This is a genomic window from Pseudomonas moraviensis subsp. stanleyae, assembly GCF_036283065.1.
GTDB lineage: Bacteria > Pseudomonadota > Gammaproteobacteria > Pseudomonadales > Pseudomonadaceae > Aquipseudomonas > Aquipseudomonas stanleyae.
In genome coordinates, this window is record NZ_JAADJI010000010.1 from 1 (window position 1) to 114,676 (window position 114,676).

Genomic DNA, 114,676 nt, shown 5'->3' on the forward strand with positions numbered 1-114,676 from the left:
TTCAAGGAGTTTTCCGTTTCGACTGCGCCGGAAGTGGGGCGAATTATAGACCTCTGGAATCTGCCGTCAACCGTTAATTTCGCTTTTCTTGCAGATTCTGCTTTTTGCCCAATAAACGCGGGATTCGTCTCGTCACCGGCGGCAGACGAAACAGCAAAAGCACCGCGCCTATCAAGGCATAAATCGTCCACTCCTCCAGATCAGCCCGCACGATCCACAGCATATGCAGCAATCCCAGCCCGAGAATCACGTAAACCAGCCGATGCAGCTTCTTCCAGCGAGTACCCAAACGACGCTGACTGTAACGGTTCGATGTCACCGCCAATATCAGCAACCCCAGAAAGCCCAGCGCACCGACAATAATGTACGGCCGCTTGCGCAGCTCAACGCCCAACTGCGACCAGTCGAACCCGAGGATAAATGCCATATAGCTGAACAGATGCAGCGTCACATAAGCAAAACACCAAAGTCCCAACTGCCGGCGCACCGCAATCCACCCCGCCCAGCCGCTCAGTTTTTGCAACGGCGTCATGCTCAGCGTGATCAACAGCAACACCAGCGTGCCGAGTCCGAGACGATCAACCAGCACCTTCCCCGGATCAGGCCCGAGCAGATCGGCGAACGCCTGATAGAACCACAGTAATGGCCAGATCGCTGCAGCAATGAAAACGCCCACTCGCCAGAACGGATAGCGCATCAGTAGTTCTTCCGCAGATCGAGCCCTGTATATAAAGAAGCGACCTCATCCGAGTAGCCATTGAACATCTGGGTATCGCGCACATTCGGTTTGAACAGACTGTTCGGCAAGCGCCGCTCGCGCGCTTGAGTCCAACGCGGATGGTCGACCGTAGGGTTCACATTCGCGTAGAAACCATACTCGTCGGCTGCGATGCTTTGCCAAGTGGTCTTGGGCTGCTCGCTGACCAGACTGATGCGCACAATGGATTTCACGCTTTTGAAGCCGTACTTCCAAGGCACCACCAGACGCAAAGGTGCGCCGTTCTGGTTCGGCAGTTCGCGCCCATACATGCCCACCGCGAGGATCGCCAAAGGATTCATCGCCTCGTCCAGACGCAACCCTTCGACATACGGCCAGTCGATCAAGGCAAAACCGGAACGCTGGCCTGGCATGCTCTTGGGATCCTGCAGGGTTTCGAAGCGGATGTACTTGGCTTTGGAAGTCGGCTCGACCTGTTTGAGCAAGGCCGAGATGGGAAAACCGATCCAGGGAATGACCATCGACCACGCCTCGACGCAGCGCAAACGATAGATACGCTCCTCCAGCTGATACGGTTTCATGAAGTCTTCCAGCGCATAGCGCCCTGGCTTGCCCACCTCCCCGTCTATCACCACGCTCCAGGGTTCGGTTTTCAGGTCGCCTGCATTCGAAGCCGGATCGCCCTTGCCAGTACCGAACTCATAGAAGTTGTTGTAGTGCGTGGCGTCCTTATAAGGTGTGATTGCCTCGTCCTTGACGCTGACCGCCCCCCACTGAGTAGAAGAAAGCTTCTCAGCAAACCAGGCCGGGGCCTTGCCGGATTCGACATCAGAGTAGCGAGGGGCATCAGCGGCACTCGCCCAGCGCGGCAGGCTGCTCACGGCAATACCGGCAGCGGTAGCACCGAGCAATTGGCGACGGGAAAGATAAATGGCTTCAGGCGTGACTTCCGACTCATGGCAGTCGGATGCTTTGGGGATCTTGATCAACATGACAACTCCGCAGCTTTGGAGGACAGGTGCACCCATAGACTGCGGAGTATGCGGGAAATTACATCACTCGGCGTTTTTGTGCCGACGAAGACGCAACAGGTACTGCACTGGGCCGGACGCCGCGTAAGCGAGGAACACCAGCAGCAGAATGCGTGGTGGATCGCTGAACACAACAGCGAATACCAGCACCACCGCCAGGATCGCCACGAACGGCACGCGACCTTTCAGATCCAGCTCCTTGAAGCTGTTGTACTTGATGTTGCTGACCATCAGCATGCCGGCGGCCGCAACCATCAGCGCGACCAGGAACGACATCTTCGAACCCTGGATGCCGTAATCGCTGAACGCCCAGACAATGCCCGCCACCACGCCTGCCGCCGCTGGGCTGGCCAGACCGATGAAGTAGCGTTTATCCGCCGTGCCGACCTGAGTGTTGAACCGCGCCAGACGCAACGCCGCACCCGCTACATATATGAAGGCGACCATCCAGCCGACCTTGCCCATATCGCCCAATGCCCAACCGAAGGCCAGCAATGCCGGCGCGACACCGAACGCGACCATGTCCGACAATGAATCGTACTCGGCGCCGAAGGCACTTTGCGTATTGGTCATGCGCGCCACGCGACCATCGAGGCCGTCGAGGACCATTGCGACGAAGATCGCGATCGCGGCGAAGGCAAAATACTTGCTCGCATTCACCGAGTCGCCGGCGCTCAACGCGGCCTGAGCGCTCATCGAGTTGATGATGGAATAGAAGCCTGCGAACAGGTTGGCAGTGGTGAACAGGTTCGGCAGCAGATAGATACCACGATGCCGGACTTTGCGACCTTCAGCGTCGTGCCCTTCTTCGATGTGTTCATCGATGGGCAGCAGGCTTTCGGCGTCGGAAGCCTTGTTCGGCTCTTCGGGACGTTCGCTCATGGACATTACCTTGCAACGGTTTGGAAAAATTCGACAGAAGCTTGAGGACGACAGTTCGGCCACAAACGATGCAGCTTTATACCAGAAGCACCGCACCAAACGAAAAAACGCGGCCGAGGCCGCGTTTTTTCGCACAATGGACGCTGACTTAGTTTTTGGCTTTGTCGACGATCTTGTTGGCACCGATCCACGGCATCATGGAGCGCAGTTGCTCGCCGATGATTTCGATACCGTGAGCGGCGTTGTTACGACGCTTGGCGGTCATCGAAGGGTAGCCGGTTGCGCCTTCGCTGATGAACATTTTGGCGTATTCGCCGTCCTGAATACGTTTCAGGGCGTTGCGCATGGCCTGGCGGGACTCGGCGTTGATCACTTCCGGGCCAGTCACGTACTCGCCGTACTCGGCATTGTTGGAGATCGAGTAGTTCATGTTGGCGATACCGCCTTCGTACATGAGGTCTACGATCAGCTTCAGCTCGTGCAGGCACTCGAAGTAGGCCATTTCCGGCGCGTAGCCAGCTTCAACCAGGGTTTCGAAACCGGCTTTGACCAGTTCAACGGTACCGCCGCACAGAACGGCTTGTTCGCCGAACAGGTCGGTTTCGGTCTCGTCCTTGAAGGTGGTTTCGATGATGCCGGTACGACCACCACCAACGCCAGCGGCGTAGGACAGTGCAACGTTCTTGGCGTTGCCCGAGGCGTCCTGGTAGATCGCGATCAGGTCAGGGATACCGCCGCCTTTGACGAACTCGGAACGTACGGTGTGGCCTGGTGCTTTCGGCGCGATCATGATCACGTCGAGGTCGGCACGCGGAACAACCTGGTTGTAGTGAATCGCGAAGCCATGGGAGAAGGCCAGAGTGGCGCCTTTCTTGATGTTCGGCTCGATTTCGTTCTTGTACAGCGAGGACTGGAATTCGTCCGGGGTCAGGATCATGACCAGGTCGGCAGCGGCAACAGCGGAAGCCACGTCGGTCACCTTCAGGCCATGAGCTTCAGCTTTGGCGACGGTGGCCGAACCTTTACGCAGACCGACGGTAACGTCGACACCGGAGTCTTTCAGGTTGCACGCTTGAGCGTGACCCTGGGAGCCGTAACCGATGATGGCAACTTTCTTGCCCTGGATGATCGACAGGTCGCAGTCTTTATCGTAGAAAACTTTCATGAATTTCCCCTTATATCCGGCCGTTCAGGCCATGCGCTAATTTGGTTTAGATGCTGAGTACTTTGTCGCCGCGAGCAATGCCGGTCACGCCGCTGCGGACGGTTTCCAGAATCGATGCGGTGCCGATGGACTGAATGAAGCTGTCGAGCTTGTCGCTGGTACCGGTCAACTGAACGGTATACACGCTGGCGCTGACATCGACGATCTGTCCACGGTAGATATCGGTGGTGCGTTTGATCTCGGCGCGCTGGGCGCCAGTGGCCTTGACCTTGACCAGCATCAGTTCGCGCTCGATGTGAGCGCTTTCCGACAGGTCCACCAGCTTGACCACTTCGATCAGCTTGTTCAGGTTTTTGGTGATCTGCTCGATCACTTCATCGTGGCCCACGGTGGTCAGCGTCAGACGCGACAGGGTCGGGTCTTCGGTCGGGGCTACGGTCAGGCTTTCGATGTTGTAGTTGCGCTGCGAGAACAGGCCGACTACGCGAGACAGAGCGCCGGGTTCGTTTTCCAGAAGCAGGGAAATAATGTGCCGCATGATTAAGTACGCTCCGTCTTGCTCAGCCACATATCGCGCATGGAGCCGTCTTTGATCTGCATCGGGTAGACGTGCTCGCTGGTGTCGACCGCAACATCGATGATCACCAGGCGATCCTTCATGGCGAACGCTTCAGCCATCTTCGACTTCAAATCTTTCGATTCGGTGATGCGTACGCCAACGTGGCCATAGGCTTCAGCCAGCTTGATGAAGTCGGGCAGCGATTCCATGTAGGAGTGCGAGTGACGGCTGCCGTAGCTCATGTCCTGCCACTGGCGAACCATGCCCAGCACACCGTTGTTGAGGATGACGATCTTCACCGGCAAGCCGTACTGCAGGCAGGTCGACAGCTCCTGGATGTTCATCTGGATACTGCCTTCGCCGGTGACGCAGGCAACGTCGTCATCCGGGAAGCTCAGTTTGATGCCCATCGCCGCCGGCAGACCGAAGCCCATCGTGCCCAGACCCCCGGAGTTGATCCAGCGGTTAGGCTTGTTGAACGTGTAGTACTGCGCAGCGAACATCTGGTGCTGACCCACGTCGGAGGTCACAAAGGCGTCGCCCTTGGTCACTTCGCAGAGGGTTTCGATCACGGTCTGCGGCTTGATCTGGCTGCCGTCGCCCTTTTCATAAGGGAACAGACCGCGATCGCCGCGCCATTCATCAACCTGCTTCCACCAGCTGGCCACGGACTCCTTGTTCGGGGTCTCGCCGATTTCCTTGAGGATCGCGACCATTTCGGTCAGGACGCTCTCGACCGGGCCAACGATCGGCACATCGGCCTTGATGGTCTTGGAGATCGAAGCCGGGTCGATGTCGATGTGGATGATCTTGGCGTTCGGGCAGAACTTGGCCGGGCCGTTGATCACCCGATCGTCGAAGCGTGCGCCGACCGCGAGGATCACGTCGGCATGGTGCATTGCCAGGTTAGCGGTGTAGCTGCCGTGCATACCCAGCATGCCGATGAACTGGCGATCGGTGCCTGGGAACGCGCCCAGCCCCATCAAGGTGTTGGTCACCGGCAGGTTGAGCATTTTCGCCAGTTCGGTCAGCGGTGCAGAACCGTTGCCGAGGATTACGCCGCCACCGGAGTACAACACTGGGCGCTTGGCCGCCAACAACATTTCTGCTGCTTTGCGAATCTGCCCGGAGTGACCGCGAACGGCCGGGCTGTAGGAACGCAGCTTGGCTTTTTTCGGGAAAACGTATTCGAACTTCTCGGCCGGGTTGGTCATGTCTTTCGGGATGTCGACCACGACCGGACCCGGACGACCGGATTGCGCCAGGTAGAAGGCCTTCTTCATGACTTCCGGGATTTCCGAAGCGTGCTTGATCATGAAGCTGTGCTTCACGATCGGCCGGGAGATACCGATCATGTCGGTTTCCTGGAACGCGTCGGTGCCGACCATGGTGCTCGGCACCTGACCGGAAATGATCACCATCGGAATCGAGTCCATATAGGCGGTGGCGATACCGGTGATGGCGTTTGTGGCGCCTGGACCGGAAGTCACCAATACCACGCCGGCTTTACCGGTGGCACGGGCATAGCCGTCAGCCATATGGGTCGCCGCTTGTTCGTGGCGAACCAGGATGTGAGTCACTTCCGGTTCTTTGAACAGGGCATCGTAAACATGCAGGAGAGCACCACCCGGGTACCCGTAGATATATTTGACGCCTTCGTCACGCAAAAAGCGGACGAGCATCTCACCGCCAGATAAAAGCTCCACGTTGTTCACCTCTAAAACGCCAGAATACCGTCCACAAAAAGGGGCGGGTCTTAATAGGTTTACTTCTCGGCAGAGCATGAGCGACGGTGGTCGCCGACTACGTCAGCACTGACTGAGCAAGTATTGGGATCGTCCCAAGTGTTGCGGGCCTTTCCCACCCAGCGCGAGGTAACGCGTTGCGGGTGTAACAGGTCGGCGCGGATGTGCGCCTCATGATCTACCGAGTGGGTCTGCTTCTGGCAGTCCCTCTACAGCGGACTTTGGATTCTTCTGTTTCGCCCTCTGCAAGTCAAGCCGTCTGTGCGGTTAATTGTGGGTAAGCACATGAGAACGCAAGAAAAAACCTGAAAAGCGCTACTCTGTTAGCGTCAATTGCGCATTTTTACCAAGGAATCAGCATGCGAACGCTCCTCCTCACTCTGCTGATCGGCCTCAGCCCATGGTGCTCGGCCGCTCAGATCTACAAATGGGTCGATGCCCAGGGTGTCACGCATTTCGATGCGCAGCCGCCACAGGGCCAACCGTCGACGACCGTACAGACACCCTCCTCGCCTGCGCCGAAAGCCGCGCCGATGCCGGGCGGCGGCGTACTCGGCGATCAGCAGGCCATTGATGCCAAGGTGAAGAAACAGGTCGCCGAGCAACAGGCGCAACTCAAGGCGTTTTGCGAGCAGGCACGCACGAACCTGGCACAGCTGCAGAACAATCCGCGCTTGCGTGAGGAGGTCGAGGGGGATTTGCGGCGGCTCGACGATGGGCAGCGTCAGGAGCGCATCGTTGAAGCGCAGAAGCAGATTGCCGAGAATTGCTCGTAGGCACGCTGCCGGATCTGTGTGAGAGCTGTGTAGGAGCTGACGAGTGCAACGAGGCTGCGATCTTTTGATCTTGCTCTTCAACAGCAAAATCAAAAGATCGCAGCCTTCGGCAGCTCCTACACAACCGGGTTCAGCGGGATGCGGTAATCAACAGGTCAAACTCTTTGAGCAGCACCTGCAGCTGCCGATCCTTGCCGTCAAGATTGCGCTGGGCAAAGACCATTTCCGCCATTTCCTGAATGCCGGAAGCATTCGGCAAAGGCAGGTCCTGCTCGAGGATCATCTTCATGCGCGGCAGGAAGATCCATTGCAGCCACTGCTCGAAGTCCAGCGTGTCGACCGAAAACGGCTCGACACTGCTCAGGGCATAGTCCGACGGCTGAACCTCATCCCACCAGCCCAGAGCGCGCAGTTCTCGCTCGATCAGCAATAGATGATCGGCGATTTTCGGGAAGCGCGCGTCCATCACAGGGAAACCTTGGCCTTCTGACGGGCCAGCGCGGCGCCGGCGGAGTCGCCCTGTTTCTCACGTGCCTGAGCGATGATTTCCCACAGGCTGGCTTGCAGATCCGGACGCCCGTTGGCCATGGTCAGCGCACGACGGGCAAATTGCTCGGCTTGCGGCGCATCGCCCTGGGCCATGCGCACTTGCGCCAGACGGTAGAGCACTTGTGGCTCACGGGGGGCAACACGTTGCGCACGTTCCAGACTCGAAGATGCACCGTTCAAGTCACCACCGGCCTGTTGCTGTTGCGCGGTGGTCAGCAAGGCGAGTACCGGGCCGTCCAGTTGCTCATCCGCCGACAGGCCGCCGCCACTGCTGGCCGAAGGAATGCCACTCGGCGTCGATGGCATGCTGTAGCTGCCGGAGTTGACCGGCGCCGATTCAACCGCCGATGGGTTGTATGGCCCCGATGTGATACCGCCAGATGCCGGGCCCGGAACGATCGGCGAGGAGCTGATCGGTGTCGACACCGCCGCACCGCCGCCCGGCACCATCACCACCACGCCGGTATCGCCCTGCGGAATCGCCTGGGTCTGGCCCTGCGCCGGGCGCTTGACCGTGGTCTGGCGGAAGCCGCCATTGGCGCCGATGCGTTCGCTGTTGGACACGGCCGTGCCCGAGTCCACCACGGGAATCGAACCACGCTGTACGGTGGAGCAGCCGCTGAGCAAAGCCACGGCGGTCACCGCTGGAATCAACCACTTGTTCACTTGAAACCCTCTTTGCTTAATTCATCCAGCCCTTGACCCAGTCCATCACCGACTCCGGCGAGGCAGGTGTTTCGCTTGCACACGCGGCGCCGGGTGGCGGCTCGCTGCCGCGAATATACGGCATCTGCACCGCGCCGGGGCAGTTGGCATCGGAACCTTGCCCGGTGCGCGAATCGACCCAGGCCTGCACGACGTTGTCCGGCTGCGGCATGTCCAGCGGCAGCGGATCGGCCTTGCGCATGAAACTGGTCCAGACCTGCAACGCACCGGTCGCCCCGGTGAACGGAGTTTTGCCGTTATCGTCGCGACCGAGCCAGACCACCGCCAGCAGATCCTGGCTGAAACCGGCGAACCAGCTGTCGCGCGAATCATTACTGGTACCGGTCTTGCCCGCCAGTGTCAGGGCCTTGGGCAGCACGTTATAAACCGAACTGCCGGTACCTTCACGCATCACCCGCTGCATGGCGTTCTGGATCAGGTAAATCGAGGCCGGATCGAAACGCTGCTCGATCTGGAACGGATAACGCTTGAGCGGCTCGCCCTCGGCGGTCAGCACGCTGCGAATGCCGCGCATCGGCGTATTGAAGCCACCGTTGGCCAGCGTCTGGTACATGGTCGCCACTTCGATCGGCGTCATGCCACCGGCACCGAGCAGCATCGACGGGAACGCTGGGAATTCACGGGTCACGCCGAGGCGACCGAGGGTCTTGAGCACATTCGGCACGCCGACTTCCAGGCCCAGACGCGAGGTCGAGAGGTTGTAGGAATGCGCCAGCCCCTGATAGAGGAACACCGTGCCGTGGGAGCGGCGATCGTAGTTTTGCGGCTTCCACACCTGGCCGTTGGCGCCTTTGACCGACAGCGGATCGTCCGACAGCCAACTGGTCAGCGTGTACTGGCTCGGTTTCTCCAGCGCGGTCAGGTACACCGCCGGTTTGATCAGCGAGCCGATCGGACGCACCGCATCGAGTGCGCGGTTGAAACCGGCATAACTGGCCTGACGGCTACCGATCATCGCCTGGACTTCGCCGGTTTCCGGGTTGGTCACGACCATCGCCGCCTCGACGTCATCGGAGCCCTTGCGCCCGGCCAGGCGTTTAAACGTGTCGTTGACCGAGGCTTCGGCTTTCATCTGCAGGATCGGATCGAAACTGGTGAAGATGCGCAGGCCTTCTTCGGTCAAGTCTTCGTCGCGGTAGTCTTCGCGCAACTGACGTTTGACCAGGTCGATAAAGCCCGGGAACGAACTGTCGGCGAGCTTGCCGCGAGTCGTCACACCCAGCGGCATCTTCTTCGCCGCTTCGACCTGTTCGGCGGTGGCCACGCCTTGCTGCGCCAGCACATCGAGCACCAGGTTACGCCGCTCCAGCGCGCGCTCCGGGTTGCGACGCGGGTTGTAGTAGGACGGCCCCTTGACCATGCCGACCAGCAGCGCCACCTGATGCAGTTTCAGCTCGGACAATGGCTGGCCGAAGAAGAACTGGCTGGCCAGACCGAAACCGTGCACCGCGCGCTGACCGTCCTGGCCGACGAAGACTTCGTTGAGGTAGGCCTCAAGGATTTCCTTCTTGTCGTAATGCAGTTCGAGCAGCAACGCCATCATCGCTTCGGTGAGCTTGCGGGTCAGGCTGCGTTCGCTGGTCAGGTAGAAGTTCTTCACCAACTGCTGGGTCAGCGTACTGCCGCCCTGGGTCATCTTGCCGCCAGAGGTGTTGATCCACACCGCACGGGCGATCGATTTCGGCGAAACGCCCCAGTGGCTATAGAAGTCGCGGTCTTCCACGGCGATCAGGGTTTCGAGCAGGTACGGCGGCACCTGATCGAGTTTGATCAGGATGCGGTCTTCAAGATTTTTCGGGTAAATGCCGCCGATCATCAACGGCTCGAGGCGCACCACCGACAGCTTCGAACCGTTGGTCGCGGAGAGCTCGGCGACGTAATCGCCGGAGAAGCGCACGCGCACCGGCTGCGGTTTTTCCAGACCTTCATAAAACTGGAAGCCACGGGTATTCAGGTCAACCGTATTGCCGCTGACGGCGGCGGCACCGGGGCCATTGCTCACGGCTTCGCGGCGATAACCGAGGGCATCGAGCTCGGTGAGGAAATCGTCCTTGCTGAGCTTCTGTCCGACGAACAGCTCGAGCGGGCGCGCGTACACCTTGGCCGGGATGGTCCAGCGCTTGCCGGAGAATTTCTCCTGCACCACGGCATCGAGGTAAACGGCGAAGCCGGCCAACACTACAAGGCCGACCAGGCTGAGTTTAATGGCCCAGCTCAACCACGGACTAAGGCCCTTGGCTGGTGGTTTTTTCTTGGTACGGGGGGATCGGGATCGAGTCATGGCGGCGGATTATACGCACTTTATCGATCCTCAACAGGCACGCGCAGAGGTTTGCGTCAGGCGGGCAAGCAGCCATAATGGCCGCCTCGAATTCCCCCGCCTCTGAAGGATCGCCCGTGAGCCAGTCCCTGATCGCTGCCCTGCAAAACCCGGCCCTCTACCCGCATCCCGTCGAAGGATTTCAGGTCATCGAAACCCATATCTCGTGGGTGATTCTCACCGGACCGTTTGCTTATAAAGTGAAGAAGCCAGTGAATTTCGGCTTTCTCGACTTCACCAGCCTCGATGCACGCGCGCATTTCTGCGCCGAAGAGCTGCGCCTGAACCAGCGTCTGACCGCCGATTTGTATCTGGACGTGTTGCCAGTCACCGGCAGCGTCGAAGCACCGCAACTGGGCGGCGATGGCCCGGCTATCGAATATGTGCTGAAAATGCGCCAGTTCCCGCAGAGCGGCTTGCTCAGCACGCTGCAAGCCAATGGCGAACTGACCACCCAACACATCGATGCGTTGGCCGAGCAGATCGCCCATTTCCATCTCAACGCGCCGAAAGTCCCCGCCGAACACGACGCTGGTACTCCGGACAGCGTGATGGCGCCAGTTTCGCAAAACTTCGAGCAGATCCTGCCATTCCTCAGCGACAAGAACGACTTGCTGCAACTGGAAGCGCTGAAAGCCTGGGCCGAAAGCAGCTTCGAACGCCTCAAGCCGTTGTTCGCCGAGCGCAAGGCGCAAGGCTTCACCCGTGAATGCCACGGTGATATTCACCTGGGCAACGCCACAGTCATCGACGGCAACGTGGTGATCTTCGACTGCATCGAGTTCAACGAGCCATTCCGTTTCACTGATGTCTGGGCCGACACCGGTTTCCTCGCCATGGACCTGGAAGACCGCGGCTTGAAGTCGCTGGCGCGTCGCCTGATCAGCCAGTATCTGGAACTGACCGGCGACTATCAGGGCCTGGAGGTGCTGAACTTCTATAAAGCCTACCGCGCCCTGGTCCGGGCCAAGGTGGCACTGTTCAGCATGCCGGCAGACGCGACTGCAGTGCAGCGCGCCACTACCCTGCGCCAGTACCGCAACTACGCCAACCTGGCGGAAAGCTACAGCACCATTCCTTCACGCTTCATGGCCATCACCCACGGCGTTTCCGCAGTCGGCAAAAGCCACGTAGCCATGCGTCTGGTCGAAGCGCTGGGCGCGATTCGCCTGCGTTCGGACGTCGAGCGCAAGCGCCTGTTCGGCGAGCAGAGCGTTGCCAACGATGTGCAGGCCGGCATTTACAGCGCCGACGCCAGCGCCGCGACTTACGCGCGCCTGCATGAAATCGCCGAGGTGATTTTGCACGCCGGTTTCCCGGTAGTGATCGATGCGACCTATCTCAAGCGTGAGCAACGCGATAACGCGGCGAAGATTGCCGAAGCCACCGGCACGCCATTCCTGATCCTCGACTGCAACGCCCCGCAAGCCGTGATCGAGAGTTGGCTGGCGATGCGTCAGGCCGACCAGAAGGATCCGTCCGATGCCACCCTCGCGGTCATCGAGGCGCAGCAGGCAAATCGCGAAGCGCTGACGCCGGAAGAAATCCTGCGCAGCAAACGCGTGCAGACCAATGAATCCGGCACATTGGATACAGTGGTTGCGCAGATCCGCCAGCGCCTGCCAGGTCTGTAAAAAACTATTTCGGCCGTGAAGCCCTCGCTCGCTTCACGGCCGCTAAATAGTGGCACTATACTGGCGTCATAAAACCAACAGGTGATCTGACATGAGCCAGCCGAAACTGCTCGACACTCCGCTTTACGCCCTGCTGCACAAAGATGACGTTGCCGGTTTTAACAAGGAACGTCCACAGGATGGTTCGATCGACATGGTCGGCGGCGATTTCCGTGGTCTCGACTTGCGTGAACTGAACGCCGACAACGTGGATTTCCGCGATGCGTACTTCCGCTCCGCCGATCTGCGCGGCATCGATTTCCGCAAGGCCTCGCTCGAAGGCGCCAGCCTGGCCCATGCGCAGATTTCCGGGGCGTACTTCCCGCCGGAGCTGAGTGCTGACGAGATCCTGATGTCGATGAATTTCGGCACGCGGTTGCGGTATCGCACCCGCTGAAGTCTGGAAATCTTCCTGACACCACGCCTTTCCCCTGTGGGAGCGAGCCTGCTCGCGAAGGCGTAGTGTCAGTCGACATCGTTATTGCCTGACACACCGTCTTCGCGAGCAGGCTCGCTCCCACATTGGTAACCGTCTACCCCCTTCCCTCTGCGTCCGCAGGTCTTTCACTCGCCTTTCTTAGAAGCTTTTGCGTCGAATCCGACCAAACAACCACGCTTTTCCTACTGATGGCTACACTCCTGAGAAGCTCGCCCACGCACCATTCGGCCGTCGCAAGGAGGCTTGATGAATGATGAACTGCAACACCTGAAAAATCTTGGCAAGACGTCGGCGCAATGGCTGCATGCCGTGGGCATCCACAGCGCCTCGGACTTGCGTCGCCTCGGTGCGGTGGATGCCTACCGGGCCGTGCGTACTCGGGGGTTTCGCGCATCGAAGGTGTTGTTGTATGCGATCGAGGGCGCGTTGATGGACGTGCACTGGAACGACATCCCCGCCGAGCGCAAGGACGCCCTGAACAAACAGCTCGAAGCGATCTCCGCGCGCCATAAAAACTGAGCAGGCGCTGACGCCATGTATTTACTGGGGGAACAATCGACCAACGCCGTGTGTTTTTGAGCATGACCCACAGCAATCCGAAGATCGCCGACATCCTGTGTTTGCGGGGGCCTTGCAGCCGCTTGCAAAACTAAATTACAGATTTGCAAAATCAGCGGTTGACGCGGTAATGAGAATCGCTATGATTATCACAACTGGTCGCGAGATCAGTCGATATTCTGAAAAGCCCTTGGTTCGGACTCTCAGATTATCTCCTCATCAGGCTAATCACGGTTATTTGACCCGGTTTTTTACCGGGTCTTTTTTTGCCTGCGGAAAAGTCATTTGGCGAATTGCTGGCGCATCTGCTCGCAGTAATCGGGCTTCGGCGTGGCCGGCGTGTACCAGACGTAATCGGCCATCTCCGCCGTTACCCCATCGCCCTGCCCGGCCAGCATCAACACGGTCGGTGCTTCGCCGGCGCCGAGATCGAGCAGATGCTGCGGCACGCCAACATCCTTGCGCGCATGCCAGGCGCCGGCCAACAGAATCGCAGGTGTCGGCGCCGCCAGCATGCGTTCGGCCATACGCCGATCGCGTTGTTGCTGAATCGCCAGCATCGCCGGCATCTGTGATTCGGGCAACAAGCCGCAGTGAGAATCCCTGACTTGTTCAAGCAAAGTGTTTCTCACCGCCGGCGCATTACTGCGCGGGCCGTCCAGGGCAGGTGCATTGCGGTAGAACGCGCGGATTTCGTGGTCATCAAGATTGGCCGCCAGCAGTGGATACGACTGCGTCAGGGCGAAGCGTACGATCGGCCCGTAGAGATTCCAGTCCCAGCCCTCCTGCCAGGCCAAGGCAGCCGGTAGATCAGCCGCAACGATTTTCGACTGGCGCAGCGCATCGACTTTCGCTTGTTGATTCGGCGTGAGCATTTCCAGCAGCAGACTGCCTTGCGCTCGTTGCTCGCCGAGCGACTGCAACAGCCACAACTGTGCGGCATGGTGTTCGGCGTTGTCGTGCTGTTCACCGATGATCAAGCGCTCGGATTCAGCCAGACGCGTCAGCAATTGCTGCGCGGTAAGTAGCTCGCCGCTGCGCAGATCGCGGATTTCCCCGCTCACCGGCGGAGCCACCACGTGCTGACAGCCCGCCAGCAACACCAGCGCCCACAACCACAATCCACGCATGCGACACCTCGATGATTGATCAGCGGGCGATGATCAGCGGATGCCCACGCTCCGGGTGCGGCTGCACCAAAACCTCCAGGCCGAACACAGCTTTTAGCGTATCCGGACGCAGCACCTGCTGCGGAGTGTCCAGCGCGACCGGACGCCCCTCTTCCAGCAACAACACCCGGTCACAATAGCGCGCTGCCAGATTCAGATCATGCAGGATCACCAGCACCGCCGCGCCGCGATTGGCGAACTCGCGCACCGCCTGCAAGGTGGTGTGCTGATGCAGCGGATCGAGCATTGAGGTCGGTTCGTCGAGCAGCAGGGTTTGCCCGGCCTGCCCCGGCCAGAGTTGTGCCAGCACCCGCGCCAGGTGTACCCGCTGACGCTCGCCACCGGACAACGCCAGATAACTGCGCCCGCTCAAGTGCCCGGCATCGGCGGCAGCCAGCGCTGCCGCGACAATTTCGTCATCGCGCACGCGCCCGGTCTGGTACGGCAAACGGCCCATGCCCACGACCTCCTCAACGGCGAAGGCAAAATCCAGTGTCGAAACCTGCGGCAGCACCGCCAGTCGTTGTGCCCGCTGCGTGCCGCTCCAGTGACTCAACGCCTGCTCGTCGAGCGAAACATTGCCGTCACTGGCGAGCAATTCTCCGCACAAGGCGCCGAGTAATGTGCTTTTGCCGGCGCCGTTCGGCCCCAGCACGCCAAGCACTTCACCGGGTTCGAGTTGCAGCGTAACTCCGCTGAGCACAGCCTTGCGGCCACGGCGAACATGCAGATTGTGCGCAGACAACATCAGGCACGCCCTCGCAGCAGCAGGTAAAGGAAGAACGGCGCGCCGATAAACGCGGTGACAATGCCGATCGGCAACTCCGCCGGCGCCAGCGCCAGGCGCGCCACCAGATCGGCAAGCAACAACAGGCTCGCACCCGCCAGGACCGAGGCTGGCAGCAGCACCTTATGATCGGGACCGGCCAGCAGGCGCACCAGATGCGGCACGACCAGCCCGACGAAGCCGATCATGCCTGCCGCCGCCACCGCCGCGCCGACACCCAGCGCGGTGCAGAACACCAGTTCGCGCTTGAGCCGTTCGACATCGATGCCCAGATGCCCGGCCTCGGATTCACCCAGCAACAAGGCATTCAATGCCTTGGACCGACGCGGCAGCCATACCGCCACGCCGATGGTAATGATCAGCAAAGGCCATAGCCGCGCATAGCTGGCGCCGTTGAGGCTGCCCAGGTTCCAGAATGTCAGGGTGCGCAGCGTGGCGTCATCGGCCAGATAAGTGAACAGACCCACCGCCGAACCGGCCAGCGCCGTCAGCGCGATACCCGCCAGTAACATTGTTGCAACGTGAGTCTGACCGTTGCGCCGGCCCAGCCGATAGACCAGCGCCGTCACCCCGAGCCCGCCGAGAAACGCACACACCGACAACAGATACGGCCCGAACCACTCCGGCAAGCCGCCGAAGAACGAGCCGCCGACAATCGCAATCGCTGCGCCAAGTGCCGCGCCACTGGACACCCCGACCAGCCCCGGATCCGCCAGCGGATTACGAAACAGACCCTGCATCGCAACGCCGGACAGCGCCAGCACGCCGCCGACCGCCAAGCCGAGCAAGGTTCGCGGCAGGCGGATCTGGCCGAGAATCAGCTCGGCCTGCTCCAGCCCTTCCGGCGCCAACGGCACACCGATCAGCCGCAGCGCCGCACGCAAGGTATCGAACAGCGGCAGGCTCACCGGGCCCAGCGCCAGCGACAGCCAGATCGCCAGCAGACACAGCAATGTCAGGCCGATAAACAAGCCACGGGGTTTGACCAGTGTGGTCATTGGCCGCCCTTGGCCGGATAGAAACCGTCAGTCAGGGTTTTCAAAGCGGCCGGCAGACGCGGCCCAAGCCCACCCACCAGCAGCGTCGGATCCAGCTCCATCACGCGTCCGGCCTTGGCCGCACGGCTGGAACTGAGAATCGGGTTTTCCTTGAATAAAGCGGCTTTTGCCGCCTCGCCGCTCAGCGCGCGGTCGGCGAACACCAGCACTTCGGGATCCAGACTGGCGAGAGATTCAACAGAAAACGGTTTGTAGCCGGTATGCGTCGCAAGGTTGTGTCCGCCAGCCTGTTGCAGCAGCCAATCGGCGGCCGTGTCTTTGCCGGCAATCAACGGCTTGCCACCGGCGTGCCCGAGCAACAGCAGGACGCCTGGGGCTTTCTGTGTGGTCTGCACTTGGGCAACACGGGCAGCCTGCGCCTGGAGTTGCTGTTGATAAGTCTGCAGCAGCTGCGCCGCCTGGCTTTGCGCGCCGAGCAATTGGCCGAGATGAGTGACATTCTTTTCCAGCGTCGGCAGATCAGGCTGTGCCGAGAACAACTCAACCTTGACCTTGGCCGCTTTGACTTGCGCCAGAACCGGCGGCGGGCCCATTTCTTCCGTGCCGATAAGAATGTCCGGGCGCAGGCTCAAGATGCCTTCGGCCGACAGGCTGCGCTGATAGCCAATGCTCGGCAGCGCCTGCAACGATTGCGGATGCTGACTGGTGGTGTCGACTCCCACCAGCTTCGACTCGCCGCCCAGCGCGCTGACCCATTCCGACAGTGCCCCGCCGGCGCTGACCCAGCGTTGCGGGAGATCCGCCGCGGTCGTCTGATGGCTGAGAAAAAGGCCGACGCACAGCATGGCAACGCGGGTTTTCAGACGCATACACAGCTTCCTTGAACAAGGTTTCCCGGGCATCGGCGCAGCGAGCCAAGTATCCTCGGCAACGGCCAGACTCCCAATGGGAGAAGGTCGCCATTTGATAATTGTTTGCATTTGAACGTCAAGCTCGGACATATCCAGACACGAGCGGACACTAGAGGATAGCCATGAAGTTTCTCTGCGCCGGCAGTGATCTGGCCGAAGCCGGCAGTCGCGGTTTCGAAATCGACGGCAAAAAGCTGTTCGCCGTGCGTCGCGGTGGACAGGCCTACGTCTATCTCAATCGTTGCCCGCACCGTGGCGTCGGCCTGGAATGGCAGCCCGACCGGTTTCTCGACCCCAGCAACAGCCTGATCCAGTGCGCCACCCACGGCGCACTGTTTCTGATCGAGGACGGCGAATGCGTCGCCGGACCCTGCGCCGGGCAATCGCTCACGGCAATTGACTGCAGGGAAGATACACAAGGTGTGTGGGTCGACGTTTAACCGTTGAGCCGCACATCGAGTCGACGGTCGATGACCATCTCTTCATGGTCGAGGCGCACGCCGTAGGCCAGCACCTCGACACCGCAGGCGACCGCTTCACGCAGTGCCTCGGCGTAGGCCCAATCGATCTCCTCGGCCGGGCGCACCGCATCGATGCCGGTGAGATTCACACAGTACAACTGCACCGCCCGAATGCCGTCGCGCGCCAGATGCGCCAGCTCACGCAGGTGCTTGGCGCCGCGCTGGGTCACCGCATCGGGAAACGCCGCCACCGGCGTGCCGTCGAAGCCGAGGGTGACGCTCTTCACTTCGACATAAGCAGGCCCGCTGGGGTATTCGAGGCGGAAGTCGATGCGGCTTTTTTCCTGCCCGTACGCAACCTCGCGCTTCAACGCGGTAAAGCCGTTCAGCTCGGTGATCACCCCGGCCTGCAAGGCTTCTTCGACCAAGCCGTTGGCGCGCCCGGTGTTGACGCAGAACAGCCGGCCCTGCGGGGTTTCGCCGATTTCCCAGGTGCCGGGCAATTTGCGTTTAGGGTCGTTGGAGCGACTGAACCAGACCTGCCCGCCCTCGACCTGGCAATTGAGCATCGAACCGGTGTTCGGACAGTGAATGGTCAGCAATTCGCCGCTAACGGTTTCGATATCGGCGAGAAAACGCTTATAGCGGCGAATCAGCCGCGCCTCTTCCAGAGCAGGATAAAAGCGCATCAGCCTTGCCAGCTCTTCAAGCCACGCGCAATGCGCTCCACCGCTTCCTGTAAACGTGCGAGATTTTGTGTGTAAGCGAAGCGCACATGATGGCCGGCCTGGTAACGACCGAAATCCAGTCCGGGCGTGAAGGCGACATGCTCGGTTTCGAGGAAATGTCGGCAGAACGCGAAGGCATCACCGCCGAAACGGCTGATATCGGCGTACAGATAAAACGCGCCTTCCGGCTCAACAGCGATGTTGAAACCCAGTTCGCGCAGCGCTGGCAGGAGGAAGTCGCGACGGCGGGCGAATTCGGCGCGGCGCTCTTCGAGAATCGCAATGGTTGCCGGTTCGAAACAGGCCAGCGCTGCGTATTGCGCCATGCTCGGTGCACTGATGTAGAGGTTCTGCGCGAGTTTTTCCAGTTCACCGACCGCCGCCTCGGGCGCCACCAGCCAGCCCAGGCGCCAACCGGTCATGCCGAAATACTTGGAGAAACTGTTGAGGACAAAAGCGCTGTCATCGACTTCCAGCACACTGGCGGCATCGGTGCCGTAGGTCAGGCCATGGTAGATCTCATCCACTACCAGATGCCCGTGTCTGGCCTTGATCGCTGCGGATAACCCAGCCAGCTCATCGCGGGTCAGCAGGGTTCCGGTCGGGTTGGCCGGCGAAGCGACGAGGGCGCCGACACTGTCGTGGTCCCAATGCCGCGCCACCAGATCCGGGGTCAGTTGGTAACGCACCTCCGGCCCGACCGGCACCAGTTGCGCCGCGCCTTCGACCAGCCGCAAGAAATGCCGGTTGCACGGGTAGCCGGGGTCGGCGAGCAGCCAGTGCTTACCCGGATCGACCAACAAGGCAGTGGCCAGCAACAGCGCGCCAGAGCCGCCCGGCGTGATCAGAATGCGCCGCGGGTCGATGTTCAGGCCGTATCGCGACAGGTAAAACCCGGCAATCGCCTCGCGCAGCTCGGGAATGCCACGGGCGGCGGTGTAACGGGTCTTGCCCGCGGTCAATGCGGCTTGGCCGGCGCGGATGATCGGCTCGGCAGTGGTGAAGTCCGGCTCGCCGATTTCCAGATGGATCACGTCGTGGCCTTCAGCCTGCAATTCATTGGCCCGCGCCAGCAGCGCCATCACATGGAACGGTTCAATCGCACGACTGCGCGCACTGTAGGGGGCCATTGGATTGCCTTCGACAGGAAAAAAGAGACGATTCTACCTGTCTGCCGGAACGAGCGAGAACCCGTGAAGGTCACAGCCTCAAGAACGCTGGACTGTAACGATCTGAACGTACGCTCCAGGATTGACTAAAATCAGTGATTGAACAGGTCTCCATTCCCACAGACACGGCTTGCCAAACATCTGCAAGCGCCACCCGCCGGGGGCTCGACATCCGGGAGTAGCGCAGGCTGATTTGATCTGGTAAGTTCGCCCGCTTGCAGCCGCAGGGCCGGCAGGTGTCGGTGATGGAGCAATCCTGCGCAATGGATTACAAGAGTAGAGGCGGTCTATTTCATGTCCACCCAAGCAAAGCAACAGCAGCAAGCGACGATCAGCGGCTTCGAACCTTACGTTTCGAAGGCGGGTGAAGAGTACATGGGCGCTCCGATGCGCGCGCACTTCACCAAGATCCTGAACAAGTGGAAACTGGACTTGATGCAGGAAGTCGACCGTACGGTTGATCACATGAAAGACGAAGCGGCCAACTTCCCTGACCCGGCCGACCGTGCCAGCCAGGAAGAAGAGTTCGCCCTCGAACTGCGTGCCCGCGACCGCGAGCGCAAGCTGATCAAGAAAATCGACAAGACGCTGCAACTGATCGAAGACGAAGAGTACGGCTGGTGCGAGTCCTGCGGCATCGAGATCGGCGTCAAGCGCCTCGAAGCCCGTCCGACTGCGGATCTGTGCATCGACTGCAAGACCCTGGCGGAAATCAAGGAAAAGCAGGTCGGCAAGTAATTTCGACCTGAACGAAAAACGGAGCGTGCGAACGCTCCGTTTTTGTTTGTGCCTTTTGCCCGCCGAACTTGCTTCTGCCTTTGTGGGAGCGAGCCTGCTCGCGAAAGCGTTCTTTCAGACAGCTCATTATTGACTGACACAGCGCTTTCGCGAGCAGGCTCGCTCCCACAGGGGTAACCTGCTTAATTCTGAATAGCTTTTATCGCCTCCATGACTGCCAAATCCCCCGCCTACATCGGCCGCTTCGCCCCCACCCCCAGTGGTCACCTGCACTTCGGTTCGCTGGTCGCTGCGCTGGCGTCCTACCTCGACGCCCGCTCGGTCGGTGGACTCTGGCTGGTGCGCATGGAAGATCTCGATCCGCCGCGTGAAGAGCCCGGCGCGCAAGCGGCGATTCTCAAGGCGCTGGAAAGTTACGGCTTCGAATGGGACGGCGAGATGGTGCGCCAGAGCGATCGGCACGCGGCCTATGCCGAGGTGCTCGACAGCCTGTTCAACCATGGCCTGGCCTACGCCTGCACCTGCTCGCGCAAACAACTGGAGCCCTATCACGGGATTTATCCGGGGTTTTGCCGCAATGCCGGGCATGCTCAGCACGACGCCGCGATCCGCCTGCGCGTGCCGGAGCTGGAATATCACTTCATTGATCGCGTGCAGGGCGAATACCGCCAGCACCTGGGCCGCGACGTCGGCGACTTCGTCATCCGTCGGCGCGATGGACTCTATGCCTATCAACTCGCGGTGGTGCTCGATGACGCCTGGCAGGGCATCACCGATATCGTGCGTGGCGCCGACCTCCTCGATTCGACGCCGCGTCAGCTATATCTACAGGAGCTGCTCGGCCTCAAACAGCCGCGCTATCTGCACCTGCCGCTGATCACCCAGCCGGACGGCAACAAACTCGGCAAGTCCTACCGTTCGCCGCCGCTTGAAGCCGATCAGGCCACGCCGTTACTGCTGCGAGCCTTGCGTGCATTGGGGCAGAACCCCGGCACAGAGCTGACCCACGCTTCGCCGCGTGAATTGCTGGCCTGGGGCAGCGCGCACTGGGATGCCGAGAAGATCCCGCGCACACTGACCCTGCCCGAAGCGCAACTGCAATGACGACACTTGCAGTCGCGCGCCCATCCGTTACCATCGCCGCACGTTTTCGGGCACGCGCATAAAAAAGAGAGGCCGGGATGTACATCTATCGCTTGGTCCTGCTTCTGGTCGTCGGGATCTACCTGTTCTCCCCCGCCATCATGGATTGGTGGATCGACGCGACGGGCGCCTGGTATCGCCCCTATCTGCTCTGGCTGATCCTGATTGTCGTGACCTTCATCCTGCAGAGCCAAAAAGATGCCGATGAGCTTTAGCCTGACCCAGATGATCCTGGTCAGCGCCGCGTACCTGGCGGCGCTGTTTGGCGTGGCCTGGGTCAGCGAACGGGGCATGATCCCGCGCGCGATCATTCGCCACCCGTTGACCTACACCTTGTCGCTGGGGGTTTACGCCAGTGCCTGGGCGTTCTACGGCACGGTGGGCCTGGCCTATCAGTACGGCTACGGCTTTCTCTCCAGCTATCTGGGCGTGTCCGGGGCGTTTCTGCTGGCGCCGGTGCTGCTTTATCCGATCCTGAAAATCACCCGCACCTATCAACTGTCGTCGCTGGCCGACTTGTTCGCCTTCCGCTTTCGCAGCACCTGGGCGGGTGCGCTGACCACGATTTTCATGCTGATTGGCGTCTTGCCGTTGCTGGCCCTGCAGATCCAGGCAGTGGCCGACTCGATCGGCATCCTCACCGGCGAGCGCGTGCAGAGCCGCGTGGCGCTGGCCTTCTGCGCGCTGATCATCCTGTTCACAATTTTCTTCGGATCCCGGCACATCGCCACCCGCGAGAAACACGAAGGGCTGGTGTTCGCCATCGCCTTTGAGTCGATCATCAAACTGGTCGCCCTCGGCGGCGTTGGCCTGTATGCGCTGTATGGCGTGTTCGACGGCCCGCAACAGCTTGAACTGTGGCTGCTGCAGAACCAGACCGCCCTCGCCGCCCTGCACACGCCGTTGCAGGAAGGCCCGTGGCGCACGCTGCTGTTGGTGTTCTTCGCCTCGGCGATCGTGATGCCGCACATGTATCACATGACGTTTACCGAAAACCTCAACCCGCGCTCGCTGGTCAGCGCCAGTTGGGGCCTGCCGCTGTTTCTGCTGTTGATGAGTCTCGCGGTGCCGCTGATTCTCTGGGCCGGCCTGAAACTCGGCGCCACCACCGACCCGGAATATTTCACCCTCGGCATCGGCATTGCCGCCAACAGCAAACCGCTGGCCTTGCTTGCGTACGTCGGAGGTCTGTCCGCCGCCAGTGGGCTAATCATCGTCACCACCCTGGCCTTGTCCGGCATGGCGCTGAACCATCTGGTGCTGCCGCTCTATCAACCGCCGGCCGAGGGCAACATCTACCGCTGGCTGAAATGGACCCGCCGGGCGCTGATCGTGGCGATCATCATGGCCGGGTTCGGCTTCTATCTGATGCTCGGCGTAGAGCAGGATCTGGCCAATCTCGGCATCGTCGCGTTCGTGGCGACCCTGCAATTTCTGCCCGGGGTGCTCTCGGTGCTGTACTGGCCGACCGCCAACCGTCGTGGCTTCATTGCCGGTCTGCTGGCGGGAATCACGGTCTGGGTGGTGACCATGTTGCTGCCGCTGGTCGGCAATCTGCAGGGTTTCTACATTCCGCTGCTGAACATGATCTACGTCCTCGATGACACCAGCTGGCACATGGCGGCTATCGCCTCGCTCGCCGCCAACGTGTTGATGTTCACTTTGATTTCGCTGTTCACCAACGCCAGCCCGGAAGAAGCCAGCGCCGCCGAAGCCTGCGCGGTGGACAATGTGCGCCGGCCGCAACGCCGCGAGTTGCACGCCGCCTCGCCGCAGGAATTCGCCACGCAACTGGCCAAGCCGCTGGGCGCCAAGGCGGCGCAGAAAGAAGTCGAACAAGCGCTGCGCGACTTGTATCTGCCATTCGACGAACGCCGCCCTTACGCTTTGCGCCGTTTGCGCGACCGCATCGAGGCCAACCTGTCCGGCCTGATGGGCCCGAGCGTTGCGCAGGATATGGTGGAAACCTTCCTGCCCTATAAGGCTGGTGGCGAAAACTACGTGACCGAAGACATTCACTTCATCGAAAGCCGTCTTGAGGATTACCACTCGCGCCTCACCGGTCTGGCCGCCGAACTCGACGCCCTGCGCCGCTATCACCGGCAGACCTTGCAGGAGCTGCCGATGGGCGTCTGCTCGCTGGCCAAGGATCAGGAGATCCTGATGTGGAACAAGGCCATGGAAGAGCTGACCGGCATCGCCGCGCAGCGAGTGGTCGGTTCGCGCCTGAGCACCATCGCCAACCCGTGGAAAGAGTTGCTGCAAGGTTTCATCAACCTGCCCGACGAGCATTTGCACAAACAGCATCTGGCCCTCGATGGCCAGACCCGCTGGCTGAACCTGCACAAAGCGGCGATCGACGAGCCGTTGGCACCGGGTAACAGCGGCCTGGTGTTACTCGTCGAGGATTTGACCGAAACGCAGATGCTCGAAGATAAACTGGTGCATTCCGAACGCCTGGCCAGTATCGGTCGACTCGCAGCGGGCGTGGCCCACGAAATCGGCAATCCGATTACTGGCATCGCCTGTCTGGCGCAAAACCTGCGCGAAGAGCGTGAAGACGATGGCGAGCTGACGGAAATCAGCGGGCAGATTCTCGAGCAGACCAAACGCGTCTCGCGCATCGTCCAGTCGCTGATGAGTTTTGCCCATGCCGGCAGCCATCAGCACAGCGACGAGCCGGTATGCCTGGCCGAAGTCGCACAGGACGCCATCGGCCTGCTGGCGCTGAACCGGCGCAATTTCGAAGTGCAGTTCTACAACCTGTGCGATCCCGACCACTGGGTCGAAGGCGACCCGCAACGGCTCGCCCAGGTGCTGATCAATTTGCTCTCCAACGCCCGCGACGCCTCGCCGCCGCACAGTGCGATACGGGTCAAGAGCGAAGCCGGCGAACACACGGTCGATCTGATCGTCGAAGACGAAGGCAGCGGTATTCCGTCGAGCATCATGGACCGATTGTTCGAACCCTTCTTCACCACCAAGGATCCTGGCGAAGGCACCGGTCTGGGCCTTGCACTGGTCTATTCCATCGTTGAAGAGCATTATGGACAAATCACCATCGACAGCCCGGCTGATGTACAAAGCCAACGCGGCACCCGTATCCGGGTGACCTTACCGCGTCATGTCGAAGCGACGTCCGCTGTGAACTGAGACCGTCGAGAGTATCGAATCAATGCCGCACATTTTGATCGTCGAAGACGAAACCATTATCCGCTCCGCCTTGCGCCGCCTGCTGGAACGCAACCAGTACCAGGTCAGCGAAGCCGGATCAGTGCAGGAAGCACAAGAACGCTTCACCATTCCTACGTTCGATCTGATCGTCAGCGACCTGCGCCTGCCGGGCGCCCCGGGCACCGAGCTGATCAAGCTCGGCCAGGGCACACCGGTGCTGATCATGACCAGTTATGCCAGCCTGCGCTCGGCGGTCGACTCGATGAAAATGGGTGCGGTCGATTACATCGCCAAGCCGTTCGACCATGATGAAATGCTCCAGGCGGTTGCGCGGATCCTGCGTGATCGTCAGTCGGCGCCGGCGGCCGGCGAAGCCACGGCGAGCAAGCCAACCGCTGGCAACGGTAAAGCCACTGTGGATAACAGTAATGGCGAAATCGGCATCATCGGCTCCTGCCCACCGATGCAGGATCTGTACAGCAAGATCCGCAAGGTCGCGCCAACCGATTCCAACGTATTGATCCAGGGCGAATCAGGCACTGGTAAAGAGCTGGTGGCCCGCGCCCTGCACAATCTGTCGAAACGCGCCAAGGCACCGATGATTTCGGTGAACTGCGCGGCGATTCCGGAAAGCCTGATCGAATCCGAACTGTTCGGCCACGAGAAAGGCGCGTTCACCGGCGCCAGCGCCGGTCGTGCAGGTCTGGTCGAAGCGGCGGACGGCGGCACCTTGTTCCTCGATGAGATCGGCGAACTGCCACTGGAAGCCCAGGCTCGGTTGTTGCGGGTCTTGCAGGAGGGCGAGATCCGACGGGTCGGTTCGGTACAGTCGCAGAAAGTCGATGTGCGCCTGATCGCCGCGACCCACCGCGATCTCAAGAGCCTGGCGAAAATCGGCCAGTTCCGGGAAGACCTTTATTACCGTCTGCACGTGATTGCCCTGAAACTGCCGCCGCTGCGCGAGCGTGGCGCCGACGTCAACGAAATCGCCAATGCTTTCCTCGCTCGCCAGAGCGCACGCATCAATCGCACCGACCTCAAGTTTGCCGCCGATGCCGAACAGGCGATCCGGCATTATTCCTGGCCGGGCAACGTGCGCGAGCTGGAGAACGCCGTCGAGCGCGCGGTGATTCTCAGCGAAAGCCCGGAGATCTCGGCCGATTTGCTGGGCATCGACATCGAGCTGAGCGATCTGGAAGACGACGAGTTCATCGGTCTGCCGCCGCAAACCGGCGGTAACGCCAGCAACAGCAGCCATGAACCGACCGAGGATCTGTCGCTGGAAGATTATTTCCAGCACTTCGTCCTCGAACATCAGGACCACATGACCGAGACCGAACTGGCGCGCAAACTGGGCGTCAGCCGCAAATGCCTGTGGGAACGCCGCCAGCGTCTGGGCATTCCACGGCGCAAGACCGGGGTCGCCAGCGAGAGCTGAGCGTTACCCATCGCATGCGCGGGTAACGCATGACAATGTGAAAAAACTGTTACCGCAGTCGATTCACGTAACAGAAGCCGGGGTTATCGGTAACGAAACCCCGGCTTTTTTTCGCCCCTGCAAAACGGTTATATCGACCTAACCCCTTGTTTTACTGGGCGCGGCAAAAGTTGGCACGTCCCCTGCTATATGTTTGGTACAAGAACAATAACAAGCAATGCACAAGACAATAAAAATAAGACGAATCGACTCACGCACAATAAAAACAAGACGGCGAGAGGCGCAGCTAACTGATTCTTTTGGAGAGGCGTTGTATTTGGGGCTTGCCCCACGACCAGGCCGAGAACAACAAAAACTGTCCTAAGACAGAGCCTGTACTGGTTGGATCGACAGATCACTGCAATTCAGCGACCAAAGCAATCCGTTTGCTCTTGGCTCCCGATTGGGAGGGTCACGAAGGAAACACTTCGTGGCGAGGGCACCCAACAAAAACAAGAAGCCCGAATCAATAATAAAAAGAGCACGCAACTACTTCTTGGGGAGCTTCGGCTCCCCTTGTAGTTTCTCCCCACCGAAATCCCCGTTTTTCCTCGCTCGACCCTTGCAGCTTGCGGCTTGCAGCTCATATCTGCTGCGTCCTACACCATCCCCCGACTAAATGCTAGAATCTGCGCCCATCATGCGGTCATTCTTTTGGTATGGCCGAACATTCCTTCAAACAGTGCATCCCATGCTGAAGAAGCTGTTCCAGTCATTCCGAACTCCCGTGCGTCGTACGCAACACATCCGCAGCACCCCTGAAGTGCTCAACAGCGGCCAACATTCGCTGCAGAAAACGCAGTTCAGCCGCTATGCGGTGAATATCGTCGAACGCCTGCAAGGTGCCGGTTACCAGGCTTATCTGGTCGGTGGTTGCGTGCGAGACATGCTGCTGGGCATCACGCCCAAGGATTTCGACGTCGCCACCAGCGCCACCCCCGAGCAGGTCCGTGCCGAATTCCGCAATGCGCGGATCATCGGCCGCCGGTTCAAACTGGTGCACATCCATTTCGGTCGCGAAATCATTGAAGTCGCGACCTTCCGCGCCAATCACCCGGTCAACGAAGACGACGAAGACAGCAATCAGTCTTCGCGCAACGAGAGCGGGCGGATTCTGCGTGACAACGTCTACGGCACTCTGGAAGAAGACGCGCAACGCCGCGACTTCACCATCAACGCCCTGTATTACGATCCGGTCAGCGAGCGCATTCTCGATTACGCCAATGGCGTGCACGACATCCGCAATCACCTGATCCGTCTGATCGGTGACCCCAAGCAGCGTTACCAGGAAGACCCAGTGCGCATGCTGCGCGCCGTGCGTTTCGCCGCCAAGCTCAACTTCGGCATCGAGAAGCACACCGTGCAGCCGATCCGCGAATTGGCGCCGATGCTGCGCGAGATTCCCTCGGCGCGGCTGTTCGAAGAAGTGCTCAAGCTGTTCCTCTCCGGCCACGGCGCGATCACCTTTGAAATGCTGGTCGATCTGCAGCTGTTCGCCCCGCTGTTCCCGGCCAGTGCCGAGGCGCTGGAATACAACCCGGAATACACCCACACGCTGATCAGCGAAGCGCTGAGCAACACCGACCTGCGCATCAAGCAGAACAAACCGGTGACCCCGGCGTTCCTCTTTGCTGCGCTGTTGTGGCCTGCGCTGCCGGCCCGCGTGTTGCGTCTGCAGGAACGTGGCATGCCGCCGATTCCGGCGATGCAGGAAGCCGCTCACGAACTCATCGCCGAACAGTGCCAGCGCATCGCCATTCCGAAGCGCTTCACCATGCCGATCCGCGAAATCTGGGACATGCAGGAACGCCTGCCACGGCGCAGCGGCAAACGTGCCGACCTGTTGCTGGACAATCCACGCTTCCGCGCCGGTTACGACTTCCTGCTGCTGCGCGAAAGCGCCGGCGAGGAGACCGATGGCCTCGGCGAATGGTGGACCGATTATCAGGACGCCAACGACAGCGAGCGCCGCGACATGATCCGCGACCTCAGCGGCAAGGGCGACGATGCCAGCGGCGCACCGCGTAAACGTCGTCGCAGCGGCGGTTCCAAGCGCAAGCGCGCCGGGGCTTCGAGCGCGACGGGCGAGTAATCATGGAACGCGTCTACATTGGCCTGGGCAGCAACCTCGCTGACCCGGCCGGACAATTGCGCAGCGCCGTTGCGGCGCTGGGGCAATTGCCGCAGACCAGCCTCGCTGGCGTTTCAGCCTTTTATCAAAGCGATTCGCTGTTGCCGGGTCAGCCGCGTTACACCAACGCGGTAGCCGCCCTGGACAGTTCGCTCGCGCCGATAGAGCTGCTCGACGCCTTGCAGGCAATCGAGAATGATCAGGGCCGCGAGCGCCTGGAACGCTGGGGACCACGCACGCTGGATCTGGATATTCTGCTGTTCGGCGATCGGCTGATCGATGAGCCACGGTTGAAAGTCCCGCATTATCAGCTTCAGGAGCGGGCGTTCGTTCTCTATCCCCTCGCTGAACTGACGCCGCAGGATCTGCGCCTTGCCGATGGCCGCGCCCTCTCCGACCTACTGGCCGCCTGCCCGTTCGTCGGTCTGGAACGCCTTCAAACAGATTGATTGCAATCCCCTGTGGGAGCGAGCCTGCTCGCGAATGCGGTGCGTCATTCAACACTGTGTTGACTGATCTGCCGCCTTCGCGAGCAGGCTCGCTCCCACATTGGTTTATTTCAAATCCAGGATTTTGTCAGACAAAAATCCCTCGAATCAGGCCCGCCGCGCCGCTGAATCGCATCAGTAACGCCGGTAACACCGCCCGCGTAACAATGCGGTAACACACGCAATTGACTTCCGCTTGGCTCATCACGACTATAGGCGTCCCGCTGCCGCCAACCCGGCATGAACGGGCGCAATCCAGGCCTTTCAAAGCACGACACCAGACCGTGCGCCTGAGTAGATGAAGAATCACGCGCGTGACTCGCAGCAGTTTCCAGAGCGCCTGAACGAGGATTTTTTACATGCCAGCCATCACCCTGACCACGCTCCAGAGCCTCAAGCAGAAAGGTGAAAAAATCACCATGCTGACCTGCTATGACGCGACCTTCGCCCATGCCTGCAACGAGGCCGGTGTCGAAGTGCTGCTGGTCGGCGACTCCCTCGGCATGGTCCTGCAGGGTCACGACAGCACCCTGCCGGTGACCACGGCGGAAATGGCCTACCACGTCGCCAGCGTCAAACGTGGCAACGGCGATGCCTTGATCCTCGCCGACCTGCCGTTCATGGCCAACGCCACTCTCGAACAGACCATGACCAACAGCGCCATGCTGATGCAGGCCGGTGCGCACATGATCAAGGTCGAAGGTCAGCTGTGGCTGGCGGAGTCGATCCGCCTGCTCGCCGAACGCGGTGTGCCAGTGTGCGCGCACATGGGCCTGACCCCGCAAGCGGTGAACATCCTCGGCGGCTATAAAGTGCAGGGACGCAATGAGAACCAGGCGCGGCAGATGCGTGCCGACGCGATCGCGCTGGAGCAGGCCGGCGCGGCCATGCTGCTGCTCGAGTGCGTACCGAGCGAACTGGCGGCGGAAATCAGCCAGGCCGTGGGCATTCCAGTGATCGGCATCGGCGCCGGTAACGCCACCGACGGTCAGGTGCTGGTATTGCACGACATGCTCGGCCTGTCGATCACTGGCCGCGTACCCAAATTCGTCAAGAACTTCATGCAAGGTCAGGACAGCATCCAGGCCGCGCTGAAGGCTTACGTCAGCGAAGTCAAAGCCACTACGTTCCCCGGCATCGAACACGGATTCTCTGCATGAACACCGTCAAAACCGTACGCGAACTGCGCGCCGCCGTCGCTCGCGCGCGCAGTGAAGGCAAGCGCATCGGCTTCGTGCCGACCATGGGCAACCTGCACAGCGGCCACGTTGCGCTGATCACCAAAGCCACTCAGCGAGTGGATTTCGTCGTCGCAAGCATCTTCGTCAACCCGTTGCAATTCGGCGCCGGCGAAGACCTCGACAAATACCCGCGCACCCTCGCCGCCGACCAGGAAAAACTCCTCGAAGCCGGTTGCGATCTGCTGTTCGCGCCGACGGTTGAAGAGATGTACCCGGACGGCATGGCCGGACAAACCCGGGTCAGCGTGCCGCAACTCTCCGAAGGCCTGTGTGGCGCCAGCCGTCCGGGGCATTTCGAAGGTGTGGCGACGGTGGTCAGCAAGCTGTTCAACATGGTCCAGCCGGACCTGGCGATCTTCGGCCAGAAGGATTACCAGCAACTGGCGGTGATCCGCGCGCTGGTGCATGACCTGAACATGCCGATCCAGATCATCGGCGAGCCGACTGTGCGTGCAGCGGACGGTCTGGCGTTGTCGTCGCGCAACGGCTTTCTCAGTGAAGAGCAGCGTGCCGTGGCGCCGGTGGTGTACCGCGTGCTGAGCAACATTGCCGAAGCGATCAGGCAAGGTGAGCGTGATTACCCGGCGCTGATCGCTGCGCAGTTGCAGGTGCTGGAATCGGCCGGTCTGCGTCCGAATTATCTGGAAATCCGCCATGGCCTGACCTTGCGTCCGGCGGCAGCGCAAGATCGCGATCTGGTGATTCTGGCGGCGGCGTTCCTCGGTACGACGCGGTTGATCGACAACCTGCATCTGAATCTCGACAGCCCGATTTAAGCAGTAACGAATTTCCCTGTGGGAGCGAGCCTGCTCGCGAATGCGGTGTAACAGCTGACATATAGGTCGACTGACACGACGCATTCGCGAGCAGGCTCGCTCCCACAGGTGTTTTGGGTGCTGCTGAAAATTACCTGTCAGCATTCCGACACGTGAAAGCCCCACCGGCACCTCCGTTTGTCGGCCAGATTCCCGTTCGGATGTTAAAAAAGTACAGGGATCTGGTCAGACAAAGTCAAGACAGAACGCGGCGCGAGGTTTACTGTATTCGCCCTGTGTCCGGATATCGTGTCGACGCAGTTGATCCCATGCGCTAAAAGGGCATGGCTGATCTGTACCGTGTTCAAAAGGCCGTTCAAGTAAAAAGGAAAACCGCAGCGATGGCGTATTACCGCACTCCTCACGACGTTACCGCTCTGCCCGCCTGGCAAGCGTTGAAAGATCACCGCCAAGCCATGCAGGATTTCAGCATGCGCGAAGCCTTCAACGCCGATCCGCAGCGTTTCAATCAGTTCACCCTCAGCAGCTGCGGCCTGTTTCTCGATTATTCGAAGAATTTGATCAATGCAGAGACCCGCAACCTGCTGGTGGGTCTGGCCAATGAAGTCGATCTGAAGGGCGCGATCAAAGCGCTGTTCGACGGCGAAATCGTCAACGCTTCCGAAGGCCGCCCGGCCCTGCACACCGCCCTGCGCCGCCCGGTCGGCGACAAGTTGTCGGTCAACGGCGTCAACGTGATGCCGGAGGTGCACAAGGTCTTGAACCAGATCACCGATCTGGTCGGCCGCATCCACGACGGCCTGTGGCGCGGTTACACAGAGAAGCCGATCACCGACGTGGTCAACATCGGCATCGGTGGTTCGTTCCTCGGCCCCGAGCTGGTCTCCGAAGCGCTGTTGTCTTACGCGCAAAAAGGTGTGCGTTGCCATTATCTGGCGAACATCGATGGCAGTGAATTCCACGAGCTGACGCAGAAACTGCGCGCCGAGACCACACTGTTCATTGTTTCGTCGAAGTCGTTCAACACCCTCGAAACCCTGAAGAACGCTCAGGCCGCACGTGCCTGGTACCTGGCGCAGGGCGGTTCCGAAGCCGAGCTGTATCGCCACTTCATCGCCGTATCGAGCAACAACGCCGCGGCTGTGGCCTTCGGCATCCGCGAAGAAAACATCTTCCCGATGTGGGACTGGGTCGGCGGTCGTTACTCGCTGTGGTCGGCGATCGGTTTGCCGATCGCGCTGGCCATCGGCATGTCCAACTTCAAGGAGCTGCTGTCCGGTGCCTACACCATGGACCAGCATTTCCAGACCGCACCGTTCGAACAGAACATGCCGGTGCTGCTGGCTCTGCTCGGTGTCTGGTACGGCAATTTCTGGGGCGCGCAAAGCCACGCGATCCTGCCGTACGACCACTACCTGCGCAACATCACCAAGCACTTGCAACAGCTGGACATGGAATCCAACGGCAAGAGCGTGCGCCAGGACGGTACCTCGGTGTCGACCGATACCGGCCCGGTGATCTGGGGCGGCGTCGGCTGCAACGGTCAGCACGCTTACCACCAGTTGCTGCATCAGGGCACCCAACTGATCCCGGCCGACTTCATCGTGCCGATCGTCAGCTTCAACCCGGTCTCCGACCACCACCAGTGGCTGTACGCCAACTGCCTGTCGCAGAGCCAGGCGCTGATGCTCGGCAAGACGTTGCCGGAAGCCGAAGCCGAACTGCGCGACAAAGGCATGGGCGAAGACGACGTGCGCAAACTCGCACCGCACAAGGTGATCCCGGGCAATCGTCCGAGCAACACCCTGGTGGTCGAACGCATCAGCCCGCGCCGCCTCGGCGCACTGGTTGCCATGTATGAACACAAAGTGTTCGTGCAAAGCGTGGTCTGGGGCATCAACGCCTTCGACCAGTGGGGCGTGGAACTGGGCAAGGAATTGGGCAAAGGCGTTTACAACCGTCTGGTCGGCAGCGACGAGACCGTGGCTGACGACGCCTCGACCCAGGGCCTGATCAACTACTTCCGCGGGCGTCATCGCGGCTAAAACGGCCTTCGGTCTGATGCTGTTCCCCTGTGGGAGCGAGCCTGCTCGCGAAAGCGGTTTTTCATTCAACACCTTTGTTGACTGATACTCCGCCTTCGCGAGCAGGCTCGCTCCCACAGTTGTTTTGACGCATGACTTGAACCTGCGCAGCGCTCGGCGCATCTTTATTCCTGTCGCACCACAAGAATAAGGAACCGTCATGTTCGATATCAGCACGTTCCCCAAAGCCGATGCCGTGCGTCAGGCCGCGCAGTTGAGCCAGGACGAGTATCGGCGCCTCTACCGCGAATCGATTGAACACCCCAGTGCCTTCTGGGCCGAGCAGGCCACGCGTTTTCTCGACTGGAGCACGCCGTGGCAGACCGTTCAGCGCTATGACCTGAAAACCGGTGAAGCGGCCTGGTTTGCCGGCGGCAAGCTCAACGTCAGTTACAACTGCATCGACCGCCACCTCGAACAGCGCGGTGAACAGACCGCCCTGCTCTGGGAAGGCGACGACCCTGCCGAGTCGGCGCAGATCACTTACAACAAACTCCATCACCACGTTTGCCGCTTGGCCAACGTGCTGAAAAGCCGTGGCGTGAACAAAGGCGACCGGGTGTGCATCTACATGCCGATGATCCCCGAAGCCGCCTACGCCATGCTTGCCTGCGCGCGAATCGGCGCGATTCATTCCGTGGTGTTCGGCGGGTTCTCTCCGGATTCGCTGCGCGACCGCATCCTCGACGCCGACTGCCGCACGGTCATCACCGCTGATGAGGGCGTGCGCGGCGGGCGCTTCGTGTCACTGAAAAACAATGTCGACAAAGCCCTGCAAGGTTGCCCGAACGTCAGCACCGTGGTGGTCGTCCAGCGCACTCAGGGCCAGGTCGACTGGGTCGAGGGCCGCGACCTCTGGTATCACCAGGCCGTGCGCGAGGTCGCCGACGATTGCCCGCCGGAACCGATGGACGCCGAGGACCCGCTGTTCATCCTCTATACCTCTGGCAGCACCGGCAAACCCAAAGGCGTGCTGCACACCACCGGCGGCTACCTGCTGCAAGCGGCGATGACGTTCAAGTACGTGCTCGATTACCGCGACGGCGAAGTGTTCTGGTGCACCGCCGACGTCGGCTGGGTCACCGGCCACAGTTACATCGTCTATGGGCCGCTGGCCAACGGTGCGACCACACTGATGTTCGAAGGCGTACCGAGCTACCCGAGCAGTTCGCGTTTCTGGCAGGTCATCGACAAGCACAAGGTCAATATTTTCTACACCGCACCAACCGCCCTGCGTGCGCTGATGCGCGAAGGCGCCGGGCCGTTGAAGGAAACTTCGCGTGCCAGCCTCAGGTTGCTCGGCAGCGTCGGCGAGCCGATCAACCCGGAAGCATGGGAATGGTATTTCAACGTTGTCGGCGAACAGCGCTGCCCGATCGTCGACACTTGGTGGCAGACCGAAACCGGCGGCATCATGCTCAGCCCGCTGGTCAGCGCACAACGGATCAAACCCGGCTGCGCCACGCAACCGATGTTCGGCGTGCAACCGGTACTGCTCGACGAAGTCGGCAAGGAAATCCACGGCGCCGGCAGTGGCGTGCTGGCAATCAAATCGAGCTGGCCGGCGCAGATCCGCAGCGTCTACGGCGATCCGCAGCGGATGATCGACACCTACTTCAAGCCCTACCCCGGCTATTACTTCACCGGCGACGGCGCCCGCCGCGATGAGGATGGCGATTACTGGATCACCGGGCGCATCGACGACGTGATCAACGTCTCCGGCCACCGCATCGGCACCGCCGAGGTGGAAAGCGCACTGGTGCTGCACGACAGCATCGCCGAGGCTGCGGTGGTCGGTTATCCACACGACGTGAAAGGCCAGGGCATCTACGCGTTTGTCACGCCAATGAACGGCACCGAGGCCAACGAAGAGCTGAAGAAAGACTTGCTCGCGCATGTCAGCAAGGAGATCGGCAGCTTCGCCAAACCGGACCTGATCCAGTGGGCCCCGGCACTGCCGAAGACCCGCTCGGGCAAGATCATGCGCCGCATCCTGCGCAAGATTGCCTGTAATGAGCTGGACAGTCTCGGCGATACATCGACGCTGGCTGATCCAAGTGTGGTGCAGGATCTCGTTGATAAACGGCTCAATACTTGAGAGCTGCAAGTTTCCAGCTACAAGCTGCAAGCCAAAGCGGACCGCGCGGCTTTTCGCTTTTAGCTTGCAGCTAGAAACTTGCCGCTTGTAGCTCCGCGACTGCTAAGCTTCGCGTTTTTTCAGCAAGGCGCCCGCATGTCTTCCTTGAATCAGGCGCTGCGCGCCGCCCTCGATCAACGCCAGGACCTGCTCGTTGTGCTGCACAGCCAAGGCACCGATTGCTATCGACTGTTCCACGGCAGCCAGGAAGGCGCCGGCGGCCTGACCATCGACCGCTACGGCCCGCAACTGCTGGTGCAGAGTTTTCATCAGACGCTGGAGCGTGACGACCTGCTGCAACTGCACGCCATCGTCAACCAGACGCTGGGCTTCGATACCTTGCTGGTTTACAACGACCGCTCCCGAGGCAACTCGCGGATCGACCGCGAGGACAGCGTCTACAAAGCCGACGACGCCGCACTGGCCGATCTGGTCGGCCATGAATGGAGCCTGAACTACCGTGTGCGCGGGCGTCATGCCGGGCAGGATCCGCTGCTGTTTCTCGACCTGCGCAACACCCGCGGCTGGGTCAAGGATCACGCGCAAGGCAAAAGCGTGCTCAATCTGTTCGCCTACACCTGTGGTGTTGGCCTCAGCGCTGCGGCGGGCGGTGCACGTGAGGTGTGCAACCTGGATTTTGCCGAGGGCAACCTGGCGGTCGGTCGGGAGAATGGTTTGCTCAACCCGCATCTGCCGGAGATGCAATTCATTCAGTCCGATTACTTTCCGGCGATCCGCCAGCTCGCTGGCCTGCCGATCAGCCAGCGGCGCGGGCAGAAGTTACCGAGCTATCAGCGCCTCGAACAGCGCCAATACGATCTGGTCCTGCTCGACCCGCCGGCGTGGGCGAAAAGTGCCTTCGGCACGGTCGATCTGCTGCGCGACTATCAAAGCCTGCTCAAACCCGCGCTGCTGACCACCGCTGATAACGGCGTGCTGATCTGCTGCAACAACCTGGCAAAAGTCAGCATGGACGACTGGCGCGAGCAAGTGCTGCGCTGCGCCGAGAAAGCGGGCCGCCCGGTGCGCGAATGGAGCGTGATGACCCCGGGGGCCGACTTCCCCTCGCTGGATCAGCAGCCACCGCTGAAGACGCTGATCTTGCAGCTCTAATCCCTCAGGCATGAGCGATTACATTCCCCAGTGGGAGCGAGCCTGCTCGCGAAGGCGCAGTGTCAGTCGACTTGTTTTTCACTGAACCAACGCATTCGCGAGCAGGCTCGCTCCCACCGGGGAGATCTGTTCCTACAGAAATTTCTGAACAATCCTGTCCCACATCAAGCACTTCGGAACCAGAATCGCGTGCCATACTCCAAGGCACTCCGATTCAGACAGATGAAGCCGCACATGCCCAAAGGATTGATTCGCGCGATTGGCGCACTGCTGACAGCCCTGGCCCTCTACAGCCTGCTGGGGTTTCTGATCCTGCCGGGCATTGCCTTGCGTGTAGCCAACCAGCAACTGGCCAACTACGCGACGCTGCCCGCGCACTTGCAGCGCATCGAACTCAACCCGTTCAGCCTTGAAGTGACCCTGTGGGGCCTGGTCATCGGCGAACCGGGCAAGGAACAGGTCGGCTTTGATCGTCTCTACGCCAACCTGCAAATCGACAGCCTGTGGACCAAAGCGCTGCACCTGTCGGACATCGAACTGGACAAACCCAAGAGCGAAATCCTCTTCGCCAAGGACGGCAAGCTCAACCTGCTGGGCCTGTTCAACGTGCCGCCGAGTGAGCCGACACCCGCCGATCCCGACGCCAAGCCATTTCCGCTGCGCATCGACAACATCAAACTGGCCGGCGGCGTCGTGCATTTCGAGGACGCACGCCCCAGCGAGCCGATCGAATTCCTCTACGACGACCTCAGTTTCGAGCTGAAAAACCTCAGCACCCTGCCCGAAGACAGCGCCGACATGACCCTTATCGCGATCGGCCCCGCTGGCGGGCGGATCGACTGGACGGGCAACTTCAGCCTGATCCCGTTCACCTCCGAAGGCACCCTGAAAGTCACCGATGGCCAGATGAAATCCTTCTGGCCCTACGTGCGTGACGCGGTGCCGCTGGTGCTGGAAAACGGCGTCGTCAGCCTCAGCACCGACTACAAACTCAATCTGTCGAAACAAACCGAACTGCTGCTCAACAACGTTGCGGTGAGCATTGCGCCGTTCGCCATCAAGGCCCCGGACGGACGTCCGTTGGCCAGGCTCGAACGTCTCGACGTCAGCGAAACCTCGCTGGACCTGGCCAAACAGCAAGTGGTGGTCGGCAAGATCCGCAGCAACAAGCTGGAAACCTGGGCGGCGCTGGAAGCCGACGGCCAGCTGGACTGGCAGAAACTGTTCGCCAGCCAACCGTCGAAACCGGCCGCCAAAGCCGCTGCCGAACCGGCCGATGCCCCGGCTGCCGCCGACTCGCCGAAGCCTGAATCGACCGTTCCGAGCAAGCCATGGCAGGTGCTGGTCAAGGATGTGCAACTGCGCAACTACACGGTCCATCTCGCCGACCGTTCGGCGCAACCGGCGGTGGCGCTGGACATCACCCCGCTGAACGTCGACCTGCAGGATTTCGACAGCCTCAACGGCTCGCCTTTCAAGCTCAAGCTCGATAGCGGGCTGGGCAAGCAAGGCAAGATCAGCGCCGACGGCACGGTCAATCTGGCCCCGGTCAACGCGCAGCTCAACGTGAAAACCCAAGACGTCGACCTGCGTGTCGCGCAGTCCTACATCAACCCGTTCATTCGCCTGGAACTGCGCAGCGGCATGCTCGGCAGTGACCTCAAGGTCAACCTGAAAAGCACCGAACCACTGGCCCTCAGCGTCACCGGCCGCGCGCAGATCGATCAACTGCACACCCTCGACACACTCAAGACCCGCGACTTCCTCAAATGGCAGCAAGTGGTGGTCGACGGCATCAACTATCAGCACGGCGACAGCCTGTCGATCGACAGGGTCAACCTGTTGCAGCCGTATGTGCGTTTCATGATCAACGACGACCGCACCACCAACGTCGACGACCTGCTGATTCCGCAACCCGCCGACAGCGGTGCAAAAACCACTGCGGCCAAACCGGCCGGCAAGGACAAACCGCTGGGCATTCACATCGGCGCGATTGCTATCAACGACGGTTCGGCCAACTTCGCCGACTTCAGCCTGACGCCGAATTTCGCCACCGCCGTGCAGCAGCTCAACGGTCAGATCGGCACCATCGACAGCCGTCAGGCAAAACCGGCCAGCGTCGACATCAAAGGCAAGGTCGACCGCTATGCGCCGGTGACCATCAAGGGTGCGGTCAATCCGTTCGACCCGATGGCCAGCCTCGACATCGCCACCAGTTTCAAACGCGTCGAACTGACGACCCTGACGCCCTACTCCGGCAAGTTCGCCGGTTACCGCATCCGCAAGGGCCGGCTCAATCTTGATCTGCACTACCTGATCACCAAGGGTCAACTGAAAGCCGAGAACAAAGTCGTCGTCGAGCAGCTGCAACTGGGCGAGAAGGTCGACAGCCCTGATGCAGTGAGTCTGCCGCTGAAACTGGCGATCGCCCTGCTCAAGGACGTCGACGGCAAGATCTCCATCGAATTGCCAGTGACCGGCGACCTGAATAATCCACAGTTCAGCGTGATGCCGATCGTCTGGCAGACCCTGCGCAATTTGATCGTCAAAGCCGCCGCCGCGCCGTTCAAGATGATCGGCGGGCTGGTCAGTGGCGGCGGCTCCGAAGACCTCGGCACGGTGTCCTTCGCGCCGGGCTCCAGCGATCTGAGCAAAGACGCCGAAGCGGCGCTGGTGAAACTGTCGCAAGCGCTCAAGGAGCGTCCGGCGCTGCGCCTGGAAATCGAAGGCACTGCCGCGAAGAGCAGCGACGGGCCACTGTTGGCCGAACAACGTCTGGAACGTGAATATCAGTACAACTACTACAAGATGCTCCAGCGCCGAGGCGATAAAGTCCCGGCCCAGGCCTCGCTGCTGCAAGTGCCCGAAGGCGAGAAAGGCGCATTGCTCGAAGGCATCTACCGCACCCGCCTGAAAACCCAGCCACCGGCAGAATGGAAAGGCCTCGGCAAGGAAGAACGCACGGCGAAAATGCGTCAGGGCGTGATCGCGTTCTGGAGTGGCAGCGATGTACTGCTGCGGCAGTTGGGCCAGGATCGCGCCAGCACCATAAAGGATTACCTGGTCGACAACGGCAAGCTCGAGGATGACCGGGTGTACTTCATCGACGCCAACCTCGGTGAGGCCGAAAGCGATGGCCGCGTGGTGACGCAAATGCACCTGGATGCCGAATGACCCTGCGTAACTGGCTGGCCGTGCTCGCGCTGACGTGCGCCGCTGGCCACGCGTCGGCTTCGGACACCTTGCGCTGCGGCAGCCAATTGATCAGCCTCGGCGACCGCACAAGCGAAGTGCTGCAAAAATGCGGCGAGCCGGTCAGCCGCGACGTGCTCGGCTACAAGCGCAGTGCCAATCGCCGCGAAGAGTTTCAGGTCGAGGAATGGACCTACGGCCCGAACAACGGCATGTACCAATACCTGCGCTTCGAAGGCAATCGCCTGCGGCAGATCACCAGCAAACGCGGAAACTGAACCGAACGAAATCCGCCCTGTGGGAGCGAGCCTGTTCGCGAATACGGTTTGTCTGCGACGAATTTGTCGGCTGACACTACGCATTCGCGAGCAGGCTCGCTCCCACATTGATCTTCGGTCGATCCCACTGGCAGCGCGGTAACTGAGAAGAGCAAAAGATCGCAGCCTTCGGCAGCTCCACATTGGGAATGCATTTCCCGGTAGGAGCTGCCGAAAGCTGCGATCTTTTGATTTTCCAGATAGAACAGGCCCCGACACAAGTGCCGGGGCCTGTAATGGTCACATCCGTGTGACCGTTCGCATGAACTCTAAAGTTGCGGCAGACGTATTGCTCGGCCCGTCTGTCGCGTCTTCTCCCGGTTCAGGCGAGAAGTCTTGCCTTACTCGGCTTTCAGGCCGTCAGCGGATACCGCTTTAACGCCTTTGATTTTCTTGGCAATGCCTACGGCGACTTCTTTCTGCGACTCGGTTACCGCAGTGGTCGACGACAGGGAAACTACACCCTTGTTGGTTTCAACTTTGATGTCGGTGCCTGGAATGCCTTTTTCGGTAACCAGGTCAGCTTTGACCTTGGTGGTGATCCAGGTGTCGCTGGTATCTTGTTTCATTTCGGTAACTTCACCGGCAGCCAGAACCATTGGCGCTTGGGTAGCCTGAGCGGACTGGGCGAAAGCGCCACCAGCCATGGTCAGGGTCAGAGCGGTAGCAGCGGCAGTGATAGCGAACTTCTTCATACGAGTAACTCCTGTTTTTACTGGAAGTCTGCTGTAACGCTTGTCAGCAGGGTTACCGGAGATATTGCGAACGCTGTGCCAACTTTTTCTTCCGCATAAAATCCTTTGAAAACAATGAGTTATGAAAAACCATGATTTTCACTTTCATGCAAAATGCATGACTCAAGGCAATTTCGCATGCAAGTTGCGGTTTTTCGGAAAGTTCATAAGCTGCTGAAATTATTGGAGCTTTTAAAAACCGTTGCGCAATAAAAAGCTCCGCAATTGCGGAGCTTTTTAAGTTGCAGGTGCGTGTCAAACGCCCGGGCAGCTCGTAGTTGTATATTCTTTCGAGCCGGAGAACTTACAGGTCCAGCCAGTGGTAGGACTACGTGTCAGCGTTACGGTCTGGCCGAGAACAGGCGCTGGAGCGTTGAGCAGCGTACAAGTAATAGTACCCGTCCCATCGGCGACTTTTCCGGATGCCGCCAACGTGCAATTCTGCGTGGCCGCTGTGCCGCCGTTCACGTTGGTAATGCTCGGGTCAGTCGATCCGGCATTGATCACGTCTTCAAAATTGACCTTAAGAGCTGATGCTTCCGCAATCCCAGCGGTCACCTTCGACCGCGCCTGATACTTCGAATACTGCGGCAGGGCGATAGTCGCCAGAATGCCGATGATCGCCACGACGATCAGCAGCTCGATCAATGTGAAACCTTGTTGTTTTTTCATAGATACGCTCCATGCATGAGTCGAAATCTCATGGCCTGAACAAGGCTCAGCACAGCTCATGCCAACGCCCTTTCGCCCCCGTCTGCTGGGCGCGCGCATTTCCCAACGCCATTTCCTACAACCGGCAACCGCACTATCTGACACTTTTTGTCACCTGCACGCGCCGTGTTTGGCGCTGTCACTTGACTAGGCTATAAGTCATGAACGGCAAGCGTGCGGAATCCCCATGAATGACATCGCTCTGAGCGGTCTGGCCAAGCAATTGGTCCAGGCCGAACTGCTCACGGAAACAAGCGCCCGGCAATCCTGGGCGCAGGCCCAGCGCAATCGTGTGTCACTGGTCAATTACCTGGTGCACAACAAACTGGTCAACAGCCGGCAGATCGCCGAGATCGCCTCCGAACACTTCGGCATGGCCCTGCTCGACCTCAATTGCCTCGACAAAGAGGTCCAGCCCAAAGGGCTGGTCAGTGAAAAACTGATTCGTCAGCATTGCGCCCTGCCCTTGTGGCGGCGCGGCAACAAACTGTTCGTGGGCCTTTCCGACCCGAGCAATCAGCAAGCAATCAGCGACATCCAGTTCAGCACCGGCCTGAGCACCGAAGCGATTCTGGTCGAGGACGACAAGCTCAGCGACGCTATCGACAAGTTCTTCGACAGCCACACCTCGGGCCTGGAAGAAATGGCCGACGTCGATCTCGACGGCCTCGACGTCGAGTCCATCGATGACAGCAAACAGGACGTGATCGGCGGCCTCGATGCCGACGACGCTCCGGTCGTGCGCTTCGTGCACAAAATGCTGCTCGATGCGATCAAGAGTGGTTCCTCCGACCTGCATTTCGAGCCCTACGAAAAAAACTACCGGGTGCGCATGCGCACCGACGGCATGCTGCGCGAGGTGGCCAAGCCGCCGATTCAATTGGCCGGACGTATTGCCGCGCGTTTGAAGGTAATGGCCAGTCTGGATATTTCCGAACGGCGCAAACCCCAGGACGGGCGGATCAAGATGCGTCTGTCGAAAAGCAAATCCATCGATTTCCGCGTCAACACCCTGCCGACGCTGTGGGGCGAAAAAGTGGTGATCCGGATTCTCGATCCGTCCAGTGCGCAAATGGGCATCGATGCGCTGGGTTATGAGGCTGAGCAAAAGGCCTTGTACCTGGCCGCGCTGAAACAGCCGCAGGGGATGATTCTGGTCACTGGCCCCACCGGCTCCGGTAAAACCGTGTCGCTGTACACCGGGCTGAACATCCTCAACACCGTCGACATCAACATTTCCACCGCCGAAGACCCGGTTGAAATCAACATGGAAGGCATCAACCAGGTCAACGTCAATCCGCGCCAGGGGCTGGACTTTGCCCAGGCGCTGCGTTCGTTTCTGCGTCAGGACCCGGACGTGATCATGGTCGGCGAGATCCGCGATCTGGAAACCGCCGAGATCGCGATCAAAGCCGCGCAGACCGGTCACCTGGTGCTGTCGACCCTGCACACCAACAGCGCCGCGGAAACCCTCACGCGCCTGCACAACATGGGTATTCCCGGTTTCAACATCGCCACCTCGGTCAGCCTGATCATCGCTCAGCGTCTGGCGCGCAAATTGTGCGCGCATTGCAAGCGGCCGCTGGAGATCCCGCACGAAACCTTGCTCAAGGAAGGCTTCCCCGAGGAACGCATCGGTCATTTCACGATCTACGAGCCGGTCGGTTGCGATCACTGCAATGGCGGTTACAAAGGACGCGTGGGGATTTATGAAGTGGTAAAGAACACACCGGACCTGCAACGGCTGATCATGGCCGAGGGCAATTCGCTGGAAATCGACATCCAGATGCGTCGCGACGGTTTCGCCGATCTGCGCACCTCCGGGCTGCACAAGGCCATGCAAGGCATCACCAGCCTTGAGGAAATCAACCGGGTTACCAAGGATTGAACATGGCGGTCAAGGCAGCAAAAGTCAGCGTTTACGCCTGGGAAGGCACGGACCGCAAAGGCAGCAAAGTCACTGGCGAACTGAGCGGGCAGAATCCCGCACTGATCAAGGCGCAACTGCGCAAACAGGGGATCAACCCCGGCAAGGTGCGCAAGAAATCGGCGTCTCTGCTGAGCTTCGGCAAGCGTATCAAGCCGCAGGACATCGCCCTGTTCACCCGGCAAATGGCGACCATGATGAAGGCCGGCGTGCCGCTGTTGCAGTCCTTCGACATCATCGGTGAAGGCTTCGAAAACCCGGCCATGCGCAAACTGGTCGACGAGGTCAAACAGGAGGTCGCCGCCGGTAACAGCTTCGCCACGGCGCTGCGCAAGAAGCCGCAGTATTTCGACGAGTTGTACTGCAATCTGGTCGATGCCGGCGAACAGTCCGGCGCCCTCGACACCCTGCTCGAACGGGTTGCGACCTATAAGGAAAAAAGCGAGGCGCTCAAGGCCAAGATCAAGAAAGCCATGACCTACCCTACCGCCGTGGTGCTGGTGGCGGCGGTGGTGACCGGCATTCTGCTGGTCAAAGTGGTGCCGCAGTTCCAGTCGGTATTTTCCGGGTTCGGCGCCGAACTGCCGGGCTTCACCCTGATGATCATCAGCCTGTCGGAGTTCATGCAACAGTGGTGGTGGGCGATTCTTTTGGCACTGGTGGCAGCGTTTTTCGGCACTCGTCGCGCGTTGAAGACGTCGCAGGCCCTGCGCGACCGTCGCGATACCTGGCTGCTGAAACTGCCGCTGGTGGGCACCCTGATGTACAAGTCCGCCGTCGCGCGTTTTGCCCGCACCCTGTCGACGACCTTCGCGGCCGGTGTGCCGTTGGTGGAAGCGCTCGATTCGGTCGCCGGCGCCACCGGCAATGTGGTGTTCAAGCGCGCGGTGTTGCGGGTTCGTCAGGACGTGTCGACCGGCATGCAGTTGAACTTCTCGATGCGCAGCACCGGCGTGTTTCCCAACATGGCGGTGCAGATGACCGCCATTGGCGAGGAATCCGGGGCACTGGATGACATGCTCGACAAGGTTGCCAGTTTCTATGAAGCCGAAGTCGATAACATGGTCGACAACCTCACCAGCCTGATGGAGCCGTTCATCATGGTGGTGCTGGGGGTCATCGTCGGCGGACTGGTGGTGGCCATGTACCTGCCGATCTTCCAGCTCGGCTCAGCGATCTGACATGCCTATCGACGAACTGTTTGCCGTGTACCCGCGGGCCTTTGTGCTCGCCGCGCTGCTGTTCGGGCTGGTGGTCGGCAGCTTCCTCAACGTGGTGGTATGGCGTCTGCCGAAAATGCTCGAGCGTGACTGGCGGCAGCAGGCCCATGATGTGCTCGGCCTGCCCACTGAAACGCCGGTGCCGACTTACAACCTGATGCTGCCGCACTCCGCGTGCCCGCATTGCGGACACCGGATCCGCCCGTGGGAAAACATTCCGCTGCTCAGTTATCTGTGGCTGCGCGGGCGCTGCTCGGGCTGCTCGGCGCCGATCAGCAAACGTTACCCGCTGACCGAACTGGCCTGCGGCCTGCTCTCGGCATTTATCGCCTGGCATCTGGGCTTCGGCTGGCCGGCGGGTCTGCTGATCTTGCTGACGTGGGGCTTGCTGGCGATGAGTCTGATCGACTGCGAACATCAGCTGCTGCCCGATGTGCTGGTGCTGCCGTTGTTGTGGCTGGGGCTGATCGTCAACAGCTTCGGCGTGTTCGTGGCGTTGCCCGATGCATTGTGGGGTGCGGTGGCCGGTTATCTGGCGCTGTGGTCGGTGTTCTGGCTGTTCAAACTGCTCACCGGCAAGGACGGCATCGGCCACGGTGACTTCAAGCTGCTGGCCTTGCTCGGCGCATGGGGTGGCTGGCAGATCCTGCCGCTGACGATTCTGTTGTCATCGTTGGTGGGGGCGATTTTGGGCGTCGTTATGTTGCGCCTGCGCGCCCAGGAAACCTCGACGCCGATCCCCTTCGGGCCCTTTCTGGCAATTGCCGGCTGGATTGCCTTGCTCTGGGGTGGTCAAATAACCGACTTCTATTGGCAGTCTGTCGGTTTGAAATGAATACCCCTGTGGAAAAACCCTGGATCCTCGGCCTGACCGGCGGCATTGGTAGCGGCAAAAGTGCAGCGGCGCAGCACTTCATCGACCTCGGCGTGCATGTGGTGGATGCCGATCATGCGGCGCGCTGGGTGGTCGAGCCGGGACGTCCGGCGCTGGCGAAAATCGCCGAGCATTTCGATTCCGGCGTGTTGCAGGCCGATGGCTCGCTGGACCGTGCCGCTCTGCGCAAACTGATCTTTGAAGACCCTGAGCAACGGCGTTGGCTCGAAGCGCTGCTGCATCCGTTGATCGGCGAAGAAATCGCTCATCATCTGGCGCAGGCAAAATCGCCCTACGCGATTCTGGTTTCACCGCTGCTGATCGAGTCCGGGCAATACGCGATGACCCAGCGCATTCTGGTCATCGATGCGCCACAGCAACTGCAGATCGAACGCACCCTGCAGCGCGACCAGACCAGCGAACAACAAGTGCAGGCGATCCTCAAGGCACAATCGAGTCGTGAAGACCGCGTGAGCCGTGCCGACGACGTGATCGTCAACGACCGCGACCTCGCTTGGCTGCACAGCGAGGTCGAGCGTCTGCATCACTTTTACCTGACTTTATCCGGAGGCCAAGCATGAGCCAGATTCCAACCGTTGAATGCCCAACCTGCGGCGCACCCGTCGAATTCACCCCGGAAAACAAATTCCGTCCGTTCTGCTCCGACCGCTGCAAACTGATCGACCTCGGCGCCTGGGCCTCGGAAGAACACAAGATTCCGCTCGCACCGGATGCCGAAGACGAGTTGTTCTCCGGCGATTTCGATCCGCGTCACTGATAAGGGCTGCAAAAGCCCGCGAGCATGGCGGTTCGATGTGGATCAAGACTTCGGATCGTCATCCTTCCACGGTGCCGAGAGGTAACGGGTGCGGTTGAAGGTCTCCAGCCATTCCGGGCAGAACACCACCAGCGCACTGACGACCATGCCGTTGATGAAGGCTTCGGGAAACAGCAGCAGCCACAGGTAACCGACGAAATCTTCCAGCCACTCCGGCATGGCAAAAAGGCCGTCGTACCACAGCAGTGTCAGGCTGAGGATCAGGCACAGCAGGCCGGACAACGCAGCGGCGAAGAAGCCGGAACAGAAGATGTAAACGAACGGATTGCGTGGCTGCGCACGCTCCACGAGGATTGCCACGCACTCGGTAATCAACACCGGCAGCAGAATCAGCAACGCGCCGTTGACGCCAAGCGCGGCCAGGTCCTGGCGACCCAGCAGCACCAGCCCCATCTGCGCAACCAGCCCGCCGACAATCGCCAGCGGCCAATCGAGCAGCAACGTCACCGCCGTCATGCCGATGAAGTGATAAGACACGCCTGTGTCGAAATCCCTGCGCACCAGCCACAGCAGGAACAGCGCGAACACCGTGCCGAACAGCAAGTGCTGCCGCCGACTGTCGCTGAACAGCTCAACCCATGGCGCACGCACGATCGCCCAGAGCAGCACCGGCAGATAAATCAGCCAGCCGAGCGTCAGGCTTGCCGTCGACAGCAGTTCGGCACCGATCATGATTCCCTCACCATCTCCATGGCTTACCGCTTTGTCGCAGTCTACACCGCCGATGTATGTGCACCAGCCGATGCAAAGCTATCTGCTTGTCGCATTTGGACGCTAAGCTTGGGCTTATGGATGATTCAGATTATTTACGCCTGCTGACCATCGCGGCCGAGCAAGCCAATGCGTTCCTGTCCAATGCCCGCAAATGGGAGCGTGAGCGTTGGGTCTGCCAGCGCCTGCTGCAAGGCTTGAACATTCCCTACCGCGCCGACGAATTCGCGCCGGCCGGTGAGCCGCCGGACGTACTGTTTCGCGACGCCAACTTCGAAGTTTTTTTCGTTCTCGACGAAGGCCGTCGCCTCAACGATGAATGGCGCGACGAATTGCAGCGCCGCCGCAGCGCGTTTTCCCTGAGCCAACTGGTGCGCCGCGAAGCCAAGCCAAAACGCATCCCGGCCAATGAATTTCTCCTGCGTCTGGCGCCGACCCTGCGCAAGAAGGCGCACAACTACAAGGAACGCGGCATGGATCTGGGTGAGCTGGATATCATCGCCTTCGCCAGCCTCAAGCGCGAAGTGCTGGACCTCAACAGTCATTTCCCGCCACCGACCGAATACCTGCGCCAGGGCTGGCGCTCGCTGTCGCTGGTCGGCCCGACCTTCGCCCGCGTGCTGTTCGCTCACCCCGACGCACCGGACTTTCTGCGCAGCAACCTCGGTCGCAGCATCGTCTTCGACGTAGGCATCAGCCTGTGACGCCGCTGCAGCAACTGATCGCCGAGGTACCGCAAACGGGACGTGTGCGCTGGATCGGCGTGCGTCCAGCGTCCCGTGGACCGATGCTTGAACTCGATGCGGTCGAGGCGCGCCTCGAAGCCGGGCTCACCGGCGACCACGCCCGCCCCGGCATTCGCAATGCGCGGCAGGTGACACTGATTCAGTGGGAGCACCTGGCGGTGATCAACGCCTTGATGGGCCGCCCCGATGACGAGCCGATCCGGCCTGAAGATCTGCGGCGCAATCTCGTTATAAGCGGAATCAATTTGTTTAGCCTGAAGGGGCGGCGCTTTCGCATCGGGCAGGCGATACTCGAAACCACTGGCTGGTGTCAGCCCTGCGCACGTTTGCAGAACAACCTTGGCCCGGGGACTTTTCAAGCTGTGCGCGGGCATGGCGGAATCACCGCCCGGGTGTTACAAAGCGGCATCATTCGCCTCGACGACGAAGTACGCGTCGAACCGGTTCCGGACAGCGGCTACGCTGCGTTCCACCCGGGCTGAAAACCGCTGTAGCCTGTGCTCATTCAGTAACGTCTACCTGACGAGGCAAATATGACCAGCCGCCTGAACCCCGAAGACCAAAAGCATGTCGAAGAGTACCTGCAACTGTCCCAACACCGTGTCGAGCGCCGGCCTTTCCGGCCGTGGATGCTCCTGGTGCTGGTGCTGGCAGTGACCATTGGTCTGGGCCTGTTGAGCCGATTTATCAGTTACCTGACGTTATGAGCAGCCTTGCGCTCCCTCGGGTAACCGCACCGATTTCCTTTAAAAACCTTGCGAGTTATCCCTATGTCCCATCGTATTGTCATTGTCGGCGGCGGCGCCGGCGGTCTGGAGTTGGCTACCCGTCTGGGTAAGACTCTGGGCAAGCGCGGCACGGCCAGCGTCATGCTGGTCGACGCGAACCTGACCCACATCTGGAAACCGCTGCTGCACGAAGTGGCCGCCGGTTCTCTGAACTCTTCCGAAGACGAACTCAACTATGTCGCCCAGGCGAAATGGAACCACTTCGAATTCCAGCTCGGGCGCATGAGCGGTCTCGATCGCGCGCAGAAGAAGATCCAGCTGGCGGCAACCTACGACGAAAACGGCGTCGAGCTGGTGCCGGCCCGAGAAGTGGCTTATGACTCGCTGGTGATCAGCGTCGGCAGTACTACCAACGATTTCGGCACCCAGGGCGCGGCGCAGCATTGCCTGTTCCTCGATACGCGCAAACAGGCCGAGCGCTTCCATCAGCAATTGCTCAATCACTATCTGCGCGCCCACGCCGGGCAGACCGACGTAGTCGAGCAGATCAGCGTGGCCATCGTCGGCGCCGGCGCCACGGGCGTGGAGCTTGCGGCGGAACTGCACAACGCCGCCCATGAACTGGCGGCCTATGGTCTGGACCGGATCAAACCGGAAAACATGCATATCACGCTGATCGAAGCCGGTCCACGGGTGCTGCCTGCCCTGCCGGAGCGCATCAGTGGGCCGGTGCACAAGACCCTGGAGAAGCTCGGGGTCAATGTGATGACCAGCGCCTCGGTCAGTGAAGTCACCGCCGACAGCCTGATCACCGCCGATGGCGACGAGATCAAGGCCAGCCTGAAAGTCTGGGCTGCCGGTATTCGCGCCCCGGGTTTCCTCAAGGACATCGACGGCCTGGAAACCAACCGCATCAACCAGCTGCAAGTGCTGCCAACCCTGCAAACCACCCGCGACGAAAACATCTTTGCCTTCGGTGACTGCGCGGCCTGCCCGCAACCGGGCACCGATCGCAACGTGCCGCCGCGTGCACAAGCGGCGCATCAGCAGGCGTCGCTGCTGGCCAAGTCGCTGAAACTGCGCATTGAAGGCAAGAGCCTGCCGGAATACAAATACACCGACTACGGCTCGCTGATTTCGCTGTCGCGTTTTTCTGCTGTGGGTAACTTGATGGGTAACCTGACCGGCAGCGTCATGCTTGAAGGCTGGCTGGCGCGGATGTTCTACGTGTCGCTGTACCGCATGCACCAGATGGCACTGTACGGCCCATTCCGCACGGCGATGCTGATGCTGGGAAGCAAGATTGGTCGTGGTACCGAGCCGCGCCTGAAACTGCACTAAGGCCAACATCTGTGGGAGCGCGCCTGCTCGCGAAAGCGGTGGGTCAGTCAACACTGTCGTTGAATGACTCGGCCCCTTCGCGAGCAGGCTCGCTCCCACATTGTTTCGTGCTGTTCTCAAATCAGTGGGCGAAGGCTTGCAATGAATCGCTGTTCATCAGAGCTGAAAGCGCCGCACCATGCCCTGTAGCGCATTGGCCAGCTGCGACAGCTCATGGCTCGACGCGCTGGTCTGATCAGCCCCCGCAGCCGAACGCACCGACAGGTCGCGAATGTTCACCAGATTGCGATCCACTTCCCGCGCCACTTGCGCCTGTTCTTCAGCGGCGCTGGCGATGACCAGGTTGCGCTCGTGAATCTCGTGCACCGAAGCCGTGATCGTCACCAGCGCCTCGCCCGCCCGCTCAGCCAGGACCAAAGTGCTTGCCGCACGGGAAGCGCTGGCCTGCATTGAATCCAGCGCCAGGCTCGAGCCGCTGCGCATGCCTTGCACCATCTGCTCGATCTCCTGCGTCGATTGCTGGGTGCGATACGCCAGCGCACGCACCTCATCGGCCACTACCGCAAATCCTCGACCGCTTTCACCCGCGCGTGCCGCTTCGATGGCGGCGTTGAGCGCTAGCAGGTTGGTCTGCTCGGCGATGGCGCGAATTACATCGAGCACCTTGCCGATGTCTTGCGACTGATTGGCCAGCGACTGCACCAATTCGCCGGTGTTCTGCACATCGCTGGCAAGGGCATTGATCGCGGTGGCGGTTTCGCTGACGCGCTCCTGGCCCAACTGCGCCGACTGACTGGACTGGCGCGTGGCATCGGACGTCGATACAGCGTTGCGCGCGACCTCCTCCACCGCAGCGGTCATCTGGTTGACCGCAGTGGCGGCTTGTTCGATTTCGTTGTTCTGCTCTTGCAAGCCCTGGGTGCTGTTGACGGTGACGGCGCTCAGTTCGTCAGCGGCGGTGGCCAGTTGCGTTGCCGAGCCGCTGATGCCTTGCAGGGTTTCGCGCAGGTTCTGCTGCATCGTCGCCAGGGCTTTGAGCAAGCGGCTGACTTCGTCGTTGCCATGGGTTTCGATGGGGCGGGTCAGATCGCCCTTGGCCACACTTTCAGCGGCATCCACGGCGCTGCTCAGGGGACGCACGATACTGCGCGTGAGCAACATCGCCAGCGCCACCGTGGCCAGCGCTGCCAAGGCAATGAACAGAGTGACGATGGTCCGCGAGGTTTCATAATGCGCAGCGGACTTCTCGCTTTCGGCAGCAACCTGGCGGGCGAACAGATCGGCGAGGTCGTTGAGTTGCTTGCCGGAACCGTCGACCACGGTCTTCATGTCGACCAAGAGCAATTTGGTCAGCTCGTCACGCTTGCCTTGTTCGGCGAGGGTGAATGACTGCGCGATGCCGGTGCGATAGGCGGCGAAGGTTTTCTTGAACTGGTCATACAGCTGCTGACCTTCGGCAGTGTCGACCAGTTTGTCGTAGGCAGCGATCTTCTCGCTCAGTTCTTTGTCGCGGGTGTCCATCTGGCCGCGATAGGTGGCGATGTTCGCTGGATCCTGATCGAGCGCCATGCGCAGGGAGATGGTGCGGATGCGCAGCATCAGTTCACGGATCTCGTCGCCGCCACGGATGCTCGGCAACCAGCGATTCTCCACCGCCACCTCACTGTCGCGAATGCTCGACATCTGCCCTAGCGCAAACACGCCGAGCAAGGCCACCAACACCGCGATCAGGGCAAAACCCAGGGCAGCCCGGGGAGCAATATTCAACTGACGAAGCAACATGACGGACGCCCTTATTCTTGTAGTGGCCAGGTTCAAGGGGCGAAGCGTTGGCAGTCCCCTCGTGTTAGCGGGCTATCGGCAGGTTGTATGACGACTTGAAGGGATTCGCCTTTCGGCAGGCAAAAAAAATCCCCGTATCTTTCGATACGAGGATTTTCAATATGGTCGGGGTAAGGGGATTCGAACTCCTGACATCCTGCTCCCAAAGCAGGCGCGCTACCGGACTGCGCTATACCCCGGTAAAAAAAAGGCGACCTTTCAAAGATCGCCTTCTTCGATCAGCGCTTTTGGCCTCTGATCTTAAGATTCGATCCCAGCGCTAACTGGTTTCAAAAATGGTGGGTCGTGTGGGATTCGAACCTACGACCAATTGGTTAAAAGCCAACTGCTCTACCAACTGAGCTAACGACCCAAATATGGTCGGGGTAAGGGGATTCGAACTCCTGACATCCTGCTCCCAAAGCAGGCGCGCTACCGGACTGCGCTATACCCCGATTTGAAATTGGCTCCGTGACCAGGACTCGAACCTGGGACCCAATGATTAACAGTCATTTGCTCTACCGACTGAGCTATCACGGAACTACATATTTCAAGTTACAACGGTGAAGCTTTCTTGCTTCTCGACACCCGTTCGCATCGCTGCGTTCGTGTGTCTGAGGCGCGCTATTCTACAACCTAGAACACCTCTGTCAACCCCCTAAATTGCTTTCAAGTTAATGATTTGCAACTTATTTCAGATTCCAACCCGCTGGGTTGAAACGCTGCCGGTGACTGACTGCGGGGCGCACTTTACAAGCCTTTTCCTTTGAGTTCAACAGCCTGGCGAAAAAAAGGCCTCGCAATGCGAGGCCTTCCCGGTTTCATTGCCGCTGAGGCTTAGCCGAAAACGATTTCGTCGTTCTCGACCTTGCCAGTGGCGGTATCGCCAGGCATGAAATGACCCGACAGGATCAACTGCGCCAGCGGGTTTTCGATCCAGCGCTGAATCGCCCGTTTCAAAGGACGTGCGCCATACACCGGGTCGTAACCGACCGCGATCAGCTTGTCCATCGCTTCCGGGCTCAGCTCCAGCTTCAACTCGCGCTCGGCCAGACGACTACGCAGACGACCCAACTGGATCTCGGTAATCCCGGCGATCTGATCCCGCGCCAGCGGCTCGAAGATCACCACTTCGTCGACACGGTTGATGAACTCCGGCCGGAAGTGCGACGTCAGCGCATCCATCACGGCAGCGCGCTGCGCCTCACGATCACCGACCAGCTCCTGGATCTGCATCGATCCGAGGTTGGACGTCATCACGATCACCGTGTTGCGGAAGTCCACCGTACGCCCGTGACTGTCGGTCAGACGGCCATCCTCAAGCACTTGCAGAAGGATGTTGAACACATCCGGATGCGCCTTCTCGACTTCGTCCATGAGGATCACCGAGTACGGCTTGCGACGCACCGCTTCGGTCAGATAACCGCCCTCTTCATAGCCGACGTAGCCCGGTGGCGCACCGATCAGACGAGCCACGGAATGTTTCTCCATGAACTCGGACATGTCGATGCGCACCATCGCCTCTTCGGTATCGAAAAGGAATTCGGCCAAGGCCTTGCACAGCTCGGTTTTACCGACACCGGTCGGGCCGAGGAACATGAACGAACCGCTCGGACGATTCGGGTCGGACAACCCGGCGCGGGAACGCCGCACGGCGTTGGCCACGGCCACGACCGCTTCTTCCTGACCGATCACCCGTTTGTGCAACAGGCTTTCCATCTTCATCAGCTTGTCGCGCTCGCCTTCGAGCATTTTCGACACCGGGATGCCGGTCCACTTCGACACGACTTCGGCGATTTCTTCTTCAGTGACCTTGCTACGCAGCAACTGGTTTTCGCTCTTGCCGTGCTGGTCGACCATCTGCAGGCTGCGCTCCAGATCCGGGATCACCCCGTACTGCAACTCGGCCATGCGGTTCAGGTCGCCTTTGCGGCGTGCGGTTTCGAGTTCCTGACGCGACTGTTCGATCTTCTGCTGAATCTGCGCAGAACCCTGCACTTCGGCTTTTTCCGAGTTCCAGATTTCTTCCAGATCGGAGTACTCGCGCTCGTGACGCTCGATTTCTTCCTGGAGTTTTTCCAGGCGTTTCTTCGCCGCGTCGTCGCTTTCTTTCTTCAGCGCCTGGGATTCCACCTTCAGCTGAATCAGGCGCCGCTCGAGACGATCAAGCACTTCCGGCTTGGAGTCGATCTCCATGCGAATACGGCTGGCGGCCTCGTCGATCAGGTCGATGGCCTTGTCCGGCAACTGCCGGTCAGTGATGTAGCGATGGCTGAGCTTGGCCGCGGCGATGATCGCGCCGTCGGTGATCGCCACCTTGTGGTGAACCTCGTAACGTTCCTTGAGGCCACGCAGTATGGCAATGGTGTCTTCCTCGCTCGGTTCGTCCACCAGGACTTTCTGGAAACGCCGCTCGAGCGCCGCGTCCTTCTCTATATATTGGCGATACTCGTTGAGCGTGGTCGCGCCGACGCAGTGCAACTCGCCGCGGGCCAGCGCAGGCTTGAGCATGTTACCCGCGTCCATCGAGCCTTCGCCCTTACCGGCGCCGACCATGGTGTGCAGTTCGTCGATGAACAGAATGATCTGCCCTTCCTGCTTCGACAGTTCGTTGAGCAGGCCTTTGAGGCGTTCTTCGAACTCACCGCGATACTTGGCACCGGCGATCAGCGCGCCCATGTCCAGCGACAGCAGGCGTTTGCCCTTGAGGCCGTCCGGCACTTCGCCGTTGATGATGCGCTGGGCCAGACCTTCAGCAATCGCGGTTTTACCCACGCCAGGCTCACCGATCAGCACCGGGTTGTTCTTGGTGCGGCGTTGCAGAACCTGAATGGTCCGACGGATTTCGTCGTCGCGACCGATCACCGGATCAAGCTTGCCGTCTTCGGCGCGCTTGGTCAGGTCGACGGTGTACTTGTCCAGCGCCTGCCGCGACTCTTCGTGGTTGGCGTCATTCACCGCTTCGCCGCCACGCAGGTTGTTGATCGCGTTTTCCAGGGCCTTCTTGCTCACGCCCTGGCCGAGCAGCAACTTGCCGAGCTTGCTGTTCTCGTCCATCGCGGCGAGCAGCACCAGTTCGCTGGAGATGAACTGATCGCCCTTCTGCTGGGCCAGACGGTCAGCCTGATTGAGCAGGCGCGCCAGATCCTGCGACATGTTGACGTCGCCGGTCGGGTTCTGGATTTTCGGTAACTGGTCGAGCTCTTTGGTCAGCTCTTTACGCAAGCTGTTGACGTCGAAGCCTACCTGCATCAGCAACGGCTTGATCGAACCGCCCTGCTGTTCAAGCATGGCCTGCATCAAGTGCGCCGGCTCGATGGCCGGATGATCGTGGCCAACCGCCAACGACTGGGCGTCAGAGAGGGCCAACTGTAATTTGCTGGTTAAACGGTCTATACGCATGGGTCACCTTCCTTTTGAGCAGGCCGGACCTAAGAAACCATCCTGAATAAAGAAACCTGCCAGATACCGCTATAGATGCGGTCGATTCTGCAAGATTCAAGCGTCAGAGGGTTGATGCAGATCAGACAGTTTAGTGGGTGATCCAGACGAGGGAGGCAAAGCGACCAGTGCGCGACGCACGGCGGTAAGAGAAGAAGCGCGGATCGGTCACGGTGCAGAAACCGCCGCCGTAAACGGCTGTGACACTACGGGCAGCCAGACGCAGGCGCGCCAGTTGATAGATGTCAGCCATGAACTTGCCGGGATTGTGGCTCGGCACGAAAGCTGTCGCCGCTTCCGGCAACTGATTGACGAAGACTTCGCGCACTTCCGGGCCGACTTCAAAGGCTTGCGGGCCAATGGCCGGGCCGAGCCAGACCAGAACGTCTTCAGGTGCAACATCGAGGCTGTCGAGGGTGGCTTCAAGCACACCCGCTGCCAAGCCACGCCAGCCGGCATGGGCCGCCGCTACGCGAGTGCCCGCACGATCGCAGAACAAGGCCGGCAAGCAATCCGCCGTCATCGCCGCGCAGGCGATTCCCGGTGTTGCCGTCCAGCTGGCATCGGCAGTCGCAACGATAGACGGATCAGCATGCGCCACGGTAATGCCGTGCACTTGCTGCAACCAGGCAGGCTGTATGGAGAAATGTTCGGTCAAACGGCGACGATTTTCGGCCACCGCCTCCGGACGATCATCGACGTGATCGCCCAGATTGAGGCTATCGAACGGCGCCTCGCTGACACCGCCCTCGCGGGTGGTGACACAGGCCCTGACGCTGGCCGGCGCAGGCCAGTCCGGCGTCAGCCAGTTCATCCGACGAAGGCCTCGCGATCCTGCTTGAGCAAGGTCAGCAGCCAGACGAAATCTTCCGGCAGCGGCGATTCCCAGCTCATACGCTCACCGCTCGTCGGGTGATCGAGTTCAAGGAAGCGCGCATGCAGGGCCTGACGCGGGAAATGCTTGAGCGATTCAACCATGGTCGGGTTGGCCGCTGGCGGAATGCGGAAACGCCCGCCGTAGGCCGGATCGCCGACCAACGGGAAGTTGATGTGCGCCATGTGCACGCGGATCTGGTGGGTCCGACCGGTTTCCAGTTTCACCCGTACGTGGGTATGCGAACGGAAACGCTCGAGCACGCGGTAGTGGCTGACGGCAGGCTTGCCGCCCTCCATCACTGCCATGCGCTGGCGTTGCTGGCCGTGACGACCGATCGGTGCGTTGATCTTGCCACCGGCGGTGACCACACCAATGACGATGCACTCATAGATGCGGCTGACGCTGCGGCTCTGCAATTGCGCGACCAGTTTGGTCTGCGCCTGAATGGTCTTGGCCACCACCATCAGACCGGTGGTGTCCTTGTCCAGACGATGCACGATACCGGCGCGCGGGACATTGATGATGTCCGGCACATGGTGCAACAAAGCGTTGAGCAAGGTGCCATCGGCGTGCCCGGCAGCCGGGTGCACCACCAGGCCCGCAGGCTTGTTGATCACCAGGATGTCGTCGTCTTCATAGACGATATCGAGCTCGATGTCCTGGGCGATCCACTCGCCCTGGGCTTCCTGCTCGGCAGTCAGCTCAAGGATGGCACCGCCATGCACAATGTCGCGCGGGCGGATGACCGCCCCGTCCACAGTCAGGCGACCTTCTTTGATCCAGGCGGAAAGGCGCGAGCGTGAGTGCTCAGCGAAGAGTTGGGCGGCGACTTGATCGAGGCGTTGGCCGCCCAATTCGGACGGCACCTCTGCGCGAAGTTCAATTTTATCGGACATGCTCGGACTGGGCGTCGGCACAGCCTTTGGTTTCGGCTGCGCGCTTGTGGTTAAATACGGCGTCTTTTGCCCCGAGGCTTTTCAACGGGGCGCTCATCATAACAGGACGGCCCCGCCCAAGACAGCGGCCGTCATAGGGACGCAAGCCGCCATGCAAGTGAAACACCTGCTGCTGATCGCCATCCTCGCATTGACCGCTGCTTGCTCATCGAAGGAAGTCGTAGACGAAAACCTCAGCGAAGCCGAGCTGTATCAGCAGGCTCAGACTGATCTGGACAACAACAGCTACACCAGCGCCACAGCCAAGCTGAAGGCTCTGGAGTCGCGTTATCCGTTCGGTCGCTACGCCGATCAGGCTCAGCTGGAGTTGATCTACGCCAACTACAAGAACGCCGAGCCGGAAGCTGCAAAGTCTGCCGCCGAGCGTTTCATTCGTTTGCATCCGCAGCATCCGAACGTGGATTACGCGTACTACCTCAAGGGTCTGACCTCGTTCGACCAGGACGTCGGCCTGCTGGCGCGCTTCCTGCCGCTGGACATGACCAAGCGTGACCCGGGCGCCGCCCGTGACTCGTACAACGAGTTCGCGCAGCTGACCAGCCGCTACCCGAGCAGCCGCTACGCGCCGGACGCCAAGCAGCGCATGATCTACCTGCGCAACCTGCTGGCCGCCTACGAAATCCACGTCGCTGACTACTACCTGACCCGTCAGGCTTATGTAGCCGCTGCCAACCGTGGCAAGTACGTGGTGGAAAACTTCCAGGAAACCCCATCGGTCGGCGACGGCCTGGCGGTGATGACCGAAGCCTACCAGCGTCTGCACCTCGACGATCTGGCGGCCACCAGCCTGGAAACCCTCAAGCTCAACTATCCGGATCACCCGAGCCTGCAGGACGGCCAGTTCGTGCCACGCGTGGCCGAAGCCGACAACCGTTCGTTCCTGAGCAAGGCGACGCTGGGCCTGATCGAATCGCGTCCACCGCTGCCGCCGGGCGAAACCCGCGCCAACCAGGACGTGCAGAAACAGTTCCAGGAAGCGAAAGACGCGATCCCGAACGAGCTCAAGCCTAAAGACGAAAACGGCGACGTGATCGAAGAGCCAGAGCCGGAATCCAGCGACACCGATCGTTCGTGGTTCAGCTACATGACCTTCGGCGTGTTCGACTGATCACACCGGCGGTACGAAAAAGGGAGATCTGCGGATCTCCCTTTTTTATTGCCGCGCTTTAATAGGCTGTGCGCTGAACGGGTCCTTGGCTAAACTGCCGGATCATCAGTCGAAAAGCCGCCCATCATGCTTCGTTTATTGTTCTGGATTGCCCTGATCTTCGCCGCCATCTGGCTCTGGCGCAAATTCAAGGCCCCCGCCTCGTCCACCCGATCGCCGCGCGAACAGGACGCCCCACCGATGGTGCGCTGCGCCCATTGCGGTGTGCACTTGCCACGCGACCGCGCCCTGGGCAACCAGCAACAGTGGTATTGCAGCCAGGCTCATCTCGAGCAAGGCCCGGGCGCCAGTGGTCGCTGAGGCCGCCAACGCCAACCAGAAACAGGCGCAGCGTCTGCTGCGCCTCTATCATCTGTACCGTTTGAGTGTCGGCATCACTCTGGTGTTGCTGATCTCCAGCAACATGGACAACCGCCTGCTGACGTCGGCCAACGACGATCTGCTGCGCGGCGGCAGCTGGCTGTACCTGATCATCAATATGCTGCTGGTGGTGTTCCTCGAAAACACCCGGCGCCCGGCGCAACTGTTCGCCCTGGCGCTGATCGATGTGCTGCTGTTGTGCGGCCTGTTCTACGCGGCCGGCGGCGTCGCCAGTGCGCTGGGCAATCTGCTGGTGGTCTCGGTGGCGATCAGCAACACCCTGCTGCGCCGACGCATCGGTCTGCTGATTGCCGCCATCGCGGCGATCGGCATTGTCGGCCTGAGCTTTCTGCTGGGGCTCAGCTACCCCTTGAGCGCCAACGCCTATCTGCAAGCGGGCACCCTCGGCGCGCTGTGCTTTGCCGCCTCGCTGCTGGTGCAAGGGTTGATCCGTCGCCTCGAAGTCAGCGAGACCCTGGCCGAACAGCGGGCCAGCGAAGTGGTCGGCCTGGAGGCGTTGAATGCGCTCATTCTGCAACGCATGCGCACCGGCATTCTGGTGCTCGACGAGCAACGCCGGGTGCAACTGGCCAATCACAGTGCGCAGAATCTGCTCGGCCATAGCCACCTGCAAGGTCATTTGATCGATGAATATTCGCCCGCGCTGGTCGAGCGTCTGCAACTGTGGCGCAACAACCCGACCTTGCGTCCGCAGAGCCTGAAAATCCCCGGCAACGGCCTCGAGCTGCAGCCAAGCTTCATCGCCCTCGAACAGAGCCCGAACCAGCAGACGCTGGTGTTTCTCGAAGATCTGGCGCAAATCACCCAACAAGCGCAGCAACTCAAACTCGCTGCGCTCGGCCGGTTGACCGCCGGCATCTCTCACGAAATTCGCAATCCACTGGGCGCGATCAGTCATGCCGCGCAGCTGTTGGCCGAGTCCGAGGAACTCGATAGCGCAGATCGGCGTCTGACGCAGATTATTCAAGACCACTCCCAGCGCATGAATCGAGTCATCGAAAACGTCCTGCAACTGTCTCGCCGCCAGCAAAGCGCACCGCAACGGCTGGACCTCAAGCCGTGGCTGGAAGACTTCGTCGGCGAAACCCGCGAGCAGGCCAACGAGCGCCAGCACATTCATCTGCGGATCAATTCCGGGGACTTCACCACGCTGATGGATCCCAACCAACTGCGGCAGATCCTCGACAATCTGATACGCAACGCCTGGCGGCACAGTGCCCAATTGCACGAGCAGGCCGAGGTCTGGCTGGCATTGTTCGTTGACCCCGACAGCCAGTTGGCAGTGCTCGAAGTGCAGGACAACGGCCCCGGCGTGTCGGCCGATGAACAGGCGCATCTGTTTGAACCGTTCTTCACCACCAGCAGCCAGGGCACCGGTCTTGGCCTTTATCTGTCCCGTGAGCTGTGCGAAAGCAACCAGGCACGCCTAGACTTCAAATCACGCCAAGGCGGCGGCTGCTTTCGCATCACCTTTGCTCACGGACGGAAACAAAGTTGAATACAAGCCCACGGCAAAAAATTCTTATCGTCGACGACGAACCGGATATCCGCGAGCTCCTGGAAATCACCTTGGGACGGATGAAACTCGAGACCTTCAGCGCGCGCAATCTGGGCGAGGCTCAAGCGCTGTTGCAGCGCGAGCACTTTGACCTGTGCCTGACCGACATGCGCCTGCCCGACGGCACCGGGCTGGAACTGGTGCAGCACATCCAGCAACGCGCACCGCATCTGCCGGTGGCGATGATCACCGCATACGGAAGTCTGGAAACGGCGATCAATGCGTTGAAGGCCGGCGCGTTCGACTTCCTCACCAAACCGGTGGAGCTGCCGCGGTTGCGCGAACTGGTCAGCGCGGCGTTACGCATGCCGACAGCGGGTGGCCTGAGCACGGCGATCGAACGACGGCTGTTGGGCGACTCGCCGCCAATGGCCAGTCTGCGCAAGCAGATCGACAAGCTCGCGCGCAGCCAGGCACCGGTGTACATCAGCGGTGAATCCGGCAGCGGTAAAGAACTGGTCGCGCGTCTGATCCACGAACAAGGCCCGCGCGCCAGCCAGCCGTTTGTGCCGGTGAACTGCGGGGCGATCCCTTCAGAGCTGATGGAAAGCGAATTCTTTGGCCACCGCAAAGGCAGTTTCACCGGTGCCGTCGAAGACAAGCCGGGGCTGTTTCAGGCGGCCCACGGCGGCACTCTGTTTCTCGATGAAGTCGCCGATCTGCCACTGTCGATGCAGGTGAAACTGCTGCGGGCGATTCAGGAAAAAGCCGTGCGCAGCGTCGGCGGCCAGCAGGAAACCGTGGTCGACGTGCGCATCCTTTGCGCCACCCACAAGGACCTTGAAGCCGAAGTCGCCGCCGAGCGCTTCCGCCAGGATCTGTATTACCGGCTCAACGTCATCGAACTGCGCGTGCCCTCCTTGCGCGAACGCCGCGATGACATAGAGGCGCTTGCCATGCACGTGCTCAAGCGCTTGGCCAAAGACACCGGACAACCGGAAGCGCGTCTGCATCCGCAGGCGCTGGAAGCGCTGAAGAACTACCGCTTTCCCGGCAACGTGCGCGAACTGGAGAACGTTCTCGAGCGCGCGCACACCTTATGTGAAAACCGCACGATCGAGGCGCAGGATCTGCGTTTGAGCGAAGGCAATTGCTCGGCGGATGGAGCGATGGCCGATCTGACGCAGATCGACAATCTCGAGGATTATCTGGAGAGCGTCGAGCGCAAACTCATTCTGCAGGCGCTGGAGGAAACCCGCTGGAACCGCACGGCGGCGGCACAGCGGTTGAGTCTTTCGTTTCGGTCGATGCGTTATCGGCTGAAGAAGTTGGGTCTGGATTGAAGGGCCCTTTCGCGAGCAGGCTCGCTCCCACATTTGGAATGGGTATCCCGGTGGGAGCGAGCCTGCTCGCGAAGGCGGTATACCAGCCTCTGACTAAATACGGCCCTCAGGCGCATACGGCGCCGGATCAATAATCGGCGCCCGGCCCAACATCACATCGGCAAACAACTGACACGATGCCGGCGCCAGCACCAGCCCGTTGCGGTAATGCCCGCAGTTCAGCCACAAACCCTCGAACCCAGGCACCCGGCCAATAAACGGAACGCCTTCCGGCGACCCCGGCCGCAGCCCGGCCCAATGCCCGACCACCTCGGCATTCGCCAACGCCGGCAACAGCTCGATCGCCGAGGCCTTGAGGCTTTCCAGCGCTATGTCGGTCGGGGTCTTGTCGTAGCCTTCGTGCTCCAGCGTGCTGCCGATCAGAATATGACCGTCGCGACGCGGGATCGCATAACGTCCCTTGGCCAGCACCATGCTCGGCAGAAAATCAGCCGCGCACTGGTAGAGAATCATCTGGCCCTTGACCGGCTCGACCGGCAGCGTCAGGTTCAGCGTCTTGAGCAGATCGCCGCTCCACGCTCCCGCCGTCAGCACAATCTGCTCGCCGCTGATCACCCCAGTTGAGGTCTGCACACCAACCACGTGCTCGCCTTGGCGGACGAAACCACTGACTTCACATTGCTCATGAATCGTCACGTTCGGCAGCGCCAGCAATGCCGCTTTCAGCGACTTGACCAGCCGTGGATTGCGCACGTTGGCGACATCGGCCATGTAGATCGCCCGGCTGAAACCGCTGCCGAGCACCGGCACCGCGTCATGCGCCGCCGAGATATCCACAGCCCGCAGCGGCCGGTTCTCGCGCTCGGCCCAGGCCAGCGCTTCGGCCTCATCGTCCAGATCCAGCCAATACAGGCCGGTGGTGTGCACTTCAGGATCGACCCCGGTGTCGGCAAACAAGCGCTCGCCGAGCTGTGGATAAAAATCCTGCGACCAATGCGCCAGCGCGGTGACTGCCGGACTGTAGCGCCACGGGTATAACGGCGAGACGATGCCGCCGCCAGCCCAGGACGACTCCTGGCCGACATTCGAGCGGTCCAGCAGCACTACGCTGCGCACTTCGGAGGCGAGATTGTAGGCAGTGAGCAGGCCAATCACCCCGCCACCGACAATCACCACTTGCTGTTGCCTGGTCATGTTTGATCCAACCGTAAAAAAGACAGTGGGCGCAAAAGGCGCCCGAAAGAGAGTGCGTCAGCGGCCCCAGCAATCCTTGGCGGTCACTCCGCTGGTCGCGTTGTTCATGCTTCGCACGCCGGTGTTGGTCAGGGTGAAATCCCCGCACTTGTCGCTGGCCATGGCCGAACCGGTCTTACGAATCGCGGTGAGCGCAAAGGTCTGGTCAGTCAGCGTCGGGGTGATGGTGTAGAAATCATTGCCCGTGCTCAGCCCGGTGACGCCGGTGTAGACATTGTTGCGGGTGTAGAAGCGTTCGAGGGTCTGCGCCTGCTCCGAGAGCAGCGAGACCACTTCGGCGCGACGGCCCTTCTTCACGTATTCGTTGTAGCTGGGAATGCTGATGGTGAGGATGATCCCGATAATCGCGATGACGATCATGATTTCGATCAGGGTAAAACCTCGGCTGGATCTGCGCATGCCTCAAACTCTCGCTTACTGGATTTGTCGCCACATGATACGACGGCTGCCGCCGCCACCTTTTTCCACAACGGTGGTGATGGCGCCACTGGTGTCGGTCAAGACCTTTCCCGTACCACCGGCTGAAATGACGTTAAGGGTCGGAATGCCACCGGTGAATACCACGCCACTTGATATCGTGTCAGTGCCATCGACCAAACGGTCACCGTTGGTGTCGATCACGGCGTAGTTGAGCATCTTACCGTTGAACGCATCCAGTTCGACCAACCTGCCCGTGCCAAAGCTCGAACAAGGGTCGGTGGTATCGACGCTGGCAGTGGTAAAAACAACTCGCCCCAACACCAGACTGGCCTGGTTGATCACGCGCTCGCCGGTCAGCACGTTGTTGTATACCAGCGGCAAATACCAGCCTTTTTCTCCCGGATACGTCGTTTCATTCTGGCTGGTGGTCAGGAATTGCCCGGAACTGCCGGAGAACGAACCGGTTATCGCCTGCGCCTGCAAACTGCTGACGGTGATTTGTCCGGCTCCACCTTCTGCATCCCAGATTGAATAGAACGCCTGCAGATCCTTGTTGGTCTTGTCGGCGGTTTCGTTGAACTTGCCGGTGCCAAAGAACACCTGCTTGCCGCCCTGTGGGTTATCCGCCAGCAGCGGTTGCGCGGTGATCGGCTGCGTTGCTCCGCCCGGGGCGGTGGCGGTGAACAAAGGCTTGCCGGCAAAGGCCACGCCCCAGTTTTCCGGCCCCGTTGCGCTCAAGTCGAATTTCCACATGCGTCCTTTCAAATCTCCACCGTAGGCCGCCTGTACCACGTTCGAAGAATTGACCCTGAGCTTCACCGATGACAAACCGTTGCCGGTTTCCGTGCTGTCGATGACGATTTTCCTGATCAGCGAACCATCCAGCGCATCCAGTACATACAAAGCTGCAACGCCTGAATGGCTGCCGTAACCATTAGCAATGAAAGTTGCCCAGCGACCATTGGCCAAGCGTGCCACTTCCGGACGCGCGTAGGCGTAACCGAGATCATTGAAAGCGTTCGCCGTGTTGGCCGTGGCCGGCGCACTGACTTCCCACAGTGCCTTGATCACGTTACCTGCCGAGGCATCGAACAGCTGCAGTCCATAGAAAGTTTGGCCACCGGCCCCCGTTCCGCCAATGGCCAGGGTTTTCCAGGTGGTGCCGGCCTGCGCATCGAACACGCCGACCTGACCATCCACCAGAAACTTGTGGCTGACGCCATTGACGTAGTTGGTGTCCGCAATCAGACGCAAGGAAGGCAGCACGCTGGAGGGCATGTAGGCATAACGGCGGGTGCCATTCGCCGAATTGATCACGTTGACGAAACCGTCGTTGGCGTTCACCACCAGGCTGGTATTCATGTTCGCAGCCTTGGTCGTCAGGTAGTTGGTGTAACTGCTGTCACCCGTCAGATCGGATGCGGTCTTGTCCGAAGGCGACGCGAGCACCAGCGGCGAATTGATGATGTCGCCGAGCAGTGCATTGCGCACTTTGAGCCCGGCCTTGTTGATGCCCTTGCTCCACTCCACCAGATCATTGCCGTTGATTCCGGTAGGCAATCCCTGATTCAGCGTAGTCTGCTGGGCCGGGGAAAAGTTGAGGAGTGCCAGGGCGATTGGCGTATTGCTCGCGGTGTTCCATGACTGGAAAGTCGGCGCTGTGGCAGAGGGCACGATAGTGGTGTCGGTCGTCCACTGCACAGCCGAGGTATTCACCGTGCCGGTCGAGGTGAAGCCGAACGACCTGATCGTGCCGCGCCAATCCTTGGGATCGTAGGTGGTCTGATAAAAACTGCTGCCACTGGTCAGGTTGCTGCTGCTGGCGACGCCGGCGCCACCGGAACCGGCCTTGGAAGTGATATCGCTCAATGCCGACGATAACGCCGCATTGAGCCCGGAGCTGTCGGTCGCCTGGTAATACCTGCCCTGCCCATAACTGGCGGCGTCGGACAACATGTCGTTGTCCGCAGCGAAACCGACGGTGTAGGTGTTCATGTTCTGCCGGGGAAAATCCACCGCGTTCCAGCTCTTGCCGGCGGCGTCGGTACCGGTCGAGCGCATGTCGATGTCGAAGGCAAATTTGGCAATGTCATCCAGATACAGGGTGTCGCCTTCGCCGTCACCGTTGATGTTATCGCCGTCATTATTCACGCCATCCCAGTTCGGCAACCGGCTGCCACCCAGTGGATCGTTGGTGGGGAAAGTACGATCGTAGGTTGGCAAGCCGTCAGTGATCACCACGCCGTAGTTTTTCTGGCAACGATATTGAATCGGGCTGGTATAGGTTGTCGGCGTGCCGTTGTAGTAAGGCGCCAGGCCACGCATGTAGCGAGTGACTTCGTAATAGCTCTCGGCCAATGGTGTATTGGCCACGGCGTTCAAGCCGTTGATCGATGAAATCAGCGCGTTGTAGTTAGTGTCTGCCTGGGCTTGGGTCACGCTGCCGGTCACCGGCGACAGATCGGTGATCGAGCGCGCGATGAAGCCGCCATTGCCCGGGTTGCTGCTGGTGGCCGGATTGAACGTCGACAGGCCCATGCGCAAGGTGCGGTTGCTGCTGACCAATGCGGTGGAAACGTTGCGCGCGACGTTCATCCGGTAATCGTTGGGAATCGCCCCGGTGGTGAAGTCGCGGGTGCCGGTGCTGATGGCCTGGCTGACTATGTAGGAAATGTAATCGGCGGAATAACGGGTGTTCTCGTTGCCTACCGGGTCGGGGAGCTTGAGGCACAACGGCGCCACACTGTTGTTGTAGAACGCATAGGCGCCTCCCGAGCACCCGGAGGTCGGCAGGCTCGATAGAAACACCGTGTCGCCGGTAATCTGCGGCGCATTGAGTGCAGAGCACAAGCCGAGGAAGGCATTGCACTGCCGGGCTGGAGTGCGATTGACGTTCGGGTCGAATCCGGCGGCGTAAATGATGCTGTTCATACTCCCCGAGTCGTCGATCAGCAGCATCACATTGGGCGCCACCGCTGCTGCGCTGAGCAGCGGCGAATCGGACGGCGTGAATGCCCAGGCCGGCGCCGCCAGATAGAAGCTCAGGAGCATGCCGACCAGCAGCGAGGCGCCGCGCTCAATACTTCGCATAGATGCTCTCCACCACGCTACGCGAATTGCCGGCGATGCCGACCGCAGTGACTCGATACAACGTCGCCGAAGTGTTACTCGGCACGTTCACCGCCGTTAGGGTCGTACCGATATTCTGCACGCCATAAAAGCCGTTACCGGCAGCGACCCAGGTCACCCCGGAAGCCGAATTGAAGCCGGCCGAATTGACCACCGACGACTCCGCCGGCGGCAGACATTGGGTCGTACCGCTGCACACCGCCAGCGAGTAGCTATCCAGTTGCACCGCGCTTTCGCCGATACGCAGCGCCGCTTCCGCAGCCTGAAACGATTGATTGCGCAGGCTTACGCTGCCCGCCATTTTCTCCTGCAGGTTGGCGCTCTGCATCGAGGACAAACCGATCAAGGTGAGCAACAGCAGAAACACCAGACTGACCAGCAAGACCATACCGCGCTGGGCCTGCCGTTGTTGCAAGGAAATCCTCATCGCCGCCCCCTCATGGCAAGCGGTTGCGCAATGCCGCAACCACATTGAAGGTTTGATTGCGCACCCGATTGTTCGGGTCGGTGAGGGTCAGGCTCAGGCGCACACTGCGAATGCGCGCGGGGTCGCTGGGGTTGCTGCTGTAGGTCGAGGCTGCGACATCGGTTGCGGAGCTGGCCAGACCGAAGGTGACGTTGAAAGCGCTGACGTTGTTCACTAGCACTTGCTGCGCCGGATTACCGCTGCCGGTGCCCATGAGTATCTGATTATTGCTGAAGCTGTAGATCAGACGGCGGATCGGGAAAGCGATCTGCCCCGTGGCCGGGCTGCGCAATCCGCTGTAGGCGATCGCGCTGTTGCGACAATCTGAAATCACCGTCCAGGTCGGCGTTCCCCCGCCGCTGCCGACATCGGCGGTGACCAGGGTCAACTTGAGATTGGCGTTGTCCCAGTTGATCGGGGTAAGTTGCGCGGCGTTGAAATCCCCTGCCGAACTGGAGTCGACGATGGTGCCGAGGCAGCCGAACATGCCGACCATGCGGATTTCCTGAATCATTTTGCTGAGGACGAAGCGCGCGTCTTCCTGCATCGCCGCGGCGCTGTTCTGACTGACGTAGGTGTTTTTCGCCGCGATGAAAATCTGCACCACACCGAGCACGACGATCAGCCCCAACGCCAAGGCGATCAGCAACTCGATCAAGCCGAAACCACGGTTGCAGCGCTTCATGGTGTGGCCACCGGATCGACCGCCGCCCGGCTGGTCAGTACGAAACTGCGCTGGGCACTGGCAGCGTTGGCCGCGCGCGCATCGCTCCAGGTGATCGTGATGGTGTAGACCCGCTGATTGAGGGTGATGCTGCCCGTCGCGGTCGGACCGCCGAAGTTGGCGATGTTGGTGGTGAAATCGTAGAGATCCTGATCCCGCGCATTACTGAGATTGCCCGAGGTCGGCGGTGTGACGGTGTAGTTGGCGCCGGAATTGGCGCGGATGCGATCCATCATGTCATAGGCGATGAAGCTGGCCTGACTGGTCATTCGCGAACTGTCGGTGTACTTCAGCGCGTTGAGCTGCACCGCCGCTGCGCCCAACAGGCCGACAGTGAGAATCAGCAACGCGACCAGCACTTCGATCAGCGTCATGCCCTCCTGTGCGTTTTTGCTCCCTGCCCTCATCCGCAATTTCCACCCAGTTGAATGCGTCCGTTCAAACACACGTTCAGCGTCCTGCTTTGCGTGCCCAGCGTGTAACCAATGACCACCGCGGTCGACGGTGACGCCAGACCGCCGAGATTGTTGAAATCCAGCGCAGTCACTCCTGAGGGTAGCGTCAGAGTCGCGCCGCTGCTCATCGCTGGAACAACCCGCAACACATTGGCCGGATTGCCAGTACTGTCGTAGACCGCCAGCTCGCCGGTCCAGACGCTGCCGCCCGCGGTCGGACGCAAACGCGTGGTCATGCCGCGATTGATCGCTTCGAGGCGAGCGAAATTGATCGCGCGCTGCAAGTCGCCGACTTCGGTATCTGCCTTGCTGCTCTGAATCGTACGGGTAAAGGCCGGCACCGCCAGCGTGATCAATACCAGGAATACCGCGATGGCGACCAGCAACTCGACCAGCGTGAAACCTTTTGTACGAAGATCCATCGGTGCCCTCCGTTGCCGTCGGCTATACCTGCTTCTACACGCTAGAACATTCGCTCGGCACATGCCGACTGATTTGCCCTGCGCGGTGCACGGATTGCGCTGCTCATACCATTCCACGGAGGGATTTTTCATGCCGCAACACGGTTTCAGCCTGATTGAACTGCTTATGGGACTGGCGATTGGCGCAATTGTTCTGCTGCTGGTCAGCCCGGCGTTCGCCGCGCTCAAGCAAGCCACTCAGCGCGATCACGCAGCGCAGTCGCTGATCGAAGGTATTCGCCACGCTCGCACCCTGGCTATGACCCACAATCAAAGCGTGGTGATCCATGGCATTGATGGTGACTGGAGTCAGGGATGGCGAATCATTCTGGATCTCAGCGGCAAGGGGCCGGAGGACAGCAGCAATCCGCTGCTTATTGAACGCGCCAGTGAGGCGAAGGTGCCGATTGTTGGCAACTGGTGGGTGAGCCGCTATGTGCGGTTCAGTCATCTGGGGCAACCGCTGATGCCGGGGCGGCGATTTCAGGCGGGGACAATACACATCTGCTCGCCGCGTGAACCGGTCAGCCAGCGGCAGATTGTGCTGGCGGCGACCGGTCGCGTGCGCCTGAACAGTCGGGAAACTGAACAGGCACTGTGCGACAGAAGCAGAAACGTCAGATCGAACGGACGCGCAGCTCTTTCGGCATCGAGAACGTGATGTTCTCTTCACGGCCGGCCAGTTCATCGGCACCGGTCGCGCCCCAGGCCTGCAATTGCTGAATCACGCCACGCACCAGTACTTCCGGTGCCGAGGCGCCAGCGGTAATGCCGATACGCTCGACGCCGTCGAACCAGCTCTGTTGCAGGTCCTCGGCACCGTCGATCAGGTAGGCCGGGGTTGCCATGCGTTCAGCCAGTTCACGCAGACGGTTGGAGTTGGAGCTGTTCGGGCTGCCGACCACCAGAACCACGTCGCACTCGTCGGCCAGTTGCTTGACGGCGTCCTGGCGGTTTTGTGTGGCGTAGCAGATGTCGTCCTTACGCGGACCACCAATGGCCGGGAAACGCGTGCGCAGGGCATCGATAACGCGGCTGGTGTCGTCCATCGACAAAGTCGTCTGGGTGACGAAGGCGAGTCTTTCCGGATCGCGCACCTGCAACTCGGCCACGTCCTTCTCGTCTTCGACGAGGTAGATCGCACCGCCATTGCTGGCATCGTACTGACCCATGGTGCCTTCGACTTCCGGGTGACCGGCGTGGCCGATCAGGATGCACTCGCGACCGTCGCGGCTGTATTTGGCCACCTCGATGTGCACCTTGGTCACCAGCGGGCAGGTTGCATCGAAAACTTTCAGGCCACGACCGGCGGCTTCGTTGCGCACGGCTTGCGAAACACCGTGGGCGCTGAAGATGACGATCACGTCATCGGGCACCTGATCGAGCTCTTCGACGAAAATCGCGCCACGGCTGCGCAGGTCCTCAACGACGAACTTGTTGTGCACCACTTCGTGACGCACATAGATCGGTGGCCCGAAGACTTCCAGGGCGCGGTTGACGATTTCGATCGCCCGGTCCACACCGGCGCAGAAGCCACGGGGGTTGGCGAGTTTGATTTGCATGCTGTGCCTCGTGTCTTGCGCGCGAAAACAATGGAAAACAGACTGTGGGAGCGAGCCTGCTCGCGAAGGGCCATCACTTGCAACATTTCTGTTGATTGACACACCGCTTTCGCGAGCAGGCTCGCTCCCACATTTGACCTTATACAGTCAGTTATAGCGCTTTGACGGAAATGATTTCCACGTCAAAGGTCAGCGTCTTGCCGGCCAGAGGGTGGTTGAAGTCGACGGTCACTTGCGTGTCGTCGAATTCCTTCACCACACCTGGCAATTCAGTATTGGCCGCATCGTTGAAGATCACCAGCAGGCCCGGTGACAACTCCATGTCGGTGAACTGCGAACGCGGGATGGTCTGCACGTTCTGCGGGTTCGGCTGACCGAAAGCGTTTTCCGGCTCGACAGTCAGGGTGCGCTTGTCGCCGGCCTTGAAGCCGAACAGTGCGGCTTCGAAACCCGGCAGCAGGTTGCCGTCGCCGACCTTGAAGGTGGCCGGGGCCTTGTCGAACGTACTGTCGACGGTATCACCGTTTTCCAGGCGCAGGGCAAAGTGCAGCGTGACTTCGGTGTTCTGGCCGATGCGTTGCTCAGTCGATAGCGGTTCAGTCATGAGCGGCCTCTTCGGTTTTCTTCGATTTGAACATGTCCAGCGCCAGCATGATCGCGCCGACAGTGATCGCGCTGTCGGCAATGTTGAACGCCGGGAAATACCAGCGGTTCTGCCAGTGCACCAGGATGAAGTCGATCACATGGCCCAGGGCAACGCGGTCATACAGGTTGCCCAGCGCGCCACCCAGCACCAACGCCAGGGCGACGGCCAGCCAAGTGTCGTTGCGCCCCAGACGCTTGAGCCAGACCACCAGCACGGCACTGACGACAATGGCGATCAGCGCAAATAGCCAGCGCTGCCAGCCGGAGCTGTCCGCGAGGAAGCTGAAGGCGGCGCCGGTGTTGTAAGCCAGGGTCCAGCTGAACAGATCGGGAATGATCACGATCTGCTGGAACATTTCGAGCTTGCTTTCGAAGTAGAACTTGCTGGCCTGGTCAATGACCAGGACCAGCAGGCTCAACCACAGCCAGCTCAGCCGTCCGAAACGGCCAACGGCATCAGGCATAGTGACGAACCTCGCCAGCGCCGCTGATGTTGTCGACGCAACGACCGCAGATTTCCGGATGCTCCGGGTTCACGCCGACGTCTTCGCGGCAATGCCAGCAACGCGCGCACTTCGGGAACGCCGATTTGACGATCTTCAGTTTCAGACCGCTGACTTCGGTGGCCACTGCATCGGCCGGAGCCTGAACGAATGGCGCGACGCTGGCAGTCGAGGTGATCAGGACAAAGCGCAGCTCGTTGCTCAGCTTGGCCAGGTCGGCGCTCAGCGCCTCTTCGGCAAACAGCGTCACTTCGGCCTGCAGGTTGCCACCGACGGCTTTCGCCGCACGCTGGATTTCCATCTCTTTGTTGACCGCGACTTTCACTTCCATGATGCGATCCCAGTACGCGCGACCCAGCTCGAAGCCTTCCGGCAGCTCGGTCAGGCCTTCGTACCAGGTGTTGAGCATGACGGATTCGTTACGCTCGCCTGGCAGGTATTGCCACAGCTCATCGGCAGTGAAGGCGAGGATTGGCGCGATCCAGCGCACCAGCGCTTCGGAGATGTGGAACAGCGCGGTCTGGCACGAGCGCCGTGCCTTGCTGTCGGCGCCGGTGGTGTACTGGCGGTCCTTGATGATGTCGAGGTAGAAACCACCGAGCTCCTGCACGCAGAAGTTGTGGATCTTCGAGTACACGTTCCAGAAACGGTATTCACCGTAGTGCTCTTGCAACTCGCGTTGCAGCAGCAGCGTGCGATCCACCGCCCAGCGATCCAGCGCCAGCATGTCTTCGGCCGGCAGCAGGTCGGTGGCCGGGTTGAAACCGGTCAGGTTGGAAAGCAGGAAGCGCGCGGTGTTACGGATACGACGGTAGGCGTCGGCACTGCGCTGCAGAATCTGCTCGGACACCGCCATTTCGCCGGAATAGTCGGTCGAAGCGACCCACAGACGCATGATGTCGGCGCCCAAGGTGTCGTTGACCTTCTGCGGCGCGATCACGTTGCCCAGCGATTTGGACATCTTGCGCCCGGACTCATCGACGGTGAAGCCGTGAGTCAGCAGCTCGCGGTACGGCGCATGGTTGTCGATGGCGCAACCGGTCAGCAGGGACGAGTGGAACCAGCCACGGTGCTGGTCGGAACCTTCCAGGTACAGGTCGGCACGCGGGCCGCTCTCGTGGCCCATCGGGTGCGAACCGCGCAGGACGTGCCAGTGCGTGGTGCCCGAGTCGAACCAGACGTCGAGGGTGTCGCTGATCTTGTCGTACTGCGGTGCTTCGTCACCGAGCAGTTCGGCGGCGTCGAGTTTGAACCAGGCTTCGATGCCTTCGACTTCAACGCGTTTGGCGACTTCTTCCATCAGCTCGACGGTACGCGGGTGCAGCTCGCCGCTTTCCTTGTTGAGGAAGAACGGGATCGGTACGCCCCAGTTGCGCTGACGCGAGATGCACCAGTCCGGACGGTTGGCGATCATCGAGTGCAGGCGCGCCTGGCCCCAGGCCGGAACGAACTTGGTGTCCTCAATGGCCTTGAGCGAGCGCACGCGCAGGGTGTCGCCGCTGGTTGGCTCCTTGTCCATGCCGATGAACCATTGCGCGGTGGCGCGGTAGATCAGCGGGGTCTTGTGGCGCCAGCAGTGCATGTAGCTGTGTTCGATGACGGTGGTGTGCATCAGCGCACCGACTTCGGTCAGCTTTTCAACGATGGCCGGGTTGGCTTTCCAGATGAACTGGCCGCCGAAGAATTCCAGCGACGGCACGTACACGCCGTTGCTCTGCACAGGGTTGAGGATGTCATCGTTGACCATGCCGTATTTCTTGCAGGTCACGAAGTCGTCCACGCCATAGGCCGGGGCGGAGTGAACCACGCCGGTGCCAGCGCCCAATTCAACGTAATCAGCCAGGTACACCGGCGACAGACGATCGTAGAACGGATGACGGAAATTGATCAGCTCCAGCTCTTTACCGGTGGTGGTGGCGATCACCGAACCTTCCACGCCATAGCGCGCCAGGCAGGCTTCGACCAGCTCTTCAGCCAGCACCAGCAGCTTGTCGCCGATATCGACCAGGGCGTAGTTGAATTCCGGGTGCACATTCAGCGCCTGGTTGGCCGGGATGGTCCACGGGGTGGTGGTCCAGATCACGATCGCAGCAGGTTTGCTCAGCGACGCCAGACCGAAGGCCTCAGCCAGTTTGGCTTCGTCGGCGATCGGGAACGCCACGTCGATGGTCGAGGACTTCTTGTTCTCGTACTCGACTTCCGCTTCAGCCAGAGCCGAACCGCAGTCGAAGCACCAGTTCACCGGCTTCAGGCCCTTGAACACGAAACCGCCCTTGACGATTTCGGCGAGGGCGCGGATTTCACCGGCCTCGTTCGTGAAGTTCATGGTCTTGTATGGGTTGGCGAAGTCGCCCAGCACGCCGAGACGGATGAACTCGGACTTCTGCCCTTCGATCTGCTCGGTGGCGTAGGCACGGCACAGCTCGCGGGTTTTATCCGCGCCGAGGTTCTTGCCGTGGGTCACTTCAACCTTGTGCTCGATCGGCAGGCCGTGGCAGTCCCAGCCCGGGACATACGGCGCGTCGAAACCCGACAGGGTTTTCGAGCGGATGATCATGTCCTTGAGAATCTTGTTCAGTGCGTGACCGATGTGGATCGTGCCGTTGGCGTACGGAGGGCCGTCGTGCAGGACGAACTTCGGACGATCCTTGCCAATCTCGCGCAACTTTCCGTACAGGCCAATACTGTCCCAGCGCTGCAGGATCTGCGGTTCGCGCTGTGGCAGGCCGGCCTTCATTGGGAAGGCGGTGTCCGGAAGGTTTAGCGTGGCTTTATAGTCGGTCATTTAAGGCTCTTCATTAGCGATGGGCGCTAGGTGCGGCTAGTGCACGGGCGGTGGCGACATCCGCATTGATCGCCGTTTTCAATGCCTCCAGAGAGGCGAAGCGCTGCTCTTCACGCAGCTTTTGGTGGAAAACCACCGTCAAGCGCCGGTCATACAGATCGCCGGCAAAATCTAACAGATGGACCTCGAGGTGGGCTTTGCCATCCCCTTGCACCGTGGGGCGCACGCCGATATTGGCGACGCCGGGCCAGGTCTTGCCTTCGATGTCGACGCTCACCAGATAGACCCCGGTGAACGGTACACGACGACGCTTGAGTTGAATGTTGGCAGTGGGCGTGCCCAGCTGCCGGGCCAGTTTCTGGCCATGCAGCACGCGACCGGCGATGCGGTACGGACGGCCGAGCAAGCGTTCGGCCAGGGCAAAATCGGCTGCGGCCAAGGCGTTGCGCACTTGCGTGCTGCTGACGCGAATGCCGTCCAGCTCGACGGTTTGCGCGGCTTCGACGGTGAACCCGTGAACCTGCCCGGCCTGCATGAGGAAATCGAAATCGCCGAGGCGGTCGCAGCCGAAGCGGAAGTCGTCACCGACCTCCAGATGCTGCACGCCGAGGCCATCGACCAGAATGGTATCGACAAATTCGCTGGCGCTGAGCTTGCTCAGGCGCTGGTTGAAGGCCAGGCATAAAACCCGGTCGACGCCTTCGGCGGCCAGCAATTGCAGCTTGTCACGCAACCGCGCCAGACGCGCCGGAGCGGTGTCGGGAGCAAAGAACTCCCGTGGCTGCGGCTCGAAAATCACCACGCAGCTGGGTACGCCCAACTCGAGCGCACGCTCACGCAGTCGGGCCAGGATAGCCTGGTGACCACGGTGAACACCGTCAAAGTTGCCAATAGTGGCGACGCAGCCCCGATGCTGGGGGCGCAAGTTGTGGAGGCCTCGAACCAGCTGCATAACGCGCTTCTTGCTCATAAAGTGGTCGATTATAACCACACCCGACGGCCGACGACAGGCAACACCGTAACGCAAAGTGAACGAGCCGACAAAACCGCCGGCCCGTGCCTGTCGATAAAGGCTGAAACCTTAGCTCAAGGCCTTGCGATTGAAGTCGCGCAGACGGAAACCCAGCAGCAGCAACATACCGAAATACGCCACCACGCCAGCAACCACCAGCGCGCCCAGACGCAAGAAGCGCTCAAGCATATGGCCCTCATCCCAGGCGGGCATGAAATGCATGCCGGCCAGCAACACCGCCGACATCACCGTCACTGCAACGACCAGCTTGAAGCCGAATTTGCCCCAGCCCGGCTGCGGTTGATACATCTTCTGCTTGCGCAGTTGATAGAACAGCAGCCCGGCGTTGAGGCAGGCACCGGCACTGATCGCCAGGGCAAGGCCGGCATGGGCCAGCGGACCGATCAACACCAGGTTGAACAACTGGGTGCAGACCAAGGTGAAGATTGCGATTTTCACCGGCGTGCGAATGTTCTGTTGCGCATAAAAGCCCGGCGCCAGCACCTTGATCACGATAATCCCGAGCAGGCCGACCGAATAGGCGATCAGCGCACGCTGGGTCATCTCGGCATCGAAGCCACTGAACTGGCCGTACTGGAACAGCGAAACGGTCAGCGGTTCGGCAAGAATCCCCAGCGCCAGCGCGCACGGCAGCACCAGCACAAAGCACAGGCGCAGCCCCCAGTCGAGGATTCGCGAATACTCGTGGCGATCCTTGCTGGCGTAGGTCTTGGCCAGCGTTGGCAGCAGAATCGTCCCGAGCGCCACACCCAACACGCCCGAAGGCAATTCCATCAAGCGATCGGCGTAGTACATCCACGACACTGAACCGGCGACCAGAAACGAGGCGAAGATGGTGTTGATGATCAGCGAGATCTGGCTGACAGACACACCGAGAATCGCCGGCAGCATCTGCTTCATTACCCGCCATACGCCGCTGTCGCGCAGATTCAGGCGCGGCAGCACGAGCATGCCGATCTTTTTCAGGTGCGGCAGCTGATACAACAGTTGCGCCAGACCGCCGACCAGCACCGCCCAGCCGAGGGCCATGACCGGCGGATCGAAGTACGGCGTCAGGAACAGCGAAAACACGATCATGCTGACGTTGAGCAGGGTCGGCACGAAGGCTGGCACCGAGAAACGGTTCCAGGTATTCAGGATCGCCCCGGCCAGCGATGACAGCGAGATCAGCAATATATAAGGAAAGGTCACCCGCAACAGGTCGGAGGTGAGCTGGAATTTCTCCGGGGTATCGGTAAAGCCGGGGGCCGTGGCCCAGATCACCCAGGGCGCGGCGATCATGCCCAGCGCCGTCACTACCGCCAACACCAGCGTCAACAGCCCCGACACATAGGCAATAAAGGTGCGCGTCGCCTCTTCGCCCTGCTGGCTTTTATATTCGGCAAGGATCGGCACGAACGCTTGGGAAAAAGCCCCTTCGGCAAAAATCCGCCGGAGCAGGTTGGGCAGCTTGAAAGCAATAAAGAAGGCATCCGTGGCCATCCCGGCGCCGAATGTCCGCGCAATCAGCGTGTCACGAACAAAACCCAGAATCCGGGAAAGCATCGTGATAGAGCTGACGGCGGCCAACGATTTGAGCAGATTCATTGAGAGAGTTTGTGCCTGTCGATAAACAGCAGGCGAACAATGCGCCTACTTGTGCGATACTCCGCGCCGCAACAGCACAGAGCCAAAGCTCGCGAGTTTACAGGTCAAGCGCCGGAAATAAATATCCCGCCTCTTTATACCTACCACTTAGCGGAACGATTCAAGTGCCCTTGACAAGACAAGTCTTCATCGGCATGATTCGCGGCCTATTTTGTTTGCTATTTCCTAAAAAGTCTTTCGAGGAGCTCGACGGTGGCCAACTCACCTTCCGCCAAAAAACGTGCAAAACAGGCTGAGAAGCGTCGCAGCCACAACGCCAGCCTGCGTTCCATGGTTCGTACCTACATCAAGAATGTAGTTAAGGCCATCGACGCAAAAGACGCTGAAAAAGCTCAAGCTGCATACGTTCTGGCTGTGCCAGTTATCGACCGTATGGCCGATAAAGGCATCATCCACAAGAACAAGGCTGCTCGTCATAAGAGCCGTCTGAATGGCCACGTCAAAGCGCTGAAAGAAGCCGCTTAATCGACGTAGTCATTAAAAAACCGACCTCAGGGTCGGTTTTTTATTGCCTGAGATTTAACAAGCTACAGGCAAAAAAATGTGGGAGCGAGCCTGCTCGCGAATGCGGTCTGTCAGTTGATATTGCTATCGACCGACACGACCTCTTCGCGAGCAGGCTCGCTCCCACAGTTCGGATTGATGGCGCTTATTGCTGGACCGGCACCCACGGCAGAATCGGGATGGCAGTGACCGCATTCTGCGGACTGCCTTCGATCAGGCGATCGCTGTAGACCAGGTACACCAGCGTGTTGCGCTTCTTGTCGAGGAAACGCACGACCTGCATGGTCTTGAACACCAGCGAGGTACGTTCCTTGAATACCTCGTCGCCATCCTTCAGCTCGCCCTTGAACTTGATCGGCCCGACCTGACGACAAGCGATCGATGCCTCGGCGCGATCCTCTGCCAGACCGAGACCACCCTTTACCCCGCCGGTCTTGGCGCGCGACAGGTAGCAGGTCACGCCTTCAACCTTCGGATCGTCGAACGCCTCGACCACGATCCGGTCATTCGGCCCGACAAATTTGAACACCGTCGACACCTGACCGATCTCCTCGGCCGAGGCCAGCAATGGCACGGCCATCAGCAGACCCAACAATCCCTTCGCTACACGCATCGAATTTTCCTTAGACCAGAATCAGGTTGTCACGGTGAACCAGTTCCGGCTCCGCCATGTAACCGAGCAAACCGACAATCGCATCCGACGACTGACCGATGATTTTTTGCGCCTCCAGGGCGCTGTAATTGGCCAGTCCCCGCGCGATCTCACGACCGTCCGGCGCCACGCAGACCACCATCTCACCGCGACGGAAACTGCCTTGAACCAGTTTCACCCCCACCGGCAACAGACTCTTGTTGCCCTTGGACAACGCCGACACTGCCCCTTCATCCAGCACCAGAGTGCCACGGGTTTGCAGATGCCCGGCCAGCCACTGCTTGCGTGCCGCGAGCATGCCGCGCTCAGGCGACAGCAGCGTACCGATGCGCTCGCCCGCCTTCAGGCGATCGAGTACACGCTCAAGCCGCCCACCGACGATGATGGTGTGCGCACCGGAACGCGCCGCCAGGCGCGCCGCGCGCAACTTGGTCTGCATACCGCCGCGCCCCAGGGCACCGCCGGTACCGCCGGCGACCGCATCGAGCGTCGGATCATCGGCGCGCGCTTCATAAATCAACTGCGCATCAGGATTGTTGCGCGGATCGGCGTCGAACATGCCGTCGCGATCGGTGAGGATCACCAGCAGATCGGCCTCGACCAGATTGGCCACCAGCGCCGCCAGCGTGTCGTTGTCGCCGAAACGGATTTCGTCGGTCACCACGGTATCGTTTTCGTTGATCACCGGAATGACTTTCAACTCGACCAACGCACGCAAGGTGCTGCGGGCATTGAGGTAACGCTTGCGGTCAGACAGGTCGTCGTGGGTCAGGAGAATCTGCGCGGTGTGCCGGCCATGCTCGGCGAAGCTCGATTCCCACGCCTGCACCAGGCCCATCTGACCGATCGCAGCGGCCGCCTGCAGCTCGTGCATGGCACTGGGTCGTGCGGTCCAGCCCAAGCGACTCATGCCGGCCGCCACCGCCCCGGAGGACACCAGCACCAGCTCGACGCCCGCTTCATGCAGCGCCACCATCTGCTCGACCCAGACACTCATTGCCGCGCGATCCAGCCCTTTGCCATCAGCTGTCAGCAAAGCGCTGCCGATCTTCACGACCCAACGCTGCGCACCTGTCACCTTGCTCCGCATCATCTTCAACCTTAGCTTGAGGGCAGCGCGACCTGGCACTGCCCGTGACGTTAATCGTGGCGATTGCTGACCAACGATCGATTTCCGGATACTAAAACGCCGCTCGATTGAGCGGCGTTCAAGTTTATCGCAACGGATCAGTCACGCACGTAAATGATTTCCGGACCGTCTTCGTCATCCACATCTTCTTCGTCCCAGTCATCGTCGCCGATGTCATGGACCGACTTCACGCCACTGCGACGCAGGGCACGCTTGTCGTCCAGCGCCTGCAACTGCGCACGGGCTTCGTCTTCGATGCGCTGATCGAGATCGGCCAGTTCTTCCTTGTACGCAGGGTCTGCGGCCAGGCGATCGGCACGGTCTTCCATGTAGCGCATGATGTCGTGGCACAGACGCTCGGTACCAATCTTGGCGATGGCCGAGATCACGTACACCGGACCGGTCCATTCCAGACGATCGACGATTTCCTTGACGCGGGCATCGTGCTCTTCTTCAAGGATCTGATCGCACTTGTTCAGCACCAGCCAGCGATCACGCTCAGCCAGCGACGGGCTGAATTTGATCAGCTCGTTGACGATCACTTCAGCCGCGTCCGGAGCACTGGAATCATCCAGCGGCGCCATGTCGACGAGGTGCAGCAGCAGACGGGTACGCGCCAGGTGCTTGAGGAAGCGAATGCCCAGGCCGGCACCATCGGAAGCGCCTTCGATCAGACCCGGAATGTCAGCAATGACGAAACTCTTCCAGCGATCGACGCTGACCACACCCAGGTTCGGCACCAGCGTGGTGAACGGGTAGTCGGCGACTTTCGGCTTGGCGGCCGAGACCGAACGGATAAAGGTACTTTTACCGGCGTTCGGCAAGCCCAGCAGACCGACGTCAGCCAGCACTTTCATTTCCAGTTTCAGGTCGCGCTGCTCGCCCGGCTTGCCTGGCGTAGTCTGACGCGGTGCACGGTTGGTACTGGATTTGAAACGGGTGTTGCCCAGACCGTGCCAACCGCCCTGCACTACCATCAGTTTCTGGCCGGCCTTGGTCAGGTCGCCGATGACTTCCTGAGTGGCGGAATCGATCACGGTGGTGCCGACCGGCACGCGCAGGATCAGGTCTTCGCCCTTCTTGCCGGTGCAGTCGGTGCTACCACCGTTGGAGCCACGCTCGGCATCGAAGTGACGGGTGTAACGGTAGTCGACCAGGGTGTTGAGGTTTTCGTCGGCCATCATGTAGATGGAACCGCCGTCACCGCCATCACCACCGTTCGGGCCACCGTTTTCAATGAATTTTTCCCGGCGGAAACTCATGGCACCGTTGCCACCGTCACCAGCCTTTACGCGAATCGATACTTCATCAACAAACTTCATAACCAACGCCTCTCGCCGTACGGACGAGCCGAAAAACAATCAAGACATAAGACTCTTGCAAAAATGAGCGCAGCGACCCCAAGACACGACCTGCATCGCACGCCGACAGCCCATACAAACAGCTTTGCAAGAGACTCACCCCACAAACGAAAAAGCCCCGTCGCAAGACAGGGCTTCTCCAGCGATCTCGCGATTAAGCCGCGATTACGCTCACGTAACGACGACCGAAGGCGCCCTTTACTTCGAACTTGATCACGCCTTCGATTTTAGCGAAGAGAGTGTGATCCTTGCCCATGCCAACGCCGTAGCCAGCGTGGAATTGGGTGCCGCGCTGACGCACGATGATGTTGCCGGCCTTGATGACCTGGCCGCCATACATCTTCACGCCAAGGCGTTTGGCTTCTGAGTCGCGACCGTTACGGGTACTACCACCAGCTTTTTTGTGTGCCATGAGTTCAATTCTCCTAGTGAGGAATTAGGCTGTAATTAAGCCTGAATACCGGTGATTTTGATCTCGGTGAACCACTGGCGGTGGCCCATACGCTTCATGTGGTGCTTACGACGACGGAACTTGATGATGCGGACTTTATCGTGACGACCTTGGGAGATCACTTCAGCCTTGACGGTTGCGCCAGCAACAACTGGTGCGCCGATGTTCACGTCGTCGCCGTTGGCGACCAGCAGAACGCGATCAAAAGTCACGGATTCGCCAGTAGCGATTTCCAGTTTTTCGATCTTCAGGTATTCACCTTCAGCGACCTTGTATTGCTTACCGCCGGTAACGATTACTGCGTACATGGTATTTCTCCGATAATCCTGCTCACCCAGCTCTTTATAAGAAGAGGTATTGGCTGGCATGGCTGCATGGGGCTGGAACGGCCCAAGTGCAATTGCGTAAGGCAGGTGCTGCCCAGGAAGTTCAGGGTGCGCGATTGTACGCAAGCATTCGGTGTCACGCAAGGGGCCGTCCATCGCGCCTTGACAGGTCTGGGAAGGGGTCCTAGCATGCCGCGCAACCCTTCTGGAGCGACTCTCGCTGATGCAACCCCAAGCTTTCTACCGCGCGGTGGCGGACGATTTTAGCGCCGTCGACGGCATCATCAAGAAGCAGCTGACGTCTCGAGTGCCGCTGGTATCGAAAATCGGCGATTACATCACTTCGGCCGGCGGCAAACGCCTGCGTCCTTTATTAGTGTTGCTGTGTGGCAAGGCCCTGGGTCGCGAAGGCGACGACATGCGCCTGCTGGCCGCCACCATCGAATTCCTGCACACCGCGACCCTGCTGCATGACGACGTCGTCGACATGTCCGGCATGCGCCGTGGCCGCTCGACCGCCAACGCCATGTGGGGCAACGCCCCGAGCGTGCTGGTCGGCGATTTCCTGTATTCGCGCTCGTTCGAAATGATGGTCGAACTGGGCTCGATGCCGGTCATGAAGATTCTGTCGCAAGCCACGCGCATCATCGCTGAAGGCGAAGTGTTGCAACTGTCCAAGGTACGTGACGCCAGCACCAGCGAAGAGACCTACATGGAAGTCATCCGCGGCAAGACCGCGATGCTCTTCGAAGCTTCGACCCACAGCGCCGCCGCCCTGGCCGGCGCGACCGCCGAGCAGAGCGAAGCCCTGCGCACCTTCGGCGATCATCTGGGCGTGGCATTCCAGCTGGTTGATGACCTGCTTGACTACAAAGGCGACGCGGAAACCCTGGGCAAGAACGTCGGTGACGATCTGGCCGAAGGCAAGCCGACCCTGCCGCTGATCTACACCATGCGCGAAGGCACGGCCGAACAGGCGGCACTGGTGCGTCAGGCGATCCAGAAAGGCGGGATCGAAGACCTGGAAAGCATCCGCATCGCCGTCGAAGCGTCCGGCTCGCTGGAATACACCGCGCAACTGGCTCGCGATTTCGTGGCTCGGGCGATCAAGTGCCTCGATGCGCTGCCGGCCAGCGAATACCGCGATGCGCTGGTGGAACTGAGCGAGTTCGCGGTCGCCCGCACACACTGATATTGCTGAAACAAGATCAAAAGATCGCAGCCTTCGGCAGCTCCTACACATCAGCGTAGGAGCTGCCGAAGGCTGCGATCTTTTGCTTTTGCCTGCCTGAAAAGATAAAACCCTATACAATGTGCGCCCTTTAGCCCTCCTGATACCCAAGGAACCTTAGTGAGCACGTTGCCACCCTGCCCGAAATGCAATTCCGAATACACCTACGAAGACGGCACCCAACTGGTCTGCCCCGAGTGCGCCCACGAGTGGTCTGCCAGCGGCGAAGCCGAAGTGGCTACCGATGATGCCGTGAAGAAAGATTCGGTCGGCAACGTCCTGCAGGACGGCGACACCATCACCGTGATCAAGGATCTCAAGGTCAAGGGCACCTCGTTGGTGGTCAAGGTCGGCACCAAGGTCAAGAACATCCGCCTGTGCGACGGCGATCACGACATCGACTGCAAGATCGACGGCATCGGCCCGATGAAGCTCAAATCCGAGTTCGTCAGAAAAGTCTGAGCCTTGCGTCAGCCATCCCGCGCCAGGCGTGGGATGGAGCTTTACCCTCCGCGCTTCAGCTCAATGAATCCGCGCATGGCCATCAGCCAGTCATTTTGACCTGACACAACCTTTACCCGGAAAACTCCACGATCCGCCAATAGGCACTTGCTATTTAATGAATAAGAATTATTCTCATTGAAACCTTTCAAGGAGATGAGACCCATGACTTATTTGATCGACGCCTGGCTGGATCGCCCACACCCTTACCTCAGAATCCTCCATCGGGAAACCGGCGAGGTCTGTGCGGTGCTTGAAGAAGAAGCCTTGCATGAGCTGCAGGATCAGGGTGATCTGGACGTCAGCAGCCTCAATTCCAGCGAGCCGCTGGTACTCAAGGAGCTGGTGCGCAATCTGTTCCTGTTCTGCTATGCCCGGGCATTGCGCCCAAGCAGCGAGCTGCACAACAAGATCGAAATATGAAACGCGGTCAAGACTGTAGGAGCGAGCCTGCTCGCGAAGACGGATTTCCAGTCGACGATTGAGTTGACTGACACCCCGCCTTCCCGAGCAGGCTCGCTCCCACAGGGTTAGCCCGCCATCAAGGCAGGCCGTGGATTACAGAACGTCCAGCAACTCGACGTCGAATACCAGAACGCTGTGCGGCGGGATGCTGCCAACGCCTTGGGCGCCGTAAGCCAGTTCGCTCGGCACGTACAGACGCCATTTGCTGCCGGCATTCATCAGTTGCAGGGCTTCGGTCCAGCCAGCGATCACGCCGCCAACCGGGAATTCTGCAGGCTGGCCGCGCTCGTAGGAGCTGTCGAACACTGTGCCGTCGATCAGCGTGCCGTGGTAGTGCGTACGCACTTGGTCTTCACGGGTCGGCTTGGCGCCGTCGCCCTGGGTCAGCACTTCGAATTGCAGGCCGGAAGCCAGGGTGGTGATGCCGTCACGCTTGGCGTTTTCGGCGAGGAAAGCCAGGCCTTCGCCAGCCGCGGCTTCAGCCTTGGCAGCCGCTTCGGCCTGCATGATCTCGCGGATCACCTTGAAGCTGGCGGACATTTCTTCCTGGCCAACACGGCTTGGCTTGTCGGCGAAAGCGTCGGTCAGACCGGCCAGGATCGCGTCCAGGCTGACACCCGGTGGCGGGTTGTCGCGCAGCTGGTCGCCGAGTTGACGGCCGATACCGTAGCTGACGCGGGTTTCGTCGGTGGACAGATTTACTTCGGACATGACACTGCTCCGCTGTGCGGACGGCCACAGGACTTGCCGTGCGTGCACAGCGCGTCCCGGCGCGCCCGGAACCAAAAGGGCGAGCAGACTAGCACAGATACCCCGCGCTTGGGGCCGGGCCTACAGGGCCGAACGCCAGGCGAGCGGCACTTTCAGGCTTTCATTGATGCCACCGCCCAATCCGCACATTTCATCGTGCACCGAGGTGTGCACCAGATTGAACGGCAGCACCGGAAACGCATGCAACATGTCCCGCGCGTGCTCGACGGAACGCAGAGTCAGGGTTTTCCCCAGCGGATCGTGCAGCGGATGAGCCGCCCCGTGCATGCGCGCTTCCAGCAGATAGATCCCGCCCTCCATGGAAATCAGATTCAGTTCATCGACCTTGCCGGCGATGGCAAACGCGTTCAACTCTTGCAGGTTCATGGAAGCACCTCACAGCATGGCGGATCGCACCGTTACACGGATAGGCCGCTGCGCTTGAAAGCACAAGCCACAAACGAAACCGCCCGTCTGTTTCGCAACAGACGGGCGGTTCTTTTGCCTTGATCGGTCGATCAGTGCTTGGTGACCTTGTCCAGATAACCCATGGCAAACGCCGACACCACAAAAGTCATGTGAATGATCACGTACCACATCAAATGCTCGGGATCGACGTTCTTGGCGTCCATGAAGATGCGCAGCAAGTGGATCGAGGAAATCGCCACGATCGACGCCGCGACTTTCATTTTCAGCGACGAGGAGTCCATGGTGCCCAGCCAGCTGAGCTTCTCTTTACCTTCGTCGATGTCCAGTTGCGAGACGAAGTTCTCGTAGCCGGAAATCATCACCATCACCAGCAGACCGCCCACCAGCGCCATGTCGATCAGCGACAGCAGCACCAGAATCAGGTCCGATTCGGCCATGGCGAAGACGTTGGGCAGGATATGGATGATTTCCTGGAAGAACTTCAATGCCAGCGCCAGCAGACCGAGGGACAGGCCGATGTAGATCGGCGCCAGCAGCCAGCGGGTGGCGTACATTGCATTTTCAATAAAGCGTTCCATTGACTCTCACACAAGGGGCTGGAAATGGCGGCGAGTATAACAGCCCGCTGTGACAGCCAGAAACCGCCGGAAAATCCGCCACCTGCGTGTGTGTGACAAATTTTTTCTGCTAGTGTCCAAAGCATTGACAGCCCAATGACAGTGGACAGGATGCGTGGAAATGGATGTGCGATCAGCCTCGACGACTGCCGGATTCTGCCTCGCCTTGCTAATGGGCGGTTGCTCGCCCGGCGATGAAAAACACGTCGCCAACCTCGACGAAAAGACCGCCACCTTCGAACAGTCACTGGACACGATCAGCGATCCGAAGCTCAAGGACGCCATCACCGAACTCGGCGGTTCGCTGCTGTTGCTTGAACGGGCGCGACTCAAGCTCGACGACATCACCCCGCACACCGAATACGGCGCCGACGCCCTCGCCGTGCTCAAGCATTACCCCACCCCGCAGACGCTGGTCGATACCTTCATCAATGGCCTGTTCGTCCTGCACAAGGACGCCAGCTCGGATTACCTGACCGATCTGCAGCCGGTATACCCGTTCAACCTGAACATTCCCGGCGGCTTCCTGTTTCCCCACGGCATCGAATGGCATTCGGTGACGCTGAGCAATAAACGCGTGATCGCCTGGCGGCCGGAGTGGTCGGAAACCGATCCAGGCATTCAACTCAGTCCGTCCAGCTCCAACGTGACCAATCCCGATGATCTGACGGTGACCTACCCGTTCATCGATGGTCTCAACGTCGACAAGAAAAGCCTGCCGCAACCGGTCAGTCTGCAAGGCCAGGTCGAAGTCATCGCGCCACGTCGGCTGTACAGCTTCGAGCTGACGCAGAAAGACCTCGGCCAGACCCGCACCAACGATAACCTCAGCGTCAAACTGCTCAAGCTGGAAAAGAATTACGCCGAAGTCGAAGTCAGCAACAGCCTGCCGCTGGCTCCCGAAGTCGCCGAAACCCGGCTCAATCCGCTGATCGTCCAGGCCCGCGACGCCAGCGGCCAATACCTGGTGCGCGCCGGTTCGATCAACGAAAGCCCGGAGCAGGTCGAGTTCTATCAGAAACAACTCACGCAGTTACAGAAACAGAAGAGCTGGAGCGACACTCTGGAAAAACAGCTCAGCGACGACCAACGGGCCTTCGAGAAAGACCATCCGCGCCGCTACAACAAGGTGTACTTCCACGGCCCGATCGACACACTGGAAGTCAGCGTGCTCGACTTCTCCTCGGCAACAGTAACGCGTAAACCGCTGGATCTGCCAGTGCGCACCTTCAATCCGCACACCACGGCAAAAGCCGTGCAGCCGTTGGATCTGCCAGTCGTGGTCTATGACGATCTCGCAGCCACCTGGCTCAAAGGTGCGGACCTGAGCGAAGAACAACTGAAGGCTGGCGTGCGCATTCATCAATCGGTGGAAGAGCCGAGCGCGGCGCGTATCGAGTTTTCCCACCGTCGCACTTTCAATGACGAACTGCTTGGCGACGAACTCAATCCCGGCGTCAGCCCGGTGACCTTCTTCACGGAAAAGCGCGGCGGCAAGCTCGACGAGCCGATCGAACTGCCGCCTGAGGCGTACCAGGTCGATCCGCTGCAAGCGACGATTACTTACGATCTGAATCTGTTTCCGGAAACCCCGGCGATTGCCGTCGGTTCGATGCCGCTGTTCCTGGCCACCGTGGCCAAACAATCCTACGACGCACAGTCATTGCCCAAAGGGTTGGCGATCAAGGACAACACGCTGGTGGTCGACCTGAAAACCTTTCCGCCCAGCGAGTGGCGTTTCTTCGTCAAGGACGACAGCGGCCACTACCTCAAGCAGATTCTTTCGGTCAGCCATGACGCCAGCACCGAAGGCCCGGCGCTACTCGGCGTGCACTACTTTTATGGCCGTCCCACTCGCGTGGAAACCTATCAGCGCACTGACCTCACCACTGTGCAATACGGCTTCGAGGTCAAACTCGACAAGGCGCCGGCGGACGAGGTTGCTCATTGAAGAGCAAGATCAAAAGATCGCAGCCTTCGGCAGCTCCTACAGGCTGCGCCCACGGCCGCCGTTGATCTGCCGCAACTGAGCTTGCAGGTGCAGGCTCCAGATCTGCGGGTCGTCGGCCAGTTCGTAACCGTGCAAGGTCAGGCTTTCAACAATGGTGTCGAGAATTGACTCGGCCGCCACCGGGCCGTGAAACGGGCCCTGGGCTTTGATCGCAGAAGGTTGTTCGCCGGCCATCCCGGCCGCGAAGAGCAGCGTCCACATGCCGGTGTCGCCGGCCAGCGGCTTGACGGCGCATTCGATCCGGGTCACCAGACCCAGGCATTGACGGGTGAGACAGAGGTTGCGCGACATGGCGGCGACCCTCGGTAAAGCCGGTATTCAGCCCCCACGGGAGGACTGGCTCGATCCAGTGATACTGTCGATATCCTTGACCTGAGAATAGAAGAAAAGTGTCCGCCGCAAGCCAAATGGAACCAGAAGGCGCCGAATGGTCATTGTGTGAATATTGGCGCCAGACTCGTGACACATTCCCCGGAGATCAATGCAAAACTCATCTGAAAAAATGACTGTGGGAGCGAGCCTGCTCGCGAAGACGATGGATCAGCCAACTCATTCGTTGACTGAAACAGCGCTTTCGCGAGCAGGCTCGCTCCCACAGGGTTTATTACAAGCCTGTCAGGCCGGTTTGGCTTCGGCGAGAGCCTCTTGCGCCAGTTCCTTTTCGGCCTCCTTCAGGTCCTCTTCGCTGATCATCTCGGCGATGTCGCGCAGGCGCTCAACCACTCGAGCGTTGATGCTGCCTTCAGGGAATTCGCCATCGGCATTCGGCTCACCGGCCGGCTCGCCGGCCAGCAGGCTGAGCGCCTCATCGGCCTGCCGCACTGCGTAGACATGGAACTGCCCGGCGCGCACGGCGGCGAGGACTTTCTCATCGAGCATCAGCGTGGCGACGTTGGCCTGAGGGATGATCGCGCCCTGCTCGCCGGTCAGGCCGCGTGCCTCACAGAGGCGGAAGAAGCCTTCGATTTTCTCGTTCACCCCGCCGACCGCCTGCACTTCGCCGAACTGGTTGATCGAACCGGTGATGGCAAAACATTGCTTGAGCGGCGTTTTCGACAGCGCCGAAATCAGCGTGCAGGCCTCGCCCAGCGACGCGCTGTCGCCATCGACGTAGCCGTAAGACTGCTCGAGGGCGATGCTCGCCGAGATCGCCAGCGGGAATTCCTGCGCGTAACGGCTGCCCAGATAGCCGGTGAGGATCATCACGCCTTTGGAGTGGATCGGCTGACCGAGGTTGACCTCACGCTCGATGTCGACGATGCCGCTGCCGCCCGGATAGACCGTGGCGGAAATCCGCGCCGGCACGCCGAACGCCGAATCGCCGACCTCAAGCACAGTCAAACCGTTGCACTTGCCGACCGCAGCGCCGTCAGTGTCGATGAGGATGATCCCGGCGAGCATGTCGTCGAGAATCCGCGCCGAGACCCGTCCGGTGCGGGTGGCCTTGGCTTTCAGGGCGCGCTCGATGTGGCCGGCGTCGGTCATTTCATCGCCGGCCAGATGGCGAATGAAATCGGCCTCGCTGACCAGTTGGAACAGATCGCCGATACGCGCCGACAAGCGTCCCTGATGCTCGGCCAGCCGTGCGCTGTAGGTCGCCAGTCGTGCCACGGCGTCGGCGGTCAGCGGCGCCATGCCTTCTTCCGAAGTGCGGGTTTTCAGCAGCTGGGCGAACTGCTCGAGGCTTTCGTCGACCATCGGGATGTCTTCGTCGAAGTCGACCAGAACGCGGAACATCTCCTGGAAGTCCGGATCGAGATCCTGCAGCGTGTAATACAACTGCCGCGCACCGATGATGATGACTTTGACCTGCAACGGAATGTGCTGCGGATTGAGGGTCACAGTGGCGAAGCGACCCATCTCGCCCAGCGGCGATTCCATTTTCAGCTTGCGCGATTGCAGGGCGCGTTTGAGCGCATCCCACACGAACGGCTCGCTGAGCATTTTTTCCGCTTCGAGAATCAGAAAACCGCCGTTGGCCCGGTGCAGCGCACCTGGACGCAGCTGCCGATAAGTGGTGTAGAGCGCGCCCTGATCGGTGGTGTACTCGATGCGACCGAACAGGTTTTCGTAGGTCGGATGCGGCTCGAAAACCACCGGCGCACCGCCGCTGGCCGGATGCCCGACCACCAGGCTTGGCGCGTATTGCTCTTCCAGCAACTTGCGCGCAACGGCGTCAGTCTTGCTGTCGTCGACCAGTTGCTCGACCACGGTTTTCAGCAGGTAGACCTGCATGGCTTGCAGATAACCGCAGACCGCGGCGTTCTCTGCGTACTTCTCCGAGAGCGGCGCCAGCAACGGTTGCAAAGCCAGGGTGATGGTTTCTTCGTTGAGCGAACGCAGTTGATTGTTCGATTCGCGCTTCCACTGCGGCAGGCTGGCGAGTTCTTCGTTCAGGCGCTCTTCGAGGCCGGAAATGTCGTCGTGAAAACGCTCGCGCTCGGCTTCCGGCAACTGCGCGAATTCAGCTTCGTCCAGGGCCTTGCCGTCGAGCATCGGGGTGAAGGCGATGTTGCTGCTGTCGCGGTAGAGGGCGACGTCTTTTTCCAGAGCCAGACGCTCGATGATGTCCAGCGCCTTGTCGTAGCGCTGGTTGAAGGCGCGGTCGATGGCGCTTTTTTTCTGCTGATACGAAGGGTGTTCGAAGACTGCCGGGAAGGTCGCCAGCAGATTGTCGATCAAGCCGTTGATGTCGCCGATGAACGAGCCCGCCGTGCCCGATGGCAGCTCCAGCGCGCGCGGTTCGCGCGGCTCATCGAAGTTGTTGACGTAGACCCAGTCCGCCGGAGTCTGCAGGCGCTTGCCTTCGGCTTTCAGGTAGCGTTTGACGAACGAAAAACGGCCGGTGCCGGGCTCGCCCATGACGAAAACGTTGTAACCGGGGCGTGGCATCGCCACACCGAACTGCAAGGCTTCGACCGCGCGTTCCTGGCCGAGCACACCGCGAAAGGGCTCCAGATCATTGGTGGTAGTGAAGCTGAACTGTTCAGCGGAAAACGGACGAGTCAGCGCTTCGGGCGCAAGACGCAGGCTGGCAGCAACAGGATCAGGCATCGGGCTTCCTTAACAATCAGGCGGGGCAGGTAGCGGCATTCTGGCGCTGCCCGTGCCCCACTGGCAAGGCGCGCCACATGACAAAGCATAGACAAGCGCGCGGCGGGTCGACGCGTCCCGATAAATCAGAGGTTTATTCCAAATATTTTGCAAAAAGTCACGGAACCGCTGGAACGTGCCTAAACTCCAAACTGCGCGGCTGGAACTAATACCGGCCCACTGACACTTTCGGCGCTGTCCTCGGGCAGAGTGCGAAAGGCCAGAACCCTGTCCATTGGTATGCACATAAAGAGAACAAAGCTATGAAACGGATTCTTCTCGGTACTCTCTTCACCGCTGTATCCATCAACGCAATGGCGCAAGCCCCGGGCGGCCCGGATTGCGGTTGGGGCAACATGCTGTTCGAAGGTCAGCGTGGCACCCCGGCGCACTTCCTTGCTTCCACCACCAACGGCACTTCCGGTAACGCCACGTTCGGTATGACTTCCGGCACCAACGGTTGCTCGACCAACGCGTCGCTGACCTACGGCGGCAAATCCTGGTTCGCCATGAATGGCATGATGAACGAGCTGTCCGAAGACATGGCCAAAGGCAACGGCGAAGCGCTGACCACCTATGCCGTGGTACTGGGCGTAGCACCGGAAGACCGCGCGCATTTCGCGCAAGTGACCCACGAGCACTTCCAGCAGATCTTCAGCAAGGCTGACGTGACCGCTGAAGACGTGCATACCAACACCCTGGCGGTACTGAAATCGGACCCACGTCTGGCCAAGTACGCAACTCAGGCTTAAGCTCGACCCCGCCCGCTTCCTTCGGGAAGCGGGTTTTTATTTTTTGCCAAATGACGCGCTGCAGGAGCTGACGAGTGTAACGAGGCTGCGATCTTGCTTTTGAAGATCAAAAGATCGCAGCCTCGTTGCACTCGTCAGCTCCTACAGTTTGTTGGTATTGAATTTTTTCTTTCGACTTAAGTTGCCGACTATGCTCAAACGCCTTGCCTGGCTGGCGCTCTGTGTCTGCGCCCCGCTGTCCGCCGCGCCTCACATCGATCCTCAACGTTTGCAGCAACTGGCCAACGACCGCTTCTGGATTTCCCTCGGTCATTACGAAACCGCCAAGCTCGGCGGCTGGCGCAGCTATGTCAGCGACAAGAAATTCTTTCTCGCCCCCGATGGCAACGAACGTCCGGACCGCGAACTGGCCGCCACCGTGCAGGCGCTGTACGCCCCGGCCAGCCTCGGCGAGCAACACGCCCAATGCGTTTACCCGGCGCGTACACGCTGGCTGAAAGCGCAGCTCAATCTCGCCGACCTGCCCGCGCCGGAATGCGCCGAATACAAGAAATGGTTCAAGGACGTCTCGCCGCACAGTGCGGTGATGATTTTCCCGGCGGCCTATCTCAACAGCCCTTCGTCGATGTTCGGCCACACTCTGCTGCGCATCGATCAGGCGGATGTGCAGGCTGACAAGACCTCGCTGCTCAGTTACGCGATCAACTTCGGCGCCTACATCGAAGGCTCGGACAACAGCATTCTGTATGCCTGGAAAGGCTTGATGGGCGGCTACCCGGGGCTGTTTGCGCTGGTGCCGTATCAGGAAAAACTCTCGGAATACCGCAGCCTGGAAAACCGCGACCTGTGGGAATACCGGCTCAATCTGACCCAGGAAGAAACCGCCCGCATGGTCGAGCATGTGTGGGAGCTCAAGCAGATCCAGTTCGACTATTTCTTCTTCGACGAAAACTGCTCGTATCGCTTGCTGGAATTGCTGCAAGTGGCGCGGCCGAGCCTGCGCCTGACCGAACAATTCCCGCTGACCGCGATCCCCACCGATACCGTCAAAGCGGTGAAAGAGGCCGGGCTGGTCGAGCACATCGAATATCGCCCGTCCCGCGAACGTGAACTGCTCAGCCGCGCCGAGCCGTTGAACGATGATGAACAGCAATGGGTACTGAAAGTCAGCGCCGATCAAAAAGTCCTGCAAGAGCCAACGTTCAAAGCCCTGCCCCGCGCGCGTCAGGCGTTGATCGTCGATGCCGCCTATCGTCTGGAGCGCTACCGCGCCAACGGCCAGGAACGCGACCCGCAACGGGCGCAGCGCAGTTTCGAACTGCTGCGGGCGATCAACAAGAACCCCGCGCCGGAGCTGGAAATTCCGCAACCCGGTCTGCCCGAAGATGGCCACGAGTCCCGCACCTGGCAGGCCGGCCTCGGTACGCGCGGTGATCGCGCTTTCGGCGAATATGGCCTGCGTATGGCCTATCACGACCTCAACGACAACGCCGAAAGCTTTCCCCTCGGCGCGCAGATCGAAATCCTGCAACTGAAGCTGCGCCAGTACGAAGGCAATGACTGGCAATTGCAGCAACTGGATCTGGCGACCATTCGCTCGCTGACACCGCGCAACGAGCTGCTGCAACCGCTGTCATGGCAAGTCACCGGTGGCCTCGAGCGTGTGCCCGGCAAGCATGATGACGAAACACTGGTCAGCCACGTCAACGGTGGCGGCGGCGGTACGTGGCAGTTGGGCGAAGACGTGCTCGGCTTTGCCCTTGGCACGGTGCGCGTGGAACACAACAACGACTTCGCCGAGTTTGTTTCCCCGGCCGGTGGCTTCAATACCGGCGTGCTGTGGAAAAACCCGCTGGGCAACCTGAGCCTGGAGGCCAAGGGCGATTATTTCTTCAACGGCGAAGTGCGCCGCAGCCTGAGCCTGAATCAGCAGTGGGAGCTGTCGCGCAACCTCGGTTTGCGCTTGAGCGCTCAGCGCGAGTTCAGCCACCTCGCCACACCCGAAACCGAAGTCATGCTCGAAGTGAAGTGGTATCACTACTGATCCTGAGCCCAGGAAAATCCCCCTGTGGGAGCGAGCCTGCTCGCGAAAGCGGTGGACCAGACGCGATCAAGGCGTCTGACACACCGTCTTCGCGAGCAGGCTCGCTCCCACATTGGCTTGTGGTGGCTGATGGATTTTTCACCCACCTTCGACAACCGCGTCACGAATCCCCTTCTAGACTTTCCCTATCAGCCAAAAACCGGCGCGGGAGAGTGCGATGTGGCGGTGCGTGGGATTGTTGGGGGTTGTCCTGGCGCTGGGCGGTTGCCAGACCACTCATGAAGACTTGATCGCCAAGGGTTATCCACCGGCCTTCGCCGACGGTTTCGATGATGGTTGCGTCAGCGGCCGGCAAGCTGCCGGGTCGATCAGCGGCGAGTTTCGCAAGAACGTGCCGCGCTATCTCAAGGATCAGCAATACGCCGAAGGCTGGGTCGACGGCTTTCGCCAATGTCAGGCGATGCTGGAAAACAAGGATCGCGAGCAATATCGCAACGAGCATTGGGACGAACGCGAACGGGCCTGGCAGCAGCAGAAGGACCAGGACGTCGGGCGGGCTTATCGCTCGCAATAGGTCGCTTGCAGACATCCGTTGAAACCAAATGCCGGCAACCATGGCCCAAATCCTTTAACAGGAGGACTTCATGAGTCGCGCATTCGTCAACGAAGACAACGCCGCCGCGCAGGCCGATCAACCGGTTGAACGTCAGGTCAGCACGCAGCCCAACTACGTCACGCCACAAGGCCTGGCGCAGTTGCAGGCGAAGGTCGCCGAGCTGCAAAGCCTGCACGCCGAGCAAACGGCCAAGGGCGAGCAGGCCGACAAGCAACGCCTGGCGGATCTGCAACGGGATCTGCGTTACTTCACTCAACGCCTGAGCAGCGCCCAAGTCGCTGTCGCCGCGACGTCCACCGACAAAGTGCAGATCGGCAGCCGGGTGACCTACGCCGATGAACACGGCACAGAACACCGCGTGCAATTGGTCGGTGAGGATCAGGCCGACGCCAGTCAGGGCCTGATCAACTGGGCCTCGCCGCTGGGCCGGGCCTTGCTCGGCGCCCGGCTCAACGATGAAGTGCTGTGGCAGCGGCCGGCCGGCGATCAACTGATCGAAGTGATCCGCATCGAACCGGCTTAAACCACGCCTTGCGCCAGCATCGCATCGGCGACTTTGACGAAACCGGCGATGTTCGCACCCTTGACGTAATTGACCTGACCGTTGTCTTCGCCGTAATGCACGCAAGCGTGGTGGATCGATTGCATGATCGCGTGCAGCTTGCTGTCCACCTCTCCCGCTGTCCACAGCAGGCGCATGGCGTTCTGCGACATCTCCAGACCGCTCACGGCCACGCCGCCGGCGTTGGACGCCTTGCCCGGTGCAAAGAGAACGCCCGCCTCGATAAAGATATCCACAGCCTCCAGCGTAGTCGGCATGTTCGCGCCTTCGGCCACACAGACGCAGCCATTGCGCAGCAGCGTGCGTGCGGCTTCGGCGTCGAGTTCGTTCTGTGTTGCGCAGGGCAATGCGATATCGCACGCCAACGACCACGGATGTTGCCCGGCGCGGAATTCCAGACCATGGGCGCTCGCCAGTTCGCTGATGCGCCCGCGTTTGACGTTTTTCAGTTCCAGCAGCGCCAGCCACTGCTCTTCGCTCAAGCCTGCTTCGCAGTACAACGTGCCTTCGGAGTCGGACAGGGAAATCACCTTGCCGCCAAGATCCATGACCTTGCGCGCCGCGTACTGCGCGACGTTACCGGAACCGGAAATCGCCACGCGCTTGCCTTCCACGGTCTGCCCGCGGCGCTTGAGCATTTCTTCGGCGAAGTACACGCAGCCGAACCCGGTGGCTTCCGGGCGAATCAGGCTGCCGCCATAGGTCATGCCTTTACCGGTGAGCACGCTGGTGAACTGGTTGCTCAGGCGCTTGTACTGGCCAAAGAGAAAGCCGATCTCCCGCGCACCGACGCCGATATCACCGGCCGGCACGTCAACGTCGGCGCCGATGTGGCGGTACAGCTCACTCATGAATGCCTGGCAGAAACGCATGACTTCCGCGTCGCTCTTGCCCTTCGGATCGAAGTCCGAGCCGCCCTTGCCGCCGCCCATGGGCAGGGAGGTCAGCGAGTTCTTGAAGGTCTGTTCGAAGGCGAGGAATTTCAGCACGCCGAGATTCACTGACGGATGAAAACGCAAGCCGCCCTTGTACGGGCCGATGGCGCTGTTCATCTGGATGCGGAAACCGCGATTGACCTGGACCTTGCCCTGATCATCGACCCACGACACCCGGAACACCACCGCGCGCTCCGGCTCGCAGATGCGCTCAAGGATTCCCGAGGACAGGTAATGCGGATTGGCTTCGAGAAACGGCCACAGGCTACGCAGGACCTCTTCGACAGCCTGGTGGAATTCGGGCTGGTCCGGATCGCGTTTTTTCAGGCGCGCAAGGAAGGATTCGACGGATTCGATCATGGCAAAAGTCTCGGCAAATTTATTGTCGTTGGAGGAGATTGGGCCGGACTGTAACAAACGAGTTGCGCACAGGAACAGAGCAAAATGTCGCAGTTATGAAATTAAATGGTGCACAGGATATAAATACCAAGCGTTTTTGGTCCGTTTTTGCACCTGAGTGGGGAGTACAGATCCAAGAGTTGCACCAACAGTTACATCGTCTTCGCGAGCAGGCTCGCTCCACAGGGAAACATGTCTCAAATGTGGGAGCGAGCCTGCTCGCGAATCGCCGCGCCTCGGCTCATCTGGAAAAACCCGGGCAAAAAAAACGGAGCCCGAAGGCTCCGCTCTTTGTGCAACCAACCCGATATCAGGCCAGTTTCTTGTGCCGTACCCGGTGTGGCTGGGCCGCTGCTTCGCCGAGGCGTTTCTTGCGGTCGGCTTCGTACTCGGTGTAGTTGCCTTCGAAGAACACCGCTTGCGAGTCGTCTTCGTACGCCAGGATGTGCGTGGCGACACGGTCAAGGAACCACCGATCGTGGGAGATCACAATCGCCGCGCCAGGGAAGTCCAGCAGGGCTTCTTCCAGCGAACGCAGGGTTTCCACGTCGAGGTCGTTGGACGGTTCGTCGAGCAGCAGGACGTTGCCGCCCTCCTTCAGGGTCAGCGCCAGGTGCAGACGACCGCGCTCACCACCGGACAGGTCCTTGACGAACTTCTGCTGGTCGCCACCCTTGAAGTTGAAGCGGCCGACGTAGGTACGCGACGGGATCTCGTAGTTGCCGATGCGGATCTGGTCGGAGCCGTCGGAAATCTGCTGGAACACGGTCTTGCTGCCGTCGAGGTCTTCGCGGCTCTGATCGACGCAGGCCAGTTGCACGGTTTCGCCGATTTCGATAGTGCCGGAATCCGGAGTTTCCTTGCCCATGAGCATGCGGAACAGCGTCGACTTACCGGCACCGTTACCGCCGATCACGCCGACGATGGCGCCCTTCGGCATCGAGAACGACAGGTTGTCGATCAGCACGCGATCGCCGTAGCCCTTGGTGACGTTCTTGAATTCGATGACCTTGTCGCCCAGGCGTGGACCGGCCGGGATGTAGATCTCGTTGGTTTCGCTGCGCTTCTGGAATTCCTGCGACTGCATTTCTTCGAAGCGTTGCAGACGAGCCTTGGATTTCGACTGGCGGGCCTTGGCGCCTTTGCGCACCCACTCCAGTTCTTCTTTCATGGCTTTTTCGTGGGCCGACTGCTGCTTGGATTCGGCAGCCAGACGATCGGATTTGGCTTCGAGCCAGCCCGAATAGTTGCCCTCGTAAGGAATGCCCGCGCCGCGGTCGAGTTCCAGAATCCAGCCGGCAACGTTGTCGAGGAAGTAACGGTCGTGCGTGATCGCGACCACGGTGCCCGGGAAGTCGTGGAGGAAATGCTCCAGCCACGCCACCGAATCGGCGTCCAGGTGGTTGGTCGGTTCGTCGAGCAGCAGCATGTCCGGGGCGGACAGCAGCAGACGGCACAGGGCGACACGACGCTTTTCACCACCGGACAGGTGTTCGACCTTGGCGTCCCAGGCCGGCAGACGCAGCGCATCGGCGGCGACTTCCAGTTGGCGCTCGAGGTTGTGGCCGTCGCTGGCCTGCAGGATCGCTTCGAGCTTGGCCTGTTCAGCAGCCAGTTTGTCGAAGTCAGCATCCGGGTCAGCGTAGGCGGCGTAGACCTCGTCCAGGCGCGCTTGCGCATCCTTGATCACGCTGACTGCTTCCTCGACCACTTCACGCACAGTCTTGGCGGGATCGAGCTGCGGCTCTTGCGGCAGGTAACCGATGTTCAGGTCCGGCATCGGCCGGGCTTCGCCTTCGAACTCGGTGTCGACGCCGGCCATGATTTTCAGCAGCGTGGATTTACCCGAACCGTTGAGGCCGAGCACGCCGATCTTGGCGCCGGGGAAGAAGGACAGCGAAATGTTCTTGAGGATTTCCCGCTTCGGCGGAACAACTTTGCCCAGCCGATGCATGGTGAAGACGTATTGAGCCATGGAGAACCTTGGGTCAGTGACAGATGAATGATTGGAGCGCAGGCGATGCCTGGCCAGACTGTGCGCGTCGTTCACTAGATCACGATCAATGCGTGCGCGCTGGAAAAGTCTGATTGTAGGGGCTGGAACGCCCCCGTCTAACCGGCAAAGCTACCTGAATGACCGATGGCAGTCCAGCCGCGAGGGGCTGGCACTTCGCCACAAGTCAAGGCATGCTAGCCGCCCTTCGGGCGTCCGGCTTATAGTGCACGTCGCGCCAGTCCAGCCAAATCGCAGGATCACAGCTTGACCAATGTCACTCCGCCAGCCTCTGTGAGCAGCACCCCACCGGCGCCCGGCTCGCCCCTGCGCGGGACATTGAAGGGGGCGCTCGCCACCCTCGTGTTGTTATTGCTCGCGCTGCTGTTCTGGCAACTGCTCGATCAATTGCGTGAAACCCAGAAGAACCAGCGCCAGTACACCATCGATTACACCGCCGACCTCGCCGCCCAGGTCAGCCTGAACATGGCGCTGAACGCGCAGATCGCGCTCAATCTGCTACCGATCGTCGAACAACCGCAAACGGCCGACGAACAGCAGATGCTTCTGCGCAAGTTGCAGCGCTCGCTGCCCGATCTGCGCAGCATGGCCCTGCTCTCGCCCTCCGGCCGGATCATCAGCGATAGCGCCAGCGACAGCTCCGACGCCGATTACCTGACCGAACTGGTGCGCCGCAGCCGCGCCCAGGCGCATTACTTCAGCAATGCCGATGACGGCTCGGTGGTGCACCTGCTGTTACATCAGGCCAGCGGCAGCAGTCGCGGTTACTGGGCGTTGCGCCTGACGCCGACCTTCTTCGACTCACTGACCAAACAGGACGCCACCGCCCTGCGTCCATTATGGCTGGTGGAAAACCGCCTCAATCACCAGATCATCAGCCGCGACGCCGCGCTGACATCGGCGAAGGCCGGCGTGCTGACCCCGGACGATGTCGCCAACACCGTGCTGACCGTGCCGCTGAGCAGCAGCGACTGGCAACTGCGCGGGCTGTTCGACCGCCAGCGCGTACTGGAAGAATTATTGCCGGCGTTCATCGGCAAATGCCTGCTCGGCCTGGCCTTCTCGATGTTGCCGGTGATCGCGCTGCTGAACATGCGCCGCCGCCAGCGCCAGGTGCATGAAGGCCGGCGCCGCTATCAGGATATTTTCGAAGGCACCGGCGTCGCCTTGTGTGTGCTTGACCTGTCCGGTCTCAAGCAGATGTTCGACAAGGCGCAGATCCAGACCAGCGACCAGCTAAAAGCCTGGCTCGACCAACCACATCAGCGCCAGCAACTTCTCCAGGAAATGCGCGTCACCGAGGTCAATCAGGTTGCCCTGCAACTGCTCGATGTGCACTCCTGCGACGATGCCTGGCAATTGCTGATCGACGGCCAGCGCCATCCGCAATGCGCGATCGGCCAGCAGATCCTCGACGCCGTCCTCCAGCAGCAGAAGCAGCTGGAACTGGAAATCAAACTGCCCAACAGCAACGGTCGCGACCAGCATCTGTGGATGGTCCTGCGCCTGCCGAGCGAGCAGGACGACTATAAAGCGGTGATCCTCAGCATCAACGACATCACCAGTCGCAAGCTGATCGAGTTGTCGCTGCTGGAGCGCGAAGGCTTCTGGTCGGACGTGGTGCGCACCGTGCCGGATCATCTGTATGTGCAGGACGTGATCAGCCAGCGGATGATTTTCAGCAACCACCACCTCGGCCAGACCCTCGGTTACAACCGCAGCGAACTGCATCAGATGGGCGAATACTTCTGGGAAATCCTCCTGCACCCGGAAGATGCCGACTACTACCATCGCTCGCGGCAGTTGCAGCGCCACGCCGGTTACAGCCAGCTGTTGCAGTGCCAGTTGCGCTTCCGCCATCGCGACGGCAAGTGGCGGCGCTTCGACATTCGCGAACAGGCACTGGCGCGGGACAAGCACGATCAGGTCACGCGGATCATCGGCGTGGCCAAGGACATCACCGAACAGATCGAGGCCAGCGAATCGCTGCGTGACAGCGAGCAACGCTATCGCATGCTCGCCGAAAGCATCAGCGACGTGATTTTCTCCACCGACAGCAAGCTCTCGCTGAACTACGTCAGCCCGTCGGTGCAGGCCGTGCTCGGTTACAACGCCGAATGGATTTTTCAAAACGGCTGGCAATCGACCATCGCCAATCCCGGGCAACTGAACGGTATCTATGCGCTGATGGACCGCGTCAGCAAAGCGCTGGACAAGCCCGAGCAACTGGCGATGCTGCGCAATCAGGTGCAAACCCAGCTGTTCCTGTTCGATTGCCTGCGCGCCGATGGCCGCAAGATTCCGATCGAACTGCGCCTGGTGCTGGTCTGGGACGAACATGGCGCATTCGAAGGTGTGCTCGGCGTCGGCCGCGATATCAGCCAACAGCGCCGCGCGGAAAAAGACCTGCGCATGGCCGCCACGGTATTCGAGCATTCGACTTCGGCGATCCTGATCACCGACCCGGCCGGCTACATCGTCCAGGCCAACGAAGCGTTCAGTCGGGTCAGCGGTTACACCGTCAGCGAGGTGCTCGACCAGTTGCCGAACATGCTCACCGTCGACGAGCAGCAGGACGCGCATTTGCGCTACGTGCTCAAACAGTTGCACGAGCACAGCACTTGGGAAGGCGAAGTGTGGATGAAGCGCCGCAACGGCGAGCACTACCCGGCGTGGGTCGGCATTACCGCGGTGCTCGACGACGAGGGCGATCTGGCCAGTTACGTGTGTTTCTTCAGCGACATCAGCGAGCGCAAGGCCAGCGAGCAGCGCATCCACCGCCTCGCCTACTACGACGCCCTCACCCACCTGCCGAACCGCACGCTGTTCCAGGATCGCCTGCACACCGCGCTGCAAGCGGCCGAACGGCAGAAGTCGTGGGTGGTGCTGATGTTCCTCGACCTCGACCGTTTCAAACCGATCAACGATTCCCTCGGCCACGCCGCCGGCGACCGCATGCTCAAGGACATGGCCACGCGTCTGCTGGCCTGCGTCGATGATGACGACACCGTGGCGCGCATGGGCGGCGACGAATTCACCTTGCTGTTGCAGCATCGTTCCAGCCGCGAACTGGCGCTGAACCGGGCGATCCATGTCGCCGAGCAGATTCTCGCCAGTCTGGTGCGACCGTTCGTGCTCGAGGGCCGCGAGTTCTTCGTTACTGCCAGTATCGGCATCGCGTTGAGCCCGCAGGACGGCAACGAACTCAGCCAATTGATGAAGAACGCCGACACGGCGATGTACCACGCCAAGGAACGCGGCAAGAACAATTTCCAGTTCTACCAGGCCGACATGAACGCCAGTGCGCTGGAACGTCTGGAGCTGGAAAGCGACCTGCGCCATGCGCTGGAGCAGAACGAATTCGTCTTGTATTACCAGCCACAGTTCAGCGGCGACGGCAAACGTTTGACCGGCGCCGAAGCGCTGCTGCGCTGGCGCCATCCACGGCGTGGGCTGGTGCCGCCGGGGGATTTCATTCCGGTGCTGGAAGAGCTAGGGCTGGTGGTGGATGTCGGTGACTGGGTCATCAGCGAGGCCTGTCGGCAGCTGAAAACCTGGCACCAGCAGCGAGTGCGGGTACCGAAGGTCTCGGTGAACATTTCCGCGCGGCAGTTCTCCGATGGCCAGCTGGGCACACGGATCGCCACGATCCTGCGCGAAACCGGCCTGCCGCCGGCGTGCCTGGAGCTGGAACTGACCGAAAGCATCCTGATGCGCGAAGTCAGCGAGGCGATGCAGATTCTTGCCGGGCTGAAAAACCTCGGCCTGAGCATCGCGGTCGATGACTTCGGCACCGGTTATTCATCGCTGAACTACCTCAAGCAATTCCCGATCGACGTGCTGAAGATCGACCGCACTTTCGTCGATGGCCTGCCGTCCGGCGAGCAGGACGCGCAGATCGCCCGGGCGATCATCGCCATGGCCCACAGCCTCAACCTCGCGGTGATCGCCGAGGGTGTGGAGACTCATGAGCAATTGGACTTCCTGCGCGAGCATGGCTGCGATGAGGTGCAGGGTTATCTGTTTGGGCGGCCAATGCCGGCGGGACGGTTTGAGGCGCAGTTCAGTAATGATGCGCTCTTCATGTTCGATTGATGGAGCTAACAGCTCCGATCAATCGAACATGAAGAAAGCTGCAAGCTTCAAGTAGCAAGCTACAAGCAAGAGCGAATCGGTTTTTGCTTGCCGCTTGTGGCTTGCAGCTTGAAGCCCGCTTATCCACAACCTGACTGTGTTTCATAGCCCTTCTAAAAGCGGTTGAGTTAGAATGCCCCCCTTTTCTGCCCCCGATCCTTGAGGACCGCCATGTTCAGCCGTGATTTGACTATTGCCAAGTACGACGCCGACCTTTTTGCCGCCATGGAGCAAGAAGCTCAGCGTCAGGAAGAACACATTGAGCTGATCGCTTCGGAAAACTACACCAGCCCAGCGGTGATGGAAGCTCAAGGCTCGGTCCTGACCAACAAGTACGCCGAAGGCTATCCGGGCAAGCGCTATTACGGTGGTTGCGAATACGTTGACGTGGTTGAGCAATTGGCAATCGACCGCGCCAAGGAACTGTTCGGCGCCGATTACGCCAACGTTCAACCGCACGCCGGTTCCCAAGCCAACGCCGCGGTTTACCTGGCTCTGCTGCAAGGTGGCGACACCATTCTGGGCATGAGCCTGGCCCACGGCGGTCACCTGACCCACGGCGCCAGCGTTTCCTCCTCGGGCAAGCTGTACAACGCCGTTCAATACGGTATCGATGCCAATGGCCTGATCGACTACGACGAAGTCGAGCGCCTGGCAGTCGAGCACAAACCGAAAATGATCGTTGCCGGTTTCTCTGCCTACTCGCAGATTCTCGATTTCCCGCGCTTCCGCGAAATCGCTGACAAGGTCGGCGCCTACCTGTTCGTCGACATGGCTCACGTCGCCGGTCTGGTTGCCGCCGGTGTCTACCCGAACCCGGTGCCGTTCGCCGACGTCGTGACCACCACCACGCACAAGACCCTGCGCGGTCCACGTGGCGGTCTGATCCTGGCCAAAGCGAATGCCGAGATCGAGAAGAAGCTCAACTCCGCTGTATTCCCGGGCGCCCAGGGTGGCCCGCTGGAGCACGTGATCGCCGCCAAGGCGATCTGCTTCAAGGAAGCGCTGCAGCCTGAGTTCAAGGCTTACCAGCAACAAGTGGTGAAAAACGCTCAGGCCATGGCCGAAGTGTTCATCGAGCGCGGTTTCGACGTGGTGTCCGGCGGTACCAAGAACCACCTGTTCCTGCTGTCGCTGATCAAGCAGGACATCTCCGGTAAAGACGCCGACGCCGCGCTGGGCAAAGCGTTCATCACCGTGAACAAGAACTCCGTACCTAACGACCCACGCTCGCCGTTCGTCACCTCCGGCCTGCGCTTCGGTACCCCGGCTGTGACCACCCGCGGCTTCAAAGAGGCCGAGTGCAAAGAGCTGGCCGGCTGGATCTGCGACATCCTGGCTGACCTGAACAACGAAGCGGTGATCGACGCCGTTCGTGAGAAAGTCAAAGCCATCTGCAAGAAGCTGCCGGTGTACGGCGCTTGATGCCTCGTTAACCCACAATAAAAAACCGGCCACTATGGCCGGTTTTTTATTGCCATGAATTCAATAACAAAATACCACCCGAAGAAAACTGCAATCTGCTAGTCCCGTCCAGCAGGATCTTTCATCCCTATTCAAACCAAACTCTTGCAACACACATGCAAACCGCCATAAATGGAAACCGCTTAGTCTGAAACCTGACTTGATAAAAGGGTTTCATCATGACGAGCAATATCGAAAAATCTTTCATCGCAACACTGAGAATGTTTGACCATAAAGTCGGCTTTCTTGAACAGCTGTACGGCAAACCGGCGATGGCTACCATCAGTCTTTTCAGTGGCGGCTTCTATACCGGACGCCCGCAGACACGCGATCAATCGCACCTGCTAGGCATCCGGATCAACGAGCAGAGCGGCAGGATAAAACCGTTGAAGCTGCACTTCGGCCATACCCCTGACGGTTACATCCTCACCGTGAAAAACCCGGGCAACTATTTCAATCAGGTAATCAGCAATCACTGGCTGGACACAGTCGAGGCGGTTAAGCCAGATACTGACAACCCGAGCAAGTTTATGCTCGTCGACCACAGCGGCAGCGCTATTACCTTGGACAACTTACCGGGCGTGCACACACCTGTTTCTCTCAAACTGAAAAATCATGACTATTTGGGCGGCATAAAAATCAGAAGTTTGCCTTATATCTACCTGGGCAAAACCGAAGAACGTTCAAAGATCACTTTTATCCTGAGCGTCGTCAAAACACATTGCCAGACATGAAACCGTGACTGACGCCCGGCCCGGAAAAAAAGGCGGCGTTGCCGATTTTCTCTCAAATGCTCAAGACCGGGCCATCCAGACAACTGGTAAGACCGGTCATGCCAATTTTGTAATTTTCCCTTGCGATCCGCGAAAATCCGCGCCTAGACTGCGCCTGCACTGGACATACCGGTAAGACCACAATAATTAAGTCCTGAATCCGACGCGCCACGCGTGCGGCAGCCAGGACACCGACCCAGGATTCCTCACATGCTCAGATGGTGCTCGCGTTCAATCTTCCTCCAAGTGGTTCTCGGACTGATGCTCGGCATCATCTGCGGGCTGACCCTTCCTGAATACTCCGCCCAGCTCAAACCGCTCGGCGATGGCTTCATCAAACTGATCAAGATGCTCATCGGCCTGATCGTGTTCTGCGTGGTGGTCAGCGGCATCAGCGGCGCCGGCGATTTGAAGAAGGTCGGACGTATCGGCCTCAAATCGGTGATCTACTTTGAAGTGCTGACCACCATCGCCCTGGTGATCGGCCTGGTGTTCGCCTTCAGCACCGGCATCGGCAGCGGTGCGAATATTCATCTGGAGCAGCTCTCCAGCGCCGACATGGGCGACCTCGCCGAGCGCGGTCAGCACATGCACACCACCACCCAATTCCTGATGGACCTGATCCCGACCTCGGTGATCGGCGCCTTCGCTGACAACAACATCTTGCAGGTGCTGCTGTTCTCGGTGCTGTTCGGCAGTGCGCTGAATCTGGTCGGCGAAGCGGCTTCCGGGATCTCGCGGCTGATCAACGAACTGAGCCATGTGATCTTCCGCATCATGGGCATGATCGTGCGTCTGGCACCGATCGGCGTGTTCGGCGCCATCGCCTTCACCACCAGCAAATACGGCCTCGACTCGCTGCAACACCTGGGCAGTCTGGTGGGTTTGTTCTACCTGACCTGCGTCGCCTTCGTCGCGCTGATTCTCGGGCTGGTGATGCGTGTTTCCGGCCTGCGCATGTGGCCACTGCTCAAATATCTGCGCGAAGAATTGTTGATCGTCATGGGCACCGCCTCTTCCGACGCCGTGCTGCCGCAGATCATGCGCAAGCTCGAACACCTCGGTATCGGCAGCTCCACCGTCGGTCTGGTGATTCCGACCGGATACTCGTTCAACCTCGACGGCTTTTCCATCTACCTGACCCTGGCCATCGTGTTCATCGCCAACGCCACCGGCACGCCACTGGCGATGACTGATTTGCTGACGATCCTTTTGGTGTCGCTAATCACTTCCAAGGGCGCCCACGGCATTCCCGGTTCGGCACTGGTGATTCTCGCGGCGACGCTGACGGCGATCCCGGCGATTCCCGTGGTTGGTCTGGTGCTGGTCTTGGCGGTGGACTGGTTCATGGGCATCGGCCGCGCGCTGACCAATCTGATCGGCAACTGCGTCGCCACCGTAGCCATCGCCCGCTGGGAAAAGGACATCGACGTGCAGCGCGCGAACAAGGTGCTCAACGGCGAACAGGGCTATAACTTTCAACCGCGAAAAACCGTCGCTCAGGCGGCGGCCAAAGAATTTTGAATGAGTGCCGTGCCTGCCAATGCGCAGGCACGGCGCAGGGAGCCAATACGTGATTACAACTTCAACCGTCGTCAACTCAGTGGTGGAAAAACTCCGCGCCGCGTTGGCCCGTGGCCAGTGGCGCTCCGGCGACATGCTGCCGGGCCAGCGCGAGCTGGCCGAACAATTGGGCATCAGCCGGCCGAGCCTGCGCGAAGCGGTGATTGTTCTTGAGACCCTCGGCCTGGTGCGCTCAATGCCAGGCAAAGGCGTGGTCGTGCTCGATGCGCAACTCAGCGACAGCCAGAGCCACGACAGCGCGGTGGCCGGCGCCAGTCTCGAAGACGTGCTGCAACTGCGCTACACCCTCGAACCGTTCATCGTCGGGCTGGTCGCGCAATCGATCAGCAGCAAGGAAGTCGGCCAGTTGCGCCTGACCCTGATGGACATGCGCGAAGCCCTCGAGGCCGGCGACAGCGAAGCCGGGGTCAGCGCCTACATTGCCTTCCACGAAGAACTGTTCACCCTGACCTCGAACCCGATTTTCCAGAGCGTGGTGCAGCAGACCAGCAATGCCCTCAAGCAAAGCGCCGAAGTGTTGCGCAACTCACCGGAACACCTGGCCGAACGTCTGCAAGAAAACGAAGCCGTGGTCCGCGCGATCCGCAGCAAGAACAGCGCCCAGGCCAGCGCCGAAATGCGTCGGCACATTCTGCGTGAAGGCCAGCGCATGGGCGTTGAGCTGAACATCCCGGATGACAATCTGCCCACCTGATTTGCCAGGAGAACGGCCATGAACAGTTTTGCTTCATCCTTGCACGAGCAGTCGCCCGCCCTGACCTTTTCTCGCCTGTGCACGCCGGTCGAGGATCTGTATCCGCGACTGTTCGAGGCGATTCTCGAGCAGCGTATCGATGAAGACAGTCGGTTCACCGAGGACAGTCTGAAGGCGATGTTCAGCGCCAGCCGCGCCGATGTGCGGCGGGTATTGACGCAGTTGTCCCATGAACAGATCGTGGTGTTGCGCGCCAATCATCGGCCGCGAGTGGCCACGCCTGATCAGGAGCTGATCCGGCAGACCTTGCATGCGCGGCGGCTGGCTGAAAGCACGTTGGTGCGGTTGGCCTGTCAGCATCCGGGTGAAGATGAATTGAAATGCTTGCGCATTTTGACCGAGCGCGAGAAGCGTGCCGTCGGGCAGGAGCGGCGCGGGGCGGCGATTCGCTTGTCGGGGGAGTTTCATTTGCAGTTGGCGCGGATGGCGGGAAATCTGCCATTGGCGCATTTTCTGCGCAGTCTGGTGCCGTTGACGTCGCTGGCGATTGCGCGGAGTCGGTGCCCGACGCGCAGTTGTTGCGCGTGGCAGGAGCATTTGGCGTTGGTTGAGGCTGTAGAGCGAGGTGATGCTGCAAAGGCAGGGATGCTGATGAATCGGCATCTGGATCATCTTGAGCAGGCCTTGCTGGGGTCAACCTTTGAGCATTGTGTTGTCGGTTGAATCGCCTTCGCGAGCAGGCTCGCTCCCACAGTAGAACGCATTCTGTCAGGAGGAATGCAATCCACTGGGGGAGCGAGCCTCCTCGCTAAGAGGCCCTTTGAGCTGGTGAAATATCAGGCTTGTTGCGCCGCTACCCGCGCAAACCCCGCCCGAATCTTCTCTTCCGGCAAATCATCGGCAATAAACACGATCACACTTTCCCGCGCCTCGCCCTCGGCCCATTCGCTGTCCCAGTCGAAACCATAAAGCTTCAACACCCCCTGAAACACCAGCCGTCGATCTTCCCCGGCGATATTCAGCACGCCTTTGTAGCGCAGCAATTGCTTGCCGTGTTCCTCCAGCAGTTCGTTCATGAACTCGCTGAGCTGATCGATATCCAGCGCCTGATCGGTGCGCAGCACCAGGCTGGAGATGCGATCGATCGAAGGTGCCTTGCTCACGGGACGCAGGCTCAAACCGCCGCCCAGATCAGCATTGAGGTTGAAACCACGCACATCCAGCAATTCAGCCAGATTGATATTGCCATGCTCGACCACGCGGATCGGCGCGCGGCGGTTGATTCGCGTAAGGCGCTCGCTCAGCGCAGTGAACGTCGGTTCATCGACCAGATCGGTCTTGCTCACCAGCAAGCGATCGGCGAAACCGATCTGCGCCTGGGCGATGGTCTGGGTCAGGTGCACATCGGCGTGAGCGGCGTCGACCAGGGTGATGATGCCGTCGAGCAGATAACGCTCGCGCAGTTCTTCATCAATGAAAAATGTCTGCGCTACCGGCGCCGGATCGGCCAGACCGGTGCATTCGATCACCAGACGGTCGAAAGCGATCTCGCCGCTGTCCAGGCGCTCGAGCAGCAAGTACAGCGCCTTGGTCAGGTCGGTGTGAATGGTGCAGCAGACGCAGCCGTTGGCCAGGGTCATGACCTGCACCGGCTCGTCACCCAGCAACTGCGTATCGATGCCGACATCGCTGAATTCGTTCTCGATCACGGCGATTTTCAGACCGTGCTCGGCTTTCAATAAATGACGCAGCAAGGTGGTCTTGCCGGCGCCGAGGAAACCGCTGAGGACCGTTACCGGAATGGGAGAAGACAAAACCCGATCTCCTTAAAGAAATACAAAAACAAATGTGGGAGCGAGCCTGCTCGCGAAAGCGGTGTGTCAGTCAAATCATTCATCAACTGACACTCCGTATTCGCGAGCAGGCTCGCTCCCACAGGGGGATTACCTCAACCGCAGGCTGTCAGCTCAACAGCACTTCGGCCCACCCTTGCCACCGTAACGGGCTTCCTGACGTTCGCGAAAGAACATCTCATAGCTCATCACCGGTTTGTCCGGGTGTTTGGTTTGCATATGCTCGACGTAGGTGTCGTAGTCGGGCATGCCGACCATCAGGCGCGCGGCCTGCCCGAGGTATTTACCGAGGCGACTCAGGTCATTGAACATGCTGCAATCCTCTGGTTACGCATCCGGCAGGGCCTGGAATGGCGATTCTTTATCCGTACGCTCTTTTTTGCCCCAGGCGGCGATGCCGACCTTGAGCGCGTAGAACAGGATGCTGAAGACCACGAACAGGAACAGCACGGTAAGTGTGGCGTTGGTGTAGGCGTTGAAGATCACGTGCTGCATCTGCTCGACGCTTTTCGCCGGAGCCAGCACCTGACCGTTGGCCAGCGCATCGCTGTATTTCTTGGCCAGCGACAGGAAGCCGATCGCCGGGTTGGCGTCGAACAGCTTGATGAAGCCAGCCGTGGTGGTGCAGATCAACAGCCAGGTGGCCGGCAGCAGGGTGACCCAGATGTAGCGCTGGCGCTTCATCTTGATCAGGACCACGGTGCCGAGCATGAGCGCGATACCGGCGAGCATCTGGTTGGAGATGCCGAACAGTGGCCACAGGGTGTTGATGCCGCCCAGTGGATCGATCACGCCCTGATACAGCAACCAGCCCCACATCGCCACACAACCGGCGGTGGCGATCAGGTTGGCGCCCCACGATTCAGTGCGTTTCAGCGCCGGTACGAAGGAGCCGAGCAGGTCCTGCAGCATGAAACGCCCGGCACGGGTACCGGCGTCCACAGCAGTGAGGATGAACAGCGCTTCGAACAGGATCGCGAAGTGGTACCAGAACGCCATGGTGTTTTCACCCGGCAGGACACTGTGCAGGATCTGCGCGATACCGACCGCCAGGGTCGGCGCACCACCGGCGCGAGCCAGAATAGTGGTTTCGCCGATGTCATGGGCAACCGCTTGCAGCGCCTCCGGCGTAATCGCGAAGCCCCAACTGGTGACCATTTGTGCTACTGACGCGGCATCACTGCCGACCACGGCGGCCGGGCTGTTCATGGCGAAGTACACGCCCGGCTCGATCACCGAAGCGGCAACCATGGCCATGATCGCTACGAACGATTCCATCAGCATGCCGCCGTAACCGATGTAGCGGGCGTTGGTTTCGTTATCCAGCAGCTTCGGCGTGGTGCCCGAAGAAATCAGTGCGTGGAAACCCGATACCGCGCCGCAGGCGATGGTGATGAACAGGAACGGGAACAGACCGCCCTTCCACACCGGCCCGGTGCCGTCGACGAACTGGGTCAGCGCCGGCATTTTCAGCTCGGGCATGGTGATCAGGATGCCGATCGCCAGGGCGACGATGGTGCCGATCTTGAGGAAGGTCGACAGATAGTCGCGCGGTGCCAGGATCAGCCACACCGGCAGCGACGCAGCGACAAAACCGTAACCGACGAGCATCCAGGTAATCTGCACACCGGTGAAGGTGAAGGCTTTGGCCCATACCGGGTCGGCAGCAATCTGCCCGCCCAGCCAGATCGAACCGAGCAGCAGCAACACGCCGACCACGGAGATTTCGCCGATGCGGCCCGGGCGGATGTAGCGCATGTAGATGCCCATGAACATCGCGATCGGGATGGTCGCCATCACGGTAAAGATGCCCCACGGGCTCTCAGCCAGGGCCTTGACCACGATCAGCGCCAGCACCGCGAGGATGATGATCATGATCAGGAAGCAGCCGAACAGCGCGATCGTGCCGGGAATCCGGCCCATTTCTTCACGCACCATGTCGCCCAGGGAACGGCCGTTGCGGCGGGTCGACATGAACAGGACCATGAAGTCCTGCACCGCGCCCGCCAGTACCACACCGGCAATCAGCCAGAGTGTGCCGGGCAGATACCCCATCTGCGCCGCCAGCACCGGACCGACCAGTGGCCCCGCGCCAGCGATGGCCGCGAAGTGGTGACCGAAAAGAATGTGTTTGTTGGTCGGCACATAGTCCAGACCGTCGTTGTTGAGCACGGCGGGGGTAGCCCGACGCGGATCCAGTTGCATCACGTTGTTGGCGATGAACAGACTGTAGTAACGGTACGCAACCAGATAAATGGCCACGGCAGCGACCACAATCCACAAGGCGTTGATCGCCTCGCCGCGGCGCAATGCCACTACGCCCAGGGCGCACGCTCCTACGATTGCCAGCACAAGCCAGGGTAAGTGGCGCAGCAGGCTATTATTATTTTTCATTTTTTTATTCCAGCCAGGGTGGACAAGAAAGACAGCCACCCGGAGTTTAGCGCTTACGGCGCCAAAGGCCATACCCCGACATAGGTCTAGACGCTTGAGCGATTGGCTGGCGCCCGCATTCGCGGTCTATAGTCAGCGAACCTTCATGAGGATTGCGCCATGAGCGAGCACCCCGCCAATCGACGTCGCTTCAAACGTATTGCGTTCGATGCCAGAACCGAGCTGAAACAGGGCGAGTACATCTGGCCGGTCAAGCTGATCGACCTGTCGCTCAAGGGCCTGCTGATCGAGCGACCGGAGCCGTGGCTCGGGGATAAAGAGCAGGATTTTTTCGTCGACATCCATTTGAGCAAAGACGTCGATATCGAGATGAAAGTGCACCTGGCCCACGAGGAAAACGGCCATTTGGGGTTCATCTGTCGGCATATCGGCCTGGAATCGATCCAACGCCTGCGCCGGCTGATCGAGTTGAATCTGGCGGATGAGGCCGAATTGGAGCGCGAGTTGGGTGCGTTGATCGAAATATAGCCATCACTACAAATCCCCTGTGGGAGCGAGCCTGCTCGCGAAGACGATGTGTCATTCGGCAATGATGTCGCCTGACACGCCCCTTCGCGAGCAGGCTCGCTCCCACAGGTTCGCATTTCATTCAAACAATGCGTCGAGGGCTTGTTCGAGGCGAGTGACCGCAATGATCTGCAACCCCGCCGGCGCTTCCTTCGGTGCGTTGCCCTTGGGCACGATCGCGCGTTTGAAGCCGTGCTTGGCCGCTTCTTTCAGCCGCTCCTGCCCGCTCGGCACCGGGCGCACTTCGCCGGACAGGCCGACCTCGCCGAATACCAGCAGATCATGGGGCAGCGGCCGGTTGCGCAAACTCGACATCACCGCCGCCATCAACGCCAGATCCGACGCTGTCTCCAGCACCTTTACACCACCGACCACGTTGAGGAACACGTCCTGATCGTGGGTCGGAATGCCGCCATGACGATGCAACACCGCGAGCAACATCGCCAGACGATTCTGATCCAGGCCCAGGGTCACCCGACGCGGGTTGGCCAGATGACTGTCATCGACCAGCGCCTGCACTTCCACCAACATCGGCCGGGTGCCTTCCCATGTCGCCATGACCACACTGCCTGGGACCTCTTCCTGGGCGCGGGTGAGAAAAATCGCCGAAGGATTGGAGACTTCTTTCAGGCCCTTGTCGGTCATGCCGAACACGCCCAATTCGTTGACCGCACCGAAACGGTTTTTCACCGCACGCAGCAAACGCAGACGACCGTCGGATTCGCCTTCGAAATACAGCACGGTATCGACCATGTGCTCCAGCACTCGCGGACCGGCCAGCGCGCCTTCCTTGGTGACGTGGCCAACGAGGAAAATCGCCGTGCCGCTCTGCTTGGCGTAACGCACCAGCAGCGCCGCACTCTCACGCACCTGGGATACGCCGCCCGGCGCCGATTGCAGTTGTTCGGTGAAAATGGTCTGGATCGAGTCGATCACCATCACCTTGGGCTTTTCCTGGCGGGCGGTGGCGATAATGGTTTCGATGCAGGTCTCGGTCATCACCCGCAGTTGATCCTGTGGCAGGCCGAGACGGCGTGCACGCATGGCCACTTGCTGCTGGGATTCCTCACCGGTGACGTACAGCGCCGGCATGCTCTTGGCCAGGTTGCACAGGGTTTGCAAAAGGATAGTCGACTTGCCGATCCCCGGATCACCGCCAATCAGTACCACCGAACCGTCCACCAGGCCACCGCCGAGCACGCGATCAAGCTCGCCGGACGCGGTGGAAAAACGTGGAATTTCTTCGATGCTGACTTCGGCCAACGTCTTGATCTGGGCCTGTTGCCCGGCCCAGCCGGTACGTCCGGTGGGTGCCGTGGCGCCGCCGCTTTCGATCATGGTTTCGGTCAGGGTGTTCCAGGCACCGCACTCACCGCACTGCCCGGCCCACTTGGGAAAGGTTGCGCCGCACTCGGTGCAGCCGTACATGCGCTTGGCCTTGGCCATCAGAACCCCCGGAACAAAAGACGCGATGATAACGCAGCCACAGTCGATCAGCGCGGCGCAGCGGTGCGGATTTCGCCGCTGGCCAGACGTGCGGCGCTATTGCCCAGCGGATCCTCGGCATTGAGGTCGGCGCCCTTGGCCTGCAAGGCGTCGAGCAATTCCAGGCGTTTGAACAGCCCGGCGTACATCGCTGCGGTCTGCCCGGCGCCGTTACGTTGGTCGGGGCTGCAATCAGTGGCCATCAGGCGTCGGGCAATCTGCAGCTCGCCTTTGAATATCGCGCCCATCAGCGCCGTGTTACCGCGTTGATCCTGCGCACAGGCATCGGCCCCGGCAGCGAGCAGGTGCTCAACCGCCGGCGCCTGACCGTGGTAAGCCGCCAGAATCAGCGCGGTGTAGCCTTTGCTGTCGCGGGTATCGAGGGAATAACCGGATTCGATAAACGTCTCGAGCATCGGCACATCGCCGCGGCGCGCGGCATCGAAATAGTAATCCTGCAACTGTGCCTTGATCGCCTCAGGGCTTTGCTCGACCGGTGCTGCCCACGCGGTGAACGACAGGCTCGCGGCCAGGCATAAAAGAAAATTACGCATAGTGCTTTCTCCTTGAACACACGCGAGGCCGGACTGGCCCTCGCGTGCGCCGCATGGCTATCAGTCGGTCAGTCTGGCCGCCAGTGCTTTCACGCGGCCGAGGTCACCCTTGGCAACTTCGGTCACACCGCTGCCGTACTCAGGGTCGGCCTTGTACAGGAAGGACAGGATGATGTGTTTGCTCTCGTCATCGGTGGTGGCCAGCGAGCCGCCAAAACTTTCGATCAGGTCGCGGCGTTCCTGCTTGCTGTACGAGCGATACAGATCACCGGCCTGCTTGAAGTTCTGTTCACGCTGGATCTTCGCCTGCTGGGTGCTGCCCGCCAGCGCCGACTGGCTGTAGCGTGCAGCTGGCGTCTCTTCACGCGGTTGCAGGCGGCTCGGCTGGTAGTTGACCCCGGACTGGCTGGCACCGAAGTTCATCGCACCATCCTGATTGCCATTGTTCACCGCGGTTTTCGGCGCGTTGATCGGCAATTGCAAAGCGTTGGCGCCGAGGCGATACATCTGCGTATCGGCATAAGAGAACACCCGGCCCTGCAACAAGCGATCTTCCGAAGGCTCGATACCCGGAACTACGTTGGCCGGCGCCATCGCAACTTGTTCGGTTTCCTGAAATACATTGGCTGGATTACGGTTCAAGACCATTTGTCCAACTTTGCGCTCGGGAATACCCGGCCAGATCTTGGTTGCATCCAGTGGATCGAAATCAAACTTGGACAAATCTTGTGGCTTGAGAACTTGCACGTACAAGTCCCACTTCGGGAAGTTGCCTTTGTTGATATTGCTGACCAAGTCATTGGTCATATGGCTGTAATCCTGCCCCTGAACTTTTGCAACCTGCTTTGGCCGCAGGTTATTAATGCCCTGCAAGCTCTTCCAATGAAATTTCACATAGTGAACTTCATTTTTTGCATTGATCAGCTTATAGGCATGAACACCATTGCCGTCCATCTCCCGATAACTGGCTGGAGTGCCGTAGTTGGAATACAACTCGGTCAGCGTGCGGGTGGCTTCCGGTACGTGAGAGAAGAAATCGAAACGACGCGAATCGTCGTCGAGATTTGTGCGCGGATCGGGCTTGAAGGCATGGACCATGTCCGGGAATTTGATCGCGTCGCGGATGAAAAAGGTCGGGAAGTTGTTGCCGACCAGATCCCAGTTACCGTCAGCGGTGTAGAACTTGGTGGCGAAGCCGCGCGGGTCGCGCAGGGTTTCCGGGGAATGGTTGCCGTGCACCACCGCCGAGAAACGCACGAATACCGGCGTGCTCTGGCCGGCGGCAAAGACCTTGGCCTTGCTCAGGTCGCTGAGGTCATTGGTCACGGTGAAGGTGCCATGGGCGCCAGTGCCGCGTGCATGCACCACGCGCTCGGGGATGCGTTCACGATCGAAGCGCTGCAGCTTCTGGATCAACTGCACATCCTGCAGTAGCACCGGGCCGTTGGCGCCGGCAGTCTGCGAGTTCTGATTGTCACCGACCGCAGCGCCGTTATCGCGGGTCAGCGGAGCGGCGTTGACCGAAAAGGTCAGCAGGCTGGCGGTCAATACACCGAAGGTGCGGCGATGGGGAAAAGCCCCCAGTCCAGGAGTGGATGTCATATCAGGTTCCTCTGGTTTTATTGGGCGCATCCAGGTGCGCCACACCAAGGCTAGAGGCCTGTGCCGCGGAACATAAATAGAAAGAACGTAACACCATGATTGAAGAAATTGGCTGTGCAATCAGCGCGTTAGCGCGTATTTCGCGCGCGATTGCTGGCATTTTGCAAACTAATCGTCAATTGATGTGTCGATAAAAACGGGCATTGTAAGAAGGTGTTACGCGCAGGAGGCGTTTTGCTGATTTACACTGCCACCACCAAACTCATCTGTAACAAGGAAATAACTATGGGCGTGCTTAGCGAGTTCAAGGCCTTCGCGGTCAAAGGCAATGTGGTCGATATGGCCGTCGGTATCATCATTGGCGCGGCGTTCGGCAAGATCGTTTCGTCGTTTGTCGGCGACGTAATCATGCCGCCGATTGGCCTGTTGATCGGTGGGGTGGACTTCAGTGATCTGGCCGTCACACTCAAGGCCGCCCAGGGCGATGCGCCCGCTGTGGTGCTGGCTTACGGCAAATTCCTGCAGACGGTGCTTGATTTCGTGATCGTCGCGTTCGCCATCTTCATGGGCGTCAAGGCCATCAATCGCCTCAAGCGCGAAGAAGCCGTGGCCCCAACCGCGCCGCCGATCCCGAGCAAGGAAGAGCAACTGCTGGGCGAAATTCGCGACCTGCTCAAGGCGCAGAACGAGCGGCCCTGAGGCATCGGTACTCCTTGAAACGGCACCCGCGGGGTGCCGTTTTCGTTACCAGTAATTCTCTACCGCAACCTGCCCCGGCTTGCGCGTCAGGCTCAGGCGCATGTCGCGCTGCTTGAGCAATGCGCGGGTGTCATCGATCATCTGCGGATTGCCGCACAGCATCACCCGCGAATGCTCAGGCGAGAGCGCAACGCCCGCCGCTCGCTCCAGTTCGCCATTTTCGATCAGCGTGGTAATCCGGCCCTGCAACGCGCCGG

Annotated in this window: 104 protein-coding genes and 4 tRNA genes (1 of these 108 cut by a window edge); 50 read left to right on the forward strand and 58 right to left on the reverse strand. The window is 60.2% G+C overall.

The genetic code is table 11. From position 1 onward, the window contains the following. Positions 1-73: 73 nt before the first annotated feature. From msrQ to GXB78_RS18550, 6 genes are all read right to left on the reverse strand, one after another. Entirely contained in the window at positions 74-697 is a 624-nt protein-coding gene (msrQ, locus tag GXB78_RS18525; RefSeq protein WP_329516496.1) for a protein-methionine-sulfoxide reductase heme-binding subunit MsrQ, read from the reverse strand. Then, positions 697-1,710, reverse strand: a complete 1,014-nt coding sequence (gene msrP, locus GXB78_RS18530; RefSeq protein WP_329516498.1) for a protein-methionine-sulfoxide reductase catalytic subunit MsrP — start codon at positions 1,708-1,710, stop codon at positions 697-699. Before msrP ends, msrQ begins: the two co-directional genes overlap by 1 nt. A gap of 63 nt (positions 1,711-1,773) precedes the next feature. Continuing rightward, entirely contained in the window at positions 1,774-2,631 is an 858-nt protein-coding gene (gene pssA, locus GXB78_RS18535) for a CDP-diacylglycerol--serine O-phosphatidyltransferase (protein ID WP_016773182.1), read from the reverse strand. 148 nt (positions 2,632-2,779) lie between these two features. Beyond that, the gene (gene ilvC / locus GXB78_RS18540; protein ID WP_003228216.1) at positions 2,780-3,796 is read right to left on the reverse strand and encodes a ketol-acid reductoisomerase; all 1,017 of its coding nucleotides are present in this window, start codon (positions 3,794-3,796) and stop codon (positions 2,780-2,782) included. A gap of 46 nt (positions 3,797-3,842) precedes the next feature. Continuing rightward, positions 3,843-4,334 (reverse strand): acetolactate synthase small subunit, encoded by a 492-nt coding sequence (gene ilvN / locus GXB78_RS18545; protein WP_003176102.1) that lies wholly within the window; start codon positions 4,332-4,334, stop codon positions 3,843-3,845. A gap of 2 nt (positions 4,335-4,336) precedes the next feature. Beyond that, positions 4,337-6,061, reverse strand: a complete 1,725-nt coding sequence (locus GXB78_RS18550) for an acetolactate synthase 3 large subunit (RefSeq protein ID WP_329516501.1) — start codon at positions 6,059-6,061, stop codon at positions 4,337-4,339. Between the two features lie 398 nt (positions 6,062-6,459). Here GXB78_RS18550 and GXB78_RS18555 point away from each other — a divergent pair, with 398 nt between their 5' ends. Further along, positions 6,460-6,876 carry a DUF4124 domain-containing protein gene (locus tag GXB78_RS18555; protein ID WP_329516503.1) on the forward strand — a complete coding sequence of 139 codons (417 nt, stop codon included), beginning with the start codon at positions 6,460-6,462 and terminating at the stop codon, positions 6,874-6,876. Between the two features lie 130 nt (positions 6,877-7,006). On the opposite strand, the gene GXB78_RS18560 is transcribed toward GXB78_RS18555, so the two are convergent. The 3 genes from GXB78_RS18560 to mrcB are packed head-to-tail and all read right to left on the reverse strand — an operon-like array spanning position 7,007 to position 10,432. Next, positions 7,007-7,342, reverse strand: a complete 336-nt coding sequence (locus GXB78_RS18560) for a YqcC family protein (RefSeq protein WP_329516504.1) — start codon at positions 7,340-7,342, stop codon at positions 7,007-7,009. Then, positions 7,342-8,091, reverse strand: coding sequence for a tetratricopeptide repeat protein (locus GXB78_RS18565; RefSeq protein ID WP_329516505.1), 750 nt, complete (start codon positions 8,089-8,091; stop codon positions 7,342-7,344). The genes GXB78_RS18560 and GXB78_RS18565 overlap by 1 nt, the downstream gene beginning before the upstream one ends. Before the next feature lie 16 nt (positions 8,092-8,107). Further along, entirely contained in the window at positions 8,108-10,432 is a 2,325-nt protein-coding gene (gene mrcB / locus GXB78_RS18570; protein ID WP_329516507.1) for a penicillin-binding protein 1B, read from the reverse strand. Positions 10,433-10,548: 116 nt separating this feature from the next. Here mrcB and GXB78_RS18575 point away from each other — a divergent pair, with 116 nt between their 5' ends. The 3 genes from GXB78_RS18575 to GXB78_RS18585 all read left to right on the forward strand — a co-directional run bounded on the left by GXB78_RS18575 (position 10,549) and on the right by GXB78_RS18585 (position 13,102). Then, on the forward strand, positions 10,549-12,105 hold the full coding sequence (locus tag GXB78_RS18575) for a bifunctional aminoglycoside phosphotransferase/ATP-binding protein (RefSeq protein WP_329516509.1): 1,557 nt from the start codon (positions 10,549-10,551) through the stop codon (positions 12,103-12,105). 91 nt (positions 12,106-12,196) lie between these two features. After that, complete coding sequence (locus GXB78_RS18580; RefSeq protein WP_329516510.1) at positions 12,197-12,541, forward strand: pentapeptide repeat-containing protein; 345 nt, start codon at positions 12,197-12,199, stop codon at positions 12,539-12,541. A 288-nt stretch (positions 12,542-12,829) separates the two neighbouring features. After that, positions 12,830-13,102 (forward strand): TfoX/Sxy family protein, encoded by a 273-nt coding sequence (locus GXB78_RS18585; protein ID WP_016773175.1) that lies wholly within the window; start codon positions 12,830-12,832, stop codon positions 13,100-13,102. A gap of 320 nt (positions 13,103-13,422) precedes the next feature. On the opposite strand, the gene GXB78_RS18590 is transcribed toward GXB78_RS18585, so the two are convergent. The 4 genes from GXB78_RS18590 to GXB78_RS18605 are packed head-to-tail and all read right to left on the reverse strand — an operon-like array spanning position 13,423 to position 16,964. Next, the gene (locus GXB78_RS18590) at positions 13,423-14,271 is read right to left on the reverse strand and encodes a ChaN family lipoprotein (protein ID WP_329516511.1); all 849 of its coding nucleotides are present in this window, start codon (positions 14,269-14,271) and stop codon (positions 13,423-13,425) included. A gap of 19 nt (positions 14,272-14,290) precedes the next feature. After that, a complete protein-coding gene (locus GXB78_RS18595) occupies positions 14,291-15,058 on the reverse strand; it encodes a heme ABC transporter ATP-binding protein (RefSeq protein WP_329516512.1) in 768 nt (255 codons plus the stop codon). Then, positions 15,058-16,041 carry a FecCD family ABC transporter permease gene (locus GXB78_RS18600; RefSeq protein ID WP_329516693.1) on the reverse strand — a complete coding sequence of 328 codons (984 nt, stop codon included), beginning with the start codon at positions 16,039-16,041 and terminating at the stop codon, positions 15,058-15,060. Before GXB78_RS18600 ends, GXB78_RS18595 begins: the two co-directional genes overlap by 1 nt. A 50-nt stretch (positions 16,042-16,091) precedes the next feature. Continuing rightward, positions 16,092-16,964 carry a heme/hemin ABC transporter substrate-binding protein gene (locus tag GXB78_RS18605; RefSeq protein ID WP_329516514.1) on the reverse strand — a complete coding sequence of 291 codons (873 nt, stop codon included), beginning with the start codon at positions 16,962-16,964 and terminating at the stop codon, positions 16,092-16,094. Positions 16,965-17,128: 164 nt separating this feature from the next. On the opposite strand from GXB78_RS18605, the gene GXB78_RS18610 reads away from it, so the two are divergent. After that, positions 17,129-17,446, forward strand: coding sequence for a Rieske (2Fe-2S) protein (locus tag GXB78_RS18610; RefSeq protein ID WP_329516516.1), 318 nt, complete (start codon positions 17,129-17,131; stop codon positions 17,444-17,446). Here GXB78_RS18610 and sfsA read toward each other — a convergent pair. Together sfsA and GXB78_RS18620 are read right to left on the reverse strand one after the other, a co-directional pair. Next, a complete protein-coding gene (sfsA, locus tag GXB78_RS18615) occupies positions 17,443-18,156 on the reverse strand; it encodes a DNA/RNA nuclease SfsA (protein ID WP_122506696.1) in 714 nt (237 codons plus the stop codon). The two genes, GXB78_RS18610 and sfsA, sit on opposite strands and share 4 nt — an antisense overlap. Beyond that, positions 18,156-19,325 (reverse strand): pyridoxal phosphate-dependent aminotransferase, encoded by a 1,170-nt coding sequence (locus GXB78_RS18620; protein WP_329516519.1) that lies wholly within the window; start codon positions 19,323-19,325, stop codon positions 18,156-18,158. The genes sfsA and GXB78_RS18620 overlap by 1 nt, the downstream gene beginning before the upstream one ends. Before the next feature lie 333 nt (positions 19,326-19,658). On the opposite strand from GXB78_RS18620, the gene dksA reads away from it, so the two are divergent. From dksA to GXB78_RS18690, 14 genes are all read left to right on the forward strand, one after another. Next, positions 19,659-20,102, forward strand: coding sequence for an RNA polymerase-binding protein DksA (gene dksA / locus GXB78_RS18625; RefSeq protein WP_042610464.1), 444 nt, complete (start codon positions 19,659-19,661; stop codon positions 20,100-20,102). A 210-nt stretch (positions 20,103-20,312) separates the two neighbouring features. Further along, entirely contained in the window at positions 20,313-21,206 is an 894-nt protein-coding gene (gene gluQRS, locus GXB78_RS18630) for a tRNA glutamyl-Q(34) synthetase GluQRS (RefSeq protein WP_329516521.1), read from the forward strand. A gap of 77 nt (positions 21,207-21,283) precedes the next feature. Continuing rightward, on the forward strand, positions 21,284-21,460 hold the full coding sequence (locus tag GXB78_RS18635) for a hypothetical protein (RefSeq protein WP_003176118.1): 177 nt from the start codon (positions 21,284-21,286) through the stop codon (positions 21,458-21,460). Then, entirely contained in the window at positions 21,444-24,398 is a 2,955-nt protein-coding gene (locus tag GXB78_RS18640) for a sensor histidine kinase (RefSeq protein ID WP_329516524.1), read from the forward strand. Before GXB78_RS18635 ends, GXB78_RS18640 begins: the two co-directional genes overlap by 17 nt. Positions 24,399-24,420: 22 nt before the next feature. After that, complete coding sequence (locus GXB78_RS18645; RefSeq protein ID WP_329516527.1) at positions 24,421-25,857, forward strand: sigma-54-dependent transcriptional regulator; 1,437 nt, start codon at positions 24,421-24,423, stop codon at positions 25,855-25,857. A 730-nt stretch (positions 25,858-26,587) separates the two neighbouring features. Beyond that, positions 26,588-27,988 (forward strand): polynucleotide adenylyltransferase PcnB, encoded by a 1,401-nt coding sequence (locus GXB78_RS18650; protein ID WP_042610467.1) that lies wholly within the window; start codon positions 26,588-26,590, stop codon positions 27,986-27,988. A 2-nt stretch (positions 27,989-27,990) separates the two neighbouring features. Continuing rightward, positions 27,991-28,476, forward strand: coding sequence for a 2-amino-4-hydroxy-6-hydroxymethyldihydropteridine diphosphokinase (gene folK, locus GXB78_RS18655; protein ID WP_329516528.1), 486 nt, complete (start codon positions 27,991-27,993; stop codon positions 28,474-28,476). 398 nt (positions 28,477-28,874) lie between these two features. Further along, positions 28,875-29,675 carry a 3-methyl-2-oxobutanoate hydroxymethyltransferase gene (panB, locus tag GXB78_RS18660; RefSeq protein ID WP_329516529.1) on the forward strand — a complete coding sequence of 267 codons (801 nt, stop codon included), beginning with the start codon at positions 28,875-28,877 and terminating at the stop codon, positions 29,673-29,675. Further along, on the forward strand, positions 29,672-30,532 hold the full coding sequence (gene panC / locus GXB78_RS18665) for a pantoate--beta-alanine ligase (RefSeq protein WP_329516530.1): 861 nt from the start codon (positions 29,672-29,674) through the stop codon (positions 30,530-30,532). Before panB ends, panC begins: the two co-directional genes overlap by 4 nt. 380 nt (positions 30,533-30,912) lie before the next feature. Then, positions 30,913-32,577: a glucose-6-phosphate isomerase gene (gene pgi, locus GXB78_RS18670; RefSeq protein ID WP_016773160.1), complete on the forward strand. Its 1,665-nt coding sequence runs from the start codon at positions 30,913-30,915 to the stop codon at positions 32,575-32,577. Positions 32,578-32,776: 199 nt separating this feature from the next. After that, the gene (gene acs / locus GXB78_RS18675) at positions 32,777-34,714 is read left to right on the forward strand and encodes an acetate--CoA ligase (protein ID WP_329516531.1); all 1,938 of its coding nucleotides are present in this window, start codon (positions 32,777-32,779) and stop codon (positions 34,712-34,714) included. 135 nt (positions 34,715-34,849) lie between these two features. Then, a complete protein-coding gene (locus GXB78_RS18680) occupies positions 34,850-35,866 on the forward strand; it encodes a class I SAM-dependent rRNA methyltransferase (RefSeq protein WP_329516532.1) in 1,017 nt (338 codons plus the stop codon). Positions 35,867-36,088: 222 nt separating this feature from the next. Continuing rightward, entirely contained in the window at positions 36,089-39,040 is a 2,952-nt protein-coding gene (locus GXB78_RS18685) for a DUF748 domain-containing protein (RefSeq protein ID WP_329516533.1), read from the forward strand. Continuing rightward, on the forward strand, positions 39,037-39,336 hold the full coding sequence (locus GXB78_RS18690; protein ID WP_329516534.1) for a DUF2845 domain-containing protein: 300 nt from the start codon (positions 39,037-39,039) through the stop codon (positions 39,334-39,336). The genes GXB78_RS18685 and GXB78_RS18690 overlap by 4 nt, the downstream gene beginning before the upstream one ends. Positions 39,337-39,716: 380 nt before the next feature. On the opposite strand, the gene GXB78_RS18695 is transcribed toward GXB78_RS18690, so the two are convergent. Together GXB78_RS18695 and GXB78_RS18700 are read right to left on the reverse strand one after the other, a co-directional pair. After that, positions 39,717-40,070 carry a BON domain-containing protein gene (locus tag GXB78_RS18695; RefSeq protein WP_016773155.1) on the reverse strand — a complete coding sequence of 118 codons (354 nt, stop codon included), beginning with the start codon at positions 40,068-40,070 and terminating at the stop codon, positions 39,717-39,719. Between the two features lie 294 nt (positions 40,071-40,364). Beyond that, entirely contained in the window at positions 40,365-40,781 is a 417-nt protein-coding gene (locus GXB78_RS18700; protein ID WP_056790436.1) for a pilin, read from the reverse strand. 226 nt (positions 40,782-41,007) lie between these two features. Here GXB78_RS18700 and pilB point away from each other — a divergent pair, with 226 nt between their 5' ends. From pilB to yacG, 5 genes are read left to right on the forward strand one after another with little or no spacing between them, the layout of a single operon-like run. Then, positions 41,008-42,708, forward strand: a complete 1,701-nt coding sequence (gene pilB / locus GXB78_RS18705) for a type IV-A pilus assembly ATPase PilB (protein ID WP_329516535.1) — start codon at positions 41,008-41,010, stop codon at positions 42,706-42,708. Positions 42,709-42,710: 2 nt separating this feature from the next. Further along, complete coding sequence (locus tag GXB78_RS18710; RefSeq protein WP_329516536.1) at positions 42,711-43,928, forward strand: type II secretion system F family protein; 1,218 nt, start codon at positions 42,711-42,713, stop codon at positions 43,926-43,928. 1 nt (position 43,929) lies between these two features. After that, positions 43,930-44,802 (forward strand): prepilin peptidase, encoded by an 873-nt coding sequence (locus GXB78_RS18715; protein ID WP_329516537.1) that lies wholly within the window; start codon positions 43,930-43,932, stop codon positions 44,800-44,802. Further along, complete coding sequence (coaE, locus tag GXB78_RS18720; RefSeq protein ID WP_329516538.1) at positions 44,799-45,422, forward strand: dephospho-CoA kinase; 624 nt, start codon at positions 44,799-44,801, stop codon at positions 45,420-45,422. Before GXB78_RS18715 ends, coaE begins: the two co-directional genes overlap by 4 nt. Further along, entirely contained in the window at positions 45,419-45,619 is a 201-nt protein-coding gene (gene yacG / locus GXB78_RS18725; RefSeq protein ID WP_116029790.1) for a DNA gyrase inhibitor YacG, read from the forward strand. Before coaE ends, yacG begins: the two co-directional genes overlap by 4 nt. Before the next feature lie 42 nt (positions 45,620-45,661). Here the strand turns inward: yacG and GXB78_RS18730 are convergent, their stop codons facing one another. Next, positions 45,662-46,351, reverse strand: a complete 690-nt coding sequence (locus GXB78_RS18730; RefSeq protein ID WP_329516539.1) for an energy-coupling factor ABC transporter permease — start codon at positions 46,349-46,351, stop codon at positions 45,662-45,664. 116 nt (positions 46,352-46,467) lie between these two features. Between GXB78_RS18730 and GXB78_RS18735 the strand changes: the two genes are divergently transcribed. The 4 genes from GXB78_RS18735 to GXB78_RS18750 all read left to right on the forward strand — a co-directional run bounded on the left by GXB78_RS18735 (position 46,468) and on the right by GXB78_RS18750 (position 49,205). Beyond that, positions 46,468-47,094, forward strand: coding sequence for a DUF1780 domain-containing protein (locus GXB78_RS18735; protein ID WP_007909887.1), 627 nt, complete (start codon positions 46,468-46,470; stop codon positions 47,092-47,094). Beyond that, positions 47,091-47,618: an MOSC domain-containing protein gene (locus GXB78_RS18740; protein ID WP_329516540.1), complete on the forward strand. Its 528-nt coding sequence runs from the start codon at positions 47,091-47,093 to the stop codon at positions 47,616-47,618. Before GXB78_RS18735 ends, GXB78_RS18740 begins: the two co-directional genes overlap by 4 nt. A 51-nt stretch (positions 47,619-47,669) precedes the next feature. Next, positions 47,670-47,843 carry a DUF3094 domain-containing protein gene (locus GXB78_RS18745; protein WP_007909875.1) on the forward strand — a complete coding sequence of 58 codons (174 nt, stop codon included), beginning with the start codon at positions 47,670-47,672 and terminating at the stop codon, positions 47,841-47,843. A 63-nt stretch (positions 47,844-47,906) separates the two neighbouring features. After that, positions 47,907-49,205, forward strand: coding sequence for an NAD(P)/FAD-dependent oxidoreductase (locus GXB78_RS18750; RefSeq protein WP_329516541.1), 1,299 nt, complete (start codon positions 47,907-47,909; stop codon positions 49,203-49,205). A gap of 156 nt (positions 49,206-49,361) precedes the next feature. Here GXB78_RS18750 and GXB78_RS18755 read toward each other — a convergent pair whose 3' ends face one another. The 8 genes from GXB78_RS18755 to rluD all read right to left on the reverse strand — a co-directional run bounded on the left by GXB78_RS18755 (position 49,362) and on the right by rluD (position 56,240). Then, on the reverse strand, positions 49,362-50,987 hold the full coding sequence (locus tag GXB78_RS18755; RefSeq protein ID WP_329516542.1) for a methyl-accepting chemotaxis protein: 1,626 nt from the start codon (positions 50,985-50,987) through the stop codon (positions 49,362-49,364). Between the two features lie 162 nt (positions 50,988-51,149). Beyond that, positions 51,150-51,226, reverse strand: a tRNA-Pro gene (locus tag GXB78_RS18760). Positions 51,227-51,323: 97 nt separating this feature from the next. Next, a tRNA-Lys gene (locus GXB78_RS18765) sits at positions 51,324-51,399 on the reverse strand. A gap of 5 nt (positions 51,400-51,404) precedes the next feature. After that, positions 51,405-51,481 (reverse strand) — tRNA-Pro (locus tag GXB78_RS18770). Positions 51,482-51,490: 9 nt separating this feature from the next. Then, a tRNA-Asn gene (locus tag GXB78_RS18775) sits at positions 51,491-51,566 on the reverse strand. Between the two features lie 297 nt (positions 51,567-51,863). Beyond that, the gene (gene clpB / locus GXB78_RS18780) at positions 51,864-54,428 is read right to left on the reverse strand and encodes an ATP-dependent chaperone ClpB (protein WP_329516543.1); all 2,565 of its coding nucleotides are present in this window, start codon (positions 54,426-54,428) and stop codon (positions 51,864-51,866) included. Between the two features lie 130 nt (positions 54,429-54,558). Further along, positions 54,559-55,281: a peptidoglycan editing factor PgeF gene (gene pgeF, locus GXB78_RS18785; protein ID WP_329516544.1), complete on the reverse strand. Its 723-nt coding sequence runs from the start codon at positions 55,279-55,281 to the stop codon at positions 54,559-54,561. Next, positions 55,278-56,240 (reverse strand): 23S rRNA pseudouridine(1911/1915/1917) synthase RluD, encoded by a 963-nt coding sequence (rluD, locus tag GXB78_RS18790; protein WP_042610487.1) that lies wholly within the window; start codon positions 56,238-56,240, stop codon positions 55,278-55,280. The genes pgeF and rluD overlap by 4 nt, the downstream gene beginning before the upstream one ends. Positions 56,241-56,391: 151 nt before the next feature. Here rluD and GXB78_RS18795 point away from each other — a divergent pair, with 151 nt between their 5' ends. From GXB78_RS18795 to GXB78_RS18810, 4 genes are all read left to right on the forward strand, one after another. Further along, positions 56,392-57,408 (forward strand): outer membrane protein assembly factor BamD, encoded by a 1,017-nt coding sequence (locus tag GXB78_RS18795; RefSeq protein ID WP_329516545.1) that lies wholly within the window; start codon positions 56,392-56,394, stop codon positions 57,406-57,408. Positions 57,409-57,534: 126 nt separating this feature from the next. Then, on the forward strand, positions 57,535-57,768 hold the full coding sequence (locus tag GXB78_RS18800) for a PP0621 family protein (RefSeq protein WP_039761661.1): 234 nt from the start codon (positions 57,535-57,537) through the stop codon (positions 57,766-57,768). Continuing rightward, positions 57,758-59,347 carry a sensor histidine kinase gene (locus tag GXB78_RS18805; protein WP_329516546.1) on the forward strand — a complete coding sequence of 530 codons (1,590 nt, stop codon included), beginning with the start codon at positions 57,758-57,760 and terminating at the stop codon, positions 59,345-59,347. Before GXB78_RS18800 ends, GXB78_RS18805 begins: the two co-directional genes overlap by 11 nt. Further along, on the forward strand, positions 59,344-60,690 hold the full coding sequence (locus GXB78_RS18810) for a sigma-54-dependent transcriptional regulator (protein ID WP_329516547.1): 1,347 nt from the start codon (positions 59,344-59,346) through the stop codon (positions 60,688-60,690). Before GXB78_RS18805 ends, GXB78_RS18810 begins: the two co-directional genes overlap by 4 nt. Before the next feature lie 93 nt (positions 60,691-60,783). On the opposite strand, the gene thiO is transcribed toward GXB78_RS18810, so the two are convergent. The 7 genes from thiO to GXB78_RS18845 are packed head-to-tail and all read right to left on the reverse strand — an operon-like array spanning position 60,784 to position 67,560. Beyond that, positions 60,784-61,884: a glycine oxidase ThiO gene (gene thiO, locus GXB78_RS18815; RefSeq protein ID WP_329516548.1), complete on the reverse strand. Its 1,101-nt coding sequence runs from the start codon at positions 61,882-61,884 to the stop codon at positions 60,784-60,786. A gap of 57 nt (positions 61,885-61,941) precedes the next feature. Further along, positions 61,942-62,343: a type IV pilin protein gene (locus tag GXB78_RS18820; RefSeq protein ID WP_329516549.1), complete on the reverse strand. Its 402-nt coding sequence runs from the start codon at positions 62,341-62,343 to the stop codon at positions 61,942-61,944. A gap of 15 nt (positions 62,344-62,358) precedes the next feature. After that, positions 62,359-65,454 carry a pilus assembly protein gene (locus GXB78_RS18825; RefSeq protein ID WP_329516550.1) on the reverse strand — a complete coding sequence of 1,032 codons (3,096 nt, stop codon included), beginning with the start codon at positions 65,452-65,454 and terminating at the stop codon, positions 62,359-62,361. After that, positions 65,441-65,920, reverse strand: a complete 480-nt coding sequence (locus GXB78_RS18830; RefSeq protein WP_329516551.1) for a pilus assembly PilX family protein — start codon at positions 65,918-65,920, stop codon at positions 65,441-65,443. The genes GXB78_RS18825 and GXB78_RS18830 overlap by 14 nt, the downstream gene beginning before the upstream one ends. Before the next feature lie 10 nt (positions 65,921-65,930). Beyond that, a complete protein-coding gene (locus tag GXB78_RS18835; RefSeq protein WP_329516552.1) occupies positions 65,931-66,644 on the reverse strand; it encodes a PilW family protein in 714 nt (237 codons plus the stop codon). Next, complete coding sequence (gene pilV / locus GXB78_RS18840; protein ID WP_016773132.1) at positions 66,641-67,090, reverse strand: type IV pilus modification protein PilV; 450 nt, start codon at positions 67,088-67,090, stop codon at positions 66,641-66,643. The genes GXB78_RS18835 and pilV overlap by 4 nt, the downstream gene beginning before the upstream one ends. Next, positions 67,087-67,560 carry a GspH/FimT family pseudopilin gene (locus GXB78_RS18845; RefSeq protein ID WP_329516553.1) on the reverse strand — a complete coding sequence of 158 codons (474 nt, stop codon included), beginning with the start codon at positions 67,558-67,560 and terminating at the stop codon, positions 67,087-67,089. The genes pilV and GXB78_RS18845 overlap by 4 nt, the downstream gene beginning before the upstream one ends. Before the next feature lie 130 nt (positions 67,561-67,690). Between GXB78_RS18845 and GXB78_RS18850 the strand changes: the two genes are divergently transcribed. Continuing rightward, positions 67,691-68,260, forward strand: a complete 570-nt coding sequence (locus GXB78_RS18850) for a GspH/FimT family pseudopilin (RefSeq protein ID WP_329516694.1) — start codon at positions 67,691-67,693, stop codon at positions 68,258-68,260. On the opposite strand, the gene ispH is transcribed toward GXB78_RS18850, so the two are convergent. The 6 genes from ispH to murJ form a co-directional block, all read right to left on the reverse strand. Then, positions 68,217-69,161, reverse strand: coding sequence for a 4-hydroxy-3-methylbut-2-enyl diphosphate reductase (gene ispH, locus GXB78_RS18855; RefSeq protein ID WP_137215615.1), 945 nt, complete (start codon positions 69,159-69,161; stop codon positions 68,217-68,219). The two genes, GXB78_RS18850 and ispH, sit on opposite strands and share 44 nt — an antisense overlap. Before the next feature lie 151 nt (positions 69,162-69,312). Then, positions 69,313-69,765, reverse strand: coding sequence for an FKBP-type peptidyl-prolyl cis-trans isomerase (fkpB, locus tag GXB78_RS18860; protein WP_064364108.1), 453 nt, complete (start codon positions 69,763-69,765; stop codon positions 69,313-69,315). Further along, the gene (gene lspA / locus GXB78_RS18865) at positions 69,758-70,270 is read right to left on the reverse strand and encodes a signal peptidase II (protein ID WP_137215616.1); all 513 of its coding nucleotides are present in this window, start codon (positions 70,268-70,270) and stop codon (positions 69,758-69,760) included. The genes fkpB and lspA overlap by 8 nt, the downstream gene beginning before the upstream one ends. Continuing rightward, the gene (gene ileS, locus GXB78_RS18870; RefSeq protein ID WP_329516554.1) at positions 70,263-73,094 is read right to left on the reverse strand and encodes an isoleucine--tRNA ligase; all 2,832 of its coding nucleotides are present in this window, start codon (positions 73,092-73,094) and stop codon (positions 70,263-70,265) included. The genes lspA and ileS overlap by 8 nt, the downstream gene beginning before the upstream one ends. A 13-nt stretch (positions 73,095-73,107) precedes the next feature. Continuing rightward, positions 73,108-74,046 (reverse strand): bifunctional riboflavin kinase/FAD synthetase, encoded by a 939-nt coding sequence (gene ribF, locus GXB78_RS18875; protein WP_329516555.1) that lies wholly within the window; start codon positions 74,044-74,046, stop codon positions 73,108-73,110. 129 nt (positions 74,047-74,175) lie between these two features. Continuing rightward, positions 74,176-75,714 carry a murein biosynthesis integral membrane protein MurJ gene (murJ, locus tag GXB78_RS18880; protein WP_329516556.1) on the reverse strand — a complete coding sequence of 513 codons (1,539 nt, stop codon included), beginning with the start codon at positions 75,712-75,714 and terminating at the stop codon, positions 74,176-74,178. Between the two features lie 252 nt (positions 75,715-75,966). On the opposite strand from murJ, the gene rpsT reads away from it, so the two are divergent. Beyond that, the gene (gene rpsT / locus GXB78_RS18885; protein ID WP_003228351.1) at positions 75,967-76,239 is read left to right on the forward strand and encodes a 30S ribosomal protein S20; all 273 of its coding nucleotides are present in this window, start codon (positions 75,967-75,969) and stop codon (positions 76,237-76,239) included. Positions 76,240-76,423: 184 nt separating this feature from the next. On the opposite strand, the gene GXB78_RS18890 is transcribed toward rpsT, so the two are convergent. The 5 genes from GXB78_RS18890 to rplU form a co-directional block, all read right to left on the reverse strand. After that, the gene (locus GXB78_RS18890; RefSeq protein ID WP_329516557.1) at positions 76,424-76,891 is read right to left on the reverse strand and encodes a CreA family protein; all 468 of its coding nucleotides are present in this window, start codon (positions 76,889-76,891) and stop codon (positions 76,424-76,426) included. Positions 76,892-76,901: 10 nt separating this feature from the next. After that, on the reverse strand, positions 76,902-78,020 hold the full coding sequence (gene proB, locus GXB78_RS18895) for a glutamate 5-kinase (protein WP_039761700.1): 1,119 nt from the start codon (positions 78,018-78,020) through the stop codon (positions 76,902-76,904). Between the two features lie 137 nt (positions 78,021-78,157). After that, positions 78,158-79,381: an Obg family GTPase CgtA gene (cgtA, locus tag GXB78_RS18900; RefSeq protein ID WP_016773122.1), complete on the reverse strand. Its 1,224-nt coding sequence runs from the start codon at positions 79,379-79,381 to the stop codon at positions 78,158-78,160. A 193-nt stretch (positions 79,382-79,574) separates the two neighbouring features. Continuing rightward, positions 79,575-79,832: a 50S ribosomal protein L27 gene (gene rpmA / locus GXB78_RS18905; protein ID WP_016773121.1), complete on the reverse strand. Its 258-nt coding sequence runs from the start codon at positions 79,830-79,832 to the stop codon at positions 79,575-79,577. Between the two features lie 35 nt (positions 79,833-79,867). After that, positions 79,868-80,179: a 50S ribosomal protein L21 gene (gene rplU / locus GXB78_RS18910; protein ID WP_007924746.1), complete on the reverse strand. Its 312-nt coding sequence runs from the start codon at positions 80,177-80,179 to the stop codon at positions 79,868-79,870. 241 nt (positions 80,180-80,420) lie between these two features. Here rplU and GXB78_RS18915 point away from each other — a divergent pair, with 241 nt between their 5' ends. The 3 genes from GXB78_RS18915 (at position 80,421) to GXB78_RS18925 (ending at position 82,352) form a co-directional block, all read left to right on the forward strand. Beyond that, positions 80,421-81,389: a polyprenyl synthetase family protein gene (locus GXB78_RS18915; RefSeq protein WP_329516558.1), complete on the forward strand. Its 969-nt coding sequence runs from the start codon at positions 80,421-80,423 to the stop codon at positions 81,387-81,389. Positions 81,390-81,548: 159 nt separating this feature from the next. Further along, complete coding sequence (locus GXB78_RS18920; RefSeq protein WP_095181850.1) at positions 81,549-81,890, forward strand: zinc ribbon domain-containing protein YjdM; 342 nt, start codon at positions 81,549-81,551, stop codon at positions 81,888-81,890. 204 nt (positions 81,891-82,094) lie between these two features. After that, positions 82,095-82,352: a PA4570 family protein gene (locus GXB78_RS18925; protein ID WP_093098189.1), complete on the forward strand. Its 258-nt coding sequence runs from the start codon at positions 82,095-82,097 to the stop codon at positions 82,350-82,352. Between the two features lie 135 nt (positions 82,353-82,487). Here GXB78_RS18925 and GXB78_RS18930 read toward each other — a convergent pair whose 3' ends face one another. The 3 genes from GXB78_RS18930 to GXB78_RS18940 all read right to left on the reverse strand — a co-directional run bounded on the left by GXB78_RS18930 (position 82,488) and on the right by GXB78_RS18940 (position 84,151). After that, positions 82,488-83,105, reverse strand: coding sequence for an FKBP-type peptidyl-prolyl cis-trans isomerase (locus tag GXB78_RS18930; protein WP_150742255.1), 618 nt, complete (start codon positions 83,103-83,105; stop codon positions 82,488-82,490). A gap of 120 nt (positions 83,106-83,225) precedes the next feature. After that, the gene (locus tag GXB78_RS18935; protein ID WP_090286453.1) at positions 83,226-83,531 is read right to left on the reverse strand and encodes a DUF6482 family protein; all 306 of its coding nucleotides are present in this window, start codon (positions 83,529-83,531) and stop codon (positions 83,226-83,228) included. Positions 83,532-83,662: 131 nt separating this feature from the next. Further along, positions 83,663-84,151 (reverse strand): TIGR00645 family protein, encoded by a 489-nt coding sequence (locus GXB78_RS18940; protein ID WP_016773116.1) that lies wholly within the window; start codon positions 84,149-84,151, stop codon positions 83,663-83,665. Between the two features lie 160 nt (positions 84,152-84,311). Here GXB78_RS18940 and GXB78_RS18945 point away from each other — a divergent pair, with 160 nt between their 5' ends. Continuing rightward, a complete protein-coding gene (locus tag GXB78_RS18945) occupies positions 84,312-86,141 on the forward strand; it encodes a hypothetical protein (RefSeq protein ID WP_329516559.1) in 1,830 nt (609 codons plus the stop codon). A 36-nt stretch (positions 86,142-86,177) separates the two neighbouring features. On the opposite strand, the gene GXB78_RS18950 is transcribed toward GXB78_RS18945, so the two are convergent. Continuing rightward, complete coding sequence (locus GXB78_RS18950; RefSeq protein WP_329516560.1) at positions 86,178-86,492, reverse strand: PA4575 family protein; 315 nt, start codon at positions 86,490-86,492, stop codon at positions 86,178-86,180. Positions 86,493-86,816: 324 nt separating this feature from the next. Continuing rightward, positions 86,817-89,255 (reverse strand): Lon protease family protein, encoded by a 2,439-nt coding sequence (locus tag GXB78_RS18955; RefSeq protein ID WP_329516561.1) that lies wholly within the window; start codon positions 89,253-89,255, stop codon positions 86,817-86,819. 302 nt (positions 89,256-89,557) lie between these two features. Here GXB78_RS18955 and GXB78_RS18960 point away from each other — a divergent pair, with 302 nt between their 5' ends. The 4 genes from GXB78_RS18960 (at position 89,558) to GXB78_RS18975 (ending at position 93,229) form a co-directional block, all read left to right on the forward strand. Beyond that, on the forward strand, positions 89,558-90,046 hold the full coding sequence (locus GXB78_RS18960; RefSeq protein ID WP_016773112.1) for a DUF3015 domain-containing protein: 489 nt from the start codon (positions 89,558-89,560) through the stop codon (positions 90,044-90,046). A 190-nt stretch (positions 90,047-90,236) separates the two neighbouring features. Then, entirely contained in the window at positions 90,237-92,090 is a 1,854-nt protein-coding gene (locus GXB78_RS18965; protein WP_329516562.1) for an Lnb N-terminal periplasmic domain-containing protein, read from the forward strand. Between the two features lie 217 nt (positions 92,091-92,307). After that, complete coding sequence (locus tag GXB78_RS18970; protein WP_064364103.1) at positions 92,308-92,664, forward strand: hypothetical protein; 357 nt, start codon at positions 92,308-92,310, stop codon at positions 92,662-92,664. Positions 92,665-92,734: 70 nt separating this feature from the next. Continuing rightward, a complete protein-coding gene (locus GXB78_RS18975) occupies positions 92,735-93,229 on the forward strand; it encodes a GreA/GreB family elongation factor (protein ID WP_329516563.1) in 495 nt (164 codons plus the stop codon). Here GXB78_RS18975 and gdhA read toward each other — a convergent pair. Both gdhA and ettA read right to left on the reverse strand, forming a co-directional pair. Continuing rightward, on the reverse strand, positions 93,226-94,563 hold the full coding sequence (gene gdhA / locus GXB78_RS18980; RefSeq protein ID WP_329516564.1) for an NADP-specific glutamate dehydrogenase: 1,338 nt from the start codon (positions 94,561-94,563) through the stop codon (positions 93,226-93,228). The genes GXB78_RS18975 and gdhA overlap by 4 nt on opposite strands. A gap of 349 nt (positions 94,564-94,912) precedes the next feature. Continuing rightward, a complete protein-coding gene (gene ettA, locus GXB78_RS18985) occupies positions 94,913-96,577 on the reverse strand; it encodes an energy-dependent translational throttle protein EttA (RefSeq protein ID WP_329516565.1) in 1,665 nt (554 codons plus the stop codon). A gap of 285 nt (positions 96,578-96,862) precedes the next feature. On the opposite strand from ettA, the gene morA reads away from it, so the two are divergent. From morA to GXB78_RS19015, 6 genes are all read left to right on the forward strand, one after another. Further along, positions 96,863-100,711 (forward strand): cyclic di-GMP receptor MorA, encoded by a 3,849-nt coding sequence (gene morA / locus GXB78_RS18990; protein WP_329516566.1) that lies wholly within the window; start codon positions 96,863-96,865, stop codon positions 100,709-100,711. Between the two features lie 210 nt (positions 100,712-100,921). After that, a complete protein-coding gene (gene glyA / locus GXB78_RS18995) occupies positions 100,922-102,175 on the forward strand; it encodes a serine hydroxymethyltransferase (RefSeq protein ID WP_329516567.1) in 1,254 nt (417 codons plus the stop codon). A 218-nt stretch (positions 102,176-102,393) separates the two neighbouring features. After that, positions 102,394-102,948, forward strand: coding sequence for a hypothetical protein (locus GXB78_RS19000; protein ID WP_329516568.1), 555 nt, complete (start codon positions 102,394-102,396; stop codon positions 102,946-102,948). Positions 102,949-103,197: 249 nt separating this feature from the next. Then, a complete protein-coding gene (locus GXB78_RS19005) occupies positions 103,198-104,511 on the forward strand; it encodes a C4-dicarboxylate transporter DctA (protein WP_329516569.1) in 1,314 nt (437 codons plus the stop codon). 49 nt (positions 104,512-104,560) lie between these two features. Then, on the forward strand, positions 104,561-105,265 hold the full coding sequence (locus GXB78_RS19010; RefSeq protein WP_329516570.1) for a FadR/GntR family transcriptional regulator: 705 nt from the start codon (positions 104,561-104,563) through the stop codon (positions 105,263-105,265). 18 nt (positions 105,266-105,283) lie between these two features. Next, positions 105,284-105,988: a GntR family transcriptional regulator gene (locus GXB78_RS19015; protein WP_329516571.1), complete on the forward strand. Its 705-nt coding sequence runs from the start codon at positions 105,284-105,286 to the stop codon at positions 105,986-105,988. A gap of 113 nt (positions 105,989-106,101) precedes the next feature. Here GXB78_RS19015 and yjiA read toward each other — a convergent pair whose 3' ends face one another. From yjiA to GXB78_RS19030, 3 genes are all read right to left on the reverse strand, one after another. Continuing rightward, complete coding sequence (yjiA, locus tag GXB78_RS19020; protein WP_329516572.1) at positions 106,102-107,079, reverse strand: GTPase; 978 nt, start codon at positions 107,077-107,079, stop codon at positions 106,102-106,104. Positions 107,080-107,232: 153 nt separating this feature from the next. Next, positions 107,233-107,430 (reverse strand): YbdD/YjiX family protein, encoded by a 198-nt coding sequence (locus GXB78_RS19025; protein WP_003228401.1) that lies wholly within the window; start codon positions 107,428-107,430, stop codon positions 107,233-107,235. A gap of 15 nt (positions 107,431-107,445) precedes the next feature. Beyond that, on the reverse strand, positions 107,446-109,512 hold the full coding sequence (locus tag GXB78_RS19030; RefSeq protein WP_329516573.1) for a carbon starvation CstA family protein: 2,067 nt from the start codon (positions 109,510-109,512) through the stop codon (positions 107,446-107,448). Between the two features lie 159 nt (positions 109,513-109,671). On the opposite strand from GXB78_RS19030, the gene GXB78_RS19035 reads away from it, so the two are divergent. Beyond that, positions 109,672-110,040 (forward strand): PilZ domain-containing protein, encoded by a 369-nt coding sequence (locus GXB78_RS19035; protein WP_329516574.1) that lies wholly within the window; start codon positions 109,672-109,674, stop codon positions 110,038-110,040. A 117-nt stretch (positions 110,041-110,157) separates the two neighbouring features. On the opposite strand, the gene radA is transcribed toward GXB78_RS19035, so the two are convergent. Genes radA through katB form a run of 3 tightly spaced genes read right to left on the reverse strand, consistent with a single transcriptional unit; the run spans position 110,158 to position 113,720 of the window. After that, a complete protein-coding gene (gene radA / locus GXB78_RS19040) occupies positions 110,158-111,525 on the reverse strand; it encodes a DNA repair protein RadA (RefSeq protein ID WP_003228407.1) in 1,368 nt (455 codons plus the stop codon). A 47-nt stretch (positions 111,526-111,572) separates the two neighbouring features. Beyond that, positions 111,573-112,118, reverse strand: a complete 546-nt coding sequence (locus tag GXB78_RS19045) for an ankyrin repeat domain-containing protein (protein WP_329516575.1) — start codon at positions 112,116-112,118, stop codon at positions 111,573-111,575. Between the two features lie 60 nt (positions 112,119-112,178). Further along, positions 112,179-113,720 (reverse strand): catalase KatB, encoded by a 1,542-nt coding sequence (gene katB / locus GXB78_RS19050; protein ID WP_329516576.1) that lies wholly within the window; start codon positions 113,718-113,720, stop codon positions 112,179-112,181. A gap of 285 nt (positions 113,721-114,005) precedes the next feature. On the opposite strand from katB, the gene mscL reads away from it, so the two are divergent. Continuing rightward, complete coding sequence (gene mscL / locus GXB78_RS19055; RefSeq protein ID WP_024014404.1) at positions 114,006-114,419, forward strand: large-conductance mechanosensitive channel protein MscL; 414 nt, start codon at positions 114,006-114,008, stop codon at positions 114,417-114,419. Between the two features lie 45 nt (positions 114,420-114,464). On the opposite strand, the gene GXB78_RS19060 is transcribed toward mscL, so the two are convergent. Next, positions 114,465-114,676, reverse strand: partial view of a ferredoxin--NADP reductase gene (locus tag GXB78_RS19060; RefSeq protein WP_329516577.1) — the 3' portion only. Its footprint extends 565 nt past the window's final position; 212 of the gene's 777 nt are visible here — the last part of the coding sequence; the start codon falls outside the window, past its right edge — the gene reads right to left on this strand; it ends in the stop codon at positions 114,465-114,467.

Excerpts from the sequence above, each read along its gene's own strand:
- msrQ (WP_329516496.1), bottom strand. The coding sequence starts at position 697 with ATGCGCTATCCGTTCTGGCGAGTGGGCGTTTTCATTGCTGCAGCGATC.
- msrP (WP_329516498.1), bottom strand. The coding sequence starts at position 1,710 with ATGTTGATCAAGATCCCCAAAGCATCCGACTGCCATGAGTCGGAAGTC.
- pssA (WP_016773182.1), bottom strand. The coding sequence starts at position 2,631 with ATGAGCGAACGTCCCGAAGAGCCGAACAAGGCTTCCGACGCCGAAAGC.
- ilvC (WP_003228216.1), bottom strand. The coding sequence starts at position 3,796 with ATGAAAGTTTTCTACGATAAAGACTGCGACCTGTCGATCATCCAGGGC.
- ilvN (WP_003176102.1), bottom strand. The coding sequence starts at position 4,334 with ATGCGGCACATTATTTCCCTGCTTCTGGAAAACGAACCCGGCGCTCTG.
- GXB78_RS18555 (WP_329516503.1), top strand. The coding sequence starts at position 6,460 with ATGCGAACGCTCCTCCTCACTCTGCTGATCGGCCTCAGCCCATGGTGC.
- GXB78_RS18560 (WP_329516504.1), bottom strand. The coding sequence starts at position 7,342 with ATGGACGCGCGCTTCCCGAAAATCGCCGATCATCTATTGCTGATCGAG.
- mrcB (WP_329516507.1), bottom strand. The coding sequence starts at position 10,432 with ATGACTCGATCCCGATCCCCCCGTACCAAGAAAAAACCACCAGCCAAG.
- GXB78_RS18580 (WP_329516510.1), top strand. The coding sequence starts at position 12,197 with ATGAGCCAGCCGAAACTGCTCGACACTCCGCTTTACGCCCTGCTGCAC.
- GXB78_RS18585 (WP_016773175.1), top strand. The coding sequence starts at position 12,830 with ATGAATGATGAACTGCAACACCTGAAAAATCTTGGCAAGACGTCGGCG.
- GXB78_RS18590 (WP_329516511.1), bottom strand. The coding sequence starts at position 14,271 with ATGCGTGGATTGTGGTTGTGGGCGCTGGTGTTGCTGGCGGGCTGTCAG.
- GXB78_RS18595 (WP_329516512.1), bottom strand. The coding sequence starts at position 15,058 with ATGTTGTCTGCGCACAATCTGCATGTTCGCCGTGGCCGCAAGGCTGTG.
- GXB78_RS18605 (WP_329516514.1), bottom strand. The coding sequence starts at position 16,964 with ATGCGTCTGAAAACCCGCGTTGCCATGCTGTGCGTCGGCCTTTTTCTC.
- GXB78_RS18610 (WP_329516516.1), top strand. The coding sequence starts at position 17,129 with ATGAAGTTTCTCTGCGCCGGCAGTGATCTGGCCGAAGCCGGCAGTCGC.
- sfsA (WP_122506696.1), bottom strand. The coding sequence starts at position 18,156 with ATGCGCTTTTATCCTGCTCTGGAAGAGGCGCGGCTGATTCGCCGCTAT.
- GXB78_RS18620 (WP_329516519.1), bottom strand. The coding sequence starts at position 19,325 with ATGGCCCCCTACAGTGCGCGCAGTCGTGCGATTGAACCGTTCCATGTG.
- dksA (WP_042610464.1), top strand. The coding sequence starts at position 19,659 with ATGTCCACCCAAGCAAAGCAACAGCAGCAAGCGACGATCAGCGGCTTC.
- gluQRS (WP_329516521.1), top strand. The coding sequence starts at position 20,313 with ATGACTGCCAAATCCCCCGCCTACATCGGCCGCTTCGCCCCCACCCCC.
- GXB78_RS18635 (WP_003176118.1), top strand. The coding sequence starts at position 21,284 with ATGTACATCTATCGCTTGGTCCTGCTTCTGGTCGTCGGGATCTACCTG.
- GXB78_RS18640 (WP_329516524.1), top strand. The coding sequence starts at position 21,444 with ATGCCGATGAGCTTTAGCCTGACCCAGATGATCCTGGTCAGCGCCGCG.
- GXB78_RS18645 (WP_329516527.1), top strand. The coding sequence starts at position 24,421 with ATGCCGCACATTTTGATCGTCGAAGACGAAACCATTATCCGCTCCGCC.
- GXB78_RS18650 (WP_042610467.1), top strand. The coding sequence starts at position 26,588 with ATGCTGAAGAAGCTGTTCCAGTCATTCCGAACTCCCGTGCGTCGTACG.
- folK (WP_329516528.1), top strand. The coding sequence starts at position 27,991 with ATGGAACGCGTCTACATTGGCCTGGGCAGCAACCTCGCTGACCCGGCC.
- panB (WP_329516529.1), top strand. The coding sequence starts at position 28,875 with ATGCCAGCCATCACCCTGACCACGCTCCAGAGCCTCAAGCAGAAAGGT.
- panC (WP_329516530.1), top strand. The coding sequence starts at position 29,672 with ATGAACACCGTCAAAACCGTACGCGAACTGCGCGCCGCCGTCGCTCGC.
- pgi (WP_016773160.1), top strand. The coding sequence starts at position 30,913 with ATGGCGTATTACCGCACTCCTCACGACGTTACCGCTCTGCCCGCCTGG.
- acs (WP_329516531.1), top strand. The coding sequence starts at position 32,777 with ATGTTCGATATCAGCACGTTCCCCAAAGCCGATGCCGTGCGTCAGGCC.
- GXB78_RS18680 (WP_329516532.1), top strand. The coding sequence starts at position 34,850 with ATGTCTTCCTTGAATCAGGCGCTGCGCGCCGCCCTCGATCAACGCCAG.
- GXB78_RS18685 (WP_329516533.1), top strand. The coding sequence starts at position 36,089 with ATGAAGCCGCACATGCCCAAAGGATTGATTCGCGCGATTGGCGCACTG.
- GXB78_RS18690 (WP_329516534.1), top strand. The coding sequence starts at position 39,037 with ATGACCCTGCGTAACTGGCTGGCCGTGCTCGCGCTGACGTGCGCCGCT.
- GXB78_RS18695 (WP_016773155.1), bottom strand. The coding sequence starts at position 40,070 with ATGAAGAAGTTCGCTATCACTGCCGCTGCTACCGCTCTGACCCTGACC.
- GXB78_RS18700 (WP_056790436.1), bottom strand. The coding sequence starts at position 40,781 with ATGAAAAAACAACAAGGTTTCACATTGATCGAGCTGCTGATCGTCGTG.
- pilB (WP_329516535.1), top strand. The coding sequence starts at position 41,008 with ATGAATGACATCGCTCTGAGCGGTCTGGCCAAGCAATTGGTCCAGGCC.
- GXB78_RS18710 (WP_329516536.1), top strand. The coding sequence starts at position 42,711 with ATGGCGGTCAAGGCAGCAAAAGTCAGCGTTTACGCCTGGGAAGGCACG.
- GXB78_RS18715 (WP_329516537.1), top strand. The coding sequence starts at position 43,930 with ATGCCTATCGACGAACTGTTTGCCGTGTACCCGCGGGCCTTTGTGCTC.
- coaE (WP_329516538.1), top strand. The coding sequence starts at position 44,799 with ATGAATACCCCTGTGGAAAAACCCTGGATCCTCGGCCTGACCGGCGGC.
- yacG (WP_116029790.1), top strand. The coding sequence starts at position 45,419 with ATGAGCCAGATTCCAACCGTTGAATGCCCAACCTGCGGCGCACCCGTC.
- GXB78_RS18730 (WP_329516539.1), bottom strand. The coding sequence starts at position 46,351 with ATGATCGGTGCCGAACTGCTGTCGACGGCAAGCCTGACGCTCGGCTGG.
- GXB78_RS18735 (WP_007909887.1), top strand. The coding sequence starts at position 46,468 with ATGGATGATTCAGATTATTTACGCCTGCTGACCATCGCGGCCGAGCAA.
- GXB78_RS18745 (WP_007909875.1), top strand. The coding sequence starts at position 47,670 with ATGACCAGCCGCCTGAACCCCGAAGACCAAAAGCATGTCGAAGAGTAC.
- GXB78_RS18750 (WP_329516541.1), top strand. The coding sequence starts at position 47,907 with ATGTCCCATCGTATTGTCATTGTCGGCGGCGGCGCCGGCGGTCTGGAG.
- GXB78_RS18755 (WP_329516542.1), bottom strand. The coding sequence starts at position 50,987 with ATGTTGCTTCGTCAGTTGAATATTGCTCCCCGGGCTGCCCTGGGTTTT.
- clpB (WP_329516543.1), bottom strand. The coding sequence starts at position 54,428 with ATGCGTATAGACCGTTTAACCAGCAAATTACAGTTGGCCCTCTCTGAC.
- pgeF (WP_329516544.1), bottom strand. The coding sequence starts at position 55,281 with ATGAACTGGCTGACGCCGGACTGGCCTGCGCCGGCCAGCGTCAGGGCC.
- rluD (WP_042610487.1), bottom strand. The coding sequence starts at position 56,240 with ATGTCCGATAAAATTGAACTTCGCGCAGAGGTGCCGTCCGAATTGGGC.
- GXB78_RS18795 (WP_329516545.1), top strand. The coding sequence starts at position 56,392 with ATGCAAGTGAAACACCTGCTGCTGATCGCCATCCTCGCATTGACCGCT.
- GXB78_RS18800 (WP_039761661.1), top strand. The coding sequence starts at position 57,535 with ATGCTTCGTTTATTGTTCTGGATTGCCCTGATCTTCGCCGCCATCTGG.
- thiO (WP_329516548.1), bottom strand. The coding sequence starts at position 61,884 with ATGACCAGGCAACAGCAAGTGGTGATTGTCGGTGGCGGGGTGATTGGC.
- GXB78_RS18820 (WP_329516549.1), bottom strand. The coding sequence starts at position 62,343 with ATGCGCAGATCCAGCCGAGGTTTTACCCTGATCGAAATCATGATCGTC.
- GXB78_RS18825 (WP_329516550.1), bottom strand. The coding sequence starts at position 65,454 with ATGCGAAGTATTGAGCGCGGCGCCTCGCTGCTGGTCGGCATGCTCCTG.
- GXB78_RS18830 (WP_329516551.1), bottom strand. The coding sequence starts at position 65,920 with ATGAGGATTTCCTTGCAACAACGGCAGGCCCAGCGCGGTATGGTCTTG.
- GXB78_RS18835 (WP_329516552.1), bottom strand. The coding sequence starts at position 66,644 with ATGAAGCGCTGCAACCGTGGTTTCGGCTTGATCGAGTTGCTGATCGCC.
- pilV (WP_016773132.1), bottom strand. The coding sequence starts at position 67,090 with ATGAGGGCAGGGAGCAAAAACGCACAGGAGGGCATGACGCTGATCGAA.
- GXB78_RS18845 (WP_329516553.1), bottom strand. The coding sequence starts at position 67,560 with ATGGATCTTCGTACAAAAGGTTTCACGCTGGTCGAGTTGCTGGTCGCC.
- GXB78_RS18850 (WP_329516694.1), top strand. The coding sequence starts at position 67,691 with ATGCCGCAACACGGTTTCAGCCTGATTGAACTGCTTATGGGACTGGCG.
- ispH (WP_137215615.1), bottom strand. The coding sequence starts at position 69,161 with ATGCAAATCAAACTCGCCAACCCCCGTGGCTTCTGCGCCGGTGTGGAC.
- fkpB (WP_064364108.1), bottom strand. The coding sequence starts at position 69,765 with ATGACTGAACCGCTATCGACTGAGCAACGCATCGGCCAGAACACCGAA.
- lspA (WP_137215616.1), bottom strand. The coding sequence starts at position 70,270 with ATGCCTGATGCCGTTGGCCGTTTCGGACGGCTGAGCTGGCTGTGGTTG.
- ileS (WP_329516554.1), bottom strand. The coding sequence starts at position 73,094 with ATGACCGACTATAAAGCCACGCTAAACCTTCCGGACACCGCCTTCCCA.
- ribF (WP_329516555.1), bottom strand. The coding sequence starts at position 74,046 with ATGCAGCTGGTTCGAGGCCTCCACAACTTGCGCCCCCAGCATCGGGGC.
- murJ (WP_329516556.1), bottom strand. The coding sequence starts at position 75,714 with ATGAATCTGCTCAAATCGTTGGCCGCCGTCAGCTCTATCACGATGCTT.
- GXB78_RS18890 (WP_329516557.1), bottom strand. The coding sequence starts at position 76,891 with ATGCGTGTAGCGAAGGGATTGTTGGGTCTGCTGATGGCCGTGCCATTG.
- proB (WP_039761700.1), bottom strand. The coding sequence starts at position 78,020 with ATGCGGAGCAAGGTGACAGGTGCGCAGCGTTGGGTCGTGAAGATCGGC.
- cgtA (WP_016773122.1), bottom strand. The coding sequence starts at position 79,381 with ATGAAGTTTGTTGATGAAGTATCGATTCGCGTAAAGGCTGGTGACGGT.
- rpmA (WP_016773121.1), bottom strand. The coding sequence starts at position 79,832 with ATGGCACACAAAAAAGCTGGTGGTAGTACCCGTAACGGTCGCGACTCA.
- rplU (WP_007924746.1), bottom strand. The coding sequence starts at position 80,179 with ATGTACGCAGTAATCGTTACCGGCGGTAAGCAATACAAGGTCGCTGAA.
- GXB78_RS18915 (WP_329516558.1), top strand. The coding sequence starts at position 80,421 with ATGCAACCCCAAGCTTTCTACCGCGCGGTGGCGGACGATTTTAGCGCC.
- GXB78_RS18925 (WP_093098189.1), top strand. The coding sequence starts at position 82,095 with ATGACTTATTTGATCGACGCCTGGCTGGATCGCCCACACCCTTACCTC.
- GXB78_RS18930 (WP_150742255.1), bottom strand. The coding sequence starts at position 83,105 with ATGTCCGAAGTAAATCTGTCCACCGACGAAACCCGCGTCAGCTACGGT.
- GXB78_RS18935 (WP_090286453.1), bottom strand. The coding sequence starts at position 83,531 with ATGAACCTGCAAGAGTTGAACGCGTTTGCCATCGCCGGCAAGGTCGAT.
- GXB78_RS18940 (WP_016773116.1), bottom strand. The coding sequence starts at position 84,151 with ATGGAACGCTTTATTGAAAATGCAATGTACGCCACCCGCTGGCTGCTG.
- GXB78_RS18945 (WP_329516559.1), top strand. The coding sequence starts at position 84,312 with ATGGATGTGCGATCAGCCTCGACGACTGCCGGATTCTGCCTCGCCTTG.
- GXB78_RS18950 (WP_329516560.1), bottom strand. The coding sequence starts at position 86,492 with ATGTCGCGCAACCTCTGTCTCACCCGTCAATGCCTGGGTCTGGTGACC.
- GXB78_RS18955 (WP_329516561.1), bottom strand. The coding sequence starts at position 89,255 with ATGCCTGATCCTGTTGCTGCCAGCCTGCGTCTTGCGCCCGAAGCGCTG.
- GXB78_RS18960 (WP_016773112.1), top strand. The coding sequence starts at position 89,558 with ATGAAACGGATTCTTCTCGGTACTCTCTTCACCGCTGTATCCATCAAC.
- GXB78_RS18965 (WP_329516562.1), top strand. The coding sequence starts at position 90,237 with ATGCTCAAACGCCTTGCCTGGCTGGCGCTCTGTGTCTGCGCCCCGCTG.
- GXB78_RS18970 (WP_064364103.1), top strand. The coding sequence starts at position 92,308 with ATGTGGCGGTGCGTGGGATTGTTGGGGGTTGTCCTGGCGCTGGGCGGT.
- GXB78_RS18975 (WP_329516563.1), top strand. The coding sequence starts at position 92,735 with ATGAGTCGCGCATTCGTCAACGAAGACAACGCCGCCGCGCAGGCCGAT.
- gdhA (WP_329516564.1), bottom strand. The coding sequence starts at position 94,563 with ATGATCGAATCCGTCGAATCCTTCCTTGCGCGCCTGAAAAAACGCGAT.
- ettA (WP_329516565.1), bottom strand. The coding sequence starts at position 96,577 with ATGGCTCAATACGTCTTCACCATGCATCGGCTGGGCAAAGTTGTTCCG.
- glyA (WP_329516567.1), top strand. The coding sequence starts at position 100,922 with ATGTTCAGCCGTGATTTGACTATTGCCAAGTACGACGCCGACCTTTTT.
- GXB78_RS19000 (WP_329516568.1), top strand. The coding sequence starts at position 102,394 with ATGACGAGCAATATCGAAAAATCTTTCATCGCAACACTGAGAATGTTT.
- GXB78_RS19005 (WP_329516569.1), top strand. The coding sequence starts at position 103,198 with ATGCTCAGATGGTGCTCGCGTTCAATCTTCCTCCAAGTGGTTCTCGGA.
- GXB78_RS19015 (WP_329516571.1), top strand. The coding sequence starts at position 105,284 with ATGAACAGTTTTGCTTCATCCTTGCACGAGCAGTCGCCCGCCCTGACC.
- GXB78_RS19025 (WP_003228401.1), bottom strand. The coding sequence starts at position 107,430 with ATGTTCAATGACCTGAGTCGCCTCGGTAAATACCTCGGGCAGGCCGCG.
- GXB78_RS19030 (WP_329516573.1), bottom strand. The coding sequence starts at position 109,512 with ATGAAAAATAATAATAGCCTGCTGCGCCACTTACCCTGGCTTGTGCTG.
- GXB78_RS19035 (WP_329516574.1), top strand. The coding sequence starts at position 109,672 with ATGAGCGAGCACCCCGCCAATCGACGTCGCTTCAAACGTATTGCGTTC.
- radA (WP_003228407.1), bottom strand. The coding sequence starts at position 111,525 with ATGGCCAAGGCCAAGCGCATGTACGGCTGCACCGAGTGCGGCGCAACC.
- GXB78_RS19045 (WP_329516575.1), bottom strand. The coding sequence starts at position 112,118 with ATGCGTAATTTTCTTTTATGCCTGGCCGCGAGCCTGTCGTTCACCGCG.
- katB (WP_329516576.1), bottom strand. The coding sequence starts at position 113,720 with ATGACATCCACTCCTGGACTGGGGGCTTTTCCCCATCGCCGCACCTTC.
- mscL (WP_024014404.1), top strand. The coding sequence starts at position 114,006 with ATGGGCGTGCTTAGCGAGTTCAAGGCCTTCGCGGTCAAAGGCAATGTG.